Here is a 115343-nt window from a genome sequence, read left to right on the forward strand (position 1 = left end):
ACAATGCCGCAGCTCTCATCGAAACCGGCATTGGCGCCTCGGTGGAAGTGACATGGGATAGCGTGCTGAAAAAATTCATCATCACGTCAGCGACGTCAGGCGATGGAAGCTCAATCACTTTCGCCACGGACGGAACACTGGCAGAAGGACTGAAGCTCACCGAATCCACCGGCGCGGTAATCTCTCAGGGGGCCGAACCAGCAGTTGTTGATGACATTTTTACCGCCATTCTTGCTACTGAGCAGGACTGGGTAACGTTTTCAACCACGTTTGCAGCCACCAAAGACCAGGCCAACGAGTTTGCTCTGTGGGTTAACAACCAGAACCACCGCTTCGCCTATATCCCGTGGGATGCCGCGGGAACCGCAATTGTGGCCGGCAGCACTAACGCTCTGGTCTACGACATCATCAACACCTATGCCTATAACGACACCTGCCCGGTGTATGGCTACCCAAACCATGCGGCTAACGCGATGGGCTTTGTGGCCGCGCTGAACTTTACCCAGGCTAACGGTCGCTGCTCCCTGAATGGACGACAGGCATCCGGCCTACTGCCGATGATCAGCAACGACACGGATTATGAAGCAGCGAAATCCAACGGTTATAACTTCTACGGCAAGTATGCAGCGAACGCCGTGGAAACCAACCAATGGACTCCAGGTTCTATTACCGGTGATTTCGCATGGTTGGACGCATGGGCCGGTCAGGTGTGGATTAACGCGCAGTTGCAGGCGGCTCTCGTTGCGTTGTTCCAGCAGGCATCCAACCTTCCTTACGCCACGGCCGGAAAGGCACGCATTGAGTCGTGCATGAAGCCGTATATCGAGCAGTTCAAAACGTGGGGTGGTTTGACCGCCGGCACCGATCTGGATCAGTCTCAGCTCGACCAGATTAAGGCTATCACCGGTGTTGATGTCTCTGATGCACTCATGGCCGACGGATATTACATCTACATTGGCCAGTTCACCGCAGCAATGCGATCTGCACGTACCAAGCCAACGGTTTACTTCTGGTACACCGACGGCGGCATTATCCAGGGCATTACCGTTAACAGCGTGGAGGTGCAGTAATGGCCGGTCAAAATATTACGGCGGCTGACGCCATCATTGAGCTAGTTATCGCTGAACTCTACCCGTCAGGATTTAACCTGGAGCAATTCGAAGCGCAGAACATCTTCGAAATGGGTGACACCGACATGGCGGAGTACCAACGTACCGCCGACGGTAAGCTACTGGGAGGGTTTATTTATGGCGATCTGCCATGGACGTTCCACCTCGCAGCCTCCTCTCCATCGATTAAGTACATTGACACCTGGCAGACTACGCAGATGACCACAAAATCTGTACTGCGAGTCAATGGAACGGTGATCCTGCCGTCACTGGGTAAAAAATACGTCATGACCAACGGCATCCTGCAGCGAGCGCGCCGCATGCCATCAGCTGGCCGTGTGCTTCAGCCGGTAACGGGTCTCATCCAGTGGGAAACCGTCACGCCGGCCAACTACTCAGCGTAAGCAATCAGCCCGGCTAAGCCCGGGCTTTTTTATACCCGCAATAAACCTCCGCGCGTCGCAGCGCATTTAACTCCCGAGTCTTTCAGAAAGCTGAGCCTGAGGAACGCCGTATAGGTGCGGACCTTCTCGGGGCGGCGTTTCTGTGCGAACAGGCTCATCTTTCTAAAGGAAATACCGCTATGCCTTACCCAACAGTTATTAACGGACTTGATTTTCGAGACCTGATTTTTGTGGCTGATAACGATCCAGTCACCGACTCATTTATGGTGGCAAAAGCATTTGGCAAGCGCCCTGATAACGTAATTCGTGATATCGAAAAGACCATCAAGGCATGTCCTGATGAGTTTGATACAAAACTCAACTTTGAGGTTTGCTATAAAAACAATGAGTTGCAGAACGGAAAGCCGCAGAAGTTCTATCGACTTCGCAAAGATGGGTTGATGCTTTTGGTTATGTCCTACACCAAAAAAGAAGCGATGCGCATCAAGATCGCCTACATCAACGCCTTTAACTGGATGTACGCGATGCTTCAGGTTGGCCGTCGGCAGTTTGAAGAAGAGCGCAACGCCGTGATGCTTGAATTCATGAAAGAGAAGGATGTTGCCAGTATGTCTGGTCGCCTGCTGCGACGGTGGGGAAAAGAGAAGAAGCCGCAGTTACTTTCACGCATTGAGCAACTAGACAAGCAAGGTCAGTTGGCATTGCCTGGTTTTACTGGCGTGCTTACCGAGTCATGAAAACCACAAATCCATTGTTTTTGAATAGCCCACTCAGGTGGGCTTTTTGCTGCCAGATAATCAAATCAGGAAATAAAAATGGCTCGTAAAAGTATCGTTTTCACGGTCGAGGCAGATAACCGCGACAAGGGTAAGCAGTTTAAAATCACTGAAATGCCGGCGCGAAAGGCCGAGGAATGGGCTATTCGCCTCGCATGTGCCGTGATTGGCGCCGGGGTGACTGTTCCGGAAGACATGATGACAGCCATCGGTGCCGCTGTGGCCCCAGCCCCTACTGCTGAAAATTCAGAAGCCCGCGAGTTGTACGAAAGCGTGATGGCAAGCGGAATGGCCGGTCTCGCTCAGTGGGGTATTACCTCGCTGGCCAAGGTTCCGTTTGCGCAATCCAAGCCCTTGCTGGATGAGCTGCTTGACTGCGTGAAATACGTTGGCGGTAACGGTATTGAGACGTCACTGGTCGACGAAGGCCAGATTGAAGAAATCAGCACCTGGTCGCGCCTTAAAATCGAAGCATTCAAACTTCACATCGCTTTTGTAGCAGCCACCGCAAACTAAAACTCCCCCTGTCGGTCCCGGAAGATTCCGCTCGAGGCTTTTTGCAGTACGAGAACGTGCCGCGAAGCATCGCTGCGGTTATTTCCGGGAGGATGGCGACACTCCACGAACTGGACACGGTATACGGCGTTCAGGATATGTGGTGGCTTATAGAAGTGATGACCGTGGATAACACAAACAGAGCCATAGCGGAGAGTGACCATGGCAGCAACGGTAATTGACGCCCTCCTGGTTACGCTGGGGCTTGATGCTTCTAATTTCCGCAAGGGACAGAAAGAAGTCAGTGACGACCTGAAAAAGCAACGTGACGATGCCGGTAAAACGGCAAAGTACATGGAAGAGCAGGGCAAGCGTGCCGCCTCTTTTTTCAGTAGCATCAAAACTGAGTTGCTAGCGCTGGCAGGGGTCACCGTTACCGCCGGCGGGTTGGTTAGCTTTGTCAAAAACACTACGACCGGCCTGATGGATTTATCGATCCAGTCTAAGGCGCTGGGGTTGTCTGCTCGGGAACTTGATGGGTGGTCAAAATCAGCAGAGGCTGCTGGTAGCTCCGCGGAGAAGATAAGTGCATCGCTGCAGGGATTTCAGGGCGCGATTCAGGGTGCGAGAGTTGGTGATTACAGCAGCCCAATTTTCAATGCATTTAAACAGTTAAATTCCCTCACCGGACAGAACTTTGACGTTTGGGGTCAAGACGCGGATTCTCTTGCCCGTACTTCTCTGGAAGCATTGCGCAAGATAAGCGATCCCAACATTCGTAGGCAGATCGGGTTTAGCCTCGGGTTTGATGACGCCACCCTGCAGCGTAATCAGGAAGGTAAATTCCTTCCGGATGTGGATCGCTTGACTAAGGCATCAGGCATTTCTGATGCATCCATCAATGGGGCCAAGGAATTTAATGCTGTCTGGACAGACTTAAACCAAAATCTTGAAGCCACAAAGAACCAACTTTTTACATTCCTCATACCTTACATCCGTATTTTTAATTCTCAACTCATTGAATTATCCAATTGGATGAGGTCTCACCCAGAAGAGCTAAAGGAAGCAATTAATAGCTTCTTTGGGACAATTAAAGATATCGCGACGGCGGCCGATGATGCGGCCGAAGCTATGGGGGGGTGGAAGACCGTCATTGTTGCCCTTATTGGGCTGAAAGTCGCTTCATGGGTTCTTGGGATTACCAGCGCTCTTGCTGGGCCTGGTGGCCTTGTTTTTGCTCTTGCAGCTCTATACCCGGTAATCGACGGTCTGCTGTCCAAGATTGTGAGCAAAGAAAATAAAGAGTGGATGCAAAATCACGGCATCTTTTGGACCTCTAACGGGGAGTTTTTCCTTAACAAAAAAGACGCAGAGGAAAGGCAGCGCCAAATAGATTCTGGCGCCGTTCCCAGCGGGTCGCAAAGGGCTGTTCCTAACGCTTATCAGCAGGGAATGATGAATACGCAGATGGACTTGTCGACGGCAATGAGACTGGATGTAGGACAATACCAGTCAAATATTCCGTTGAATGCAAAAGCTGCAAGGCTAGGAGTGAAAGGGAAGTCATTTCTCCAGGCTATGGCCGGCGATTTCGGCGCGCTGGAGGGTAAGTACGGACTTCCCGAAGGATTGCTTTATTCAGTGGCTGCTACAGAATCGGGCGGCGATCCTTTCGCTGAGTCCAAAGCTGGCGCAAAAGGTCTTTTCCAGTTCATGCCTGGAACGGCAAGGGACATGGGGCTAAAAGGACGTGATGTTTACGATCCGCACAAGTCCTCAGAGGCGGCGGCGAGATACCTCAGTTGGTTAATGGATGCTACCGGTGGGGATCTGGAGAAAACCCTTGCTTCCTACAACTGGGGGCTCGGTAACGTTCAGAAAAAAGGGATGGGCAACATGCCGGAAGAGACTCGAAATTATGTTCCTAAAGTGATGGCTGGCATGCGGCCAGGTGCAGGAATGGCCGTTGACAGGGCAATGCCTGGGCAGTCAGGTGCAACTTATCAATTCTACGGCACCAAAATCACGACTCAGGCCCAGAATGTGGAACAGCTTACCAGCGACATCAAAAAGCACGGCGAGAACCGTGTCATGCTTTTGGCTGGCTACTCAGGACAATAACCCATGTCGTTTTCTCTGAATGTCTCGACAGTGCTTTCCGCCATTCAGGGAGGAAGCCTGTTATCTGTGCTAAACAGCGCAATATCACCCACGTACAAAATCACCTACAACACGGTTGATGAGTCTCTGCTAACCGCTGCGGCCGGGCAGGAGGTTTTCTCTCCTTCCGGCTGGGTTAGCGTTGATCGGTACGGCGACGCTGTGGTGACAAAAGGCCCGGTAGAGAAGGGGCAGTATTCCTCCTACAACAAAGTTCGCCAGCCATCTGAGCTAAGGGTTATTTTTGCCCTCGAGGGTTGGACGGCGTACTCCGGATCGCTGCCTAACCTGACTAATTTTTCATTGCTGAGTCGTAACAACTTCATTCAGAAACTGGATGAAATGAAAAACACTGCCAGCACCTATGATATCGAGACGCCAGATACCGTTTATTACGGCTATGACCTGACACATTTTGATTACTTTGTCGGGTCCTATCGTGGTCAAACACTGCTCATGGCGAACTGCACTTTCGAAGAGATCATGAATACCGGTGAGGTGATGTTATCGAACGCTGTAATCGAAGGCCCACCAACCAGCAATGCCAAAACCAATAATGGTTCTGCAGCTACGACCCAGATAATTACCGGATCCACTAAAGATGTGTCGCTGAGTGATGTTAAAACCGCCTGGTCAAGCGCGGAAACGTCGCTGTCTAGCGCCTTACAGTCGACAGGCGGGGCGATCGTATCCGGGGTGAATTCGGCAGCCGAATCTGTTTCCCAGGTTTGGGACAGCTCATCAACTGCGGTGGCGAAGCAAATAAAAAGCACCGTGTCTGACTTTCTGGAAAAGGTGATGTGAAATGCAGGAGATCAGCCTATCACCATCTTTGTCTCAGAAGGTTTATGTCACTCTCGGTGGACAGAACTGCGCTATTAAGCTTCACCAGCGTTCAACGGGTTTTTACGTTGATTTGTATGTTAATGAAAGCCCGGTAATACAGGGCGTCTTGTGTCTTAACTGCACATACCTTGTGCGTTATTTGTACCTTGGGTTTAGTGGAGACCTGATTTTCGTCGATACGAAAGGTGACGCCGATCCTGCTTATGACGAAATTGGTACTCGCTTTAAGCTTTACTACGCAACCAGTGACGAGGTGGGGCGATGAGTTACAAGGAGAGAGAGCTTACCGTATCGTTCACCCTGGCTAACGGGACATTTGACGGTGACGTCGGTGATACACTGACGGTAAAGGGATTTAAGTGCGAGGCAGCAATATCAGCATTTGGTGGTGCTACCGGAACGATGCTTGAGCTGAGTCTGTGGGGGTTATCCCTTGAAAACATGGCCAAACTGACCACCAATGCACAAAAGATTATTGCTTATGAGCAGAACGCAATCATTGTCTATGCTGGCGACACGCGAGTGTTTTCCGGGTCAATAACATCTGCAAGGATAAACCTGAACCAGATGCCGGACGCACCGATTGAGATAACTGCGGCGGCTGCCGGAAGGGAGCGCCTGATCCCCTGCGGTCCTACATCGATTCGTGGAGATGTTGATGTTGCCGATATGATTCGCGCGCTTGCCTTCAAAGTTGGGCTTAAATTCGTCAATGTTGATGTTAAAGCTACTCATCGCAACCCATATTTTGAAGATAACGCGATAGCGCAAATATTAAAAATTGCGGCGGCGCACAACATATCGGTAGATATCGATTTTGGAACCGTCACAATTTACACCGGTAAGACGCCGTCAGATTCTGTTGTCCCGTATATTTCACCTGCCACAGGACTAATTGGGTACCCTATTTTTTATGAGTTGGGTATTAACTTCAGATGTATCTATTCTCCGTCGATAAAACTGAACACTAAGGTCATTCTTGAAACTGGTTTACCACATGCAAGTGGAGAGTGGATCATTCAAGCAGGTACAACTCATTATCTTTCTTGTAAAGTTCCTGGCGGCCTATGGGAAACGTTTGTTGTGGCTTCTCCGGCTTCCGTTATTAGTGGATCAAGTAATGGCAACTAACCAAAAACCTAGTGATATTTCATGTCAGGGGAACGCGATATTGTCCCTTGTGGCCTCGGCATCCAAGGGGAATGTCTTTGCTGACATAGTTCTCGTTAAGGATGTCGGTAATGGTGTTATGACGGTGATTCCTTTGGTGAGTGGGGCTAACGCATCAGGCGGTGAAATTAAGAGCCAGGAAGTATATGACATCCCATTTATTCAGTATCAGGCAGGGAATAGTTCAGTAAAAATGACGCCAAGGGCTGGGGATATTGGCCTGGTGATAGCCTGTGACAAAGACACAACAAATGTCAGAGCGACTCGACAAAGTGGTCCGCCACCAACGCAGCGACGACACTCTTACTCAGACGCCATTTACATCACTGCTATCGCAAGCCTGAATGATGGCCCGACAGAGTTCGTGGAGTTCACCGGCAGTGGAATAAATATCAAGAGTCCCGGGGTGATAAACTTAAACGGCGTGAAAATCCTTGCGAACGGCAAGCTTCAGTTGGTGGATGGCTCAATCGTTGATGGACATGACCATGGCGGGGTAGAATCGGGGGGAAGCCGCACAAATCCTCTGGAGCCGTAACAATGATAAAAAAAACGTTTCTTCTCGTGCTTTCGATTTCTTTAGCAGGATGTGCAATGTCGCCTGCGGAATATATTGACTATCAAAAATCAAATAACTTCGATAAGGCAAAATTTCCCACAAGTTCTGGCGGCCTGCAGTCCGTTGATGATTTGCGAGAAATTTATAGAAACGTGACTGGTAAAAATCTTCCAGATCAAGATACAAGCGATTGTAGGAAAGATAATAAATGCTATTTCAACAGGTACAATGACCTACTTCACGACTTGATGTATCAGCGGCAGATAGAGCAACAGAAAAAAGAGAATGAAGAATTTGCCAAGCAAAAAGAAGATGAATGCCAGGCAAGCAAGGAATGCATGGGAAAACGAGAAATTGAAGCTGCCTCTTACTCGCTAAACAGCATCTATTATTCTCTGATGGCGCAATACCCATACCAACAGGCTGATTATGATGCTGGCGTTCGGATTATGTGCCGTAGCGCTGGTAAGACCCAAAGGAATGGCGTTTCTCTTGAGCGAATGAAAGAGAACATCAATCTGGCAGAAGGCATTGGCCCGGAGATGAGATATCAGATGATCAAGGTGGCTGAAGCATGCTGGAAGCTGAGCAAGTACGGCGTTCCTGACGGCACAACGCAAATCCGGTCGATGTATTGAGAAAGGAAAAGCTGATCACCAAATAACAAACCTCGCTTCGGCGGGGTTTTTTTATGGGCACAATTCATGAAAACCACGTCATTACTGCTTGATACGGATACCTGGGACCTGGTCGTTGACGATCTCGGGAATATAGCCACGGTAGATAACCCATACGCTTGCGCCCAGGACGTTGCTACGGCATGTCTGGCTATACGCGGCGAGTGCATTTACGAGAAAGACTCGGGCGTTAATTACAAGGAGTTGCTGAACGTTAAGGCCAGTACCGGAGCGATGGCAGCAGCTCTTCAGATTGAGGCGTTACGGATGAACTATATCGCCCGCGCGGAGGCAACGCTGGTTAATGACAGGGATACGCGGCGTGCATCAGGGGTAATAGCCATCGTTGACACCAACGGATTAACTTCAAATATCGCCCTGTGAGGGAAAAATGACGACAGTTTCAACGGCGGTTCCCGCTGTCACATTCTCGGTTTCCGGGCTGGATGTACCTGATGAGGCCGATATCCTGGCAGGCCGTCAGGCTGACCTTGGGTCCGCATTCGGCACAGCCCTGAGCGCTAACCTCAAAACCCCACAAGGCCAGCTTGCCGTAACTGACACGGCCATTATTGCCGACAAAAACGATCAGTTGCTGGCCATCGTGAACAATATGAACCCGGATTTTTCCTCCGGTCGCTTTCAGGACGGTTTCGGGCGCATTTACTTCATTGACCGCATAGCCGCGGTAGGGACAGTGGTCACGGCAACATGCTCTGGTGCGGTGGGGACGGTTATACCTGCGCAATCCTATGCAACGGACGATAACGGCTACATGTATGTGTCTCTGGCGGCTGGCGCTATCGGCTCAGATGGCACGGTGAAGATTGAGTTTCAGAACCTGACCACTGGCGCGATAGCATGCCCTATTGGGTCCCTGACGAATATCTACGTCGCGGTAAGCGGATGGTCGAGCATCACCAACGAAACGGCCGGCGTGCCTGGTTCCGACGTTGAGGGGCGGTCTGCTTTCGAATACCGGCGCCGGCAGTCGGTAGCGCGGAATGCGTTTAACACTACTGCGGCGGTAAGGGCGGCGATCCTTGAAGTTGACGGCGTGCTTGATGCTTATGTTATTGACAACAAAGAGCCCACTCCGGTCGATAAGGGATCAACGAATTACACCTTGCTGGCAAGCTCCATTTACATCGGGGTTTATGGTGGGGCGGCAACAGATATTGCCGATGCCATCAACAAAAAGCTCCCTCCCGGAACGGTAATGAATGGTGATACCACTGGCACCGTTTACGACACCGAAAACTACGATTCTCCTTATCCGGAGTACACCTATAAGTGGAAGACGTTAGACGCGGTTAGCGTGCATATCAAAGTTGAATATGAAGAGAATGACAGCCTTCCTTCAGATATTAACTCACAGATTAAAACTGCCGTTCTGAATGCCTTCTCGGGATCGGATGGCGGAACGAGAGCGCGGTGCGGAGCAAGGATTTACGGAAGCCGGTACATTGGGCCAATTCAGGCGCTCGATACCCAGAATATGAACGTCCTTTCGGTGCAAATTTCCCTCGACGGCACAACATGGGCCAGCGCGCTGACTATCGGCATTGATCAGGAACCGACGCTTGATGACACAAACATTATCACGGAGGCGGTAAGTGAATAATGTCGACTGGACCATCTATGCGCAGTACGTCAATTCAACGCGCCTCAGATCGCTGATAGATACCTTTAATGCCGCCGTGGCTCCTGAGGACTGGATAGACACGTTCTATGATGTCGTTTTTAACATTGAGACGTGCGAAGACTACGGTCTGATGTGCTGGGGGAAGATAGTGGATGTTGGCCGGCTCCTGACGGTCACTCCGTCACAGCAGTTTTTCGGCTTTGGTGAGGCTACAAGCACCCCGGCAGAACTCACCGATCCGCAACCCTTTAACCAGGCACCTTTCTATACCGGCGTACAGGACACAAACACTGTCGTCCTGACCAATGACGCATACCGCAAGCTGATCATGTGCAAAGCGATGGCTAACATCAGCGACTGCACCGTGCCTGTGATGAATCGAATGCTTATGTACATGTTCGGCGACAGCGGGCGGGCTTATGTCCGTGACGATGGCAATCATGTCATGAGCTATGTATTCGAGTTTCAACTTTCGGAATCTGAGTTGGCGATCGTGCAGAGCTCCGGCGCCTTACCTTCCCCTCCCGGGGTAAAAGTTAATATTGTTCAGGAGATCTGAATTGAATAATTCAGCCATACCATCGCGCCTGACGGTGGTGTTTTCTGTCAGCGGCGACAAAAACGACATTCCAGTAAATTCAACTTCAGAAACCCTTGCTGATGGATTAGCTGCTATGGATTCTGGGTTCCCACCACTGACAAGGACAGCATTGTCGGCGGGAGGTAAGCCGCCGCAGGGGCAGGATTTCAACGGTATATTTAACGATGTCTATACGCGCCTGCAGTGGAGTGATGCGGGGATGGGTTATCCATTTAACGCCGCGTTCAGCACTGCAATTTCCGGATATCCCAAGGGGGCTATTGTTCCCGCCTCCGATTACTCGGGACAATGGCTAAACCTGAGCAATGGTAATTCTAATAACCCAGAATCTGCATCTGGTGCAATGACAGGGTGGGTACCTCAGGATAGCTATGGCATAACGTCGATCACCGGACTTGCCGCTTCGAGTGTAGTGTTATCTTCCCTCCAGGCCGCAAAGGAAAGGATCATCCTCACTGGCACACTGACAGCAAATATCAACCTGGTATTCCCGGCGTGGATTAAAGGATGGGTTGTACACAATAACTGCACAGGACCATATTCTGTTACCTGCAAGACGGCGTCAGGAAGCGGGGTTGTGGTCATTCCTGGTCTCGTGTCGCGTATTTTCTGTGATGGGACAAATATCACAGATGAAACCATGTCCACTCAAACCGATTTGGTGGGTAGTGTGGCGGCGTTCGCCGTAAACTCCGCCCCGGATGGATGGTTGGCAGCTAATGGACAGGCCGTCAGTAGGAACGTTTATGCGCGCCTATTCTCCCGAATCGGTACTACCTGGGGGGCCGGAGATGGCAGCACCACATTCAATCTTCCTGATGCCCGGGGGGAGTTTATTCGAGGATGGGACAATGGTCGCGGCGCTGACTCTGGCCGGACATTCGGTAGTACGCAAAAAGGGACAATCGTCGGCGGCAAGGATGATAATGACGATGGGGCGAATATTTCATTTCTCGCTAACGGGAACGCTGTCGATTATGGAAGTGACGCAGTGCTGTTTTCCAATTATTCAGGAATCAAACCTTATTACCTGAATGCAGAAGAAAAAACTGCCATTCCTTCATCTGCACAAAATGCATTCTTTAGCGTCACTCGTCCGCGAAACATCGCATTGCTGTACTGCATTAAATATTAATCCCCCAACCTTAATTAATAATTACAGGATCCGCTATGGCTGTTACAGACACACAGCAGGCAGCGCAGTTTTCTGCGGATGCCGCAGTCAGTGCTGCAGAGGCAAAACAATATCTTCTTGAAGCGCAGCAGGGGTACCAGGATACAAGTAAAGCAGCTCAGGAGGCTTTAGATGCAGCCGCAGCTGCTGCAACTTCAGAACAGAATTCCTCTGTGTCTGAGATTTCCGCCGCTCAGTCCGCCGAAGATGCATTATCAGCAAAGAATGATGCGGAAATGGCATCCAGTGATGCAACTGAGTACGCAAAGAATAAATTTACTTTCTACAAAACTGCAAGCGATCCAGATGGCACAATTGCTGGTCTTGCTGCGACTAACAACGGACAATCATTTTGGGTGGCTCAGGGGCCTGGCTCAATATCTGCATATAATATCTATGAAAATCAGGATGGTGTAGCCGTACTGCAGGCAAAACAGCCAGGCACTGCCGCCATTACAGAAACTGTTCGCCAGTTCCCTACTCTCAGCGCAGCTCAGGACGACGCTGCGGCAGGAAATATCCTTGATGGGGCTAAATGCTGGGTAACGAATACCGCTGATGGAAATTTGGCAGACGAGTACATCAACAACGGCGGTACGCTGGATGCTACCGGGCGGAGCATGCCTTCGCAATACGCGATGTACGCCCCAAATACCATTACCAACTCCCGTGCATCGGATTCAGAAAAATTACCGCTGCTGTTTACCGGCGCTCAATCAGGCGGCACGTGGTCTCCCGCCAGCGCAGAAATGGCGGTGCATGGTGCGGTTCAGTCTGTACCGTGTCCGGCCCGTTCGTCCACCTCTGACCCTACGGTTAACTATGTATTTCAGCAGGATATTAGTTTTGCATCTGGCGGCCAGTATCTTGCCGTTTCGTATCTGTTCCGCGGGACTACCGAATTAATTTTCCGTAATTTGCAACCCGCATCTTCTGGCACCCTGATTTCCTCACGCGCTGATGATTTGGGTGACGGTACATATTCGGCAACCGCTGTTTACCGTTTAACTGGCGTGGGGCCTGGTGTTGCTCAGTATATTTATTTCGGATGTCAGCAGCGGGGGGCGAGCACTACTGCGTGCGAAATCGCATATCCGCAAATGGCAGTATCCGATCGTCCGATTTTCGGTGTTGGCGGAGATATGTCTTTAGCCGACAGGCTGAATATCTCCGGCGTTATTGCACCCAATCTGGTCCCAAACAGCTATGCTGACCCGCAATATCAGATGCCGCGTTTGCGTGTAGGCTCGATCGGCTGGACGCAGGTTAGTGCGATTACGGACGCTACGATTGCGACAGCGTTAACGAATGCGGGGGCTGTGTCCTGCCTGGTGGCTCCGCCGGTGGCATCCGGTTATACCGACGCGCTGGTCGAGCCGTTTGTTTACGACACTATCGCTATCGGGCAGTATGCTGCCGCTCAGTTTTACGTTTACGTGGCGCCCGGTTCCGGACTCAATGCACGAGATGAAATCAGCAAAACTGCTGTTTTTTTCGCAGATCAGGATGGTGCTACAGCGCAAATCACGCCGGACATAATTAGCGCGGTTTCCGCAAATCTATTTAAAGTCAGAGCTACCTACCGTTTCACCGCCCAGCGTCCTCGCCGGGTGTCGATGGGCGTTCGTCAGACCAGTGCAGTCAGCACCTTCTACGTGTTCGGATTTTTCCTTGCCTGCTCAGGGCAGCCGATCCGGGACATTCTCGAATCCCCGTCACGTGATACCGGGTTTAACGAGCGCGTGGACGGGAACGCCCGCAATATTGCGTTTAACCCGTACGGTGACACCACGCAGCAACTATTGCCGCTGTTTGGTACAGACAGCGCCTGGACGCCTGTTGCTAATTTGCCGACTGCTGTGCAGATGATTTCTCAGTTGGGGGCAAAAGCCGCGCTGCCAGCCATGCGAGTGGAATCCGGTTATACCGACGCGCTGGTTAACGTTAATCTGGATGGTGTAAAGGCGGGTGAGTATGTCGCGGTCGAATTCAGCGTTTACGTTAATGCTGACAGCGGAGTGGATCCAGCCTCTGTACTGGGAGCATGCCGCGCGTTCTTCTGGCTTGAGTCTGGTGGATTCACTCAGGTCGTTGCAACGATAAAGTCAAAGGTGAGTGCGAACGTCTATGTGATGCAGGCGTCTTACCAGTACACGCAGAACGCCACACGAGTGTATTTAGGTGCGCGTAACACGTTCCAGAATGCCGATTTGTACGTGTTCAACTTTTTCGCGGCATCATCAGCCACGCCGATACTGAACATAACAAAGGGCCTGGTGCGTGACCCGCAACTGGCGTCTTGGGTTAACGGGTTAATCGTGAACCCGTACCCGCCGCTGCTGGCAGTGAATACCCCAATAACGGGAGCCGAGGATTTAATCCTGCTGCCTGACCAGGTATTTGCGCACCCTACCGCACCATTGATTTTGCAGTGCAATCAATTGCTGATGAACTGGACAGCGGATACGGGTAAATTCCTGGACTGGTCGATACGGGGAACTGCAGTCAGTGGTCAGCCGTATAGCTACGAAACCAGCCGCACGCTGGAGATTGACCCTGCAAAAACGGGGACTTCCGTGCGCATCAGTTTCCACAACCGGCAGAAACCCGCGCAGTGGTCCAGCCGTGATATGTCAATTCTCCGTGGCCCGGCATCAGTATCGGCATCTAAACGTATTGCGCTCATCGGTGACTCACTGACGAACCGCGGGCAGGTAGCACGCTTGTCTACGCTGCTCACTGCGGCAGGAGTGACGGTCAGTCAGATTGGTACGATGTCACAGGCAGAGGGCGGAAATGGGGAGGGGCGCGAGAGCTGGGCGGCCGCTCATTTCGTCGGTAAACGGACGTTACTGGGCAGCACGCGGATAAATATTAGCTCCGATAACCCGTCCAGTACGGAGAAAAACCCGTTCCTGTTCGAGGCTACCGAAGCGCAAAAAACGGCAAACCCGGCAATGTGTTTCCTGAACACCGGTGCGGTGAGTGAACTGTCATACGCGGATACTCAAACAGGCACGTTCTACACGTTTGACTATCGCCGGTATCTGGATGCACAGGGGTTTGCTGACCCTGATATTGTCTCTATTGCGCTGGCGTGGAACGACCAGGCAATTGGTCAGACTCCTGACGCGTATATTGCGCAAATCAACTATATGGTCTCGCAGATTAAAGTCGCCTGCCCGAATGCCAGAATTGCGATTGCCCCGTATTGCGTGACGACTCAGAGTCGCGCTGTATGGAATGCGACAGTATCGCAGTACGTGCGTAACGTTATCGGAGCATTCAAAGGTCGGCAGGCTGAGAAACTCCACATCATCCCGTCGTGGGGCATCATGCCTGCCGACACCGCATGGAGCAGCGACGGTTCGAGTATCACACGTGATGCGATGACGGGTAGTTATGTTGATACTCACAACGATGGAATTCACTGGGATACCTGGGGCCGCCAGTACATGGCATACAACTGCCTCTACCCGTTCTATATCTGGGCCTGCGCTCAGTGAGAAATGCACAGGGATGTGCAATATCATTGCCTTACATCGGTGGAAAAAATTGATAGGCGCAACCTCTCTTGATCTGCCTCCTCGATAAAACTACTGTATGCACAACCAGTATTGATCAGGAGGCTACCATGCTCCAGCACAAAATCAGAGAGGCTTTTGCCGCCTCAATCGCTATCAATCCCAAAGGGTATCGTTATTTACGCACCAGGGATTTTGTCTGTGAACTGCAAAGCCGAGGGATACATTTCTCGGGCCGTGAGGCAAACGCGTGGATAGAGCGCAACCAGACGTATTTTGTCGACAAAACGACAGATGAAAGCGAAAACAGGTTGTGGATGTTACGCAATATGGGGAGGGTTCTCTGATGGGATTTCCGTCTCCGGCGAACGATTTTGCAGAGTCACGAGTCTCAATGAACACTATCTGCGACATAGACGCAAACAAACTCATCGTCGAAACGTCAGGGGGCTATGCAGTCATCGATGTGTCGCGACGGACACAGCAGGGCGACACTGTGCTGATTCGATACGATGGACGGATGGAATTTGCAAAACTTCTCGGCGAGGCACTGATAACGGCAGATGGTGAGGCGATAGAAGATGAGGCGCTGGATGATGTCGAGGTGTGCGGGGTACTGACGCATAATATCATCAGCGTGCTGGAAGATGAGTGCCCGGTACTATGACCATAATTTTGTTGTAGCTTTCAAGATAAGTTGTTGGCGTGTATCATAGCCTCTCGGTATTAGGTGTTTATGGCGGGTACATTTTGGATTTGGTACATCCCGATGTACACACTTTGCAGAGTGAAGCAAAGAAACGATCGTAAGCTACTAATATTAATAAACTAATCAATTTTGTATGTGCTCTTTCGTGTGGGGCACCACTGCAAATAAGGACATAAAATGCCTGTAATTACGCTTCCTGATGGCAGCCAACGCCATTTCGACCACGCAGTTAGCCCGCTGGATGTCGCTCTGGATATCGGTCCTGGCCTGGCGAAAGCCACTATCGCCGGACGTGTGAATGGTGAGCTGGTTGATGCCTGCGATCCCATCGAAAACGATGCTACGCTCTCTATCATCACCGCTAAAGATGAAGACGGTCTGGAGATTATTCGTCACTCCTGCGCGCACCTGTTAGGTCACGCGATTAAGCAACTGTGGCCAAATACTAAGATGGCTATCGGCCCGGTTATCGATAACGGCTTCTATTATGATGTCGATCTCGATCATACGCTGACCCAGGAAGATATCGACGCGCTCGAAAAACGTATGCACGAGCTCGCCGAAAAGAATTATGACGTCATCAAGAAAAAAGTCAGCTGGCACGAAGCGCGTGAAACCTTCGTCAAGCGCGGTGAAACCTACAAAGTTTCGATTCTTGATGAAAACATCGCCCATGATGACAAGCCAGGCTTGTATCATCACGAAGAATATGTCGATATGTGCCGCGGGCCGCACGTGCCGAACATGCGTTTCTGTCATCACTTTAAACTGATGAAGACCGCAGGCGCCTACTGGCGTGGCGATAGCAACAATAAGATGTTGCAGCGTATTTACGGTACCGCGTGGGCCGATAAAAAAGCGCTGAACGCGTACCTGGTGCGTCTGGAAGAAGCCTCCAGGCGCGACCATCGTAAGATCGGTAAGCAGCTTGACCTGTACCATATGCAGGAAGAAGCGCCGGGTATGGTGTTCTGGCACAACGACGGCTGGACTATCTTCCGCGAACTGGAAACTTTCGTGCGTTCTAAGCTGAAAGAGTACCAGTATCAGGAAGTAAAAGGTCCGTTCATGATGGACCGCGTGCTGTGGGAAAAAACCGGGCACTGGGACAACTACAAAGATGCGATGTTCACCACCTCTTCCGAGAACCGTGAATACTGCATCAAGCCGATGAACTGCCCGGGCCACGTGCAGATCTTTAACCAGGGTCTGAAATCGTACCGCGATCTGCCGCTGCGTATGGCGGAGTTCGGTAGCTGCCATCGTAATGAGCCATCAGGCGCGCTGCATGGTCTGATGCGCGTACGTGGCTTCACTCAGGATGATGCCCACATCTTCTGTACTGAAGATCAGGTGCGTGATGAAGTAAACGCCTGTATTCGTATGGTCTACGATATGTACAGCACCTTTGGCTTCGAAAAAATCGTGGTCAAGCTCTCAACTCGTCCGGAAAAACGTATTGGTAGTGACGAGACCTGGGATCGTGCTGAGGCGGATCTGGCAGTCGCGCTGGAAGAAAACAATATCCCGTTTGAATATCAACTGGGTGAAGGCGCGTTCTACGGTCCGAAAATTGAATTTACATTGTATGACTGCCTCGATCGTGCATGGCAGTGCGGTACTGTACAGCTGGACTTCTCCCTGCCGCAGCGTTTAAGCGCCTCTTATGTTGGCGAAAGTAACGAGCGTCAGGTGCCGGTAATGATTCACCGTGCCATTCTGGGGTCACTGGAGCGCTTTATCGGCATCCTGACCGAAGAGTTTGCTGGCTTCTTCCCAACCTGGCTTGCGCCGGTGCAGGTCGTGGTGATGAATATTACCGATTCTCAGTCTGAATACGTTAACGAATTGACTCGTAAACTACAAAATGCGGGCATTCGTGTAAAAGCGGACTTGAGAAATGAGAAGATTGGCTTTAAAATCCGCGAGCACACTTTACGTCGTGTCCCGTATATGTTGGTCTGTGGCGACAAAGAAGTCGAAGCCGGCAAAGTGGCCGTGCGTACCCGTCGTGGTAAAGACCTTGGCAGCATGGACGTAAATGAAGTGATCGAAAAGCTGCAACAAGAGATTCGCAGCCGCAGTCTTCAACAACTGGAGGAATAAGGTATTAAAGGCGGAAAACGAGTTCAAACGGCGCGTCCGAATCGTATTAATGGCGAAATTCGCGCGCAAGAAGTTCGCTTAACAGGTCTGGAAGGCGAGCAGCTTGGTATTGTGAGTCTGAGAGAAGCTCTGGAAAAAGCTGAAGAAGCCGGAGTAGACTTAGTCGAAATCAGCCCTAACGCCGAGCCGCCGGTTTGTCGTATCATGGATTACGGCAAATTCCTCTATGAAAAGAGCAAGTCTTCTAAGGAACAGAAGAAAAAGCAAAAAGTTATCCAGGTTAAGGAAATCAAATTCCGACCTGGCACCGATGATGGCGACTACCAGGTAAAACTCCGCAGCCTGGTTCGCTTTCTGGAAGAGGGTGATAAAGCTAAGATCACGCTGCGTTTCCGCGGTCGTGAGATGGCTCACCAGCAGATCGGTATGGAAGTGCTTAACCGCGTCCGTGACGATCTGAGTGAACTGGCAGTGGTCGAATCCTTCCCATCGAAGATCGAAGGCCGCCAGATGATCATGGTGCTCGCTCCTAAGAAGAAACAGTAAGGCCTTCAAGTAGCAACTCCTGTGGAGCCTTTGGGCTTCGCAGGCGTTGTTCGCCTATGTTTCGTTTATTAACAATGCGAAGTGGAAGTTATTAAAATGCCAAAAATTAAGACCGTACGCGGTGCTGCTAAGCGCTTCAAAAAAACCGGTAAAGGTGGTTTTAAGCACAAGCACGCTAACCTGCGTCACATTCTGACTAAAAAAGCTACCAAGCGTAAACGTCACCTGCGTCCGAAAGCCATGGTTTCCAAAGGCGATCTGGGCCTGGTAATCGCGTGCCTGCCGTACGCATAAGTCGTTAACCCTTTAAACTTTTTAATTAGAATAGATACAGGAGAGCACATATGGCTCGCGTAAAACGTGGTGTAGTTGCCCGTGCACGTCACAAGAAAATTTTGAAACAAGCTAAAGGCTACTACGGTGCGCGTTCTCGCGTATACCGCGTTGCCTTCCAGGCTGTTATCAAAGCTGGTCAGTACGCTTATCGTGACCGTCGTCAGAAAAAGCGTCAGTTCCGTCAACTGTGGATTGCGCGTATCAACGCAGCAGCACGTCAGAACGGTATTTCTTACAGCAAATTCATCAACGGCCTGAAAAAAGCCTCTGTTGAAATCGACCGTAAGATCCTGGCTGACATCGCCGTATTCGACAAATTAGCGTTCACCGCGCTGGTCGAAAAAGCGAAAGCAGCTCTGGCATAAGCCAGTTGAAAGAGGGAGCTTGTCTCCCTCTTTTCGTTTCAACACCATCAATACATTGACTTTTATTGCCGTAAGCTTTTCAATACAGGTCTTACGTTTCGTACCAGACAAGGTAATGCAAGCATGAATGCTGCTATTTTCCGCTTCTTTTTTTACTTTAGCACCTGAACTCAGGAGGCTAGCGCGTGAAAGAAGAAACGGAAAACAGCGCCAGAAAGCCTCCCACTGTGGAGGCTTTTTTCGTATATGAACGTGTTCATTCTATTTCAAGCTGCAGGCGCGTCGGCTGAGGCGTACATCGGCGACGGCGCGTACTCTGTGGTGGGTAATACGTCGACGGTCGCCGCCTGTAACTCGAAATAGTCAGAACAAAATAATGACCATAACCGGTGTCTGCACCGACATAATGAGGAAAACCATGTCACATCTCGCAGAGCTGGTTGCCAGTGCGAAGGCAGCCATTAATGAGGCATCAGATGTTGCCGCGCTGGACAACGTCCGCGTGGAATATCTAGGTAAGAAAGGGCATCTGACCCTTCAGATGACAACCCTGCGTGAGCTGCCGCCAGAAGAGCGTCCGGCTGCCGGTGCGGTCATCAACGAAGCGAAAGAGCAGGTCCAGCAGGCGCTTAACGCGCGTAAAGCTGACCTCGAAGGCGCCGCGCTAAATGCGCGTCTGGCCGCGGAGACCATCGACGTCTCTCTGCCGGGTCGCCGTATTGAAAACGGCGGTTTGCATCCGGTGACCCGGACTATCGATCGCATCGAAAACTTCTTCGGCGAGCTCGGCTTCACCGTCGCGACCGGCCCGGAAATCGAAGATGATTACCACAACTTCGATGCGCTGAATATTCCTGGGCACCATCCGGCGCGCGCTGACCACGATACCTTCTGGTTCGATGCGACGCGTTTGCTGCGTACCCAGACTTCGGGCGTGCAGATCCGGACTATGGAAAACCAGCAGCCGCCGATTCGCATTATTGCGCCGGGCCGCGTTTACCGTAACGACTACGACCAGACCCACACCCCGATGTTCCATCAGATGGAAGGCCTGATTGTTGATACCAATATCAACTTCACCAACCTGAAAGGGACGCTGCACGACTTCCTGAATAACTTCTTTGAAGAAGATCTGCAGATTCGTTTCCGCCCGTCCTATTTCCCGTTTACCGAACCGTCTGCGGAAGTCGACGTGATGGGTAAAAACGGCAAGTGGCTGGAAGTGCTGGGCTGCGGGATGGTGCATCCGAACGTGCTGCGTAATGTCGGCATCGATCCGGAAGTCTACTCCGGTTTTGCCTTCGGGATGGGGATGGAACGTCTGACCATGCTGCGCTACGGCGTGACCGATTTACGCGCGTTCTTCGAAAACGATCTGCGTTTCCTCAAACAGTTTAAATAAGGGCAGGACAGAATAATGAAATTCAGTGAACTGTGGTTACGCGAGTGGGTTAACCCGGCGATCGACAGCGAAGCGCTGGCTAACCAGATCACGATGGCGGGCCTCGAAGTGGACGGCGTTGAGCCGGTTGCCGGTAGCTTCAACGGCGTGGTTGTGGGTGAAGTGGTTGAGTGCGGCCAGCACCCGAATGCCGACAAGCTGCGCGTCACGAAAGTGAACGTCGGCGGCGAACGTCTGCTGGACATCGTCTGCGGCGCGCCGAACTGCCGTCAGGGCCTGAAAGTCGCCGTCGCGACCATCGGCGCCGTTCTGCCGGGCGATTTCAAAATTAAAGCGGCGAAACTGCGCGGTGAGCCTTCCGAAGGGATGCTGTGCTCGTTCTCCGAGCTGGGGGTTTCCGACGATCATAGCGGTATTATCGAGCTGCCGGCGGATGCGCCGATTGGCACCGATATTCGTCAATATCTGCAGCTGGACGATAACACCATCGAAATCAGCGTCACGCCGAACCGTGCTGACTGTTTAGGCATCATCGGAGTGGCCCGTGACGTCGCCGTGCTGAATAAAGAACCGCTGAACGCGCCGGATATCGCGCCCGTTGCGGCAACGATTACCGATACGCTGCCGATTGCCGTTGAAGCGCCGGACGCCTGTCCCCGCTATCTTGGCCGCGTGGTCAAAGGTATCAATGTTAAAGCGCCAACCCCGCTGTGGATGAAAGAGAAGCTGCGTCGCTGCGGTATCCGCTCCATTGATGCGGTGGTTGATGTCACCAACTACGTTCTGCTTGAGCTCGGCCAGCCGATGCACGCTTTCGACCGCGACCGCATTGAAGGCGGGATCGTGGTGCGGATGGCGCAAGAGGGCGAGACGCTGGTGCTGCTGGATGGCACCGAAGCCAAACTGGACACCGATACCCTGGTTATTGCCGACCATCACAAAGCGCTGGCGATGGGCGGCATCTTCGGCGGCGAGCACTCCGGTGTGAATGATGACACCCGGAACGTGCTGCTGGAATGTGCGTTCTTCAGCCCGCTGTCCATCACCGGCCGCGCCCGTCGTCATGGCCTGCACACCGATGCCTCTCATCGCTATGAGCGCGGCGTGGATTCAGCGCTGCAGTATAAAGCGCTGGAACGTGCCACCCGCCTGCTGATTGATATCTGCGGCGGCGAAGCTGGCCCGGTTATCGATGTGACCAACGAAGCGACTCTGCCGAAGGCGGCGACCATTACTCTGCGCCGCAGCAAACTGGATCGCCTGATTGGCCATCATATTGATGATGCTCAGGTCAGCGATATTCTGACGCGCCTGGGCTGCGAAGTGACCGCGGGCAACGATGAGTGGCAGGCGGTTGCCCCGAGCTGGCGTTTTGATATAGCGATCGAAGAAGATCTGGTCGAAGAAGTGGCCCGCGTGTATGGCTATAACAACATTCCCGATCGTCCGGTTCAGGCTGGGCTGATCATGGGTACCCATCGCGAAGCCAACCTGTCGCTGAAGCGTGTGAAAACGCTGCTTAACGATAAAGGCTATCAGGAAGTGATCACCTATAGCTTCGTTGACCCGAAAGTACAGCAGCTGATCCACCCGGGCGAAGAAGCGCTGATTCTGCCCAGCCCAATCTCCAGCGAAATGTCGGCGATGCGCCTGTCGCTGCTGACCGGTCTGCTGGGTACCGTGGTCTATAACCAGAACCGTCAGCAGAGTCGCGTGCGCATCTTTGAGAGCGGTTTACGCTTTGTTCCGGATACGCAGGCTCCGCTGGGTATTCGTCAGGACGTGATGCTGGCCGGAGTGATTTGCGGCAACCGCTACGAAGAGCACTGGAATCTGGCAAAAGAGACCGTCGATTTCTATGATTTAAAAGGCGATCTGGAGTCCGTTCTTGACCTGACCGGCAAACTGTCTGACATCGAATTCCGGGCAGAGGCGAACAGCGCGCTGCATCCGGGCCAGTCAGCGGCGATTTATCTGAAAGGTGAACGTATTGGTTTCATTGGGGTTGTTCATCCTGAACTGGAACGTAAACTGGATCTGAACGGTCGCACTTTGGCCTTCGAACTGGAGTGGAACAAGCTGGCAGACCGCGTGGTGCCTCAGGCGCGCGAGATTTCTCGTTTCCCGGCTAACCGCCGCGATATTGCCGTTGTCGTCGCGGAAAACGTGCCTGCAGCCGATGTTTTGACCGAGTGTAAGAAAGTTGGCGTAAATCAGGTAGTTGGCGTAAACTTATTTGACGTGTACCGTGGTAAAGGGGTTGCGGAAGGCAGCAAGAGCCTTGCGATCAGCCTTATCCTGCAGGATACCAGCCGTACACTCGAAGAAGAGGAGATTGCCGCTACCGTTGCCAAATGTGTAGAGGCATTAAAAGAGCGATTCCAGGCATCATTGAGGGATTGAACCTATGGCGCTTACAAAAGCTGAAATGTCAGAATATCTGTTTGATAAGCTTGGGCTTAGCAAGCGGGATGCCAAAGAGCTGGTAGAGTTGTTTTTCGAAGAGGTGCGTCGTGCTCTGGAAAACGGAGAACAGGTAAAACTCTCCGGGTTCGGCAACTTCGATTTGCGTGATAAAAACCAACGCCCGGGTCGTAACCCGAAAACGGGGGAAGATATTCCCATTACAGCCCGGCGCGTGGTGACCTTCAGACCCGGCCAGAAACTGAAAAGTCGTGTCGAAAACGCTTCGCCCAGAGACAAATAATCTGAACTAACTAAAAAGGCCGCTGATGCGGCCTTTTTCTTATGGTTGACCCGTTGCTGACTTAAATCCGGAGAACGTGATGGCGAGTGCGTATACCCACCAGCAGTTCGTTCATAGAGACATCCGGGGACAGCCTGTCCGTTCATCATCCCTTCGCGATGAACGTAAATTTAAAGTGACTGAGCCAGGACGGCCGGTGACCTGAATACGCATACGGGCGGATGTTTTGCTTTTCTCCCTCCCGTCGCCACCGTAAAATCAACGCATCTCATTCTTGCGTCACGGAAATTATGCTGACCTTTGCCCAAATTCAACAACGTCGCAGCCGGCGTTGGCTCATTGCGCTCCTGCTCTTGCTTCTGGCCATGACCGCCGTCAGTCTCTGCGCCGGGGATCAATGGATCGGCCCGCAGGAGTGGTTCGGCGCCAAAGGGCAGCTGTTTATCTGGCAAATTCGGCTGCCGCGCACCGTCGCCGTACTGCTGGTGGGGGCGGCTCTGGCGCTCTCCGGGGCCATTATGCAGGCACTGTTCGAAAACCCGCTGGCGGAGCCGGGGCTATTGGGGGTATCGAACGGCGCCGGCGTAGGGCTAATTGCCGCCGTCCTGTTGGGCAAAGGCTATCTGCCGGGATGGGCGCTGGGATTGTGCGCTATCGCCGGGGCGCTGGTGATTACCTTTATTCTGCTGCGGTTTGCCCGCCGGCATCTCTCAACCAGCCGTCTGCTGCTGGCCGGCGTGGCGCTCGGGATTATCTGTAGCGCGCTGATGACCTGGGCGGTCTATTTTTCCACCTCGTTCGATTTGCGCCAGCTTATGTACTGGATGATGGGCGGGTTTGGCGGCGTCGACTGGCAGCAGCTGTGGCTGATGCTGGCGTTAGTCCCGGTGCTGGCCTGGGTATGCCTGCAATCGCCGGCGCTGAATCTGCTGGCGCTGGGGGAGGTCTCCGCCCGCCAGCTGGGGCTACCGTTGTGGTTATGGCGCCGGCTGCTGGTGGTCGCGACGGGTTGGCTGGTGGGGGTGAGCGTGGCGTTGGCGGGGGCGATAGGCTTTATTGGTCTGGTGATCCCGCATATTCTGCGCTTATGCGGCTTGAGCGATCACCGCGTGCTGCTTCCGGCTTGCCTGCTGGCGGGGGCCAGCGCGCTGTTAGGGGCGGATATTATCGCGCGCCTGGCGCTGTCGGCGGCGGAGTTGCCGATCGGCGTGGTCACCGCCACGCTGGGGGCGCCGGTCTTTATCTGGTTGCTGCTGAAGTCCGTTCATTCGCAATAAGCGTTATCGCTGGCGCAGGAGATAGCGCTGCGCCAGCAGGAGCGATTACCAGCCTTTTATGGCATCACCCTTATAGACTTCCAGCGCTTTATCGGCGACTTCTTTGGTCTGGAAGGCCTCTTTCAGCTCCTGAATCTTTTTGCTGTCTTTATTTTCTGCGCGAGACACGATGGCATTCACATAGGGAGAGTCCGGGCCTTCCATAAATAAGCCATCGCGGGCGGCGGATAAACCGGCCTGCGCGGAGAAGTTGGTATTAATAATCGACAGCGCGACGTTCGGGTCATCGAGCGTGCGGGTCAGCTGCGGGGTATCGACTTCGACAATTTTCAAATGTTTCGGGTTATCGATAATATCCAGCGATGTCGGCAGATAACCGACCCCTTCCTTCAGCTTAATTAAACCCTGCGCCTGTAGCAGAAGCAGGCTACGGCCCAGCGTCGTGGTCTCGTTGGAGATTGAAACCGTCGCGCCGTCCGGCAGCTCGCTGATATTTTTTATTTTGCGTGAATAGGCGGCGATCGGGAACACAAAGGTCTTGCCGACGACGGCAAACTTGTAGCCGCGCTCTTTTGACTGGGCCTCAAGATAGGGCAGCGTCTGGAAGGCGTTGGCATCAACGTCTTTATTATTTAACGCTTCATTTGGCAGCACGTAATCATTAAACGAGATAACCTGCACATCGAGGTTATATTTGTCCTTCGCCACCTGCTCAACCACCTTCCAGATAGCCTCATCCGGACCGGTATTGATCGCCACTTTAACCGTGTTGTTATCATCTGGAGAGCAGGCCGATAACCACACTACCGATGTTGCGACTAATACCGAACTTAACAACTTATTCATCTATAAAACTCTCTCAAATTAATCAATAACGAAATGCTATTACGACCGCTTAACACTGTACACTGAATTGCCCGCTGACCCTATTGAGAGGAATTCATGTTGTCAGCGGGACAGGGGACGGTGTTCCCGTCCGCGGATTCAAAGTACAATGGACGCCGGCGAATCCGCTACAGTAGAGAGGGATCACCGCAACCAGAAACCGGTTTTATTCAATGAGGGAAGGCTATGCAACACGATATTCTGAATACTCCCGTCACCACGATTGAGGGTGATAAAACGACGCTGGCGACCTACGCGGGCAAAGTCCTGCTGATCGTGAACGTGGCTTCAAAGTGCGGCCTGACGCCGCAGTATGAGCAGCTGGAGACCTTGCAAAAAGATCTTGAGAATGACGGCTTCACCGTGCTTGGCTTCCCGTGCAACCAGTTCCTCGGGCAGGAGCCGGGTAGCGAAGAGGAGATTAAAACCTTCTGCAGCACCACCTACGGCGTCACTTTCCCGCTGTTCAGCAAAATTGATGTCAACGGCGAGCACCGTCATCCGCTCTATCAGCAGCTGGTCGATGCCGCGCCGCAGGCCGTGGCCCCGGAAGGCAGCGGGTTCTATGAGCGGATGGCGAGTAAAGGCCGCGCGCCGCTCAACAGCGGCGACATCCTGTGGAATTTCGAGAAATTCCTCGTGGGTAAAAATGGCCAGGTGATCCAGCGCTTCTCGCCGGATATGACGCCGGACGATCCGCAGCTGGTTGCCGCCATTAAAGGGGCGTTAGCGGAATAATGCCGTTGTTGATGCAGCTAGAGGATGTCGCAGAGGCGGGGCGGCTGGCGCCGTTTTCCGCCGGGGTCCGGCCAGGAGAGATGGTCCATCTTGTCGGGCCTAACGGCGCTGGGAAAAGCACGTTGTTGATGCGCATGGCCGGGTTGAGCAGCGGCGCCGGGCGCATTATCTTCAACGATCGCCCGCTGGATCGCTGGCCGGCGCAGGAGCTGGCCCGTCATCGCGCCTATCTTAGCCAGCATCAGATGCCGCCTTTCGCCATGCCGGTGTGGCATTATCTGTCGTTGCATCTGCAAAAGGGGGGCTCAGGCGAACTGCTCGGGAGCGTGGCGGATAAACTGGGCCTGAGCGATAAGCTTGGGCGCCAGGTTAACCATATCTCCGGCGGCGAATGGCAACGCGTGCGCCTGGCCGCGGTGATTTTGCAAATTCATCCGCAGGCCAATCCGACGGGGCGGCTACTGTTGCTTGATGAGCCGATGAACAGCCTCGACGTGGCGCAGCAGGCGGCGCTCGACCGCGTGCTGAGTGAACTGTGCGCGTCAGGCGTGGCGGTGGTGATGAGCAGCCACGATCTTAACCACACCCTGCGGCATGCCGATCGCTCCTGGCTTATCTGTCGGGGGCAAACCATCGCCTGCGGCGAGACGTCCGAGGTCCTCACGGAAGAGAATTTAACCGCCGCGTATGCCATTTCATTTCAGCGAATCGCGGTTGCCGGTCATTTTATGCTCGTTGCGTCACAGTAGCACGATGCCACCTTGTCAGGGCCTTGATAAACCAGCTAAATTATCCTGACAAAAACCTGAGGAACAGAGGAATCGTCTGAGATGCGTTTGTGGTTGATTTTATTGACGGCGCTATTTCTGGCTGGCTGCAGCAGTCACCGGGCCCCCCCGCCTAATCCGCGGCTTGCCGATTCCATTACCGTTATCGCCAATCTCAATGACCAGCTACGCAACTGGCGCGGGGCGCCGTATCGCTACGGCGGCATGTCGCCGCGGGGCGTGGACTGCTCCGGGTTTGTGCTGATGACCTTCCGCGATAAGTTTTCCCTGCAATTGCCGCGTGAAACCAGCCAGCAGGCGGAAATCGGCACCAAAATTGATAAAAGCGAGCTGCTGCCGGGCGATCTGGTCTTTTTCAGAACCGGGTCAGGTGAGAGCGGCTTGCATGTCGGCATTTACGATACCGATAACCAGTTTATCCATGCTTCAACCAGCCAGGGGGTGACGCGTTCATCGCTCAATAATGTCTACTGGAATAAGAAGTTCTGGCAGGCGCGAAGGATATAGCCGCATACCCGCTGGAGAAGGGAAGCGTGGGCTTCCCTTTTTTATGTCGATAACCCTGCGCTTCACCCGTGTTAATACCTTGTTGAAGGCACTACACTGGAGACAGGAGGAACCATGACCCTGTCTTTTACTACCCACTGGCGTGATGAACTGCCGGATTTCTATACCGCATTAATGCCCACGCCGTTGCAAAACGCGCGGCTGATCTGGCATAACGCGCCGCTGGCGCAAACCTTAGGCCTTCCCGAGGCGCTGTTTCACCCTGAACAAGGGGCTGGCGTATGGGGAGGCGAAGCGCTGCTGCCGGGCATGGCGCCGCTGGCGCAGGTCTATAGCGGCCATCAGTTTGGCGCCTGGGCCGGCCAGTTAGGCGATGGCCGGGGGATTCTGCTCGGCGAACAGCAGTTGCCCGACGGTCGTCGTCTGGACTGGCACCTGAAAGGCGCCGGGCTGACGCCTTATTCACGTATGGGCGACGGGCGTGCGGTCCTGCGCTCCACGATTCGTGAGAGCCTGGCGTCGGAAGCCATGCATGCGCTGGGGATCCCGACGACGCGTGCCTTAGCCATGGTGACCAGCGATACGCCGGTGCAGCGCGAGACCCGCGAAAGCGGGGCGATGCTGATGCGCCTTGCGGAGAGCCACGTGCGTTTCGGCCATTTTGAGCACTTCTACTACCGCCGCGAAGCGGAGAAGGTGCAGCAGCTGGCCGATTATGTTATCCGGCATCACTGGCCGGAGCTGACGGATGAAGCCGACAAATACATTCTCTGGTTTCGTGACGTTGTCACGCGCACGGCGACGCTGATCGCCAGCTGGCAGACGGTAGGCTTCGCCCATGGGGTGATGAATACCGATAATATGTCTATCCTCGGACTGACGATGGACTACGGCCCGTATGGATTCCTGGATGACTTCCGGCCCGATTTTATCTGTAACCACTCCGATTACCAGGGGCGCTACAGCTTTGAGAATCAGCCGGCGGTTGGCCTGTGGAATTTGCAGCGCCTGGCCCAGTCGCTGTCGCCGTTTATTACGGCGGATGCGCTAAATGCCGCGCTGGATGGCTATCAGCACGCCTTGCTGACGGCCTACGGCCGGCGGATGCGCGATAAGCTTGGTCTGTTTAGCCAGCAGAAAGGCGATAACGACCTGCTGGATGGTCTGTTTGCGCTGATGATCCGGGAAGGCAGCGATTATACCCGTACCTTCCGTATGCTGAGCGTGAGCGAGCAGCACAGCGCCGCGTCGCCGCTGCGTGATGAGTTTATTGACCGCGCGGCTTTTGATAGCTGGTTCGAAAACTATCGCGCGCGGCTGCGCGATGAACAGATTGATGATGCGCAGCGTCAACAGCGTATGCAGAGCGTCAACCCGGCGCTGGTGCTGCGTAACTGGCTGGCACAGCGCGCCATCGAGCAGGCTGAGCAGGGGGATATGAGCGAGCTGGCGCGTCTGCACGAGGTGTTAACTCAGCCGTTTGTCGACCGCAGCGATGACTATGTCAGCCGTCCGCCCGACTGGGGCAAACATCTGGCAGTCAGCTGTTCAAGCTAACCTGCGCCATCAGCCCTCGCCGTGCTTGCCGGCGCAGAGGGCTATTTCGTCAGGATCAGCTTTCCCGCCTGGGTCTGGCGAAGCAAATAGCGCTGGCCGTCGTGTTCGATCACCACCCGACCTTCGACGCCTAACAAGGTGCGGCTGTTTATCTTCCGGTCCGTGGCGATGGGATAAGGGGCATTGTCTTTTGTTTTTTCTGCTGTGGCAGTGTCATCCATTCGCGTCATAGCACCAAAATAAAAATCAAAGCAACAATGATAATAATTATCAGTAATGTTAATTTTTACGGCAAGCGTTATTTGTGAAAAGACAATATTTGGTGGGCGGCGACGCGCCGGGAGAGAACAGCCCCCGCCACGGCGCGGCGGGGGGAGGGATTACAGACGGGTGGCGGTTGCGGCGGCCAGTTCGGCCAGCAGACGCTCGCTATCTTCCCAGCTCAGGCAAGGATCGGTAATGGATTGGCCGCGCGTCAGCGGCTGCCCGGCAACGACTTTCTGCGTCCCTTCCACCAGGAAGCTTTCCGCCATGATGCCGGCAATTGCCGTCGAGCCGGCGCGGATCTGCTGGCAGATATCGGCGCACACTTCCAGCTGACGCCGGTGCTGCTTCTGGCAGTTACCGTGGCTGAAATCAACCACCAGCTGTTCCGGCAGGTCAAATTCACGCAGCGCGTCGCAGGCGGCGGCGATATCCGCGGCGTGATAATTCGGTCGCTTGCCGCCGCGCATGATGATATGGCCATACGGGTTGCCGCTGGTCTGATAGATCGTCATCTGTCCCTGCTTGTCCGGCGACAGGAACATGTGGCTGGCGCGCGAGGCGCGAATGGCATCAACGGCGATGCGGGTGTTGCCGTCGGTACCGTTCTTGAAGCCCACCGGACAGGAGAGCGCGGAGGCCATTTCCCGGTGGATCTGACTTTCGGTGGTGCGCGCGCCGATAGCGCCCCAGCTAATCAGGTCAGCAATAAACTGCCCGGTCACCATATCGAGAAATTCGGTGGCGGTGGGCACGCCCAGCTCGTTGACCTGCAGCAGCAGCCGACGCGCCAGTTCGATACCGTGATTCACCCGATAGCTGCCGTTAAGGTCAGGGTCAGAGATCAACCCCTTCCAGCCGACAACGGTGCGCGGCTTCTCAAAGTAGGTACGCATCACGATTTCCAGCTGCGGCTGGTAACGTTCACGCATCTCTTGCAGGCGGCGCGCGTAATCCATTGCCGCCTCGGTATCATGGATCGAGCACGGGCCGATGATCACCAGCAAACGGCGATCTTCGCCGTTGAGGATTTTTTCAATCCGGCGACGGGAGGCGGAGACATGTGCCGCTACCTCGGCAGACACGGGGTGCCGCTGCGCCAGTTCCGCAGGCGTAACCAGGCTTTCAATGCGCGCGGTACGCAATTCGTCTGTTTTATTCATTGGGGTCTCAAAAATCTGTTTCTTCCGCGGCGAAAATGCCGGGAAGTGATGCGCATCACGATAAACCAATCTCTGCTTATTGCAAGAGCAGGTCATGATCCTGTATAGGCCACGAGCGATAGCATAAACAAATTTTTAGCCATGCACTAGTTCATTAGTACATTCTTCGGTTCAGCCCCATGATATCCATGATTTTGGTGGCGATCTCCTCGACGGAATAGTTGGTGCTGTTCAGGCAGGGAATTTTATTCTTGCGGTACAGGGCTTCCACCTCGGTGACTTCCATCCGGCATTGACGCATCGACGCATAGCGACTGTTTTCACGCCGTTCTTCGCGAATGGCGGCTAGCCGTTCCGGGTTAATGGTCAGGCCAAACAGCTTGTGCTGCAGCGGCTTGAGCGAGGCGGGCAGAATTAAATTGTCCATATCGTCGGCGATAAACGGATAGTTTGCCGCGCGGATGCCGTACTGCATCGCCAGATAGAGACTGGTGGGGGTTTTTCCGCAGCGCGAGACGCCCAGCAGGATCACCTGCGCCTGATCGAGATTGCGCAACGAAATGCCGTCATCGTGGGCGAGGGTATAATCAATGGCGGCGATTCGCGCATCGTATTTGTTCAGGTTACCCGGCGTCAGGCCGTGGGTACGGTGAGCGATCGGCGTGGGATCCAGACGCAGCTCCTGCTGCAGCGGGGCCACCAGCGCCTGAACGATATCCTGACAAAATCCCTCGCTTTGCAAAATCACGTCGCGAATTTCCGGAATGACGATGGAGTAGAAAACCAGCGGCCGGATACCGGTTTGCTGGTAGATAGCGTCAATTTGCTCCTTTACCGCCCGCGCACGGCTGGCATTTTCCACAAACGGCAGGGTCACGCTGCTGATGGCGACCGGAAATTGCGACATCACCGCATGCCCCAGCACCTCTGCCGTAATGGCAGTACCGTCGGAAATATAAAATACGTGGCGATCTACAGCACTTTCCATTTTGACCATCCGGTATAATTAGTTTAATTACCTGAAAGCAGATATTAAATTTAAGCATATCCCTTTAGGCTTTGTCTCACTTTAAAAATGAAACGGTATTTTTATTTTTAATGAAAAGGTGAGTTCAGTTTTGTGAATTGTTTGTTTTTTGTCTCGTATTGCAGCAGATTTTAGAAGAATCATTGAGTTAGCAATATTGAAGGAACTGTCCTAAAAAAGAAAAAATAATTTGCTTGAACGATTCACCGTTTTTTTCAGCCGCATAAATATGTCAGGATAAATCCTGCAGTTGATCGTGAGTTTTTTATCACTGGTATTAAATCACAAAAGGATTGTCTCGATGTCCAACAATGGCTCGTCACCGCTGGTGCTTTGGTATAACCAACTCGGCATGAATGATGTAGACAGAGTTGGGGGCAAAAATGCCTCCCTTGGTGAAATGATTACGAATCTGTCCGGTATGGGTGTTTCCGTGCCGAACGGGTTTGCCACCACCGCTGATGCCTTCAATCAGTTCCTGGACCAAAGCGGTGTTAACCAGCGTATTTATGCACTGCTGGATGAAACCGACATTGACGACGTTTCCGCATTAGCGAAAGCGGGCGCCCAGATCCGTCAGTGGATCATTGATACGCCGTTCCAGAGCGAACTGGAAGACGCCATTCGTGATGCCTATACACAGCTGTCCGCGGATAATGCCGAGGCCTCCTTTGCCGTGCGTTCCTCCGCCACGGCGGAAGATATGCCGGATGCCTCCTTCGCCGGGCAGCAAGAGACATTCCTCAACGTGCAGGGCTTTGATGCCGTGCTCGTCGCGGTGAAGCACGTGTTTGCTTCGCTGTTTAACGATCGCGCGATCTCCTATCGCGTGCATCAGGGTTATGACCACCGCGGCGTGGCGCTATCCGCCGGGGTACAAAGGATGGTGCGTTCCGACCTCGCCTCATCCGGCGTCATGTTCTCCATCGACACCGAGTCCGGCTTTGACCAGGTGGTATTTATTACCTCCGCCTGGGGCCTCGGCGAAATGGTGGTGCAGGGCGCGGTGAACCCGGATGAGTTCTACGTCCATAAGCCGACGCTGGCGGCAAATCGTCCGTCTATCGTGCGCCGTACCATGGGGTCGAAAAAGATTCGCATGATTTACGCGCCGACTCAGGAACATGGCAAGCAGGTGCGTATCGAAGATGTTCCGCAGGCGCAGCGTGACATTTTCTCGTTAACCAACGAGGAAGTGCAGGAGCTGGCGAAGCAGGCGGTGCAGATTGAGAAGCACTACGGCCGGCCGATGGATATCGAGTGGGCGAAAGATGGCCATACCGGCGAGCTGTTCATCGTCCAGGCGCGTCCGGAAACCGTACGTTCACGCGGCCAGGTGATGGAACGCTATACCCTGCATGCGCAAGGGCAGATTGTGGCTGAAGGCCGCGCGATCGGCCATCGCATCGGGGCCGGTCCGGTGAAAGTCATTCACGATATCAGTGAAATGAACCGCATCGAACCGGGCGACGTGCTGGTCACCGACATGACCGACCCGGACTGGGAACCGATCATGAAGAAAGCCTCGGCAATCGTCACCAACCGCGGCGGACGTACCTGCCACGCGGCGATTATTGCCCGTGAACTGGGGATCCCGGCGGTGGTTGGCTGCGGCGACGCGACCGATCGTATCGAGGAAAACCAGAACGTCACCGTTTCCTGCGCCGAAGGCGATACCGGCTACGTCTATGCCGAACTGCTGGACTTCAGCATCAAGAGTTCAAGCGTCGGTGAGATGCCCGAGCTGCCGCTGAAGATTATGATGAACGTCGGCAACCCGGACCGGGCATTCGACTTCGCCTGCCTGCCGAACGAGGGCGTTGGCCTGGCGCGTCTGGAATTCATCATCAACCGCATGATTGGCGTCCATCCGCGCGCGCTGCTGGAGTTTGATGACCAGGAGCCCGCGCTGCAGAACGAAATCCGCGAGCTGATGAAAGGCTACGACTCGCCGAGAGAGTTTTACGTCGGCCGTTTGACCGAAGGTATTGCGACCCTGGGCGCGGCGTTCTATCCGAAGCGGGTGATTGTTCGTCTCTCCGACTTTAAGTCGAACGAATACGCCAACCTGGTGGGCGGCGAGCGTTATGAGCCGGAAGAAGAGAACCCGATGCTCGGCTTCCGCGGCGCCGGTCGTTACGTCTCTGACAGCTTCCGCGACTGCTTCGCGCTGGAGTGTGAAGCGGTTAAGCGCGTACGCAACGATATGGGCCTGGACAACGTAGAGATCATGGTTCCTTTCGTCCGTACCGTCGCCCAGGCGAAAGCGGTGGTGGAGGAGCTGGAGCGTCAGGGTCTCAAACGCGGCGAGAACGGGCTGAAAATCATTATGATGTGCGAAATCCCGTCCAACGCGCTGCTGGCCGAACAGTTCCTCGAGTACTTTGACGGCTTCTCTATCGGTTCAAACGATATGACTCAGCTGGCGCTGGGCCTCGATCGCGACTCAGGCGTGGTCTCTGAGCTGTTTGATGAACGCAACGATGCGGTAAAAGCGCTGCTGTCGATGGCGATTCGCGCGGCGAAGAAACAGGGCAAATACGTTGGTATTTGTGGCCAGGGCCCGTCTGACCATGAGGATTTTGCCGCCTGGCTGATGGAGGAGGGGATCGACAGCCTGTCCCTGAACCCGGATACCGTGGTGCAAACCTGGCTTGGCCTGGCTGAACTGAGCAAATAATCTTCGGCCGGACAAAATAGTCTAATCCCCGTCAGCGATGGCGGGGATTTTTTTATTCTCAGCGCGGACCCCCCTTAATTTGCAGTCAATCACATAAACAGAAAAAAACAAAATATCGTAATCCCTCAGTGAATTTCTACAATTGTTGCCGGGGTCGCCATTTCTAATACTTACACCGCGTCATCTGATTCTCATGCTACCTGGTGATAAACGCTCTCTCTGTGTAAGGATAATAATGACTCTCTCCTCTGTTCTGACCACAAAAAATAAAATTGGCTACGGACTTGGCGATATGGCCAGCGCGCTGGTGTGGCAAACCGCCACGCTATTTCTGGCCTATTTTTATACCGATGTGTTTGGTCTACCGGCCGCGATTATGGGAACGATGTTTTTAGTCGTGCGGGTGGTGGATGCGGTCGTCGATCCGTGTATTGGCGCGCTGGTGGATCGCACGCAAACCCGTCACGGGCGCTTTCGCCCCTGGCTGCTGTGGTTCGCCATCCCGTTCGGCGTCAGCTGCATTATCACCTTCTACGTGCCCGACGTCGGAGAAACCGGAAAAATTATTTATGCCTGTCTGACCTATACCCTGCTGAGCTTTATCTACTCGGCGATTAACGTGCCGTATTGCGCGATGCCCGGCGCTCTGACGATGGACCCGCATGAGCGTCACTCCCTGCAGTCGTGGCGCTTTGCGCTGTCGTTTATCGGCGGCCTGATAGTCACCGTCATTGCGCTGCCGCTGGTGGCTCATCTTGGCGCGGGGAATGCGCAAAAAGGCTATTTTTATGCCATGAGCCTGATGGGGATCCTCGGGATCGTACTGTTCTTCAGCTGCTTCTTCCTTACCCGCGAGCGCTATACGCCGCAGAGCGATACCTCGGGATCGTTATTAAAAGACCTGAAGCTGCTGGCCGGAAATAGCCAATGGCGAATCGTATTTATCTTCAATATTTTATTATTAACGGCGGTGGTCGCCCGCGGCTCGGCAACGATGTATTACGTCAAATATGTGATGCAGCGCCCGGAGATGGTATTCACTTTTATTGTGTCCGGAATGATTGCGGCACTGCTCGGCGCATTATTATCCGAACGGCTGCTAGGTAAATTCGATCGCGTACGGGCGTATCAGTGGACGATTATTACTTTTGTGATCTTTGCCGTGGCCATTTTCTTTATTCCGGCGAATCAGGTGTGGCTGATATTCGCCCTCAACGTGGTCTTTAGCTTTATCCAGAACCTGACCACGCCGCTGCAGTGGACCATGTTCTCGGACGTGGTGGACTACGAAGAGCATCGCAGCGGCCGTCGCCTGGACGGGCTGGTGTTCTCCACGGCGCTGTTCGCCATTAAGTTTGGCCTGGCGCTGGGGGGCGCGGTCGTGGGGTGGATCCTCGGTTTCGTCGACTATATCCCCAACGCGGCGACCCAGTCGCCAGCCGTGCTGGGCACCATTAATACCTTGTTCACGCTGATCCCCGCCGCACTGTTCATCGTGATGGCGCTGCTGCTGATGTTCTACAAGCTCAATAGCGCCACGGCGGACAATATTGCCCGTGAACTTATCCGTCGCCGTGAAACGAACGTCACCGCAACCGCGCAGCCAGCGCTGAATTCAGCACTACAGGAGTAAGAAAATGACCGTAATTTATAAGGATGCCCGTCGCCCGATTGATGAACGCGTTGCGGATTTAGTTTCGCGGATGACGGTGGAAGAGAAATTTGCTCAGATGCACGCCTTTTGGCTGGTGCTCGCCGAGGACGGCGAACACCGGGAGCGCAGCGACATGAGCGATGAATTTGCCGGCGTCAGCGCTCAGGTCTCGCTGACGGAACGCTTAAAGTCCGGCATCGGACAGATTACCCGCCCGTTGGGGACCCATATTGTTACGGCGGAGAGCGGCGTGCGCGCCGCCAACCGCCTGCAGAAGATGCTGGTGGAAGAGACCCGGCTGGGGATCCCGGCGCTGTTCCACGAAGAGTGCCTGGTCGGGCTGCTGTGCAAAGAGGCGACGCTGTTTCCCTCTTCGCTCAATTATGGCTCAACCTGGGATCCAGAGCTGGTCGCGCGGGCGGCGCGGGAAATTGGCGTGGAAGCGCGTACCACCGGGTGTAAACAGGGGCTGGCGCCGGTGCTGGATGTCTCACGCGATGTCCGCTGGGGACGCACCGAAGAGACCTTTGGCGAAGATCCCTGGCTGGTGGGGGTGATGGCCTGCGCGTATGTGGAGGGGTTGCAGGGCGAAAAGCGCGACGTGCTGGCGACGCTGAAACATTATGTCGGCCACTCCTTCAGCGAAGGCGCGCGTAACCATGCCCCGGTGCACCTGGGTTTTTGTGAGCTGAATGATACCTTCCTGCTGCCGTTTGAGATGGCGGTGAAGCTGGCGAATGCCGGATCGGTGATGCCCGCGTATCACGATATCGATAACCAGCCAGGGCACAGCGATAGCTTCCTGTTGACCACGGTCCTGCGCGAGCAGTGGGGCTTTGATGGCATTATCGTCGCTGACTACGGCGGCGTCAGTCTGCTGCATCAGCATCATGGGATCGCCCACGATGCGGCGGAATCCGCCGCGCTGGCGTTTAATGCCGGTCTCGATGTGGAACTGCCGAAAGATGATTGCGCCCGCCATCTGCAGCAGGCGCTGGATCGCGGTTTAATCACCATGGCGAAGATTGATGAAATCGTCACGCGTACCCTGACAGAGAAGTTCCGTCTGGGCCTGTTCGAACAGCCCTATACCGATGTGGCGGGCATTACGTTGCAGTCTCCGGCGGCGCGCCAGGCCGCACGCGATGTGGCGACCCGCTCGCTGACGCTGCTGGAGAACCGCGGCGTTCTGCCGCTGCAGGGGCAGCCGAAGGTGGCGGTAGTCGGGCCAACGGCCGACGACCCGCTGGCGCTGCTCAGCGGCTACAGTTTCCCGGTACACCTGATCATCAGCGATATGGTGGACGAGGTCTCGCAGGTCACCACGCCGCTGGCGGCGCTGCGCCACTACCTGGGGGCGCAGCGGGTGAGCTATGCCAAAGGTTGCCATATTATTGAGCAGAGGATGGCCGGCGCGCCGGTCTTCCCCGGCGACAGCGGCGGCAAACCGATGCAGCAATCGCCGGTTTCACTTGATGACAGTTTAATCCCTGAGGCGGTAAAGGTCGCGCAGGACAACGACGTGATCGTGGCCTGCGTGGGCGATCTTGCCGGTCTGTTCCAGAGCGGTACGGTGGGGGAAGGGTCGGATACCGATACGCTGAATCTGCCTGGCGTCCAGCAGCAGCTGCTGGAAGCGTTAGTCGCGACCGGTAAACCGGTGGTGGTGGTGATGACCGGCGGACGTCCTTATAACCTGCAGGGGCTGGAAGATCGCGTGGCGGCCCTGCTGATGGCCTGGGCGCCGGGCCAGGAAGGCGGTTGGGCGGTGGCCGATGTGTTAACCGGACGCGCAGAGCCGCAGGGGAGGCTGGTGGTCAGCGTGCCGAAAAGCGCGGGGGCGATGCCGTATTACTACAACCACAAACTGAAAAGCGGCGGCACGCCGTTTGCTTTCCACTTTGGCTCGCGCTACCCGTTTGGCTACGGGCAAAGCTGGACAACCTTCACGTATGGCCAACCCCGGCTGCTGGCCCGGGAGGTGGCTATCGACGGGGAAATCGCGCTGCAGGTCACGGTGCGTAACGGCGGGGAGCGTCGCGGGAGCGAGGTTGTCCAGCTTTATGTGCGCGATAAAGTCGCGTCTATGGTACGTCCGCTGCAGGAGCTGAAGGCCTTCCAGCGGGTAACCGTAGAGCCGGGCGAAAGCGCGACGCTGACTTTCTACCTGCCGGTCGATATGCTGAATTTCACCCGTCGCGATGGGCAACGTATTGTTGAACCCGGTGAGTTTGAACTGCAGATTGGCGCCTCTTCGGCGGATATTCGCGGGACGGCCACCGTAATGGTCAGCGGAGAGGTGCGTGAATTACCGCACAACTGGCGGATGATGAGCCGTTGCGAAGTGAGTTAGTTCATTGCCATGAGTGGGCTGGAGACGAAGGAACGACGAGCGGCGGCAAGCAGCGCATCCATTGAGAGATTGCCGCACCCATGCTGTCCCGAAGCCCGCGAGCCATGCCGGGTAGCCGATTGCAGGCTAAAAAAAAGCCCATCGTGGGAGATGGGCAAAGACTACACACAGCAATTCGTTGTTTCACTCAGGGGATTTCCATGCTTATAAATCAAGGTGTTGATTTATAACCGTGCCCTAATAGTAGACACAGCCCTTTTGGGCGTCGATCGGATTCATCCCAATAGTTAAATTGAGGTGAAGAATATGCGCGGTGAATGTGGCCAACAGTGTGAGCGGCAGGGAAAATCAGGTCTGTTTTATAAGTTTTTCTTAAGTTTAAGGCGGGTTTCCCCGCCTTATTTTTTTACTTCTGATTGTTGAGATTGCTGGCATTCAGCTCTTCAAGCTCCGCCAGCACCTGGTCGGGATCCTTCGGCGGCGGCGGCACCTCATGTACCCAGGCATCGTACAAACGCCAGGAGACAGCCAGCAGCACCGGCCCGATAAACAGGCCAATCATGCCGAAGGCGATCAGGCCGCCGATAACGCCGGAGAGAATCAGAATCATCGGCAGATCGGCCCCCATGCGAATCAGCACCGGACGGATGACGTTGTCCATGGTTCCCACCACGCAGCTCCATACCAGCAGTACCGTGCCCCAGGTGGTGTCGCCGCTCCAGTAGAGCCAGATGATCGAGGGAACCAGTACCAGCAATGGCCCCAGCTGGACGAGGCAGGTAAAGATCATTACCACCGTCAACAGTGCCGCATACGGGACGCCGGATACCGCGAGGCCGATGCCGCCGAGCACCGCCTGCGCCAACGCGGTAACGACCACTCCCAGCGCCACGGCGCGGATGGCCTGGCCGGCAAGGATCACCGCCGCATCGCCGCGTTTCGCCGCCAGGCGGGTGGCAAAATAGCGGAAGCCATAGGCGACTCTCTCACCTTGCCAGTACAACAGAGCGCTGAACAGCAGCATCAGGCCGCAATAGACCAGCAGTTTACCAATATGCGCCGCCTGACCGACAAACCAGGTGGTGGTGGTGCCGAGGTAGGGGCGGATTTTGGTCATAATGGCCGTTCCGCCCATCTCCAGTAAATTATGCCATCCGGCATACAGCTTATCGCCGAACAGCGGCACGCTGTTCAGCCAGGCGAGATCCGGCGGGGTAAAGTTGCCGCTGGTAATGACCTTAATCAACGGCGTGCTGTTATCGACCAGGCTATTGACCAGCAGCGCAATCGGAATCACAAACAGTAAAAAGAGCAGCAGGGTCATCACCAGTACGGCGAGGGCGCGTTTACCAAACAGTAAACGCTGCAGACGCAGCAGGACTGGCCAGGTGGCGATGACGACGGTGCCCGCCCAGGCGAATGACAGAATAAAGGGTTGTACGACCCACAGGCAGGAGATAATTATCAGGGACAAGAACAGCACCGACAGCAGAACTTGCGGTATATCCCGGGGCTGGCGATCGTTAATCATAGCGAAATGTTACCTTTCCAGTCGCGTCAAAAGGCTGACGCAGCGTAATTCCATATACTGATAATAATATCAATAATTTCCCGCGCCTGATTCTGCACATAAATCTGGTGGGCGCATATGAAAAAAATGTGATAAAAAGTTGACTGCACTACGCAATCGTTTAGTTAACCTTACACTAAATCATCCACGGCGCCTCAAGGCGGCGCGCGAGTACCCGGGCTTTTACGGTACGGGGACACAGTTGTCGCGAGTGATTAATGTGGTTTGCCATGTCCCGCAAGGGGAGCTTCAGGAAGAGCTCAGCAGCAAATGCAGCCAATAAGAGGCAGTCTGAAGGATGAAGTTTATACAACACAACATAGTCAGGCAGGGTCAAGCATTATGATCCCACAAATTTCTCAAGCACCAGGCGTCGTTCAGCTGGTATTGAATTTTTTGCAGGTACTGGAGCAACAAGGATTTACCGGTGATACCGCCACCAGTTACGCCGACAGGCTAACGATGGCGACAGACAACAGCGTCTATCAGCTGTTACCGGATGCGATTTTATTCCCCCGTTCGACGGCGGATGTCGCGCTGCTGGCAAGAATCGCCGCCGAAGAGCGATTCAAATCGCTGGTCTTTACCCCGCGCGGCGGCGGTACCGGCACCAACGGCCAGTCGCTCAACGCCGGGATCATCGTCGACATGTCCCGCTATATGAACCGCATTATCGAAATCAACCCGCAAGAGGGGTGGGTAAGGGTTGAAGCCGGGGTCATTAAAGATCAGCTGAACCAATATCTTAAACCCTACGGCTACTTTTTTGCGCCGGAGCTGTCTACCAGCAACCGCGCGACGCTGGGCGGGATGATCAACACCGACGCTTCCGGGCAGGGGTCGCTGGTGTACGGTAAAACCTCGGATCACGTGCTCGGCGTGCGCTCGGTGTTGATGGGCGGGGATATTCTCGATACCCAGGCCGTACCTGTCGCGCTGGCAGAAACGCTCAGCGGTGAACAGTCGGCGATTGGGCGGATTTATCGCACGGTATACCAGCGCTGCAAGGCGCAGCGTCAGCTGATTATCGATAAGTTCCCTAAACTTAACCGCTTCCTGACCGGATACGATCTGCGCCACGTCTTTAATGATGAGATGAGCGAGTTCGATCTGACCCGTATTTTAACCGGCTCGGAAGGGACGCTGGCCTTTATTACCGAAGCGCGTCTGGATATCACCCGGCTGCCGAAGGTGCGCCGGCTGGTCAATATCAAATACGACTCCTTTGACTCCGCGCTACGTAACGCCCCGTTTATGGTCGCGGCCAAAGCGCTGTCGGTGGAAACCGTCGATTCAAAAGTGCTTAACCTGGCGCGCGAGGATATCGTCTGGCATTCGGTCAGCGAACTGATCGCCGATGTGCCGGATAAAGAGATGCTGGGGCTGAATATCGTCGAATTTGCCGGCGATGACGCCGAACTTATCGAAGAGCAGGTGACCACGCTGTGCCAGCGTCTGGATGAGCTGATTGCGGCAAACGAAGCCGGAGTGATTGGCTGGCAGGTGTGCAACGAGCTGGACGGCGTCGAGCGAATCTACGCGATGCGCAAAAAAGCGGTCGGGCTGCTGGGGAACGCCAAAGGCGCGGCCAAGCCGATCCCCTTCGCCGAAGATACCTGCGTGCCGCCGGAACATCTCGCGGACTATATCGCTGAGTTTCGCGCGCTGCTGGACGGGCATGGCCTGAGCTACGGTATGTTTGGTCACGTTGATGCCGGCGTGCTGCACGTACGTCCGGCGCTGGATATGTGCGATCCGCAGCAGGAGGTGCTGATGAAACGCATCTCCGACGAGGTGGTGGCGCTGACGGCGAAATACGGCGGCCTGCTGTGGGGGGAGCACGGGAAGGGCTTCCGGGCGGAGTACAGTCCGGCCTTCTTTGGCGCAGAGCTCTATGCTGAGCTGCGCAAAGTCAAAGCGGCGTTCGATCCGGATAACCGTCTCAACCCGGGCAAAATCTGTCCGCCGGAAGGGGTCGACGCGCCGATGATGAAAGTCGACGCGGTGAAGCGCGGAACCTGGGATCGCCAGATCCCGATTGCGGTGCGCACTTCGTGGCGCGGCGCGATGGAGTGTAACGGCAACGGATTGTGCTTTAACTTTGATGTTAAAAGCCCGATGTGTCCATCGATGAAGGTCAGCAATCATCGTATTCACTCGCCGAAAGGGCGTGCCACGCTGGTGCGCGAGTGGCTGCGCCTGCTGGCCGATCGCGGCATCGATCCCAATCAGCTGGAACACGATCTGCCGGAGAAACGCGCCAGCCTGCGGACCCTGGTGGAACGCACCCGCAATAGCTGGCATGCGCGCAAGGGGGAGTACGATTTCTCGCACGAGGTCAAAGAGGCGATGTCCGGCTGTCTGGCCTGTAAAGCCTGCTCAACCCAATGCCCGATTAAAATTGACGTGCCGGAATTCCGTTCGCGCTTCCTGCAGCTCTACCACAGCCGCTACCTGCGGCCGGTGCGCGACCATCTGGTGGCGACGGTGGAGTCCTATGCGCCGCTGATGGCTCACGCGCCGAAAACCTTCAACTTCTTTATTAACCAGCCGTGGCTGCGCAAGCTGTCGGAGAAGCACATCGGCATGGTCGACCTGCCGCTGCTCTCGACGCCGTCGCTGAAGCAACAGATGGTCGGGCACCGTTCGGCGAATATGACCCTGGAGCAGCTGGAAGCTCTGAGCGCGGAGCAAAAGGCCAGGATGGTGCTGGTGGTGCAGGATCCGTTCACCAGCTACTACGATGCGCAGGTGGTAGCCGACTTTGTCCGCCTGGTCGAAAAAGTGGGCTATCAACCGGTGCTGTTACCGTTCTCGCCGAACGGCAAGGCGCAGCATATTAAGGGATTCCTGGCGCGCTTTGCACGTACGGCACAGAAAACCGCCGATTTTCTCAACCGCGTGGCGCAGCTGGGGATGCCGATGGTCGGCGTCGACCCGGCGCTGGTGCTGTGCTATCGCGATGAGTACAACCAGGTACTAGGCGATAAGCGGGGCGATTTCCGCGTGATGCTGGTACATGAATGGCTGCCGCAGGCGCTGCCGGATGCCCGGGCACAGGATAACGGCGGTGAAGCATGGTATCTGTTTGGTCACTGTACCGAAGTGACGGCGTTACCCGCCGCGCCGAAGCAGTGGGCGGAGATTTTTGCGCGCTTTGGCGCGAAGCTGGAAAACGTCAGCGTGGGCTGCTGTGGCATGGCCGGAACCTATGGCCATGAGGTAAAAAACCATGCCAACTCGCTGAACATCTACGCGCTTTCCTGGCAACAGGCGATCCAGCGTTTGCCGCGCAATCGCTGCCTGGTGACCGGATATTCCTGCCGTAGTCAGGTTAAGCGCATTGAAGGCAGCGGAGTTCGTCATCCGCTGCAGGCGCTGCTGGAGATTATGGGATGATTTGGAAACGTCAGACAACGCTGGAACAGCTCAACCGCATGGGTGAAGGCAATATGGTGGGGCTGCTGGATATCCGCTTTGATGCCTTTACTGATGACACTCTCGAAGCGACCATGCCTGTCGATAGCCGTACCCATCAGCCGTTTGGCCTGCTGCATGGCGGCGCGTCGGTGGTACTGGCGGAGACGCTGGGATCGGTGGCCGGCTATTTATGCAGTGAAGGCGAGCAAAAAGTGGTAGGTCTTGAGGTGAATGCCAACCATATTCGCTCGGTGCGCGGCGGGCGGGTTCGCGGCGTTTGTAGAGCGCTGCATGTCGGATCGCGCCACCAGGTATGGCAGATTGAAATCTCCGATGAACAGGGGCGCCTGTGCTGCTCATCGCGTCTCACGACGGCGGTGATCTGAAATAGAGCCAGCGGCTGAGTCTGTTCTTATACAAATATAAGGGGGAAATATTTTCCCCCTTATATCATGCCTTCATTATTAGGTTTCATCCTTAATCGTCTCACTCGGGCCATTCTTCTGCACCGAGGCAATTCCCTTTTTCGCCGCATCCTTCGAGGAGTACATTTCGCTGGTGGCGATGGTTTCGTGGTTATCGGCTTTTAGCAGGAAATACCAGGGCTGGGACACGCTTTTCTCGGACTTTTTAATAACGTAATACCCCATCTTTAACTCCTTTGCGCATTAACATCGACACCATGATATGTAGACCATAGCGGCTTATGCAGCAAGTCATGACCAGTAAAAATATAATTCATGAATCATTCACGCCATTTATGCTACTATTTCCATGACAAAATACTTGTGAGTAACGAAGAGGACGGAGTTAACTATGGGTATCATTTCCTGGATCATTTTTGGTCTTATTGCCGGTATTTTGGCTAAGTGGATTATGCCAGGCAAAGACGGCGGCGGTTTTATCGTCACTATCGTTCTGGGTGTTATTGGGGCAGTTGTTGGTGGCTGGATCAGTACTTTCTTTGGCTTCGGCAAGGTCGATGGGTTTAATTTCGGCAGCTTTGTCGTAGCGGTAATCGGTGCATTAGTGGTCCTGTTTATCTACAGAAAGATTAGGAGTTAATATACCACCATCATTCAGGCGGTCTTTACACCGCTGACGATGAGGTATATCGGTCTGTCATACAAAGTTCGCCACAAAATAAAAGCTGCCACGCATACTGGCAGCTTTTTTGTCGGGCAAGATTACGCCGCAAAATGATCGCGGAGTGGATCAGGGCATATCCGGCACGGGAACCACTTCCACGTGAACGGCATAATGTTTGGCGGTGCCGGTCGGGATCAGCGCGGTGAGTTTATTGATGGTTTCAGCCGGATTATCGCTGGCAACGGTGGCAGAGAAAAGAACCGGTTTTCCCGGCGGGAAGGGGTGCATCGGCATCGGGCCACGCCCCTGAGCCATAGCCATCGGCGGATGTCCGCCAGGATTGTCGCCGGGAGCAGGGCTGTCGGTTTTATCGGCCGCAAATGCGCTGGCCGCGACAACCGAAACGGTAGCTAACAGAGCAATGATTGTTCCTTTCATCTTCTTCGTACCTCTTTGGAATGTGGCTAAAATCTTAGAGGTTACGCTTTTGACGAACAATCCCACGACGGCCGAATCCTCCAAATCTCCTCATTTCATCACCAATGTGGAGTTGCGGACTGCAGGGCTGCGGTGGGCTTAGTCGAGAAGTACGCTCATCACCAGCAGTACTACCATGCACATCGACATAATACTGATATCTATCATCCTGTACGGCAAAACTCCAGGTAAGCAGCGACTCCGACGTTGTGCCGAAAACTGTAGGAAATTTAGTCAACTATTGTACACCAGCTTGCCCGTAGAGAAAAAATCTTTATTCCTGATTTATGGCCGAATTTATAACGAAAACGAATACCCTTTCCCGGATAACGGTCAGCAATTTAGGATAATGCTTATAGAATATTCTGACTCGACGTGAGATAAGGCGCTAAGTCGGCGGCGCTGTTCAAATAACAAGCTATTGATTTTGCTATTAGTGCTAATCGACTGAATGTGTGAATTTCTATTTCAAAAATAGGTATTTCCGATACACCTTTCCCATTGCCGCTCCTGTCACTTTTTCTGTTCAGATAACTTATTATTTATCAATATATTAAATTACAAAATAGTACCCTGATAACCTGCGGGTGAGGGTCTATGCTTATAAAAAGCGCGGTAAAAGGGCCTGACGGAGGAATACCCCTTCTCCAGCTGGGTTGAAGTGATAATTGTTATCATTAACATGGCGGCATGCCCTTATGGCGCTAACCAATGAGGTAGAGCTATGGAATTAGATGCAGGAACCTTCAATCCCGATGATTTTAGCTGGCGTGGTCTGATGATGACCCCCGCCGCAGCCGCCCATATCCGTGACCTGGTGAGTAAACAACCCGGGATGCAGGGGCTGCGCCTGGGCGTGAAAACCAGCGGTTGTGCCGGTTTTGGTTACGTTCTCGAAATGATTGCCGAACCGGCGCCAGACGATCTGTTGTTTGAACTTGACGGTGCGAAGCTTTGGGCGCCGCTGCAGGCAATGCCGTTTATTGATGGCACGGAGCTGGATTATGTTCGGGAAGGATTAAATGAAATCTTTAAGTTTCATAACCCGAAAGCGCAACACGAATGTGGTTGCGGTGAAAGCTTTGGGGTTCAGGCGGAGTAACTATGTCTCGTAATACTGAAGCAACTGACGATGTCAAAACCTGGTCTGACGGGCCGCTCAACTATAAAGAAGGCTTTTTCACCCAATTAAAGACCGATGAGCTGGCAAAAGGCATTAACGAAGAGGTGGTGCGGGCAATTTCCGCCCGTCGCAACGAACCCGAGTGGATGCTTGAGTTCCGGCTCAACGCGTTCAAAGCCTGGCTGGAGATGGAAGAGCCGCACTGGTTAAAGGCCCATTATGACAAGCTGAACTATCAGGATTACAGCTATTACTCGGCGCCGTCCTGCGGCAACTGCGATGACACCTGCGCGTCTGAGCCGGGCGCGGTGCAGCAAACCGGTCCGGGCGCCTATCTGACTCAGGAAGTCGAAGAGGCGTTTAATCAGCTTGGCGTGCCGGTGCGCGAAGGCCGGGAAGTGGCGGTTGACGCGATCTTCGACTCCGTTTCGGTGGCCACCACCTATCGCGAAAAGCTGGCGGAGCAGGGGATTATCTTCTGTTCGTTTGGCGAAGCCATTCACGACCACCCGGAGCTGGTGAAAAAATATCTGGGTACCGTGGTGCCTGGCAACGACAACTTCTTCGCCGCGCTGAATGCCGCGGTGGCCTCCGACGGCACCTTTATCTACGTGCCGAAAGGCGTGCGCTGCCCGATGGAACTCTCGACCTATTTCCGGATTAACGCGGAGAAAACCGGCCAGTTCGAACGCACAATCCTCGTGGCGGATGAGGGCAGCTATGTCAGCTATATCGAAGGGTGTTCTGCTCCGGTGCGCGACAGCTATCAGCTGCACGCCGCGGTGGTCGAGGTGATTATTCACAAAGACGCCGAGGTGAAATACTCCACCGTGCAGAACTGGTTCCCGGGCGATAACAACACCGGCGGGATCCTCAACTTCGTCACCAAGCGCGCGCTGTGCGAGGGTGAGAACAGCAAGATGTCGTGGACCCAGTCGGAAACCGGCTCCGCCATCACCTGGAAGTATCCGAGCTGCATCCTGCGCGGCGATAACTCCATCGGCGAGTTTTTCTCGGTGGCGCTGACCAGCGGCCATCAGCAGGCGGACACCGGTACCAAGATGATTCATATCGGGAAAAACACCCGTTCGACGATTATTTCGAAGGGGATTTCCGCCGGCAAAAGCCAGAACAGCTACCGTGGCTTAGTCAAAATTATGCCGACGGCGACCAACGCGCGTAACTTCACGCAATGCGACTCGATGCTGATTGGGCCGGACTGCGGGGCGCATACCTTCCCGTATGTGGAATGCCGTAATAACAGCGCTCAGCTGGAGCATGAAGCGACCACCTCGCGGATCGGCGAAGATCAGCTGTTCTACTGCCTGCAGCGTGGCATCAGCGAAGATGATGCCATTTCGATGATCGTCAACGGCTTCTGTAAAGACGTCTTCTCGGAGCTGCCGCTGGAGTTTGCCGTCGAAGCGCAAAAACTGCTGGCCATCAGTCTCGAACACAGCGTCGGCTAAGCGCCAGGCTTTACGAATTAAGGGAAATCAGATGTTAAGTATTAAAAATTTGCAGGTCGCCGTTGAAGACAAAGAGATCCTGCGCGGGTTGAATCTGGAAATCCGTCCTGGCGAAGTGCACGCCATCATGGGGCCGAACGGTTCCGGGAAAAGCACCCTCTCCGCGACGCTGGCCGGGCGCGAGGACTATGAAGTCATCGGCGGTAGCGTGGAGTTCAAAGGCAAAGATTTGCTGACCCTGGCGCCGGAGGACCGCGCGGGCGAAGGCATCTTTATGGCCTTCCAGTACCCGGTAGAGATCCCCGGCGTCAGCAATCAGTTCTTCCTGCAAACCGCGCTGAATGCGGTACGCGACTATCGCGGCCAGGAAGAGCTGGATCGCTTTGACTTCCAGGATCTGATGGAAGAGAAAATTAAGCTGCTGAAGATGCCGGAAGATTTGCTGACCCGTTCGGTCAACGTCGGTTTTTCCGGCGGCGAGAAGAAGCGCAACGATATCCTGCAGATGGCGGTTCTGGAGCCTGAACTGTGCATTCTTGATGAGTCGGATTCCGGACTGGACATTGACGCCCTGAAGATTGTTTCTGAAGGCGTTAACGCGCTGCGCGACGGCAAGCGCGCCTTTATTATCGTGACCCACTACCAGCGTATTCTCGACTATATCAAGCCAGATTACGTCCACGTGCTGTATCAGGGGCGGATTGTAAAATCCGGCGACTTTACTCTGGTCAAACAACTGGAGGAGCAGGGCTATGGCTGGCTTACCGAACAGCAGTAACGCGCTGCAGCAGTGGCATCATCTGTTTGAGGCGCAGGGCGAGCAGCGAGCGCCTGAGGCGCGGCAACATCTTCAACAGATGCTGCGCCTGGGGCTGCCGACGCGCAAACATGAGAACTGGAAATATACCCCGCTGGACGCGTTGGTCAACGGCACCTTTGTAGCCCTCGCTCCCGGCACCTTGACCGCGGCGCAGCGCGACGAACGGGCGCTGGCGGTGGACGGCTGGCGTCTGGTGTTTATCGACGGGCAGTTCAGCGCGGCGTTAAGCGACGATCTGGCCGATAGCGGCTATGAGGTTAGCGTCGATAATCAACGTCAGTCGTTGCCGGATGCGGTGCAGCCGGAGGTGTTCCTGCACCTGACGGAGAGCCTGGCGCAGACGGTGACCCGCATCCGCGTGAAACGCCATCAACGTCCCGCGAAGCCGCTGCTGCTGATGCACGTGACGCGCGGCCTGGCGGGTGAAGAGTTCAACACCGCCCACTATCGCCACCATCTTGAGCTGGAGAGCGGTGCCGAGGCCACCATCATTGAGCACTATCTGAGCCTGGATGAGCATCGCCACTTCACCGGCGCGCGCCTGACCATGTCGGTAGCGGATAACGCCCACCTGCAGCATATCAAGCTGGCGTTTGAAAACGCGCAAAGCTACCACTTTGCCCATAATGACCTCTCCCTTGGGCGCGACGCCTCGGCCTTCAGCAGCAGTTTCCTGCTCGGTGGGGCGGTGTTGCGTCACCACACCAGCACCCAGCTGCAGGGCGAGAACAGCAACCTGCGGATCAACTCTCTGGCGATGCCGGTGAATAACGAGGTTTGCGACAGCCGCACCTGGCTGGACCATAACGTCGGCTACTGCAACAGCCGCCAGCTGCACAAAATGATCGTCAGCGACAAAGGACGGGCGGTGTTTAATGGCCTGATTAATGTTGCGAAGCACGCGATGAAAACCGATGGGCAGATGACCAACAACAATTTGCTGCTGGGGCGTCTGGCGGAGGTGGATACCAAGCCGCAGCTGGAAATTTACGCCGATGACGTCAAGTGCAGCCACGGCGCCACCATCGGGCGGATTGATGACGAACAGCTGTTCTATCTCCGTTCGCGGGGCATTACCCAGCAGGCGGCGCAGCATATGATCCTGTACGCTTTCGCCGCCGAACTGACGGAAGCGATCGGCGATGAGGCGCTGAGGAAACAGATCCTGATGCGCATCGGCCAGCGGTTACCGGGGGAAAAAGCATGACATTTTCTGTTGAACGGATACGCGCGGATTTTCCGGTGCTCAGCCGGGAGGTTAACGGTCAACCGCTGGTCTATCTCGACAGCGCCGCCAGCGCGCAAAAACCGGAAGCGGTGATTCGCGCCGAGGCGGAGTTCTATCGTCACGGCTATGCCGCGGTCCACCGCGGTATTCATACCCTCAGCGCGGAAGCGACGGCGCGCATGGAGCAGGTGCGCCAGCAGGCGGCAACCTTCCTCAACGCCCGTTCAGCGGAGGAGCTGGTCTTTGTCCGCGGTACCACCGAAGGGATCAACCTGGTCGCCAACAGCTGGGGTAACGCCAACGTCGGCGCCGGGGATAACATCATCATCAGCGCGATGGAACATCACGCCAATATCGTCCCATGGCAGATGCTCTGCGCCCGGGTGGGGGCGGAGCTGCGGGTGATTCCGCTGAACCCGGACGGTACCTTACAGCTGGACGCGATACCGGCGCTGTTTGATGAGCGAACCCGTCTGCTGGCGATCGCGCAGGTTTCCAACGTGCTGGGGACGGAAAACCCGCTGGCGGCTTTAATCCCGCTGGCCCATCAGCACGGGGCTAAAGTGCTGGTGGACGGCGCGCAGGCGGTGATGCACCACCCGGTGGACGTTCAGGCGCTGGATTGCGATTTTTATGTCTTCTCCGGGCATAAGCTGTACGGCCCGACCGGGATTGGCATTCTGTATGTCAAAGAGGCGCTGCTGCAGGAGATGCCGCCGTGGGAAGGGGGCGGGTCGATGATTGCGACCGTCAGCCTGACGGAAGGCACCACCTGGGCGAAAGCGCCGTGGCGCTTCGAAGCGGGGACGCCGAATACCGGCGGGATTATCGGCCTTGGCGCGGCGCTGGACTATGTCAGCGCGCTCGATCTGCGGCATATCGCGGAATATGAGCAGACCCTGATGCGCTATGCGCAGCAGGAACTGGCGAAGGTTCCCGATTTAACGGTGTATGGCCCGGAGCATCGGCTGGGGGTAATTGCCTTTAATCTCGGGGCGCATCATGCCTACGATGTGGGGAGCTTCCTCGATAACTATGGTATTGCCATCAGAACCGGTCATCACTGCGCGATGCCGTTGATGGCGTTCTATCGTGTTCCGGCCATGTGTCGGGCGTCGCTGGCGATGTACAATACCACGGAAGAGGTGGATCGACTGGTTGCAGGACTTCAGCGAATTCACAAGTTATTAGGCTAAGGGAAGCAATCATGGCAGCGTTACCGGATAAAGACAAACTGCTGCGCAACTTTAGTCGTTGCGCCAACTGGGAAGAGAAGTACCTTTATATTATTGAGCTCGGCCAGCGGCTGGCGCCGCTGAGTGAGGAAGAGCATAGCGCGCAAAATATCATCCAGGGCTGCCAAAGCCAGGTGTGGATTGTGGTCGAACGGCGCGACGGCGGCACGCTTGCGCTGCGCGGCGATAGCGATGCGGCTATCGTGAAAGGGCTGATTGCCGTGGTGTTTATTCTCTACGACCAGATGACGGCGCAGGATATCACCGACTTTGACGTCCGGCCGTGGTTCGAGAAAATGGCGCTGACGCAACATCTGACGCCTTCGCGGTCGCAGGGGCTGGAAGCCATGATTCGCGCAATTCGCGCGAAAGCCGCAAATCTTAGCTAGAATAAACAGGTAGATTTCATTCTGTTACGTCAGGCCGCTGCGCATGCCGGCCTGACCGCAGATCCTGGCGTTTTATCAGCGAAAGAAGGAATCTCAGTATGAAACGCGCATCTCTCATCACCGTAGCCCTTCTGACAGCCCTGAGCGTGCAGCATAGCGCATGGGCGGTAGATTACCCTCTTCCTCCAGCGAACAGCCGGCTCATCGGGCAGAATCAATTCTGGACGGTGCAGGAAGGTGAACGCAATCTGCAGGCGATCGCCCGGCATTTTGACACGGCGGCGATGCTGATCCTTGAAGCGAACGATACCCTTGCTCCGGTAGATCCTCAGCCGGGTACGCAGGTGCTCATCCCTTCGCAGATGCTGCTGCCGGATGTTCCTCGCGAGGGGATTGTCGTGAATCTGGCGGAACTGCGTTTGTACTATTTCCCGCCGGGGCAAAATCAGGTGCAGGTTTATCCCCTTGGCATCGGCCAGTTAGGGCTGGAGACGCCGGAGATGACCACCCGCGTGGGGCAGAAGATCCCCAATCCGACCTGGACGCCGACGGCGGGCATCCGCGCGCGCTCGCTGGAGAAAGGCATCAAACTGCCGCCGGTGATCCCGGCGGGGCCGAATAACCCGTTAGGGCGCTATGCGCTGCGCCTGGCGTATGGTAACGGCGAATATCTTATTCATGGCACCAATGCCCCGGACAGCGTTGGCCTGCGGGTCAGTTCAGGCTGCATGCGGATGAACGCCGCCGATATTCAGGCGCTGTTTAACCAGGTGAAAACCGGAACCCCGGTACGCGTCATCAACCAGCCGGTGAAGTATGCGGTTGAGCCCGACGGCAAACGCTACGTCGAGGTCCATCGACCGCTATCGCAGGATGAGACCGGCAACACCCGTACGCTTGCCTACACGCTGCCTGCCGCGTTTCATCAGTTTGCCGGGGATAAAGCGGTAGACGAGGCGCAGCTTAACAAGGCATTGTCCAGACGGGCAGGTTACCCGGTCGTCGTCTCCGGCAGCGCGGATACATCCTCAGAAGGGGCGATGTCGGCGCAGAACGCACCGCGGGATGACGCGCAAAGAGTGCAGTAATCAGGACGCAGAGGGCAAAAAAAATGGCGCACAATGTGCGCCATTTTTATTACACAGGTACTATTACTTACGGTATTTAGTAGCCTGGTTGTCCAGACGCTGGTTAGCGCGTGCTGCGTCGTCTTTAGCAGCCTGGACGTCAGAACGCATTGCGTTCACGTCGTTGCTCAGCTGGTCAACTTTAGCGTTCAGAGTCTGAACGTCAGAAGACAGCTGATCGATTTTAGCATTGCTGGAGCAACCAGCCAGCAGAGTAGAACCCAGGATTACCGCGCCCAGTACCAGTTTAGTACGATTCATTATTAATACCCTCTAGATTGAGTTAATCTCCATGTAGCGTTACAAGTATTACACAAACTTTTTTGGGATGAGAATATTTTTTTACGGTAATACGCTTATTTTTGATCGTTCGCTCAAAGAAACATCGAATTTGCTGCGTTGGTTTAAAAATCTGTGTGAAAACAGCACGCTTCCATCGGATTCATCTTAGATAATCTCTTATTAGATAGTAAATTCCGATTTGCATTTTTATTAACAGTAGCCAGGGGTTGAATAAAAAAAAGCGCCTGCGAAGAGGCGCCTTTAAAAAGCGAATTAACCTGTAAATTATTACAGCACGTGCACGGATGCCGTATTGGTGGTTCCGCTCGGGACCAGCGCACCAGAGACCATGACCACCACGTCGCCTTTGCGCGCCAGGCCGCTCTGCAGCGCCAGTTCTTTACCCAGGATGTAGAAATCGTCGGTAGAGGCTAGCTGCTCAACCAGCAGCGGCACAACGCCTTTGGTCAGCACCAGCTGACGAGCGGTCGTTTCGTTGGTGGTCAGCGCCAGGATGGTGGCATCCGGGAAATATTTACGTACGGCACGCGCAGATTTACCGCCTTTGGTCGCGACAACGATCAGCGGCGCTTCCAGTTTTTCAGCGGTTTCCACCGCACCACGGCACACGGCTTCGGTGATGCGCAGTTTGCGGTTGTCGTTGTTGAATTCCAGACGGCTGGTCATCACGCGGTCAGTACGCTCGCAGATGGTTGCCATGATGGTGACCGCTTCCAGCGGGTATTTGCCTTTCGCGGATTCGCCAGACAGCATGACGGCGTCGGTACCGTCGAGGATGGCGTTCGCCACGTCGCCGGCTTCCGCACGGGTCGGACGCGGGTTTTTGATCATCGAATCCAGCATCTGTGTTGCGGTGATAACCACTTTACGCGCGCGGATACATTTTTCGATGATCATTTTCTGCGCGAAGATCACTTCTTCAACCGGGATTTCAACGCCCATGTCGCCACGCGCAACCATGATGCCGTCAGAGGCTTCGAGGATTTCGTCGAAGTTGTTCAGGCCTTCCTGGTTTTCAATTTTGGAGATGATCTGAATGTTGTCGCCGCCGTGGGCTTTCAGGTGCTCGCGAATTTCCACCACGTCGGAACGCTTGCGGATGAATGAGGCCGCCACGAAGTCAACGCCTTGCTCACAGCCGAAGATCAGGTCCTGTTTGTCTTTTTCTGCCAGCGCCGGCAGGGCGATGGAAACGCCCGGCAGGTTAACGCCCTTGTTTTCGCCCAGGTCGCCGTTGTTCAGCACTTTACAGATGACGTTTTTACCTTCGATAGCGGTCACTTCCATCCCGATCAGGCCATCGTCGACCAGGACGGTGTTGCCGACGGACAGGTCAGTGGTAAAACCTTCATAGGTCACGGCAACGATTTCGTTGTTGCCAACCACGGATTTGTCGGTGGTGAAGGTGAAAGTCTGACCGGCTTTCAGGGAGACGTCGTTACCGCCTTCCAGTTTGATGGTACGAATTTCCGGACCTTTGGTGTCCAGCAGGATAGCCGCAGTCTTACCGGTTTTGCTCAACACGTTGCGCAGGTTCTGGATGCGCTGACCGTGTTCTGCATAGTCACCGTGAGAGAAGTTCAGACGCATGACGTTCATGCCCGCGTCCAGCATTTTGGACAGCATCTCTTCGGATTCGGTTTTCGGACCGATGGTGCAAACAATTTTGGTCTTTTTCATGAAAGTTTTAGTCTTTAAGTTGTGAAGGATATGGAAATCTCGCTCCGTGGGCGCACAGCCGGGGAGTCAAACCTGTATTGCGAAAGTTGCTATGCCACGCTCTAAGAATAGGTGACAACAAAAGAGCGTGCAGAAGAAAGTGTGCTGGCGGTTCAGCCCATGAAAAGAGGCAGTATTTTATGCGTTTAGTCGTGCAGTCCAATGCGCTGAAACCATTCAAGAAAGAATCGGTGGGCATTATACGACGAGGAAACAGAAAAGGAAAATGAAAACGACGTTTCATTTTATGCCATAAAAATGTAACAAAACTCACACTCATTCCAATCTTATGTGCAACACAATTTTTCGCCAGCCGCTAAGCTAACTGCCCGAAACAGCGCGGTTTTCCGGCGGGTTCGGCCATGAAAATACCCCGTTGAAAGCGAAACGCCGTACTGGTTTGCTTTATGGCGAAAACATATCAATAATGATTTGATTGATAATGATAATTTGTGAGTCGGTTACCATGGGAAATAAAGCAAAAGACGACGAGTTGTATCAGGAAATGTGCCGGGTGGTGGGGAAAGTGGTGCTTGAAATGCGCGACCTTGGCCAGGAGCCAAAACATATCGTCATTGCCGGGGTCGTCCGCACCTCGCTGGCCAACCCGAAAATCGCCCGCTCCGAATTGACCCGCGCCGCGATGGAAAAAGTGGTGCACGCCTTATCCGGGCACGAATAACATTCCCGGTCCGCAGGCCGGGATGATTCAGGAGATCACAAACCGAACCACCGCTTTTACCGCAATCTCACAGTGGTGGGCGACCATCTCTTCGTCGTCGATGGCCGGCAGCGGGTCATCAAGATACAGGCTGCTGAAGGTGTAGAAATTTGAAACCTGATAAAAGCTAAAGCTGCTGATCAGGCGATGGACGTCACGCGCCTGGAGCCCCTCCTGAAAAATTCCCTGCTGCTGCCCGCGCTGGAGAATATCCTGCAGAATTGACAGGGCGGTTCGATTCAGCGGCTTCAGCTCTCCCGATGCGGGCAACCACTTGCCACGCTGCATATTTTCCATGCAGATAACCCGCATATAGTCCGCGTGGGTGGCATGATAGCGCACGCTCCACTTCACCAGCTGCACCAGCGCTTCCACCGGCGGCAGATGTTCCAGCCCGAGCTGCTGCTCGGTCTCGCGGATCCGCGAGTAGACGTGTTGCAGCACCGCCTGATACAGCTGCTCCTTGGTTTTGAAGTAGTAAACCACCATGCGCTTGGTGGTCTGCGCTTCGGTCGCAATCTGCTCCATGCGCGCCCCTGACAGACCATGCTCGGCGAAGACGACGATCGCGGCGGCGAAAATCCGCTCCTTCAGGGATTGTGCTTCATCATGAGCAACGACAGACATAACCACTCCTTTTTTCTGAGAGACAAAAAATACACATAATGATCACAAATTAGCAACCTTGTGTGGCGTGAGTGAACCAAATGATACATATTCAGTGCTCACGTCTGTTGATGACACGAGGACCTATGCTGCGATCCATTGCCACCGTCTCGATTTCCGGCACTCTGCCTGAAAAGCTCCATGCTATTGCGGCTGCGGGTTATCAAGGCGTCGAAATCTTCGAAAACGATCTCCTCTATTATACCGGCACGCCGGCGGATATTCGCAATCTGGCGGCTGATTTAGGGCTAAAAATCACGCTTTTTCAACCCTTTCGCGATTTTGAAGGGGCCAGTCGTACGCAATTTGCGGCCAATATGGCGCGGGCGAAGCGCAAATTCGCCCTGATGCATGAGCTGGGCTGCGACACGATGCTGCTATGCAGTAACGTGCAGCCGGACTGCTCCGCCGATTTTTCGCTGCAGGTGGCGGATCTCGCCGCGCTGGCCGCGCTGGCTGAAGAGGAAAATATCACTATTGGCTATGAGGCGCTGGCCTGGGGCACCCACGTTAACCTCTGGTATCAGGCCTGGGAGCGGGTGAAGAGCGTCAACAGTCCGGCGCTCGGTATCGTCCTCGATAGCTTTCATATCCTCGCCCGCGGCGACACGCTGCAGCGTCTGGATGAAGTCCCGGTGGAAAAAATCACCTTTCTGCAGTTGGCCGATGCGCCGCTGATGAAGATGGATGTTCTTGAATGGAGCCGCCATTTCCGTTGCTTCCCGGGGCAGGGGCAGCTGCCGCTGGTGGAATTTGCCGGTGAGCTGACCCGCTGCGGCTATCGGGGGCCCTGGTCGCTGGAGATCTTCAACGACGGCTTCCGCGCCTCGCCGAATGGCGCCACGGCGAAAGATGGCTATCGCGCGTTGCAGTGGCTGGAAGAGCAGACCCGGGCGCAGCTGCCGGACAGCGACGCCGCGCTGTTCGCCCCACCGCCGTTAACAGACTATCTCGGCCTGGAGTTTATCGAATTTGCCGCCAGCGCCGCCGACGCGCAAGCCCTTGGCCAGCGTCTGGCCCAGCTGGGCTTTTGCCTGCAGGGGAGCCATCGTTCAAAACAGGTGGCGCTGTGGCGCAACGGCGGCGCGCGCACCATCGTCAACTCTCAGCCCCACAGCTGGGCCGACCATTTTCATCAACGCCACGGCGTGTCGCTGTGCGCCATGGCGTTGCGCGTCAGCTGCAGCGCGACCATCGTTGAACGCGCCCGCGCCTACGGCTATGCCACCTGGCAGGGAGATGCCGGGCCCAATGAAAGCCCCATCCCGGCGATTTGCGCGCCTGACGGCAGTCTTATCTATCTGGTCGAGGCCGGTGACGATATCTACGCCCGCGATTTCCATCTGCGCGACGCGCCGACCCTGCGCGATGACTACAGCGGGATCGATCATCTGGCACTGGGGATGGAGGCGGATAGCCGCGATAACTGGATTATCTTTTTCCGCACCGTCTTCGGTTTTAGCCTTGAACATGAGCAGACCCTGCCGGATCCCTATGGCCTGGTGCGGAGCCTTGCGGTACACAGCCCGCAGGGCAATATCCGTCTGGCGTTGAATATTTCCCAGAGCCGCGCCACGCAGATTGCCCGTTCTGTCGCCTGCTATCAGGGGGCGGGATTGCAGCACGCCGCCTTTGCCTGTCGGGACCTGCCGGCGACGCTGGATGGCCTGCCGCAGGTCTCCCTCAATGCGCTGCCGATCCCGGCGAACTACTACGAGGATTTGCAGGCGCGCTTTGGCGAAGAGACGCAGGTGGCGACGCTGAAGCGCCTGCAAATTCTTTATGACCGCGATGCTCGCGGCGGCGAATTTCTGCATTTATACACCCGACCGTTCTCTGCGGGGCGCTTTTTCTTTGAATTGACCGAAAGACGTGATGGCTACGCGCAGTATGGCGCGGTGAATGCGGCCGTTCGTCTGTCGGCGATGCAGTACGCTTAGTTTGTATCAAATGGTTCATTAACCACCACATCGTCAACATAATAACAATATTCATCTGCACCCTATGACAGGAAAGACAATGAACGCATATAGCCAAAACCATACCGCGACGCCGGCGGAGAACGCCGCCACCGCGCCTCGCTCCCGGCGGCGAATTGGGATCCTCGCGCTGCTGGCCGTCGGGACGATGATTAACTACCTCGATCGCACGGTCCTCGGGATCGCCGCGCCTGGGCTAACCGGCGAACTGGGGATTGATGCGGCGGTGATGGGGATGGTGTTTTCAGCCTTCGCCTGGACCTACGCGCTGGCGCAAATCCCCGGCGGCCTGTTCCTTGACCGCTTCGGCAACAAGGTGACCTATTTCCTGTCATTAACCCTGTGGTCGCTGTTCACGCTGTTTCACGGGATGGCGACAGGATTGAAAACGCTGCTGCTGTGCCGTTTTGGCTTAGGAGTCAGCGAGGCGCCGTGCTTCCCGGTCAACAGCCGGGTGGTCAGCGCATGGTTTCCGCAGCAGGAAAGGGCCAAGGCCACGGCGGTCTATACCGTGGGGGAATACCTTGGTCTGGCCTGCTTCTCGCCGCTGCTGTTCTGGATTATGGGGAGTTTTGGCTGGCGGGCGCTGTTTATCAGCGTTGGCGTTGTTGGCGTCCTGTTTGCGCTGGTGTGGTGGCGTTGCTATCGCGAGCCGCATGAAGATAAACATCTCAGCCAGCAGGAGCGGGAACATATCGTCAGCGGCGGCGGCCTGACGACGGCGGACGCCCGGCAGGTCTCCTTCAACTGGCCGCTGGTGCGTCAGCTGCTGGGCAAAAGGCAGATTATCGGCGCCAGCCTGGGCCAGTTTGCCGGTAATACCGTGCTGGTGTTCTTCCTGACCTGGTTCCCGACCTATCTGGCCACGGAGCGTCATATGGCGTGGCTGAAGGTGGGTTTCTTCGCCATTCTGCCCTTTGTTGCCGCCGCCGCCGGGGTGATCTTCGGCGGCTGGATCTCCGACAAGCTGCTGAGAGCTACCGGCTCGGCTAACCTGGCGCGCAAGCTGCCGATCGTCGCCGGTCTGCTGATGGCCAGCACGATTATTTCCGCCAACTGGCTGACCAGCGATCTGCTGGTCATTCTGGTGATGTCGTTCGCCTTCTTTGGTCAGGGGATGGTGGGGCTGGGCTGGACCTTGATTTCCGATATTGCGCCAAAAGGGCTGGGGGGACTGACCGCCGGTTTATTTAACTTCTGCGCCAACTTCGCCGGGATCCTCACCCCGCTGGTCATCGGCTTTATCGTGGCGGTTTCTGGCGACTTCTTCTATGCGCTGATCTATATCGGCGGCGCGGCGCTGATCGGCGTGGTGGGGTATCTGTTTGTGCTGGGTGATGTCAAACGTATTGAATTAACGCAGTAAAGGAGCAGGAGATGGTGATTAGTGGTCATACGCGGCTGATAGCGCATCTGGGCTATCCGACCGCCGGTTTTAAAGCGCCGATGATCTACAATCCGTGGTTTGACAACCGCCAGGTGGATGTCAAAGTGGTGCCGACGGGCGTGAAACCCGAGGCGTTCGCCGCATTTGTCCCGACGCTGTTTACGATGACCAATATTATCGGCGCGCTGGTCACGATGCCGCACAAGATTGCCACCTGCGGTCTGGTACAGCATCTCAGCCCAACGGCGGCGATTGCCGGCGCCTGCAACGCTATCCGTCGCGAAGCGGACGGCAGCCTGAGCGGCGATATGTTTGACGGCGACGGGTTTGTCCTCGGCATCCGGCGCAAAGGTTTTCAAACGGCGGGGGCGCGGGCGCTGGTGGTCGGCTGCGGCGGCGTCGGCTCGCCGATTGCCGCCTCGCTGGCGGCGGCGGGCGTACGCGCCCTGACGCTGTATGATAGCCGCCCGGAGGCGGCCCACGCGCTGGCCGGGCGCCTGCTGCAGCACTATCCGCTGTTAGATATCAGCCTGATGCGGCGCGATCCGCACGGGCACGATCTGGTGGTTAACGCCACGCCGCTGGGCATGAAGGCGGGCGATCCGCTGCCGCTGGATCCGCACCGGCTGACGCCCGGCACCTGGGTGGGGGAAGTGGTGATGACCCAGGAGTTCACCCCGTTGCTACAGGCGGCACAGGCGCGCGGCTGTCCCGTCCAGCGTGGCACCGATATGCTGTTTGAGATGATTCCCGCCTATCTGCGTTTCTTCAATCTGCCGGTCGCCACCCCGGAGCGGCTGCGCGAGCTGGCGGAAATTCGCTACTGAATCGCCAGCGGCCCGGTTAACATAGGATTCTGTTTCCGGGCGTTAAGCGAGCCATCTTATGAGTACAGCAGTCGTTCTGCTGGCGGCGGGGAGCCTGAAAGGGGCCTTCATCCCGCTGCTGGCGCGTTTTCATCAGCAGACCGGTATTGTGGTCGAAGCCCATTTTGCGCCGGCGGGCCTGCTGCGCGAGCGGATTGAAGCCGGAGAGCGTTGCTCGGTTTTCGCCTCTGCTAACCGCCAGCATCCTCAGGCGCTGCAGCTGGCGGGACTGGCGGGGGAGTGTCGTTCGTTTGCCGGCAACCAGCTGATACTGACCGCCCGCCGTTCCGCCGCCGGCGACGAGGCCGACTGGCTGGCGTTACTGCGCGATCCGCAGCTGCGCCTGGCTACCTCAACGCCGGGCTGCGACCCTTCCGGCGACTACGCCTGGCAACTGTTTGTGCGCATTGAAGCCCGTTTTCCCGGCGTCGGTAAGGCGCTGATGGTCCGCGCTCGGCAGCTGGTGGGCGGGAGGCAATCGTTAAGCGTCCCGCCGGGTGAGACGGCGGGGGCCTGGCTGATCCGCGAAGGGCTCGCCGATCTGTTTATCGGCTATGCCCACTACGCCAGTCAGATGAGGGCGGGAGACGATCTGCGAACGGTGGCGATCCCGCCGCCGTGGAATATTCAGGCCGACTATCAGCTGACGGTGACGGCAGAGAGCGCCGGGGCGCAGCGGCTGTGTCGCTTCATCCTCGGCGCGGAAGGCCAGCGGTTCCTGCGGGCGGCCGGTTTTCTGCCGGCTAGCGCCGAATCGTGAACTGCGGCGCCAGCAGCGGCACCGGAGAACCGGGGTGGTCGATTTTGCGTACCGGTAAACCGTAGGCGCGCTGCAGATGCGCTTCGCTGAGCACCTCGGCGGAGCGCCCTGCCAGCCATTCGCCGCCCGGCAACAGCAGCAGCGTATGGCTGGCGACCTGCAGCGCGTGGGTGGGATCGTGGGTGGTAAACAGTACCGTGCGCGTCTGGCGGCGCGCCAGATCGCTAATCAGCTGCAGCACCACCTGCTGATTGGCGAGGTCCAGCGCTGAACAGGGCTCATCCAGCAGGATGTTCTGGCTGGCCCCGACCAGCGCGCGGGCGATCAGCACCAGCTGCTGCTGGCCGCCGGAGAGCGCGCGGAAGGCGCTGGTTGCAAGAGGCGCAATCCCGAGCTGGCACAACGCCGCCTGCACCTGCCGCTCATCTTCCGCGCTGGGTTGGGCAAACAGATCGACATGGCGAGCGCGCCCCATCAGGACCACATCCCGCACCTGCCAGTTAAACGCCGGGCGGAAGGACTGCGGCACAATCGCCACGCCGCCTTCACTGTGGAAACGCCCGCCAAGGGGCGGCAGCACCCCGGTAAGGGTGTCGAGCAGGGTGCTTTTTCCGCGCCCGTTAGCGCCGAGCACCGCCCAGATTTCACCGGGCCGGCACTGCAGGCTAAGGGGAGTAAACAGCGGCTGACGATGCCCGTAGAGCAACGCCGTCAGGCTAAGTGAAACCTTCATCAGACGACTCCCCGACGACGTGAGTGGATCAGCAGCCAGGTGAACAGCGGCGCGCCGAGCAGGGCGGTGATAATCCCGACCGGAATTTCCGCCTGGGTCAACGAGCGGGCAAGGTCATCCACCACGATCATAAACCCGCCGCCGAGCCAGAAGGCGGTGGGCAGCAGACGACGGTGGTCGGCGCCGACCAGCAGCCGCGCCAGATGCGGGATAACCAGCCCGACCCACGCGATACTGCCGCTCACCGCCACCTGAGCGGCGACCAGCACGGCGCAGCAAACCAGTACTCCACGACGCAGGGCGGTGACCGACACTCCAAGGCCGCGCGCGTCTTTGTCCTCCAGCGCCAGCAGGTTAATTCGCCAGCGCAGTTTAAGCAGGATTGCGGCGGTGACGATAATCGGCAGCGTCATGATCGCCACTTTGTGCCAGTTGGCGGTGGCGAAGCTGCCCAGCAGCCAGAAGACGATATTCGGCAGCGTCTCTTCGGTATCGGCCAGATACTGCATCAGGCTGACGAGGGCGGCGAAAAAACCGCTGAGGATAATCCCGGAGAGGATCAGCACCAGCGTATTTTCCCGCCCCTGCAGCGCCGCGATCAGATAAACCAGCATCAGCGCCAGCAAACCAAAACCGAAGGTTGAGGTCATCATCAGCACGGTGTCCAGCCCCAGCAGGATCGCCAGCGTTCCGCCAAATGCGGATCCGGAGGTGACGCCAATGATATGGGGGTCCACCAGCGGGTTCTGGAACACCCCCTGCAGCGTGGCGCCGCACAGACCCAGCGCGCCGCCGGCCAGTAGCGCCATCACCACGCGCGGCAGGCGCACCGACCAGACGATCTGCCCGGCCACGCCGTCGGTAGGCGCCAGATGGCTTAGCTGGGCGAAAACCTCGCTCAGCGTGAGGTGATACTGGCCTGCACAGAGCGAGGCGAGGGCAATCAGTAACGTCGCCAGCGCCAGCCCGCCCTGTAACAGCGCCGGATGGCGATTACTGAGCATCCGGCGTCCACTTCACGCGATAAAATCGCTGGTAGTAATCCCGGGCGTGGGCATCGACGTCTACGCCGTTATACCGGGAGGGGTAGAGCTTTTTCGCCATCCACAGCTCGCCGAGCGCCAGCGCTTCCGGCATCGGGTAGCCCCAGGCTTTGGCATATTCCGGCATTAGCCAGACGCGGTGATTTTTTACCGCATCGATCCCTTGCCACTGCGGATCGTTTTCGATCTGTTTGACGACCTGCGGATAGCGGTCCTGGACAAAGATCACCTGCGGGTTCCACTGTAGAACCTGCTCCATTGAGACCTGACGCGCGCCTTTGACCGAGGCGGCCGCCACGTTCAGCGCGCCGGCGTGCTTCATCATCAGGCCGGTGTATTTCCCGGAGCCGTAGGTGTTGAGATCCGGGTTGGCCATATAGACGCGCACGCGCCGATCGTCGGGAATATCCGCGACCGGCGCGTTGGCTTTGCTGCGTGCGTCAAAGGTATAGCGAATCAGCTCTTCTGCCTGGGTCTTGCGCTCGACCACTTCGCCAATCAGGCGAATGCCCTGCTTCAGGCCCTCGTTATAGGCCTGTTCTTCATCGGCCATCGACGGGTTCATTTTGTCTTTCTCGCCGGCGGCGTCCTGACGTAACGAGACGGCGACCACCGGGATGCCGGCATGCTGAATCTGCTCAATCATCGCCTGTGGCGCGTAGTTGGCGACAAATACCACCTGTGGATGCAGCGCCAGCAGGCTCTCGATATTGACCTGGGTTAAATCACCGGGCGTCGGCAGCTGCTCAATCCCGGGCATAAAGCGGGCGAAAGCGGGGCCGAGCTGTTTTTTCCAGCTGCTCATCACGCCGACAATCTCATCGGCGGCGTTAAGCTGCACCAGCAGGTTTAGGGTCTGGTGCTGCAGCACCACGGCGCGGGTAATATGGTCCGGGAGGGTCACTTCGCGGCCAAGCTGGTCGGTGACGGTGCGTTCGGCCAGGGCATTGCCGGTGAACAGGCTGGCGCTAACCAGGGTCAGTCCCAGCAAAAAACGGGGTAGTTTCGACATGAATGGGCTCGGTTGGGTGAGAAGAATCGCTGTGTATTAAAATATATAGCGCAGCCGGACGCAATGTTAACCGGCCGGTATACCCCTTCAGGACAGGTTTATATGTAAAATACGCACGGTTGCCGTCACGCGGGTGGGAACCTTGCGCATCTGCCGACTTTGGCATACGGTAAATTATCCTCCATTGATTGCCTCTGCCGCTATGTCCTTTCAATCCCGCTTACTTTGCGATATTCCCGGCATTCGCTATGCCTTCCTCGATGTCCACGAAACGGCCGCCTTTCCCTATGGTGAAATGGCTCCGGTGAAGCTGGTGCACGGCAACGTCGTCCATCATTATCAGGCTCCGCTGGCGGAGCGGCCCCATGCCGACGCGGTCTTCACCGAAGTTCGCGGGCAGAAGGTTGGGGTGGTGACCGCCGACTGCCTGCCGATGCTGATGGCCTCCCGTGACGGGCGCTTTGTCTGCAGCGTTCATGCGGGCTGGCGCGGTGCGGCGAGCGGGATTATCGAGAATAGCCTCTCCCTCTTCCGCCAGCACGGCGTGCCGGCGGAAGAGGTGGTGGTTGTGACCGGGCCGCATATCCATGCCTGCTGCTATGAGGTCTCCGCCGGGTTTTACCGGACGCTGCTGGCGATGCCTGCGGGCGAGCTGGCGGAACGGCATCGTGACCAGCTGTTGCGCCATCGTCATCAGCCGCCGTCGGATGCGCAAAAAGCGCGGGCGACGGGGGAAGATAATCTGTGGTTCGATCTGCGGGCGTTTGCTCAGCTCCTGCTACGCCGGGCGGGCGTCGCGGACAACCATGTCGAATGGCTGGGCGGCTGCACCTACTGTACGCCGCAGTCGCTGGGGTCGTTCCGACGACGTACCCATTTCCCGGCTGAGAAAACGTTTCAGTACTCGTGGATTATGCGTGAAAACCACCCGGCATAATGGGGGAAGGTTCAATCACGCCAGGCCTTATCCCGTCGGCGGAAAAGGCGACGGCGGCGGAATGAGGGTCTCTTACGGCAGTTTATACGCCTGCCGCGCCAGCAGTTTCCAACCCTCGGTCTGGCCTTTTTTCCACACCTGCAGCACGCCGATATGAATGTCTCCCTGCTTTGTCTGGGCGTCAAACTGGTGTCGGACTATCGCCACGTCGCCCTCCACGCTGACCGTCTGGTCCCTGAGCGTGATGGTCTGGAAACTCGATTTACCGCTGGCGATGGCGGCAACAAACTGCGCATTGTTTTCCAGACGACCGTTGGAGTGGCCGTAGCTGAGACCGGGGGCGCCGATTTTTTCCAGCCCGGCCTTATCGGCGCTCAGCATTGCCAGGCGCATCTGTTCCACCGCCTGATTAACCGCCGCAACCTCCGCGCTGCTGGCTAATGCGCTTCCGCTGAACGCCAGCGCGAACACCACCGTGCTTAGTAACTTTTTCATCTTATTTATCCTGTCCCGTTAAATTAGCCGTGTCAGTTAGCGCCCGGCTACCGCCTCGTTCATCCGCCGGGCATAAAAAGTATAAAATGCCGACACAGGCCGCTCACCGTGTAACCCCACAGCATTTTCGCCGGTGGCAACGAGGCTTTGTGGCTTACGCCCAATGTCGTGGGCGATGGCTCACGCAAATGAAAGCGGCCAGCTGCGGCCAGGGGGACCAGGAGAAGGCGGACGTTGCCGTGTCGACGTGATAACGGCTGGCTGCGGAGTGGCTGGATAAGGGCGGATGCGCAGGGCGGCCCGGCGTCACGCCGGGCCGCCATACTACAGTACCGTAAAGCCGTGGGTACCATCGCGCTCCAGCTGAGCGACGAGTCCGAACTCCCAGTCCAGATAGGCCTGCATCGCTTCGCGGGAGTTATCGGTCCCTTCATACGGCCGGCGATAGCGATCGCTGCGCGCGGTGGCCAGATGGGTCGCGCCATGCTCCAGCGGCAGCCCGGCGGCGATCCATGCCGCGGTCCCGCCGCGGAGCAACTGTACCGGTTTACCGGTCAGCGCCGCCACTTCGGTGACAGCGTAACGCGCCAGCAGGCTGCTGCCACAGGTCAGGACGTAACGGCTGGCGGGAGGAATGACCTCCAGCGCCTGTTTTAATCGCGAACGCACCAGCCACCAGGCGCCGGGAATATGTCGGGCGACGTAGTTGGCGCTGGTGGTGAAATCGAGCACCACCGTACCCGGTTCGCGCAGCCGTTCGGCCAGCTGCTGGGGCGCGATCTCTTCGACCTCGGGGGCGGCGGGGACGCTGGCGGCGGGGTGCCCGCGCTCGCTAAAGTGCGCCGCCGTCAAACCCTGGAGAACCGCCGTCTCCCAGCCCATCTGCGCCAGCCAGGAGGCGGCGATCGCCGCGCGTACGCCGTCGTCGTCAATCAGCACAATCCGCGCGCCGCGCACGCTGGCGTGGTGATCGGTCTCCTGCACCAGCTGGCCGCCCGGTGTGCTGAGGCTGCCGGGCAGATGGCCCGCAGCATACTCTTCCGGGCTACGGACATCGAAAAGATAGCTGGTGCGATCGTCCTGCTGTTGCCAGCGGCTGAGCGTGGCGAGATCGATAAAGTCTACGCCGGCGCGCCCGGCCAGCTGCCTGACCTGCTGGCGCCGCGCCGTTGAGGCCAGGGATTCGTTCGCATAGCGCCGCTGTTGCCCATGTTCCAGCGTCAGACCCGCCAGCGTCCAGCCGATGGTACCATTACGCAGGGCGTAGACCGGGTTGCCGATCCCGGCGTTAATTAATGACTGGGCGCCGATAATACTGCGGGTGCGGCCTGCGCAGTTGACCACGATCGGCGTCTGCGGCGAGGCGGCCAGGCTTTCGATGCGCAACGCCAGCTCGCCACCGGGCACGCTGATGCTGCCGGGAATATTCATGGTCTGATACTCATCGAAACGCCGGGCATCAACGATGAGCACCGGCTGCGGACCGTCGATCAGCGCCTGTACCTCCTCTGGGCTGAGCGAGGGCGTATGACGCACGCTCTCAACCAGCTCGCCAAAGGCTTTGCTTGGGGAGTTTACATCCTGGAACAGTTCGCCGCCGCTGCGCAGCCAGCCTTTCAGCCCGCCCTCCAGCAAGGCGACATCCTGATAGCCCCAGTCGCGCAGTCGGTCAACGGCCAGTGCCGCCAGCCCTTCGCCATCATCATACACCGTCACCGGTGTGGTCAGCCCTGGCACCCGGCGGGCGATTTCCAGCTCAAGCTTGCTCAGCGGCAGGTTCACTGCGAACAGCGGGTGCGCGGTGGCAAACTCCGCTTCTTCGCGGACATCAATCAACGCCAGCTCAGCGTGGTCAAGCAGCGCCTGGCGCAGCTGTGCGGCCTGGCGATAGCGGTGGAGAGGCATATTAATGTTCCTTAGATAAATCCCAGATATTGGGTAAATGGCGGTTGGAGTAGCCGGAGATAAACGGTTTGCTAAGCCCTTCCGGGGTATAAACGGCTCGCTTGACGGCGCCGATATTGCCGCCGTAGACGTGGATACTGATCGAAACCTTATCCGGCAACGCGTTGCTGACCCGATGGATATCCCCGTCGCGGGAGGAGACTTTTTCCACCTCGCCGGGAGAGAGCCGTTCGGCGATGCCATCGGCCACCGGGATCCCCGAAGCATCCAGGCGGTAGCGTTGGTTCTCTTCCGCGCCGCGCAACATACCGATGGCGCCCCAGACCCGGTGATCGTGAATCGGCGTCGCTTGTCCCGGTCCCCAGACAAAGCTGACGATGGAAAAGCGTTGCCCGGAGTCGGCGTGCAGCAGGTATTGCTGGTAATGATGGGGATGCGGCAAGGTGTACTCTTCCGGCAGCCAGTCATCCTGTTTCACCAGCTGCGCCAGCCGTTGTGCCACCGCATCCAGCAGCGTTGATGGATGGCTGAACTGACGGTGCAGGGCATCAACCTCTTGAATAAAATCACGTAATTTTTCCAGTCGTGGTGCGGTCATGAGCGGTTCCTGTCAGAGGGACTGGTCATTACGCTAACAAAGGCGTTAATATTATTTAAATGCAATTTACGCATATATTAATATGCAAAAATCACATTAAGGATTGTATGCGCATCGACGACATTGACGCCCTGCTGGCGACGGTACAGTTTTCATCCCTCAATCAGGCGGCGGAATATCTGGGGATCACCCAGTCGGCCATCACCCGGCGTTTACAGCGTCTGGAACAAACGCTCAACGTGACCTTGCTGGAACGTCAGACCCGGCCTCTCACCCTCACCGCCGCGGGGCACCGGGTGTATGAGCAGTGCCTGAGCATCAAGCGGGAAACCAAAAAACTGTATGGGTTGCTGGATCCGCAGGCGGAGCCGCAGGGCGTTTTGCGCCTGGGCGTCCCGCAGAGCGTGGCGGAAATCGCGCTCCCGCCGGCGCTATCGGCCTTACGTCAGCAGTTCCCGCAGCTGCAACCGCAGGTGACCTGCGGCTGGAGCGGGCTGCTGCAAAAACGGCTGGAAAACGTTGAACTGGATGGCATGCTGGCGATGGGCCCGGCGCAGCAGACCTTTGCCGATGGCTACAGCGGGCGGCTGCTGTGCCCGCTGGATATCGTGGTCATTGCCGCTAAAAGCTTGCGGTTGCCCGCCGCGGCGCTGCGGGATTGTGCCGCGCAGGGGTGGGTTCTGAACCCTGACGGCTGCGGGCTCCGCGCGGGGCTCATCCGCGAGCTGCAGGCGCAGGGGCTACGCTTACAGCTGAATGTCGAGACCGCGGGCGCCCGTCTGCAAATTGCCCTCGTTGCGCAGGGTCAGGGGCTGGGTCTGGTGCCGCGCGCGGCGCTGGCGGCCAGCCCGTGGCGCGATGAGGTGGCCGTCCTGGGATTAGCGGACTTCCAGCCGGCGGTCTCTCTGTGGCAGGTCAACGCGCAGAATCTGGCTAACCTGGAGCTGCCATTAACTTTTTTCGCCAGCAAAGTGGTACAGCAGCTAACGTTATCTGACTGAAAGATATATGCAATTTTATTAAATGCTTATTTGGCATATTAAGATATGATAAAAATGCATTTTGCTCATTAACTCCGCGTGTATAGGGTTACGACAGGCGCCGCCGCTGCGGCCAACCGTTCCCCTGACGCAAGGAGTTGTTTATGAGCATTCAGTTTCTCGGCATGATTGGCCACCGCCTCTCATCCGAAACGATCGCCCCGGCAGGGCCGATTTTTGACCGCGATTATATCGTGCGCTTTGCGCAAGCTCATGAGGCCGCCGGCTTCGATCGCCTGCTGGTCGGCCATTGGTCCGATCAACCGGATGGTTTCCTGGTCACCGCGCTGGCGGGACTTTCGACGCAGAAAATCAACTTCCTGTTGGCCCACCGCCCGGGTTTTGTCTCCCCGACGCTCGCCGCGCGTAAATTCGCCACGCTTGAACATCTGCTCGGCGGTCGCCTGGCGGTACACATCATCAGCGGCGGCAACGACGCCGAACAGCGCCGGGACGGCGACTTTCTTAATCACGATCAGCGCTATGTGCGCACGGACGCGTTCCTCGACACGGTACGAAAAATCTGGACTGCGGAGCAGCCGGTTGATATCGCCAACGATTATTACCAGGCCGAGCAGGCGTGGTCGGCGATTCGTCCGCTGCAAAAACCGCATATTCCGATCTATTTCGGCGGCTCATCCGAGGCCGCCATTGCGGTGGCCGGCAAACATGCCAACGTATTCGCGCTATGGGGCGAATCCCTCGCGCAAACGGCAGAGACCATCGGCCGGGTGCGTGCCGAAGCGGCCAGACATCAGCGCGAGATTGATTTCAGCGTCTCATTCCGGCCGATTATCGCCGACAGCGAAGCGCAAGCCTGGGAGAAGGCCGAGCATATTCTGCACGTCGCCTCGCAGCGCGCGGCCCAGGACGGCGGCGGTTTTAAAGCCAAACCCGAAAGCGTCGGGGCCCAGCGCTTACGCGCGACGGCGGAGCAGGGCAATGTGGTGGATAAACGTCTGTGGACCGGCATTGCGAAGCTGGTCGGCGGCGGTCACAACTCTACCGCGCTGGTCGGAACCGCGGAACAGGTGGCCGATGCGCTGCTGGATTACTATGACCTCGGGGTACGTAATTTCCTGATTCGCGGTTTCGACCCGTTAAATGATGCCCAGGAGTATGGCAAAGCGCTGCTGCCGATCGCCCGTGACAAGGCCGCGCAACGGGCGCTTCAGGAGCGCGCATCGTGACCACGCATCGCGAACGGTCCGCGCTTGCGCTGGCTGACTGGTCGCAACGGCTGACGGAGATCCGCCAGCAGATGGCTGAACAGGCGGCCGGGCTTGACCGCAGCGGCGACTTTCCCCACCACAATCTCGCCCGGCTGCACCAATACGGCTTTCTGAGCCTGGCCACGCCGGCGCAGTATGGCGGCGCGGGAGCGGACCTGGCGCATCTCCAGCAGGCGATTGCCGCCATTGCGTGGGGAGAACCGGCGACGGCGCTGATCGTCTGCATGCAGTATCTGCACCATCTGCGGCTGGCCGAAAATGACGGCTGGGCGGAACCCCTGCGCGAGCGGGTCTATCGCGATGCGGTACGGCAAGGGGGGCTGATCAACAGCCTGCGGGTGGAACCTGAGCTCGGATCTCCGGCGCGTGGCGGCCTGCCGCAGACGGTCGCCGCCCGTACCGCCGCCGGCTGGCGGCTTAACGGCCATAAGCTCTATACCACCGGTGTTGAAGGGCTGAGCTGGCTGGCGGTCTGGGCGCGGAGCGACGATGACGACCCGCAGGTCGGGACCTGGCTGGTGCCGCGCGCGAGTGACGGTGTCACTATTATCAAAAGCTGGGATCATGCCGGGATGCGCGCCACCGGCAGCCATGAGGTGATCCTCAAAAACGTGCGGGTCCCACGGGAAAATGCGGTAGATATCTGGTCCGCCGCCGCGCCGCCCGCTGCCGACGCCGAACGATTCCGCCTCTTTGCCAACCGGCAGACGGCCCTGTTACCCGCCATCTATGACAGCGTGGCCCGCGCCGCTCGCGACTGGCTGCTCGGCTGGCTGCGTTCACGTCGGCCGGGCAACCTCGGGCGGCCGCTCGCCAGCCTGCCGCGCGTGCAGGAAAAGGTGGGGCAAATTGAAGGCTGGCTGCTGACCAACCGCAGCCTGCTGCAAGGTGCGGCCGCGCTCAGTTTTACCACCACGGAAGCCAATCTGGCGAAGGTCACCATCGCCGATAACGCTATCCAGGCGGTGGCCCTGGCGCTGGAACTTACCGGTAATCACGGCCTCAGTCGCCAGAACCCTCTCGAACGTCACTATCGCAACGTGCTGTGCGGCCGGGTTCACACCCCGCAGAGCGACAGCGCGTGGCTGGCGGCGGGTCAACACGCTTTGCAATGATAATGATAAGGATAATGTTTATGCGCGAACGAAAGAGCACCCGATTGGCCGGGGCGTTGATGCTGCTGGCCCTGAGCGGCTATGCGGCGGCGCAGGAGCGCGTCACGCTGCGGATTGCCGATCAGAAAGGCGGTATGCGCTCGCAGCTCGAGGCGGCGAATGCGCTGCAAAACCTCGACTATGACATTAAGTGGGCTGAATTTCCCGCCGCCGCGCCGCTGGCAGAGGCGTTAAACGCCGGCGCGGTGGACGCCGGGATCATTGGCGATGCGCCGCTGTTGTTCGCCCTCGCCAACGGCGCACCGGTGAAAGCCATTGCCGTTGATAAGAGCAACCCGGCGGGCACCGCGGTACTGGTTTCCCCGGGGAGTCCGCTGAAGAACGCGGCGGATTTAAAAGGTAAGCGAATTGCCACCGGCAAGGGATCGATTGGCCATTTCGTGGCGCTAAAGGCGTTGCAGCAGGCGGGGATCTCCCCTGATGAAGTGCAGTGGGTGTTCCTCGGTCCGGTGGATGCCAAGGTGGCCCTGCTCAACGGTTCGGTCGATGCATGGGCTACCTGGGAGCCCTACACCACACAGCTGGTGAAGACCGCCGAAGGGCAGATTCTGGTCAGCGGTCAAGGGCTGCTGCCGGGAAATACCTTCCTGGCGGCGACGGACGAAAGCTTAAACAATCCGGCTAAACGGGCGGCGTTACAGGATTACCTGACCCGCCTGGCGGGGGCCGAACGCTGGGCGTACGCCAACCTGGACAGCTATGGCAAAACCCTCGGTGAAATCATTCGGTTCCCGCCGGAGATCGCCCGGGCGCAGTTCGCTAACCGCCAGTCGCAGTGGCAGCGTCTGGACTCGCGGACCGTGCAGCAGCAGCAGGCCACCGCCGATTTTTATCAGGCCAACGGCCTGATCCGCGCGAAGCTGGATGTCACCCCGACCTTCGATGCCGGTTTTACGCTGCCCGCGGTGCCGGCCGAACAGGAGAGCAAACCATGAATCAGCGCCACCTTACCCGCCGTCGTTTTCTCCAGCTGAGCGGAGGCACCGCGCTGGCAGCGGCGGCATGGCCGCTGTGGGCGCACGATATGGCGGCGATGTCCGGCGGCAGCGACGAAAACCTGGCGCTGCGGCTGGCGGAGCCCTACAAGCTCAAGCTGGCGATCAATAAGAGCGCCGTGTGCCTCGCGCCGGTGGCGGTGGCCGAGCAGCAGAAGTTCTTCAGTAAATACAATCTTGACGTCGAATTCGTCAACTTTGGCAACTCGACGGACGTGCTGCTGGAGGCGATCGCCACCGGCAAGGCCGACGCCGGCGTCGGGATGGCGCTGCGCTGGCTGAAGGCGCTGGAGCAAGGCTTCGACGTGAAGCTGACCGCCGGCACCCACGGCGGCTGTCTGAATCTGCTGACGGCGAAAAATTCGCCGTTTAGCGGCCTGCAAAGCCTGAAAGGGCAGACCATCGGCGTGACCGATATGGCCGGGCCGGATAAAAACTTCTTTGCTATTTTACTCAAGCGCCACGGTATTGATCCGATCGGCGACGTGCAGTGGAAGGTCTATCCGGCGGATCTGCTCAGCGTGGCCCTGGATAAACGGGAGATCGCGGCGATCAGCGGCAGCGAGCCGTTCAGTTTCCGCCTGCTGCAAAGCGGGAAATATCAGCTGATCGCCAGCAACATGACCGGCGATTATGCCAATCTGAGCTGCTGCGTGCTCGGGGTGAGCGGCAAGCTGGCGCGCGATCGCAAACCGGTGGCCGCCGCGCTGACCCAGGCGATTCTGGAAGCCCACAGCTATGCCTCGGCGCATCCTGAAAGCGTGGCGCAGTCCTTTATGGCGCACGCGCTTAATACCGATGAGGCCGAGGTCTCGGGGATTCTCCACGGCCAGGGGCATGGTCACCACGCCGTCGGGGAGGCGTTTGTCAACGAGCTGACCCAGTACGCGACCGACCTGCAGCGGGTGCAGGTGATTAAACCGGGGACCGATCCTCACCAGTTTGCGGAGAGTATTTATGTCAACGTATTCGCCTGATCGGGAACTGCCGCGGACGGTGAGGCCCTTTCCGCTGTGGTCCGGGGGGCTGGTTGCCGCCGCGCTGTGGCTGGCCGGCGGTCTGTTTACCCTGGCGTGGCCGGATGCCGGGCGACGCTGGCCCTACAGCCAGGGTTGGGCCATGGTCCAGTTCACCCTCGGCGGCGGACTGTTGCTGCTGGCGCTGGGCTATCGCTACTGGTATCAGCGAGGCGCGCGTCTGCGCGATGCCGGCAGGTGGCTGGCGCTGCTGCCGCTGCTGTTTGCCCTCTGGGAATGGCTGACGGCGAAAGCGGCCATCCTGCCGGTGCCGTTTTTTGCCCCGCCGCAGGCGCTGATCGAAGTCCTGTTTGAGGACTGGCCGCGCCTGCTGGATAGCCTGCTGCACTCGCTGGGCCTGCTGGGGCTTGGCGTACTGCTCGGCACCTGCTGCGGATTTATCAGCGGCCTGGCGATTGGCTGGTCGCAGCGCATCGGCTACTGGCTGCATCCGGTACTGCGCCTGCTCGGCCCGGTACCGTCGACCGCGCTGCTGCCGCTGTGTCTGTTTATTTTTCCCTCCAGCTTCGGCGCCAGCGTTTTTCTTATTGCCCTCAGCACCTGGTTCCCGGTCACCGTGCTGACCTGGTCCGGCGTGGTGAGTATCGACAGGGCGTGGTACGACGTCGCCCGGACGCTGGGCGCCAGCCCGCGTTTTCTGATCCTGAAGGTGGCGATTCCTGCCGCGCTGCCGAATGTTTTCGTGGGGATGTTTATGGGACTGGGAGCGTCGTTTTCCGTCCTGATCGTCGCCGAAATGGTGGGCGTGAAGTCGGGGATCGGCTTTTATCTGCAGTGGGCGCAGGGCTGGGCGGCCTACCCCAATATGTATGCCGCGCTGCTGGTGATGGCCTTGCTGTGTTCCGGCCTGATCAGCGGGCTGTTTATCGTCCGTGACCGGCTGCTCAGGTGGCAGCGGGGAGGAATGAAATGGTAACGGCGGCGGCACGACAGAGCGCCGCGGCGGTCGGCGCAGCCATCGGGATCGCTAACCTGCATCATGCTTTTACGTTGGGTCGTCAGACGGTACCGGTGCTGGAGAATATCAGCCTGCAGCTGCGGCCGGGAGAGAGCGTGGCGCTGCTCGGCCCATCGGGCTGCGGCAAATCGACCCTGCTGCGGCTGCTGGCGGGACTGGAGCCGCTGCAGAGCGGGCAGATCCGCATCGATGACACTCCGATGGGCGACCCTGGGCCCGATCGTATTCTGGTGTTCCAGGATCCAACCCTCTATCCGTGGCTGACGGTGCGGCAGAATGTGCTGCTGGGGCCGCAGGCGCAGGGGAGAAAGGGGCGCGAACCGCAGGCCGATGCCTTGATTGCGCGTATGGGGCTGCAGGGCTTCAGCCAGGCGTGGCCCCGGCAGTTGTCCGGCGGTATGGCCCAGCGCGCGGCGCTGGCCCGGGCGCTGCTCAATAAACCGCGTCTACTGCTACTGGATGAGCCGCTGGGCAAGCTGGATTCGTTGACCCGCATCGGCATGCAGCGGGAACTGATCGCCCTCTGGCAACAGCAGGGTTATACCAGCCTGCTGGTGACGCACGATATTGAAGAAGCGCTGCTGCTGTGTGAACGGGTGCTGGTGATGTCGCCGCGACCGGGGCGTATCATTGGCGAATTTACGCTACCGCTGGCCTTTCCCCGGCATCGGGATAACCCACAGCTGTTGCAGCACCGACAGGAAATTTTACGTATGCTGGGGCAGGCGGAAGACTGGTAGTTTTACGGGGGCGCAACGGATGTACCCGGACAGGCCGCGGCGGCGCTGTCCGGGCGTGGTGATGCAATCAGAAGTCCATTTTCACCGTAAACTGCACTTCACGCGGGTCGCCAATCTGGTTACCCAGGTTGTTGGTCCCGATAGATGAGGTGTAGTAGGTCTTATCAAACAGGTTTTTGACGTTAACCTGCAGGGTGACCGGATATTGCAGCTTCATCTTATAGGCCGCGAAGACATCCGCCACCGCGTAACCCTGCAGATAATAGTCCGCGCCATTGGTGCCTGAACGCTTGCTCATCGCGCGACCGCCGCCGCCGACGGTCAGGGTATTGCTGTCGTAGACGTTATGGATGTCGTAGCTCAGGAACAACGAACCGGTATGTTTCGGTACGTTTGGCAGCGGCTTGCCGGCATAGTCGGGATCGTCGAGCACTTTGGCGTCGGTGTAGCCGTAGCTGGCGATAACGCTCAGGTTGTCGGTTAACGAACCGGCGACATCCATCTCCACGCCGCGTGAACGCACTTTGCCGGCGGTCTTCGCCACGGTCTCATCGCCGACAATCTCGCTGTACATCACGTTACGCTTATGGATATCGAACAGCGCAATATTGGCGGTCACCCCGCTAAACAGCTCAAACTTGGCGCCCAGTTCGTAGGCGGTGGACTCTTCCGGCGGCAGGTCGCCGATATAGCTGGCGATCGATGACTGCGGCATAAACGACTGGGCCACGTTACCGAACAGCGATACGGTCGGGGTCAGCTTATACACCAGGCCCACTTTCGGCGTCCACTTCTGGTCGCTGCTGTCGGTGTTGACGTTAAACGGTCGGCCCTTGCCGGCGTACTGGGTGTAATACTGATAGCGCACCCCGGCGACGGCAATCCAGTTATCGGTCAGGTAGAGTGCGTCCTGAACGTAGGCGGCATAGCTCTCCTGCTGAATGCGCTGATCGCTATCGGCCGCCGACACGCTGGTGCATTTGTCGAGCGTCCCGTAGACCGGGTTATATATATTAAACCCTTTCACGTTCTTACAGCGGATCATGCCGGTACGCAGCAGGTCGTAATTCTCGTAGGCAAGGCCGGTGAGAATTTCGTTATAAAAGCCGCCGACCACCACGTTGCCCTGCAGGTCGGCGCGGGTGGCGTGCATCTTCTGCGTTGAACCGTGGGTCGCATCCACGCGCCGGGTCAGATCGCCGGTGGCTGAATCATAGGCCATCACCCGCGCCTGATTGTCGTTGTAGTGATCCTGGCTGTAGCTGTAGTCAAACCGGGCGGTCCAGGCATCATTGAGCCGGTATTCGGCGTTGAGCTGCGCCAGATCGGAATAGCCATCGGTGATGTTAAACGGCTCGTCAAAACGCGTTTTTCGATCGACGTTAACCGCATGTCCGGTATCGAGATCGAAGATGGTGCCGCGATCGAAGGGGGTGCTGTAGTCGCGATGGGAATACGAGACGTTCACCGTGGCGTTGTCGCCAAACCAGGTCAGGGAAGGGGCGATAAAGCTGCTCTTCTCTTTGCCAAAGCTGCGCCAGTAGTCTTCATGTTGATATTCGCCGATGAGCCGGTAGGCCAGACGCGTCCCTTCGATGGGGCCGGTGACGTCAAACTGACCGGTGCCGCCGCCAAAGCTGCTGGAGGTGGCTGAGATTGAGCCGCCGAAGGTTCTCTCCGGGCGTTTGGTCACCACGTTAATCAAACCGCCGGGATCGAGAATACCGTACAGCGTTGATGCGGGGCCTTTCAGCACCTCCACGCGTTCGGTGGCGGCGGTAAAGCTGCGCGGTAACACGGTGCGCAGGCCGTTGGTCATGATCGACCCGTCGCGGTTGGCGCCGAAACCGCGGCGGGTAAAGGCGTCCTGAGTACCGCCAAGGGTGTTGGTCTGTACAACGTTGGCAACGTTGTACAGCGCCTCGTCAAGGTTGGTCGCATGCTGATCTTCCAGTACCTTGTCGCTGACGGTATTCACCACCTGCGGGATATCCAGCATCGGCATCGAGGTCAGCGTCGCGGTTGCGCTGCTGACCGGCTGGTAGCCGCTGGTGGCGTTCGGTGTCGAACCATCGGCGACAACGGTGATGGTTTCGTCGCCGCTCTTTTTATCTTTACCGGCGCTGTCCTGCGCGGCCATTAATCCCGGTGAGGTAAAGGAACCCAAAAAAATCAGTGAAAAAAGCGCTCGCCCTTTCAGCGTGGTAAAAGGGACCGTTGATGGAGTCATTTATCTGTTTCTCGTGAACGAATCCGTCCTTTGCGGACAGAAAAAGCCAATAAAATCATTGCCCTTAAAAATATTATCTATCCGTTGTCCGCGATAATTTGCGTTCAGATATGTAATTGAGAATCATTCAATCACGGTGGGATGTAGTAGTAAATGTTCTGTAAGATAAAAAATCAGCAACAGCTAAAACGCGGTTTTCCCGGGCTTGTTAGCGGGGAGGGTTTTTATTAATTTATTGTTTATTATATAAAATATTTTTATTACTTAGCGTGGAGTATGGCGTAGTGCCAGCTCTTGTACTTCGCTAAAACAGAGTATTGACTACTACATTCATCCGCCGCATGATCAAAAGAGAATGAGATTTATTTTTGTTTGAGTGCAGAGCGCGCGGGCCAACCGCCACGCCGCTGCGGTGCAGGAGCGAGTTATGCCACAGCGGGTGAGACCTGCGGAGCAGGGGATTGTACTGGATGCCCTGTCGGCCGGATATGGCCAGACCCTTATCGTCAATGATATCCATCTGACGATCCCTCACGGTAAAATGACGGTGCTGGCCGGGGCCAACGGTTCCGGTAAATCCACGCTGCTGTCGACCATTGCGCGCATGCTTAAGCCGGCAGGCGGCAGCGTGCGTCTCGATGGTCAGACGATTCACGAGATGCCCACCCGGGCGGTTTCACGCCAGCTGGGCATCCTGCCGCAATCTCCTCTGACTCCGGAAGGGCTGACGGTGTTTGAGCTGGTCTCCCGCGGGCGCTACCCCTGGCAAGGGCTGATGCGCCAGTGGTCCGCCGCCGACGAACGGGCGGTAGAAGAGGCGCTGGCGTTAACCGGCACCGCTGAATTCGCCCATCTGCCGGTGGACAGTCTCTCCGGCGGCCAGCGGCAGCGCTGCTGGATTGCGATGGCGCTGGCCCAGCAGACGGCGACCATCCTGCTGGACGAACCCACCACCTGGCTCGATTTACGCTACCAGGTCGATATCCTCGAACTCCTGCAAACGCTGACCCGCGAACACGGGCGCACGGTAGTGACCGTGCTGCACGACCTTAACTTTGCGGTGAACTATGCCGATATGCTGGTATTCCTCAAACAAGGGCGCATTGCCGGGGTGATTGGCGAGCAGGAATCCTGTACGCCGGAGCTGATTAAAAGCGTGTTTGACGTCGAGGTACAGATGTCGCTCAATCCGCACACCGGGAAACCCTTCTTTATGCCTTTTCGTTCGCGGCAGGAGGTCACGCCATGAGCGCCCGGGCGCTGGCGCTGCACCGCCGCCGGTCACGACCCAAACTGGCGCTGGTGCTGCTGACGCTGCTTTTGCTTGCCGGCTCGGTGGTGCACCTGGGGCTGGGGGCGCGCTGGGTGGCTCCGCAGACGGTACTGCAGGCGCTGCTGGATTATGATCCGCGTAATTTCGAACACCGGATTGTGGTCGACCTCCGGCTGGTGCGTCTGGCGGCGGCGCTGCTGACTGGGGCGGCGCTGGGCGTCGCCGGGCTGCTGTTGCAAACGGTGATTCGTAACCCGCTGGGCGAGCCGCATATCCTCGGGCTGAACGCCGGGGCGTCGCTGGCGGTGGTGGCGACTTCAGCGCTGGGCCTGAGCGGGATCGTCGCCGCCCGCCCGCTGATTGCCGCCTGCGGCGCGGGGCTGCTGTTTGGCGGCGTGATGCTGCTCTCCTCTGCCGGGCGCGGCGGCACGACGCCGCTGCGCATCACCCTGTGCGGCGTCGCGCTCTCTGCCTTTGCCTCGGCGGTGACCGCCGCGATCCTGATTCTGGATGAACAAACGCTGCTGGCGATGCGGACCTGGCTGGCGGGCGATCTGGCCGGGCAGAACTGGCAGACCTTGCGCTCGGCGGCGGCGCCGGCGCTGGCCGGAGGGCTCACGGCGCTGCTGATTGCTCCGCGTCTTAACGTCCTGGCGCTGGGCGACAAGGTGGCGATGGGGCTGGGCGTAAAGATTGCGCAGACCCGGCTGCTGGGGCTGGCCGCGATTGCGCTGCTGTGCGGTTCGGCGGTGGCGGTGGCCGGGCCGATTGGCTTTGTTGGCCTCGTGGTGCCGCACGTCGTGCGGCGCCTGGTGAGCGAAGATATTCGTCTGGCGCTGCCGCTGGCGGCGCCGGTTGGGGCGCTGGTACTGGTGCTGGCGGATATCGCCGCCCGTACCCTGGTTGCCCCGCAGGAGCTGGCGACCGGAGCAATGACCGCCCTGGTCGGCGCGCCGCTCTTTATCTTTATCGCGGCGAGGTTCTTTAAATGAAAAGCGCGGCCTGTCGTGCCGGATTCCGGCCGCTGATTCGCGGGTCTTATCAGCTGTTATTGCGCCCGGCGGCGCTGAAGAGCGCCGCGCTGCTGGTGGTCATTATTCTGCTGCTGGCGGGCTTCGGCCTGACGCGCGGCAGCTTTCCGCTGCCCTCCGGCACCCTCGCACGCGCGTTGTTCGTCCCGGAAAGCGTTGGCGAGCAGCAGCGCTTTATTCTGTTTGATATCCGCCTTCCCCGGCTGTTTATGGCGCTGCTGTGCGGTGCGATGCTCGGTCTGGCCGGCGCGGCGATGCAGAGCATCACTCGTAACGGACTGGCGGATCCGGGCCTGATTGGCGTCAAAGAGGGGGCCAGCGTGGTGGTCCTGGCGCTGATCCTGTTTTTCCCGACGCTGGGGTTAGTCTGGCGGCCGCTGGCGGGGATGCTGGGCGGGGTGCTGGTGGCGCTGCTGGTGTTGGCGCTGGCCCGCGATTGCTCCCGCCCGCGCTTTATTCTGATTGGTATCGGCGTCTCCTGGACCCTGGCGGCAGCGGTCGGTATTTTTATGACCACCGCCGATGTGCGCGACGTCCAGACGGCGATGATCTGGCTGGCCGGGAGCCTGCATGCGGCAACCTGGCCGCTGCTGGCGGTGGCGCTGTGCTGGGCGCTGCCCGGCAGCGTGATACTGTTTTTGACCGCCCGCGCGGCGGATGTGGCGCTGCTTGGCGACCGCACCGCGGTAGGGCTTGGCGTGCGCCTGCAGCAGCTGACCCTGCTGCGCTTTTTCGCACCGGTGCTGCTGACTTCTGCCAGCGTCTCCTGCGTCGGCAGCCTGGGGTTTGTCGGCCTGATGGCGCCGCATATGGCGCGCTTTCTGCTGCGCGGCGGCCAGGTCGCGCTGCTCAGCGGAAGCGCCTTAATTGGCGCGCTGCTGGTGCTGGTCACCGATACCATCGGGCGTCTGGCCTTTGCGCCGTTACAAATCCCGGCCGGGATCGTCATTGCGCTGGTGGGGTGTCCATTTTTTATTGTGCTGCTGTGGCGTCGTCGTGACGTCCTGTAAATGTTAAGGGTGGCTATGCGTTGGTTCGTTTCTCTCCTGTTATGCGTGGCGGCGACCGCCGGTGCCGCCGGTGGCACCGCCGTGAGTCAGACGCAGACTTTTACCGATGATTTAGGTCGGGTGGTGCAGGTGCCGCTGCACCCGCAGCGCATCGTGTCGATGCACGACCTCGACATCACGATTCCCCTGATTGAACTCGGCGTGCCGCCGGTAGCCAGCCACGGACGCACCCGTCCGGACGGGAGCCACTATCTGCGCTCCAGCGCCCAGCTGACCGGCATCGATTTTGATAACAGCGCCATCCAGTTTATCGGCACCGCCGACATCGATCTGGAGGCGGTGGCGGTGGCGAAACCGGATCTGATCATCACCGAACCGAGTCGCCATGTTTCCGTGGAACAACTGGAGAAGATTGCTCCGACGGTCAGCATCGATCATTTACAGGGCAGCGCGCCGCGTATTTACCGCAAGCTGGCGCAGCTCACCGGCAGCGAAGCGCGGCTGGCGATTCTTGAACGGCGCTATCAGGAGCAGATTAAGCAGCTGAAAGCGATGGTGGATACCGCGAATATCACCGTGTCGGTCATTCAGGCCAACAACGGCAAGGTCACCGTTCACCACTCCTACCATGCGCTGGGCCGGGTGTTGCGCGACGCCGGATTCCGCTTCCCACCGCTGATTGACAAGATCCCCGATGGCCAGCGCATTGACGTCAGCGGCGAGCAGCTCCCGGAGCTGGACGCCGATTTCGTCTTCGCCACCTGGCGCTCGGATACCGGCGGCAAGCCGCAGGAGGAGCTGCAGGCGATGGAAGGGGTGATGCCTGGCTGGTGTGACTTTATGCGCGCCTGTCGCACCGGGCGCTATATTCTGCTGCCGCGCGAAGAAGCGATCTCGAATTCTTTCGCCGCGCTGAGCCTGATGGTGGCGCAGGTGCAGTCGCATATTGCCGGGCGTCCGCTGCCGGCGGGGCTGCAATGAAGACGGCGGTGAAAAAAGAGCGCGGGCGGGTCGATCTGTTCGGCGAGCGCTTTCGCGCCCGTGCGCACCAGCTTTCGCCGCGCCTGCTGGCGGTGGTCAGCTATATCAACGACAACCGCGAGGTGGTGCTGGAGCGGACGGCGATGGAGATCGCCGCCGCCACCCAGACCTCGGACGCCACGGTAGTGCGGGCGATTCAGGCGCTGGGGTTCGCCGGGCTGCGCGAGCTGAAGCAGACCATGGAGCGCTGGTTTGGCCCCTCGATTACCTCATCGGAAAAAATGCTCTCGACGGTCAATGCGCTCTCCTGCGATGTCAATTCGAGCATTGATTTTGTGCTGGAGGGCCATCAGCGCGCCTGCGAGGTGCTGTCGCGCCCGGCTAACCGCGCCGCCGTCTCCCAGGCGGTGGCGCTGCTCAGCGAGGCGCGCCAGGTGGCGATTTTCGGCATCGGCGCGTCGGGCATTCTCGCGGAGTACACCGCCAGACTGTTCAGCCGTATCGGTTTACCTTCCTACGTGATGAACCGCACCGGATTCAGCCTGGCCGAACAGCTGATCGCCCTGCAGCGCGGCGATGTGCTGATTATGATGGGGCAAAAATCGCCGCATCGCGAGGGGATGACCGCCCTGCGCGAAGCCCGCCGGCTGGGGATCCCGACGATTTTACTCACCCAGGCGGTGGATTCGCGTTTTAGCCAGGAGGCGCAGGTGGTGATCGACGTACCGCGCGGCGGCGATAATGGCCGGGTGCCGCTACACGGCACGGTGCTGGTGTGTCTCGAAATGCTGGTGCTTTCGGTGGCTACCACCACCCCGCAAAGAACCATGAAATCGATGAAACGCATCAACGAGCTGCATAAAGCTATCGGTAAATCCGGCGGCAAGCGCGGCTAATAATACGATAATTCACTACCGCGAAGGTTTCCGGTTGCATGCACTGCTGATGATGTGTATTTTTATGCAAAATATATGCATAAAAAGAGGTTGTCATGGTTAAGAACTGGATCAAAGCGTGTTGCCTGATGGCGGCACTGGTGGGGAGCGCCCAGGCGGCGCAGGAAACCTACGTTGTCGGCGCGGGGGGCACCTATCGCCCGTTCGAGTATGAAAACAACCAGAAGCAGCTGGAAGGCTTTGATATCGACATCATCAAAGCGATCGCGAAAGCGGAAAACTTTAATATCAAGCTGGTGAATACCCCGTGGGAGGGGATCTTCGCCACCCTCGGTACTGGCGATCGCGACATCATCATCTCCGGTATCACCATTACCGATAAGCGTAAGCAGATGGTGGATTTCTCCGCGCCTTATTTCCCGGCCGAGCAGTCTATCGTCGTACCGGCCGACTCACAGGTCACCTCGCTGGCGGCGCTGAAAAACGAGAAAGTCGGCGTGGTTAACTCCAGCACCGGCGATATCGTGGTCTCGGAAGAGCTGGGTAAAAACAGCACCGCGATTAAGCGTTTTGACAATACGCCGCTGATGCTGCAGGAGCTGTTTGAAGACGGCGTCAGCGCGGCGGTGGGCGATGTCGGGGTGGTGAAGTACTACATCAAGCAGCATCCGGAAAAGCAGTTCAAGCTGGTGCCGGACGCCAGGTTTGAACGCCAGTATTTCGGCATCGCGGTAGCGAAAGGCAACGACGCGCTGCGGGCGAAGATCGACGCCGGTCTGCAGAAGATCGTCGCTGACGGCACCTACGCCAGCATCTACAAAACCTGGTTTGACGAGAACGTGCCGACGCTGCCTGCACAATAATGTATCTTTTGGTTTTCACTACGGCTATCGACGAGTGCGATAGCCGTATTTTTTAGGGAAGGGTTATGACGGGATTCCGTTGGGAGATCATCGAGGAGTACGGCCCGCTGTTTATGGACGGCGCCTTGATGACCATTAAATGTACCATTATCTGCGTGATCCTCGGCACCCTGTGGGGCCTGACTCTCGGGCTTGGGCGGATGGCGAAAGCTGAACACGGGCCGTGGAAATTTGTCCTGCGCTACCTGGTGCAGTTTCCGGTTCGCGTATACGTCAGCGCCTTTCGCGGTACGCCGCTGTTCGTGCAGATCATGGTGGTGCACTTCGCGCTGGTGCCGCTGTTTATCAACCCGCGCGACGGTCTGCTGGTCACCGGCGGGCTGATGAGCGCCGATTTTGCCCGTGAGCTGCGTTCGAACTACGGGGCGTTTCTCTCCTGTATCGTGGCGATTACCCTCAATGCCGGGGCCTACGTGTCGGAAATTTTCCGCGCCGGGATCCAGTCTATCGATAAAGGGCAGATGGAAGCGTCGCGCGCGCTGGGGATGCCGTGGTGGAAAACCATGCGCCAGGTGATTCTGCCGCAGGCTTTTCGCCGTATTCTGCCGCCGTTGGGCAATAACGCCATCGCCATCGTGAAGGACTCCTCGCTGGCCTCGGCGATTGGTCTCGCCGACCTGGCCTATGCCGCGCGTACCGTTTCCGGCGCCTACGCCACCTACTGGGAACCCTACCTGACTATCTCGCTGGTCTACTGGGTGATTACGTTCCTGCTGGCGCAGCTGGTTAACCGTCTGGAAAAGAGGTTTGGCAAAAGTGATTCACATTAATAATCTGCACAAACGCTTCGGCGATAGCCACGTCCTGCGCGGCATCAGCTGTGATATTAAACCGCAGGAAGTGGTGTGCATTATCGGGCCATCCGGTTCCGGGAAAAGCACCTTCCTGCGCTGTATGAACGCCCTCGAAACCGTTAGTGAAGGCATCGTGGAGGTTAACGGTTTTGCCGCCCACGATCGCGGCACCGATCTGAATAAGCTGCGGGAAAGCGTGGGGATGGTCTTCCAGCGCTTTAACCTGTTCCCGCACATGACGGTGCTGGAAAACCTGATCATGGCGCCGATGAACCTGCTTGGCATGAACCGTCAGCAGGCGGTGCCGCTGGCGGAGGCGCTGCTGGCGAAAGTCGGGCTCAGCGATAAGCGTGACGCCTGGCCCTCAAGCCTGTCCGGCGGCCAGCAGCAGCGGGTGGCGATAGCCCGCGCCCTGGCGATGAAACCGTCCATTATGCTGTTTGATGAGCCAACCTCCGCGCTGGATCCCGAGCTGGTGGGCGATGTGCTGGCGGTGATGAAAAATCTCGCCAGCGAAGGGATGACGATGGTGATCGTGACCCATGAAATGGGCTTTGCCCGTGAAGTCGCCGATCGGGTTATCTTTATCGACCAGGGCGTCATTCAGGAAGAGGGGAAACCAGAGCAGATCTTTACCGCCCCGAGCAACCCTCGTACGGCGGCATTTCTTAGTAAAGTCTTATAACGACGCCACGCGCCATCAGGGGGGCAACCCCTGATGGCGCTATTATTCCGTTACACCGTTTCCGCTTGCGCATTCTCGCCATCGCTGTCCTGCCGGGCGTTCGCCAGCAGGGCCTTTTCCGTCTTCCCCAGCCACTGAATCAGCAGGAACACCACACCGCAGGCTAACAGCGCGATCAGCAATCCATCATAGCCCGATACGCTAATCAGCAGGCTGCTGACGACCGGCCCGGCAACGCTGCCCGCCGACCAGAAAAAACCGAGCAGCGCATTAATCATAATCAGCTTCTGCCCGTTGAAGGTTTTCCCGGTGCGCACCAGCGAGAGTGTATACAGCGCCCCCGCCGCCGCTCCGAGAATAAGGCAACCGACAATCAGTTGGAGGTGCGATCCCAGCAGGAAAGGCAGGGCCAGCAGGGAGAGGCAGAAAACGATCGCGCAGCCGAGATGCATCCGGCGGATGCCGAACGTGTCGGCAACCCAGCCCAGCGGCGCCTGGAACAGGGCGTCGCCGGTCAATACGAGAGTGACCAGCAGCACCGCCATCGCTTCGTTCAGCCCTTTATCCATACCGTACAGCGGCAGCAGCGCCAGAATGCTGGCGTCAAAGAAGGCGAAGCAGAATACCCCGGAGGCCAGCACCGGTAAAAAGGCGCCGAGGCTACGCCAGCTGGCGCGTTCGGCCAGATGCTCGCGGCTGCCGGTCGGCAGATGGCGCAGCATCAGCAGACACAGCGCGGTCAGGCCAGCGACGGCCAGCAGTACCCAGGGCTGATATTCCGCGCCGGCAGAAATCAATAGCGGCCCGGCCAGCTGGCAGCCGGTAAAGGCCGAAGCATAAATCCCGGTCAGGGTGGCGCGGTTTTTCCCCGCCGCGCCGCCGGTTATCCAGCTCTCGCCGAGGACGATGATCACCCCTGAGGCGATCCCGGTCAAAAAACGCGGCAGCAACAGCTGCAGCAGATCGACCGTCAGGCATGAGGCGATAGTGGCGAGCGCCAGCAGGAGCAGGTTGAAAATCAGCAGGGCGCCCATTTCAAAACGCCGACACAGGGCAGGGGAAAGGAATGACGAGAGCATCATTCCGGCCGGCGGCAGGGCGGCCAGCAGGCCGACGTAGACGGTGTCTATCTGCTGCTGCGCCAGCTCAAGGCTGATTAACGGCACCGTATAACCGGTGATAAAGCCCACCAGCGACGCGGCCATGATCATCGCCAGGGTGGGGGCCAGGCGATTGTGGTCTGGGTTAAACATTTTATTCCCGATAACGGAAGTCAACAGGTGGATAATCCGGCAGATTGCCGATAGCCCTGCATATTAATTAATCGTATGCCGTCTGTCACCGCTGAAATGACTACTAATATTGATATTCGTGCGCGGGCCGGCGGCGAAACGCTGCGCTCAGGCGTTGGGCGAGTGTTGTCAGCGCGCTGGCGAAAGGATATAACCAATAGGGCATTCCGCCGTCGGCGGGGGAGGCCTGTATAAACGGTATCCCAATCCAATACTCATTCAGCGTTGATGCTGTGCAGGAAAGGAGTAAGACATGGCAGTATCGCCTTCATCGATCGCCGAGGCCATCCGCTGGCGACGTGATTTTCACGCCTCCCCGGAGCTGGGCTATCAGGAACAGGAAACCTCGCGGCGCGTCGCTGAATTACTGACATCATTTGGTCTGCAGGTACATACCGGCCTCGCGGGGACCGGCGTGGTCGCCACGCTGGAGAACGGCCCGGGACCGGTTATCGGCCTGCGGGCCGATATGGATGCGCTGCCGATTACCGAACTGGGCGACGTCAGCTACAAATCACGAAACCCGGGCGTGATGCACGCCTGTGGGCACGACGGTCATACCGCGATGCTGCTGGCGACGGCCGCGCATCTGGCGCAGAGCCGCCGTTTTCGCGGTACGGTGCATTTTGTTTTCCAGCCGGCGGAAGAGAATCTCGGCGGCGCGCGCAAAATGGTGGAAGAGGGCCTGTTCGATCTGTTCCCGATGGACGCCATCTACGCGTTGCATAACTGGCCCGGGCTGCCGCTGGGGCACGTGGCGATCAACGACGGGGCGATGATGGCCTCCCTTGACGCCTTTGAGATAACCCTGACCGGCAAGAGCTGTCACGCGGCGATGCCGGAAAGCGGCGCCGATCCGATTGTCGCCGCCGCGCAGCTGATTATGGCGCTGCAGACCATCCCCTCGCGTCGTCTCTCGCCGCAGGAATCGGCGGTGGTCAGCATTACCCAGATTGCCGGCGGCGAAGCGATTAACGTCCTGCCGGACAAGGTGGTGCTGCGCGGGACCTTCCGTTGCCTGAGCAACCGGGTTCGCGAACGGGTGAAAGGGCTGATTGAGCGCTATGTCAGCACGCAGCCGCAGGTCTCTGATGTGCAGGGGGAGATTTTCTGGTATCCCGGCTATCCGGTGACGAAAAACCATGCGTCGGAGGCGATAAAAGTGCGCGAGGTCGCGATCGCCGCGCTGGGCGAGTCGGCGGTGAGCGGGCAGATCAACCCCTCGATGGCGTCGGAAGATTTTGCCTGCATGCTGGAGGTCTGTCCGGGAGCCTATTTCTGGATTGGCACCGACGGCGAAATCCCGTCAAAACCGCTGCATAACGCCGGATACGATTTTAACGATGACCTGATCGAACATGGCGTGGCCCTGTGGAGCGAGCTGGTGGAAAAGCTGCTGCCGGTTCGTTGAACAGCGGCGCTGCGTGGCAAACGCCGTCGGCAGCGTATCCATGCGGGGGAGAGGCCAACGCCTCTCCCTTGTGGCTTTGTTCAGGCGTTGGCCGCCGCTTTCAGCCGCGCCTTCATATCGCTGTAGGCACGCCAGGCGAACTGTTCGCTCCAGCGCTGATCGGCGATTGGCTCAATCTTCACCGGGCAATATTTGGTTTCCGGCGTTTTTGAGATCGGGTCGAGGTTGTCCTGGGTTAATTCTTTGCAGGCCCCGACCCACCATTGGTAGGTCATATAGACGGCGCCTTGATTGATGCGGTCGCTGATGTCGGCGCGGGTCATCACTTTCCCGCGCCGCGAGCTGACCCACACCAGCAGCCGATCCGCGATCCCCAACCGTGCGGCATCGGCACTGTTAATCTGCACGCGACCGGTTTCAACCCGTCGCGGGTCGCAGACGATGATTTTCGCGCCGTTTTCGCGCGCTTTATCACCCGCCGGACGACGATAGGGGGGAATCTGCGCAGTTGTAGCCAAAGACCAGCAGGCATTTTGAGTGTTGCAGAAGTTATGCCAATAATTAATTTATTGATAAATAACGATATTGTTTTGGTGGTGACCGTCGGTCGTCGTGATGTCGTCACTAATGACGATGATGCCAGGGAACGCCCGGGAAGGGCGTTCCTGCGGGGCTTAGCGCGCGGTATGCTGGAACTGCGTCAGGACTTCTGGCGTTAATCCGGCCGCCAGCGCCGCTTCGCAGATCGCCTGCCAGCTGCCGGCATCCAGCGGGATACCCTGCGCCAGGCGTGCCTGGCGATTGGCCTCTTCCCACTCTCCAGGCACCAGAATCGGCGCATCTGCATCGTGAGGCGACTGCTTACACCAGTCTATAAAGGCCTCGGTCTGGCCCTGCATGTCCGGGGCGTCGAAGGTTTCCGGGTCGAGAATAAGGGTGGTCATACAGTTGAAAATGGCATCGACGCAGGTTTGCAGGCTCTGCTGATGCGTGGTTTTACCGCCAGAGACGGCGCCGCCGAGGATTTCGCACAGCGTCGCCAGGGCGTAGCCTTTATGCTGGGCGAAGGTGAGCAGGGCGCCTAACGGCGAGGTCTGCATTACCGCCGGATCGGTGGTCGGCTCGCCCTGCGCATCAATCAGCGAACCGGCCGGAACGGCTTCCCCTTTGTGCCAGGCGACGCGCGTTTTACCAAAGGCGATGGCGCTGGTGGCGTAGTCAAGTAGCAGCGGCGGCTGGCCGCGACGCGGGAAAATCACGCACAGCGGGTTGGTGCCGAAGCGGCTGTCTTTGCCGCGAAAGGGAGCGACCATCGGATCGCCGACGACGCTGACGAAGTGGATGGAAATGAATCCCGCCGCCGCGCACTGTTCGGCCCAGTAGCCAATGCGCCCGATATGGTGCGCGTTGCGTAGCGCAACGGCCGCCATACCGTGCTGCCTGGCTTTTTCGATGCCGATCTGCATCGCTTCGTGGGCGACCACCTGACCAAAACCGCCGTTGCCGTCGAGGGTCACGACCGCCCCTGCGTCTTTCATGATGCTGGCATGGCGGTTAAGCTGCAGGTGCCCCTGCGCCTGGGAACGGACGTAGGAGGGGATCATCCCCACGCCGTGCGAGTCGTGGCCAGCCAGATTGGCGGCGACCAGGTGATCGGCGACGAGGGAGGCTTCGGTGGGCGAACTACCCAGATGGCAGAACAGCGTTTCGACGAACTGATGCAGATCCGCGGCGGGAAAACGATATCCGGTAGGCACTGATACACTCCTGTTGTTCTCTGATTGTGTTGTTGTTTTGTTAAGTTTGCGCTTCCATGCTGCTCTCCCTGGCGGAGAAGATCAACCTGTTGCCGACCGGAAAGCGCAGCAGAGAAATGAGGGACAGGAAACAGGCTTGAGGCCCGGCGTGCTGTTCGTGGCACTGAGAATCATTATGATAAAAACCAGCTAATAAATGATAAAGAGAAGACCAAAATGAACATCAGTGCTCTGTTTTTAATTATTGTCGCGATTTCGCTGCTGGGATTATCGATCTATTGCTTATTGAGTTATATAAAAGAACGCAAAGCGATGCGCTTTAAATCTTTCCGTCATCGCTAATACCCGGCGATGGCCCGGGCATTCATTTTATTTGTAATGGTTGTCGCGCCAGGCTTTCGGCGTGGAGTGGTATTTTTCACGAAAACTCTTGCTGAATAACGGGTGGCTGACAAAACCGCAGCGCCAGGATACCTGCTCAACCCGCAGCCGGGGATCGGTTTCCAGCAGCTGCCGGGCCGCCTCCAGGCGTATCTCTTTAATCTCCGCCATCACCGAGCTCCCCTGCTGCTGAAAAGCCCGGTCGAGGCTGGATCTTGAGCAGCGCAGCATCCGGCAAAGCAGGTCAGGAGAGAGGTTATGTTGATGATAATTAAGCGCAATAAACGATTTTGCGCTGTTCACAAGATGCGCGAGTTTTCCTGACGAGCGCAGTCCTTTCTCCTGCGCCACATCGGCCAGCACCTGCAGCGCGATATGATGTAAACCATCGACGATCGCCGCGGTTTCCTGTACGGATAAACTTGCCGAATGGGCGTCCAGCAGCAACATATGCGATTTTAAAAATAGCGCTAAAGGGTGATTATCCAGGGAGATGATTGGGCTGGTCAATTGCCCGCTAAATAGCGTTTTGATTTTCGCAGTATGCGGAATGATATACAGCTGTTTGACATCATCACATTGATAATTGTAATAATCATTGCGCTGATGAACGATGAGCTGTCCCGGATTAACCTGGGCGACGGCTGATTTTTTTCTACCGCCGATCAGCTGATGCCCCTGTACCAGCAGAGAAATATAGGTTGAAGACTCAGCCACCTGATGCGGGTCGAAGATTGTCTCGTTTTTAGAACCCATTGCACTACAATAATCGCCGGAAATAGCAGATATGGTTTTATGGTGGGCAATAATCTCTGCCGGACGGCGATTATTTACGACCTCAATGCCATAGCAGCTGAGGTTCTGCGCTATTCGCTGATAGCGCTCTTCCGGCGCAATATCCGCCGCGCTTAACACATGGGGAACGTACAGCGTCGTAGGTCTGGACATGTTTGTCGCTTATCCCGGGGTGACGTTGACAGGCTGGCTCTATTTTATCCGCTCATTATAAGATTAATCTTAAAAAACACCAGCGTCAGGCATAATGCTGGTCACTTAAGGTGGCCAGCCTCGGTTTATGATTTATCGTGGGCTTGCGTAGGTAGGTAACCGCTGGTTTAGGCGAAAGGGCTTCTGGCGCGGGTTCAGGGGAATGTTCCATTTACCATCGGTTTCGCACACTTTTGTTTGTTTGCCGCCAGGCAGGTGAACGGCCCAGGGCCGGTTTCGCCCGGCCCCATGATCCCCCGCATCCGCTGATGTTGCGCCGGTCGCGACTGTGACGAACGGTTTTCGCTACCTATATCGGCTTATTTTACGTTCCGCTAAATATAAAATATCCTCATAATAACGGGAATGTTCTTAGCAACCCTGCGGCTGTTATTTTAAAAAAGGGTTATGTATTTTTTATCTCAGCGACGCGTGGGCTCTCTGCATCAACGGAAATATTATGCAAAACGCAGTGGACAGCCGGATAAAAACGATTGCAAGCTATAGCGCAGGCATTCAACGCGCGACGGGAATAACAGCATATGCGTAAGAGTAAAATTATTGTTTTATCTTTGATGGTTATTTGTGTTTTATGTTTTGCAATTGTTGCTGCTTATTTTTTGCTGCTCAAAGATAATTTTGCTGAACCGGTAAACGAAGAAACCGAAGCCGCGGTTCTCAAGGTCGCCGGGCTGGTGAAAAATGGGCCAGCCGATGCGCAAACCGTGAGAACGCTATATCAGACGCGAATCGCCACTCGCCGGCTGAATCTGGATAGCGGCCAGCTGTTACCGGCCGGAGCATCGGAGGGAGAGCAGAAACGCTGCGTCGATCTCTCCCCGGCCCACGACCCGGCCCAGATCCGGCAGCGCTGTTCGCCGGTCGATATCTACCTGGTTCGTGATAAAAACAATCATATTCAGCAGGTTATTTTACCGGTATACGGTAAAGGCGCTAAATCGATGATGTACGCGCTGGTGGCTCTCGACATCGATGGCCGCACGGTGAACGATTTACTCTATTACCGGCAAAATGAAACGCCGCTGCTGGGCGCCAGAGTGGAGGACCCGCAGTGGCGCAGCCAGTGGGCAGGCAAAAAAATACGCGATCGGCAAGGAAATCCTGCCCTGAAAGTCGTTCAGGATAATCCCGGCCAGCACGATGTGTATACCGTGGATGGCATCAGCGGGGCGACCTTAACCTCAACCGGCGTCGGGAAGAGCATTAATTTCTGGATGGGAGAGCAGGGGTACGGCAATTTCCTGCGCCAGCTGCAGGACAATCCGGCGATATTAACGCAGTAGTCGGCGCTTTATTTTTCTCGCCTCACGACGCCCGCCCGGCGTCGTATTTTTATCGTCTCAACAGGCGACCGAAGGCACAATTTAATCGCCAATAGCGGAGGTAATGGAACAGGCTACTCTTTGCAGCAGTTTACATAAATTGTCACTGTTTGACATTTTCATGATCTGCATCATGTCGCTGCGAGCAAAAATGACAATGATAACTATTATCATTAATCATAATGGGATGGATCATGCCCGGGGCTCGTCATTTTTTGCTGTTAACGCTGTTTAGCCTGCTGTTTAGCGCGTGCGCAATGGCGCAAACCCACTATGCACCCTATATCGAGGATATCGAGCAGCGGCTGGATAACACGTCGCAGCTGTACCAGCAGCAAAAAAACAACGAGGCGCGCCGGGAGGTGCAGGCCGCCTACTTTGAAGTATTTGAGAACCTCGAAGGGCCGATTCGCATCAATTTCTCGGCGCGCAAAAGTTACGAGATGGAAAGCACCTTCGGCGATATCCGGAGGATGATCGCCGACGGCAAACCGCTGGAGGAGGTCCAGGCGCGGATCGACGGGCTCAAAAAAGCGCTGCGTGAAGTTGAACCGGTTCTCGATGGCGGCCATCGGCTGGTGGCGGAAGAGCAGCATACCGCCTTAACCCGCGACGATATCGCCCTGCACTGGCAGAACAGCTTCCGCACCATCGACGATCTGCTGGCGCAGGCGGTGAGCGCCTATCAGGCGGGGGATTTTAGCCACGCCAGTCAGCAGGTACAGCAGGCGCACTATCAGGGGTTTAAAAACTCTGAAATGGAAATGTCGGTACGGCAAAACCGTTCGGCGAAAACGGCGGCGGCGATTAACCAGCAGTTTACCGCCTTGATTGCCCTGACGGCCCAGCCGGATCGGCTGAACGACGTCGCCTACCAGGTCACCGCGCTGCTTCAGGATCTGGAAGATATTTTGCCTGGCCTGCCGACCACCCGCGACGATCAGCCGGTTAGCGCCCCGGCGGCGGAAGGCGCCGCGGCGGTTGCCGATACCGCGCCGCGTGCCGATTGGGCCAGCGTGGCGACCGGCATTAACCACAGCGTCGATGCCGCGCTGGCGCGTTACCAGCGCGGGGAAGCCGGGGAGGCGATTCTGGATATTCAGGATACCTACTTCGACCGCTTCGAAGCCACCGGCATGGAGAACAAAATAGGCTCCCGCGATGCCACCTTCAAAACCCGCCTTGAGGCCCACTTCACCCGCATGGTCAGTCTGATGAAAGCCGGCCAGCCGCAGGAAGCGCTGGCGACCGAGGCGGCGGCACTGCGCGCGGATCTGCAGCAGGCGGTGACGATGCTGGGTGAGGGGGAGGAGACGCAGTGGAGCCTGCTGCTCTACAGCCTGCTGATCATCGTCCGCGAAGGGCTGGAAGCGCTGCTGATTGTGGCGGCCATCGTGGCGTACCTGGTGAAAAATGACCATCACGACAAACTGCCGTTGATTCGCCAGTCGGTCATCGTGGCGCTGATTGCCAGCGTGGCGACGGCGGTTATCTTCCAGCTGCTGTTTACCAACTCCGGCGCCAGCCGGGAGCTGCTGGAAGGGATCACCATGCTGATCGCCGTGGTGATGCTGTTCTTTATGAGCTACTGGCTGCTGTCGAAAGTCGAGGCCCGCCACTGGAAGGCCTGGCTGGAGGGCAAGCTCAGTCATTCGCTTTCCCGCGGCTCGCTGGTCGGACTGTGGCTGACCAGCTTCCTTGCCGTCTATCGCGAGGGGGCCGAAACGGTGCTGTTTTACTACGCCCTGATCGGCGATGCGCAGGGGCTGCCCGGTCATCTGGCCATTGGCGCCGGGTTCGCCATTGGCTGCGTGGTGTTATTGGTCGCCTGGCTGATCATGCGCTACTCGGTGGTCCGTCTGCCGCTTAAACCGTTCTTCATGTTCACTGGCGGCTTCATGTACCTGATGGCATTCGTTTTTGCCGGTAAAGGCGTGCTGGAGCTGGTGGAGGGCAAGCTGTTCCAGCCGACATTGATCGGCGGGGTCCCGGAAATCAGCTGGCTGGGAATTTACCCCTATCTGGAAACCCTGGCGCCGCAGGTGATGTTACTGATTGCGGCGCTGGTCGCGCTGTGGGTCATGCGACGCCGCAGTCGGCTATCCGGCGAGAGTATAAAAAATAATGACTAACCATTTAAGACGAGAGGATTTGTCAGATGACCATTAAGAAGACCTTGATTATCAGTGCCACGGTGGCCGGAATTTTTGCCGCTCCTGCGGCGCTGGCGTTTAAAGAGTATCCGGCCGGCGAGCCGGTCACCATGAATGAAATGGAGCTCGCCGCCGTCTATCTCCAGCCGATCGATATGGAGCCGCGCGGGATGGGGCTGCCGGCAGCGAAATCGGATATCCATCTGGAAGCCGATATTCATGCGGTGGAAGGGGGCAAAAATGGCTTTGGTGCGGGCGAATGGATCCCCTACCTGACCATCTCCTACACCCTGGTCAATAGCGACACCGGCGAAAAACAGGAAGGGACCTTTATGCCGATGGTCGCCAGCGACGGCCCGCACTATGGCGCCAATATCAAAATGATGGGGGTCGGCAACTATAAAGTGACCTACCACATTGAACCGCCGTCAAAAGCCGGGATGCACCGTCATACCGATAGCGAAACCGGCGTCGGCCGCTGGTGGAAACCGTTTGATGTCAGCTATGAGTTCAAGTACGTCGGCCTGAACTAAGCGTCCGTCACGCAGGAGGGGCACGGACTCTCCTGCGCTGTATTGCTGTCTGCGGATTGAAGTCATCCGCCGTACCGGGTCGAAGTCATGAGTTATTTTTTCGTCACCACGCTACAGGTCTTTTTCTGCATCGCGCTGCTCTCGTCGGCGCTTTGGGGGCGCGGTGCGCCTCCGGCGGTGCGCCCCCTGGTCTGGACGCTGCTCGCGGCGCTGGCCGCCGGGCTGCTGGCCGGACTGTTTATTCGCGGCAGCCAGACGCTACAGCTGCTGCTGGTCGGCGGAGAAATTCTGCTTTCGCTGCTGTTTATTCTCAGCTTCTGGTGGGCCGGGCCACGCCTGCGCTACCTCTGGCAGGGGATCCTCGTGTTTGGCGCCGCACGCCACTGGGCGCTGGATCCCAATCTCGGGGGCCTGACCTCCACCCACGTGCTGAATACCGATCTGCTGTTGAATCTGACCGCGATGGTGCTGGCCTTTGCGTTCCTGTGCCTTGCCGCGGCGCTCTGCGCCATGCTGCTGCGTCGGATGCGCTGGTTGTACTGGCCGCTGACGATATTGCTGGCGATCCTGCTGTGGCTACCGCTGTCCGGCACGCTACTGCTGCTGCTGATGAAGCTGCAGATCGTCCCGCTGCTGAAGCCGCTGCTCAGTTTTGTCGCCAAAGTGACCAACAACGCGGCGCTGTATAACTGGCTGGCCGTCGCGGTGCTCCTGCTGCTGAGCCTGTGCTGGCTCCCGGCGATCCGCCGTTATAGCCTGGCGGTGAAGGGGGCTGACCAACCGATTGCCCGCCGGCTTGCGCGGGCCGAACGCCGTGGCGCCGTGCGCCTCGGGTTAACCACCGCCTGCTGCGCGCTGGCGATCCTCGGCGGTCAGCTGTGGTGGGATCTGGTGGCCTCGCAGCCGCCGAGGCTGTCGCAAGCGCAGCCGGTGACCCAGGCCGCCGATGGCCGGGTGCATATTCCCGTCGCCCAGATTCGCGATGGCAAGCTGCATCGTTTTGTCTGGGTGGCGGATGATGGTAAAGCGGTACGCTTTTTTGTCATTAACCGCTACCCCGACAAATTACGCTTCGGCGTGGTGTTCGACGCCTGCCTGCTGTGCGGCGATCAGGGCTATGTCATGGAGGGAAACCAGGTGATCTGCGTTGCCTGCGGAGTGCATATTTTTATCCCCTCCATTGGCAAAGCCGGCGGCTGTAATCCGGTGCCGATTGATGGCTGGCGCAACGATGAAACCGAGCTGACGATACCCGCTGCGGCGCTTGCCGTGGGAGCCAACTATTTCTCTACCGTATTGACCATCAAGGTCACCGACCCGGTGGATGGTTCGACCCTGACCAACACCGCGGCGGAGTATAAATACAGCTACGGCGGCAAAACCTGGTTCTTCGCCTCCGAAGCGAACTATGACCGTTTCCGTAGTACCCCCGCCGCGTTTGCCCCCGGCGCCGTGGAGGAGGAGTAGCGATGCTGTGGCGAATGATCTACCAGTCGTGGGGACGCAATCTGCGCCGCAAATCGCTGGCGGTGTTAACCGTGTTTCTGGCCACCAGTCTGATCTCGGCGCTGCTGGCGGTGTCTATCGACATCGGCGACAAAATGTCCCGCGAGCTGAAATCCTACGGCGCCAATATCCTGATTGAGCCGGCGGGGCAGGCCGCGCTTCCCGCTTTATTCAGCGAGCAGAGCAACCCTCTGGCCAGCGACGACTTCCTCGATGAGGGCGAACTGCCCAACATCAAAGATATCTTCTGGCGCAACAATATTGTCGGTTTTGCCCCGATGCTTAGCGGAGAAGTGAAGGTGGATGGGCATGATATTCGGGTGCTGGGCACCTTCTTTGAGCAGCCGGTCACGATACCTGATGAGGAGGGCTATGCGACCGGGCAGCGCACGGTCAGCCCGTTCTGGCAGGTCACCGGCCGCTGGCCGCAGGAGCCGCCGGGGGCAGAGGCTCAGACGCTCGTCGGACATGCCCTGGCGCGTCATTACGGCTGGCAGCCCGGCGATCGCCTCCGCTTACAGGTGGGCGACACGGCGGTGAACGTCACGGTCAGCGGCATTTTATCCAGCGGCGGCGATGAGGATACCCAGCTGGTGATGCCGCTTGGCGTGGTGCAGCAGCTGCTGGGTTTAGCGGGAAAAATTCAGGCGATTCGCGTGTCGGCGTTGACCGTCCCGGAAAACGAGCTGTCGCGGCGAGCGCGCGAAAACCTCGAGGCGCTGAATGCCGAAGAGTATGACCTGTGGTACTGCACGGCGTACGTGTCATCCATTGCCCACCAGCTGGAGGAGGCGATCTCCGGCGCCGAGGTGCGCCCGGTCTGGCAGGTTGCGGCATCGGAAGGGGTGGTGATCGATAAAATCCAGCTGCTGATGGCGGTGGTCACCCTCGCCGCGCTGGCCGCGGCGGCAATGGGCATCGCCTCGTTGATGACCAGCACCATTATGGAACGCGCCCGGGAGATCGGCCTGATGAAGGCGCTGGGCGCGCGGCAGTGGCAAATTCTGCTGCTGTTTTATCTGGAGGCGGCGTTGGGCGGCCTGCTCGGCGGGGCGTTGGGCTGCGTTGCCGGCTGGGGGCTGGCGAAGATCATCGGTCTGATGCTGTTTGCCACGCCGCTTAATTTTGCCTGGATCGTGGTGCCCTGCGTACTGGTAATTGCGGTGCTGATTGCGCTTGTGGGCACCTGGTTCCCGGCGCGACGCATTGCCCGGCTTTACCCTGTGGAGGTGCTGTATGGCCGCTAAGCGCGACATGCTGTGGTTACTGGTCTGGCGGGCGCTGCGCCTGCGCTTACAGCGGGTGAGCGTGGTCTTTGCCGCGCTGGCGGTCGGCGCCACCATCGTGACCGCGCTCTCCGCGGTGTGGTTCGACATCAACAGCAAAATGAGCGAGGAGCTGCGGACCTTCGGCGCCAATTTTTATATCGGGCCGGCCCACGGCACCCGGATGCCGCAGCCGGAGCTGCAGACCATTCTCGACGCCGCGCCGCAGGGGCTGATTCATGGCGCCAGCCCCTGGCTGTACGGCACGGCGCGCACCGAACTGGAAAAAGTGGTGATGGTCGGCGTGTGGTTTGAGTCGTTGCAAAAGCTGGTGCCGTACTGGCAGGTCAGCGGCGACTGGATCGGCGTCAGCTTTGACGATCGCAACGCCATGATCGGCGTGAAGCTGGCCCAGCGGCTGGCGCTGAAGGTCGGCGATAGCGTAACCCTGGTCGATCATCAACGGCGTAAAAAGCTGCTGGTGAAGGGGATCGTCGAGGCCGGCGACGCCACCGATAATATGCTGATTGTCAGCCTCGATGTCGCACAGGATTGGCTGCAAAAGCCTGGCATCATCAGCCACGGCCTGCTGAGCGTCAGCAACGATCTCGGCCAGGTGGAGCGCTATGCCGGCCAGCTGCAGCAGCGCTATCCCGACCTCGAGATCCGTCCGGTGCGTAAGGTCTCGGCAACCGAAGGCCAGGTGCTGGAGAAAATCAAAGGGCTGATGGGGCTGGTATCGCTGGTGATCCTCGCCCTGTCGTCGCTGTGCGTGAACACCACCCTGATGGCGATTGTCGGCGAACGCGCCCGCGAATTTGCCTTGCAAAAAGCGCTGGGCGCCGGCAACGGCGACATTATCCGCCAGATGCTGCTGGAAACCAGCATCATCACCCTGGCGGCGGTGGTCTGCGGCTGGATCCTCGGCTATCTGCTGGCCCAGCTTCTCGGCCTGACCGTTTTCAACGCCACCATTGCGCTGCGCCTGCCGGTGCTGCCGATTACCCTGGCGCTGTCTTTACTGGTTGCCCTGCTGGCGGCCATTGTTCCGGTGCGCCGCGCGGTCAGCGTCGAACCGGCGAAAGTGTTGAAAGGAGAATAACGCCATGACCGTCACGCCTTTGCGTCAGATGGCGATTGAAACCCGTCATTTATATAAACGATTCGGCGAGGTGACCGCGCTGGAGGACATCAATCTGCGCATTGCCCGCGGGGAGTTTGTCGCCATTATGGGGGCCTCCGGCTCCGGGAAAACGACGCTGATGAATATCCTGACCTGTCTGGATACCGTCAGCGAAGGGCAGGTTATCCTCGACGGGACCGACGCCGCGGCGCTGGATGAGGAAGGGCGCCGCCGTTTCCGGGCGCAGAAGATTGGCCTGGTCTTTCAGCAGTTCCACCTGATCCCCTTTCTGACGGCGCTGGAAAATATCATGCTGGCGCAGCACTACCACAGCGTGGTTGATGAAGCCGCCGCCAAAGCGGTTCTGGCGCAGGTGGGGCTTGAGCATCGCATGACCCATCTCCCCAGCCAGCTATCCGGCGGGGAGCAGCAGCGGGTCTGCATTGCCCGGGCGCTGGTCAATGAGCCGCCGGTTATTTTTGCCGATGAACCCACCGGCAACCTGGATGAAGAGAACGAGCAGCGGGTGCTGGATCTGCTTACCGACTTACATCGCCAGGGGCGTACCATTGTGATGGTGACCCACAACCCGGCGCTGGGGAAATTCGCCGATCGGATCGTGCGCCTCCAGCATGGCAAATACCTTGGCGAGGAGCTGAACACCCATGCGCATGCCTGACGTTATGATGCTATTGCTGCTGGTACTGCTCCTGCCCGGCGGTTGTAAAGAAGAGAAGCTGGCGCGCGGGGAAACGGCGCCCGCGCTGGCGGCCTTCGATTTGCAGGGCCAACCTGCCGGTCTTGAACGCTGGCAGGGGAAGGCGATCTATCTGAATTTCTGGTCCGCAGGCTGCGGCGGCTGTCTGGCGGAGATGGACACCCTGCAGGCGTTAAGCCAGCGCTGGCCGGATAAACTGGTGGTGGTCGGCGTCAATACCGATCCGGAACAGGTGGATATCGCGCCGCTGCTGGCCAAACACGGCATCAGCTATCCGGTCCTGCGCGATCAGCTTAACATGACCCAGGAGCGTTATCAGGTGATTGGCACGCCGACCTCGGTACTGATCGATGCGCGTGGACGGGTGCTGGATCTGCATCAGGGATGGCGAAAACCCGCGGAGCTGCAGGCGGTATTCACCCGGCTGGCGCAGCAATGAGCGGCTCTCCCGGAGGTGGGCCCGGGAGTCGCCGCCGTCAGTTTCAGTCCAGTACCGAAGGGTCGTCATCGACGATCAGCTGCTTCATTTCGGCAAAATGCTGGCGGGAAAAGTCGGCGATTTTCTCCCAGTCCTGAGCGGTTTTTTCCGCTACCTCATCTGACAATATCTGCAAAGGCCGGCCGGTTGACCACGCGGTCACCAGGATTTGGCAGGCCCGTTCGAGGGTCCAGATATCGTCAAACGCCTCGCCGATGGAGGCCCCCGTCACCAGCACGCCGTGGTTGCCCATCAGCAGACGACGTTTATCGGCCAGCAGCCCGGCCAACCGCGCCCCTTCGGCGGTGGTATCCGCCATGCCGCCATACAGCGTATCCACGGCGACGCGGTTGAAATAGCGCGCGGTATTCTGGTCGACGGGCAGGATCTGCGGGTTCTCCAGACAGGCGACGCTGGTGGTATAAACCGGGTGCAGATGCAGCACCACGCGCGCCTCCGGCAGCCGCTGGTGAATCTGTCCATGAATCGCCCATGCCGTGGCGTCCACATCTTCGCGCTGCGCGGTCGTTTCATCATCGGCATCCAGCAGCAGCAGGTCGCTGGCGCGGATCCGCGAAAAGTGTTTCCACTTCGGGTTCAGGAGAAATTTTTTGCCGTCCGTCGACAGGGCGGCGCTGAAGTGGTTCGCCACCGCCTCATGCATGCCGAGATGCGCAATGATGCGAAACGTCGCCGCGAGATCGATCCGCGTCTGTTCTTCATAAGAGTAGGCCATCGCGTTAGTCCACTTTTGGCATCAGGGTGTGAAGGTCTTCTTCCGTCGGCGGCTGGAAGTGATATTTTTTCAGCAGCGCGGCATACTCCGGCGTGGCGCTGAATTTCTTCAGGCCCTCCTCCAGCGCGCTCTTCACTTCGCTGTTGCCCTTTTTGACGCCAAAGCCGTTGAGGACCGGGTAGATCAAGGTATCAGACGAGATAACCACCCGGTCGCCCAGTTTCTCAATCACTCCGCGCGCCACCGCGGCATCGGTGATTTGTGCCTCCACCGCCCGCGACAGCAGCGCCTGGGTGGTTTGCGGGTCGGTGCTGTATTCGCTTAGCGCAATCGGCGGCAGACCTTTTTTCACGCAGTATTCCGCGGAAAGCTTTTGCAACTGCGCCAGCCAGGAGGTGGCGCCCATTGAGCCGATTTTGTGCCCGCAAAACTCTTCCGGGGTCTTCGGCTGATAGCTCGCGCCTTTGAGCGCCAGAATCGACTCGCCGCTCTTCAGGTACGGCACCATATCGATCACCTTCAGGCGCTCGGCGGTGATGTACATCGAAGAATTGGTGATATCAAACCGGCCGCCCTGCAGGCCGGGGATCAGGTTGGGAAACCGGGTATCGATATTGACCGACTCGCGGCCGAGGGTTTTGGCCAGCCCGGCGAGAAACTCAACGTCAAACCCGGCCGGTTTATTGTTCTCCATATATTCATACGGATAAAAGGTCATATCCGAGCCGGCGGTGATTTTCCCCGGCTGCTGGAACGCGAGGGCGCTGAATGAGGTCAGTGCGCCAGCGGCGCACAGAAGCAGAGCATTAAATCGTGTCATAAAAACCTCCAAAGGGTGCAATTACATGCTGGCTGGATCGCGGCCGGCCTGTTGAACGAAGAATGAGGCGCCGCGCGGTTTCTGCGGCAAACGTAACTGATGAGCGGCGCTGCGGACCAGGCCGCTCTCGACGCCGGCGACAAGCTGCCCGGCGTGGACGCTGGGCAACGGGTTTTCGCCGAACGGCAGGGCGTCTTCCGCGGCATAGACGCTGATAAATAAGGTACGCGGCAGGTCGGTTTCATTCGGGCTGGAGGCGTGGAGCAGGCGGGTATGCATAAAGCACACCGAGCCTGAGGGGCCAAAGCAGGCGGTGGGCTGCTGACAGTGCGTTGCGACCACCTCATCGGCGACCGACCCGCTAAAGCGCTCCTCCTGCCAGTGGGACCACAGCGGCCCTTTATGACTTCCCGGCACCACGGTGAGCGGGCCGTTTTCCGGCGTGACCTCGCTGACCATCAGCAGGGCGGTGATGATGTCGTCATTGCTGTGCGGCGTGAACAGAAAGTCCTGATGCCATTTCACCTGGGTGGCCGTGTGCGGCAGCTTGGAGTTGATTTTACTGTGATGAAAACGGGTCCCGCTGCCGCCGATAAGCTGGGCGGCAATCGTCGCCATGCGCGATGTCAGCGCGGCATGATGGTAGGCGGCGGAGATCTCCGTCGGCGAGCTTACCCGGCGCAGAGAAGGGTGGTCGGCGCGGTGGTCGCCTTCGAGGTCAAAGCGCGGACGGCCGTCCAGGGTCTCGCCCCAGACCTCGGTATGGCGGCGACTCTCCTCTACCCAGGCATCAAAATCCTGCTGCAGGGCGTTCACCTCTGCAGAGGTAAGTACCTCCTCGACCACCAGAAAACCTTGTTGCTGAAACTGTTCGATTTGCCACGGCGCGATCATAATTTTTCCTTTCACAAATAGAAGGTTAAGCCAGGGAGACATCTTTCAGGAACGCGTCCACGCGCGGATGGTTACCGTCACGCATCGCCTGGGGCGTGTCGTCGCAGACCACGCGCCCTTTTTCCATAAAGACAATCCGGTCAGAAACTTTGAAGGCAAAATTCATTTCGTGGGTCACGATGACCATCGTGATGCCTTCATGGGCCAGCGATTCGATCACCTGGAGCACTTCGTTGACCTTTTCCGGGTCAAGCGCCGAGGTGGGTTCATCGAACAGCATGATCTGCGGGCGCATCATCAGGGCGCGGGCAATCGCCACGCGCTGCTGCTGGCCGCCGGAGAGCTGGTGCGGATATTTCCACGCGTGTTCCAGCATGCCGACCTTATGCAGCAGTTCGCAGGCGTGTTGTTTCAGCTCCGCTTCCGCCGCCAGACGGTGATAGCGCGGGGCCAGCAGCAGGTTGCCGAGTACCGTCAGATGCGGGAACAGGTTAAAACTCTGGAACACCATGCCGATGTTGAGGCGGTACTGCGCGTTTTCCATAAAGCGCGGTTTCTGTACCCCCTGGCGGTCAAGATGAATAAACGGCTGGCCGTTGATGCGAATTTCGCCATTGTCGATCTGCTCCAGCCCGTTAAGCAGGCGGATCAGCGTGGTTTTTCCAGAACCGGAAGGGCCGATCACGGACACCACTTCCCCGGGCTGGATTTGCAGACTGACGGCGCCGAGCACTTCAACGTTGTTATAGGCTTTATGCAGCTTTGAGGCCTGCAGCGCCGGCTGGGCGTTATCAGGCGCGCTGTGGACCACGAGCGGGCGTTTTTCCGTTGCCAGCCGCTGCATCTCGCTATCGACCTGGCGGGTGACTTTGCGCCGGGTGACGTCGAGATAGCTTTCCAGACGTTTGAGCAGGAAGTCGAAGACGGTGACGATCAGCACGTAGTAGAAGGCGACGGCGGCCATGGTCTCCATTACCAGGAAATTCTGCGAGTAAAGGCGCTGACCGACCATCAAAATCTCGGTCAGGGAGATAACCGACACCAGCGAGCTGAGCTTGACGACGGCAATATATTCGTTGGCGAGGGCCGGCAGGGCGACGCGCAGGGCCTGGGGGATGATCACTCGCCATTGCGTGCCGGCATAGCGCAGCCCCAGCGCTCTGGCGGCTTCGCCTTGCCCTTTAGGGATTGAGAGCAGCCCGCCGCGGTGGATTTCGGCCACGTAGGCGGCTTCGCTCAGTACCATCGCCAGCAGGCCGGCCCAGAAGGGGTCGTTAAGGACCGCTGCGAAAGAGGGCACCGCCTGGGGCAGGTTATAGACGAAAATCAGCAGTACCAGCAGCGGCAGGCTGCGGAACAGCCAGATATAGAGCCGCGCCGGCACATTAAACAGTTTGCGCGGCGACTGCTTAGCCAGGGCGAGAACAAATCCCAGCACAATACTGCAACCCCAGGTCAGCAAACTTAATTTAATGACGGTCCAGGTGGCCTGCCAAAAATCTGCATCGCTGAGCAGACTTAACATGTAGTTCCAGTTAAACGTCATGGGCTATTTCACTCGCCATAATTAACGGAAATGAACGCGATACCGATGATCAAAAATGGGGCATCGCCAGGGTTTATCTTGCAATAACACTATGCTGGCAGTTTTCGTCGCGAGGCAATTAGTAAATTTTTGGTCTTTAAGTCTAAAAAAACTATATAGGTAGATTAATTTCAATAAATTTAAAGCAATGAGCGCGAAACAAGAACGAAACATTAAAAAAACAATTGCTGCAGCTGGTCAACGTAATGCGCGCGGAAATAGCGCTTTGTGCAATATTGGGGCGAGCGGGTGATTAATATGGTGCAATCTGATTCAGATTGGTGCAATTAACCTCGGGAAGGGCGCAGGCAATTATTTTCAGCCGCCAGCAAAGACAAATAAAACATTCGCTCAGCTACGGAATAACGCGCCGAAGCTGGAATGGCATGATGCTTGCAGCTGCATATCAGAAAACTAAGCCGTTTGCATTGCGGACAATATTTCATAAAGGGTGAGGCTATGACGCGATTCACGCTCAAACAACTGAAATACTTCGTTACCGTTGTAGAGACCGAAAGCATCGCCGAAGCGTCCCGGCAGTTGCATATTGCCCAGCCGTCGATCTCGATTGCGATCAAAAATCTGGAGAGCACCTTCGAGCAGCAGCTGTTTATTCGCCATCATGCCCAGGGGGTGTCGCTGACCTCCTGCGGACGGCGCTTTTATGAGAAGGCGAAAGAGCTGCTGCGCCTCTCTTATGAGTTCGAGCAGAATTCCCGCGCCGATAAAGAGCTGGTTTCCGGAACGATTTCCGTAGGCTGCTTTGAATCCGTCGCGCCGCTATATATGCCGAAACTGGTGGCGGGATTTAAAAAGATGTATCCCGACATCACGCTGCAACTGTACGATGGCGAACAGCATGAACTGATGCACGGACTGCATCGCGGACGCTTTGATCTGGCCCTGGTGTACGATCTCGAATTAGGCCATTCGGTCAATAAAGAGACGCTCAATGCCCCGCATAAGCCCTATGCTTTACTGCCGGCGAGCCACCCGTTAGCCCGGAAAAATAGCGTCACCTTACAGGAATTAAGCCATGAGCCGATGATTTTGCTCGATGCGGTGCCCAGCAAGAATTACTTCATCACCATATTTAAAGAAAAGGGCTATCACCCGGAAGTAGCATACAGCTCCCCGTCGATAGAAATGGTGCGCTGCATGGTTGGGCAGGGGCTGGGGTTCTCGGTATTAGTGACCCGACCGCTCTGCGATATGACCTATGACGGAGAAAGGCTGGTGCAGCTGGATATTGAAGATGAGATGCCGGCGTCGACGTTAATTATGGCGCACCTCGCCAATAATGAACCCACCCGGCCAACTCAGCTGTTTATGGATTATTGTCGCAGCATTGAATTAACGCCGGCGCATCTTTAAATAAACAGGCTGTCGGTACGGCAGACTATTTATTTGGTCACGTCATTAAGGCTCATAAATTTCTATTCAGCGACTCGTTTTATAATAATTTACCGTTGTGCGGAGATTAAATAACCTGAGGACTGTCCATTGCGGTGACGACGCGCCTGGCGAGCCCGGCGAAACCATCAGCCGCATCATTGATCAATACAGGATGGTCAGCTATGCAAAATCAGCGTTATTCGCACAGAGATCAGCAGACGATCGACAGCTATCAGACGGACGGCGTGGTGCTGCTGAAAGGGGTCTTCACGCCGTGGATTGAGAGTCTCGCCAGCGGCGTCGCGGAACTGATGGCCAACCCCAGCGAGTACGGCCACGCCCGAACGGTGGTGCCGAAAGACGGCTCCGCGCCGTTTTTCCAGGATTACTGTAACTGGTCGCGGATCGCTGATTTTGAGCGCTTTGTCCGCCAGTCGCCGGCAGCAGAAATTGCCGCGGCGTTGATGCAGTCAAAGACGGCGAAATTTTTCCACGAACATACGCTGGTGAAGCAGCCAGGCGGCAGCACGGTGACGCCCTGGCATCACGACCAGCCCTATTATTGTGTCGAAGGGCAGCAGAACGTCAGCTTCTGGATCCCGCTGGACCCGGTGGCGGAAGAGATTTCATTACGTTGTATTCGCGGTTCCCATCGCTGGGGGGAAGAGTACAGCCCCACCCGTTTTAACGGTTCAAAGCTATATACCCACAGTCGTTTCAAAGAGCTGCCGGATATCGACGCCCATCAGGATGAGTACGATATTGTCAGCTGGGCGCTGGAACCGGGAGATGCGGTGGCCTTCCATTACCGGACGCTGCACGGCGCGAGGGGGAATGCAACCCAGCGCGCGCGGCGGGTCTTCTCCGCCCGCTGGGTCGGCGATGATGCCACCTTTGTCGATCGGGGGGGCGTTACCTCGCCGCCGTTCCCGGAACTGACGCTGAAGGATGGCGAACCGCTGGTTTCCCCGCTGTTTCCGCAGGTGTGGCCGCGGGAATAGGCGCACGAACATTCGCGGGTCTGAACCGGGTTCAGGCCCTAATCGATATCCACAAGGCGCTATTTTCCCTCCCTGCGGAACCCTCCGGGCGCAAATTATTTCCCGCAACCCCATGACTACCGCTAATTATCGATAGCGATTCTGGCCGGTGACCATTCACCATCGCGCAATCGCTCGTTTCATTGACGGCGAAAATGCCCGCTTAAGGTGGGCTTAATATTTGACGTCGGCTGCTTGCTACGATTATTCCTCGCCGCATTCGTCGATCGTTGGCGCATTGTCAGAGATTATTTATTTAAATTACGCCAGCGTCACAAAAGCCGGAAAAAAATACCCTCCGTCGTTGCAACGCCCTGACGTCCCGCTATATGTTAAATTTGTGTTTAATAAATGATAATTAAAGGTTGGTTTATGTCCAGGAAAATTGCTGTTTTAGTGGTTTCGCTGACGACCGTCTTCTCCTGTTCCGCGCTGGCGGAACTTCCGCCGGGTTACCCGGCAGATTATCAAAAAGTGGTGGATGGCGGGGTGAAAGAGGGCAAAGTCGTCATCTATTCGACGACGGATACCAAAGCGGCAGGTCCGTTAATTAAAGGGTTTGAGGCGCAGTATCCCGGCATTAAAGTTGAATATAACGATATGAACAGTACCGAACTGTATAACCGCTATATCAGCGAACAGGCCGCAGGCGGCGGCAGCGGCGATGTGGTCTGGAGTTCCTCGATGGATACGGCGTTAAAACTGGCGACCGATTATGCCGAAGACTACGCTTCCCCCGAGCTGAGTAAACTGCCGAAATGGGCGGTCTGGCAGCAAAAAGCCTACGGTACGACCTATGAGCCGGTGGTGTTTATCTATAACAAGCGCCTGATTCCGCAAGGCGACGTCCCGGATTCGCACACCGCGCTGGCGAAACTGGTCGCCGCCCAGACGGACAAATTTAAAGGCAAGGTCACCACCTACGACATCGAAAAGTCCGGGCTGGGCTTTATGCTGGCGGTGCAGGACAGCAAAGCCGACGCCAACTATTTTACCGATCTGGCCGGGATGGCGAAAGGCGGCCTGACCGTACAATCGTCCACCGGGACGATGATGGAAAGGGTCTCCTCGGGTGAAAACCTGGTGGGCTATAACATCCTCGGCTCCTATGCGGAAGCGCGGGCGAAAACCGACCCGTCGTTAGGCATTTCCTATCCAAAAGATTATGTTCTGGTGCTTTCGCGCGTTGCGTTTATTACCCAGGAATCCGCACATCCGAATGCGGCGAAGCTGTGGTTCGATTATGTCCTGTCGGAAAAAGGACAAAGCATTCTCGCCTCTCAGGCCGATATCCCGTCTATTCGTAACGATATCGACGGGATGACCAAAATGTTGGGTAACGCGTTGAAGCCGATTCCGGTCGATGAAACGCTGCTGGAATATCTGGAACCGAAAAAACGTCTGGAATTTATCAAACAATGGCGCACGGCGGCGGCCAAATAATCCCTTTCAGGTGGCGCATCGCCGGATGCGCCACCCTTTTTGCGCCTGGTGAGCCAGGTTTTCAACACCCGTCTGGTTTGTTCAAAGCACCTGACCAAAGGGATGGCCTATGAATGTATTACGCAGAAAATGGCAGGGGCTACCGCGCGGCATCGTGGTATTGATAACGGCCCTGGTCATTTATGTCCCGTTATTATTTATCGTGGTGCAGAGCTTTCTTTCGGCACCTTTTTTTGCCCGCTCCAAAGAGTTAAGCCTGGGCGCCTTCGCGTTTATTTTCACCGACCCCGATTTTTATCTCGCGCTGAAGTCCGGTTTTATTCTCGCATTTGGGCTGGTGGCGATCGCCATACCGCTCGGCGGGATCCTCGCCTTCTTGATGGTGCGCACTGATTTACCCGGCCGACGCCTGATTGAACCGCTGATCCTGGTGCCGATTTTTGTTTCGCCGATGGTCCTGGCCTTTGGCTATGTGGTGGCGGCAGGGCCGGTCGGCTTCTTCTCGCAATGGGCCGAGCAGCTCCTGGGGTTTGTGCCGTGGAACATCTATTCGATGTTCAGCATCGTGGTTATCGCCGGGCTGACCCACGTACCGCATGCCTATCTGTATATCTCTTCCGCACTGCGTAGCGTCGGTTCCGATGTGGAAGAGGCGGCGCGAACGGTGGGAGCCACCCCGCTGCAGGTCATGACCTCGGTCAGCCTGCCGATGGTGCGCCCGTCGATTCTCTATGCCTGCGTCCTGCTGTTCTTCCTCGGGCTGGAGGTGTTCGGCCTGATGCTGGTGCTGGGGGATCCGGAAGGCAATATGGTCCTGGCTACCTATCTGTACAAGCTCACCAATAAGCTCGGCACGCCTTCGTATCACCTGATGGCGGCGGTCGCGGTGGTGCTTATCTGTATTACCATTCCGCTGGTCATGCTGCAGCGTCGGCTGATGCGCACCGCCAACCGTTTCGTCACGATGAAAGGGAAAGCCTCGCAGGCGCGCGCGCTGCCGCTCGGAAAGTGGCGCTGGGTTGCCGGCGCGGTGGTGGTCTTTTGGCTGACCGTGACCATCGGCGTCCCGCTGCTCGGCGTGGCGCTGCGGGCGTTCATTTCCAACTGGGGCGTTGGGGTTTCCATCTGGGACCAGCTGTCGCTGGCCACCTTCCACAATATCTGGCAGCAGCCGAACCTGCTCCGCGCCATCGTCAACTCGATGGCGATCGGGGTGTTTGGCGGCGCGCTGGCGGTCGTCTGTTACCTGTTCGTCGGGATCGCGATGCACCGTAAGCCGGATAACGTGACCCGTTTTCTTGACTACAGCGTGCTGGTGCCGCGCGCGGTGCCGGGGCTGCTGGCCGGGCTGGCGTTTCTATGGGTGTTCCTGTTCCTGCCTATGTGGCTGGATCAGGCGCTGAAAAACGGCTGGCTCTCCGGCCTGCCGGTTGCCGACTGGCTGCGCGAGCATCTGATCGTACAGCTGCGGGCGCTGCGCAATACCATTTTCAGCGTCTGGCTGGCGTATACCGTGGTGTGGATGGCCTACGGCCTGCGGCTGATCTCTTCAACTCTGCTGCAGGTGGCGCCGGAGCTGGAGGAGGCCGCGCGCAGCACCGGCGCTTCGCGCGGGCAGATCACCCGCCATGTGACGGTGCCGCTGTCGCGCTACGGTTTAATCGGCTCCTGGCTGCTGATGTTCCTGATTTTTGAGCGCGAATACTCCACCGGGGTGTATCTCCTGTCGCCGGGAACCGAGACCATTGGTTCGATGCTGGTTTCGCTGTGGGCCGCCGGGGCCATCGACATCGTGGCCGCGCTGTCGTTTATCAATATCCTGCTGGTGGTTATCGGCCTGGGGATCGCCCTGCGCTTTGGAGTGAAATTACATGATTGAATTATCAGTAGAAAATCTGCATTTGACCTACGGCGACAACCCGGTGCTGAAAGGGGTGTCAATGGATCTGAAACGCGGGGAAGTGGTATCGCTGCTGGGGCCGTCGGGCAGCGGAAAAACCACGTTGCTGCGCGCCGTCGCCGGTCTGGAGAAACCGACCGGCGGGCGGATTACTATCGGCAAGCAGGTCGTTTACGATGGCAACCCGCGCAGCGAGATCCCGGCGGAGGAGCGCAATCTGGGGCTGGTGTTTCAGTCCTACGCCCTGTGGCCGCATAAAACGGTATTCGAAAACGTCGCCTATCCGCTCAAGCTGCGCAAGGTCGCCTCTGGCGACATTAAGCAGCGGGTTCAGGCGGTGCTCGATCAGCTGGGCCTTGGCCATCTGGGCAACCGCCACCCGCATCAGCTATCGGGCGGGCAGCAGCAGCGGGTGGCGATTGGTCGGGCGCTGGTCTACAACCCGCCGGTGATATTGCTCGATGAGCCGCTGTCGAACCTCGATGCCAAATTACGCGAAGAGGCGCGGGTATTTCTGCGCGAGCTGATTATCAAGCTCGGGCTGTCAGCGCTGATGGTGACCCACGATCAGAATGAGGCGATGGCCATTTCTGACCGGATCCTGCTGTTGAACAATGGGGTGATTGAACAGCAGGGGACGCCGCAGGAGATGTACGGTAATCCGGCCACGCTGTTTGCCGCCGAGTTTATGGGCAGCAACAACCGTCTGCACGGCAAAATCACCGCCGTGGCCGACGGGCGGGCAAGGATCGAGGGGGCCAGCTGGGCGCTATGGGGCCTGGCGGACAACCGGGTCAAGGTCGGCCAGCAGGCGACGGCGGTGATCCGCGTGGAGCGTCTGCGCCTTGGCGCATCGCCGCAGGATAATATGCTGGAACTCCCGCTGTTGACCAGCATGTACCTTGGCGACCGCTGGGAATATTTGTTCCGCACCCGCGGAGACGATTTTGCGATTCGCGCCTACGGCACATCGCTGCGCGATGCTGAGCAGTGCCATCTCACGCTTCCGGTCGAGGATCTGTGGATTTTCCCGCAATCCTGAGCCCTTGCGCGTCACGCCGGGCGGGGGAGAACCGCCCGGCGTTCGCTGGCGGCAATGCCGGTTCCGGCTGGCTAAAAATATCACCCCGGGAAACAGTTTCATTCCGGTGATAATATTCATTTTCGTTTTCTGTCCGCCGGAATTTATTATTCACTGCGCAATCGGGGACCGATGATAAATAGTTGAATAATTGCTGAGCGGAAGATAGTTAATATCAGGAAGTAACTAATTTAACCGCTCAAAAAGTTTACTTTTTGCCGAATCTAGCGTTTGCACCCCGCCAGACAGCCATGTACCATAAACAAAAAATAACATTTGTGATACATATCACTCTTTTTTGGGTAACAGTCAGACCCATCCCGAACCTGATTCCGCATGAATTTCTGCCTTCGGGTTATTTAATAAACGTTCTCATTATCACCTGCACGGAGATATTTTTTTCTTTTTCCTGACGAGTGATGAGAATCGACTAATATCCAAACGATAACCCTATAAAAACCATCGCCGGTGGCGATTTATTTTTTTGTACGACTTAATGGCGCCGTGCCACGGGTCCGCTAAAGCGGCACCTTTTTGGAACCGGTTCCAAATCAGCGTTTGCTGGGTTTGTAACCTACAAAAACAGTAACCTAATTGACAGGAATGTGAACATGTCGAGCGAGAAAACCAATAACTCAAGGCGTGATTTTTTAGTAAAATCAATGGCCTTAATCCCTACGGTGGTCATCGGAAGCACCGGCGTTGGCGTAGCAGGCGCCGCGGGCGTAGCCCACGCCGCTGAACCGGCATCCGCGGCGGGATCAGCATCCGCAGCCGCCAGCGACTGGCAGCCGCAGTTCTTCAACGAGCGCGAATGGGCGTTTATTAACGCCGCGGTGGCGCGCCTTATTCCGGCGGATGAGCTTGGACCCGGCGCACGCGAAGCCGGCGTTCCGGAGTTCATCGACCGTCAGATGAATACTCCGTATGCCACCGGCTCTATCTGGTATATGCAGGGGCCGTTCAATCCCGACGTGCCGAAAGAGATGGGCTATCAGCTGCCGCTGGTGCCAAAACAGATTTACAACCTCGGCATTGCCGACGCCGACGAATGGTGTCACGACCAGTATGGCAAGGCCTTCGCACAGCTGACCTCCGGACAGCAGGACGCGGCCCTGAGTCAGTTCGAAGCCGGGAGCGCCGCCTTCAAGCAGCTGCCCTCTTCACTGTTTTTCTCCTATCTGCTGCAGAACACCCGCGAAGGCTTCTTCAGCGATCCGATTCATGGCGGCAACAAAGGCATGGTCGGCTGGACGCTGATTAATTTTCCCGGCGCCCGCGCCGACTTTATGGATTGGGTTGAACGGGGTGAACGTTATCCCTTCCCGCCGGTATCAATTAATGGGGAGAGGGCATAACGATGGCCACAGTACTGAAAAAAACCGATGTCGCGATTGTCGGCTTTGGCTGGGTTGGCGCGATCATGGCAAAAGAGCTGACCGAAGCGGGGTTAAACGTTGTGGCGCTGGAGCGTGGTCCGATGCGCGATACCTGGCCTGACGGTGCTTATCCGCAGGTGGTTGACGAACTGACCTACAATATCCGCCGTAAGCTGTTCCAGGATCTGTCGAAAAGCACCGTCACAATCCGTCACAACACCCGCCAGCAGGCGGTGCCATATCGCCAGCTGGCGGCCTTCCTGCCGGGTACCGGCGTTGGCGGCGCCGGTCTTCACTGGTCCGGGGTCCATTTCCGCGTGGATCCGATTGAACTGCGCATGCGCAGCCACTATGAAGAGCGCTACGGCAAAAGCTTCATCCCGCAGGATATGATTATTCAGGATTTCGGCGTCACCTACGATGAGCTGGAGCCGTTCTTCGATAAGGCCGAGAAGGTCTTTGGCACCTCCGGCACCGCCTGGTCGGTGAAGGGGCAGGTGGTCGGTAAAGACCGCGGCGGCAACTTCTTCGCGCCGGACCGTTCGGACGACTTCCCGCTGCCGGCGCAGAAAAACACCTGGTCGGCGCAGCTGTTTGAGAAAGCGGCGCGGGAAGTGGGTTACCATCCGTATAACCTGCCGTCGGCGAACACCTCCGACTCCTATACCAACCCCTACGGCGCGCAGATGGGGCCGTGCAACTTCTGTGGCTACTGCAGCGGCTACGCCTGCTACATGTATTCTAAAGCCTCGCCGAACGTTAACATCCTGCCCGCGCTGCGCCAGGAAAAACGCTTCGAGCTGCGCACCAACGCCAACGTGCTGAAGGTCAACCTCAGCGACGACAAACAGCGCGCCACCGGCGTGACCTATGTCGACGGCCAGGGGCGTGAAATGGAGCAGCCGGCAGATCTGGTGATTATCGGCGCCTTCCAGTTCCACAACGTGCACCTGATGCTGCTTTCCGGCATTGGCAAACCTTACGATCCGCAAACCGGCGAAGGGGTGGTCGGACGCAACTTCGCCTACCAGAATATGACCACCATCAAAGCTATCTTTGACAAGGATACCTTCACCAACCCGTTTATCGGCGCCGGCGGTAACGGCGTCGGGGTGGATGATTTTAACGCTGATAACTTTGACCACGCCGAGGCGGGCTTTGTCGGTGGTTCGCCATTCTGGGTCAACCAGGCCGGCACCAAACCGGTTTCCGGGCTACCGGTGCCGCCAGGAACGCCGGCATGGGGGAGCAAGTGGAAATCGGCGGTGGCCGATACTTACACCCATCATCTGTCGATGGATGCCCACGGCGCCCACCAGTCCTACCGCCAGAACTATCTCGATCTCGATCCGAACTATAAAAACGTCTTCGGTCAGCCGCTGCTGCGCATGACCTTTGACTGGCAGGAAAACGACATCAAGATGGCGCAGTTCATGTTCGACAAAATGGCGCCAATCGCCAAAGCGATGAAGCCGAAATATCTGCTCGGCAGCCCGAAAAATGCCAATAGCCACTTTGACACCACCAGCTACCAGACCACCCATATGAACGGCGGCGCGGTCATGGGCGAAGATCCGAAGACCAGCGCCGTTAACCGCTATCTGCAAAGCTGGGACGTGCACAACGTTTTCGTCATCGGCGCTTCCGCCTTCCCGCAGGGGCTGGGATATAACCCGACGGGGACGGTTGCCGCACTGGCCTACTGGTCAGCGAAGGCGATCCGTGAACGGTACCTGAAAAATCCGGGTCCATTGGTGCAGGCATAAAGGAAGGCAAATAATGATGAAAATGAAATGGTTATCGGCACTGGTGCTCGGTGCATCAAGTTGTGCTGCTTTTGCCGCGCCGACGCCGGCGGACAGCGATTTGATCAAGCAGGGCGAGTATCTGGCGCGCGCCGGGGACTGCGTCGCCTGTCATACCAACGGTAAAGAGGGGAAACCTTTCGCCGGCGGCCTGGCGATGGAAACGCCGATCGGCACCATTTACTCCACCAATATTACGCCGGACCGCACTCACGGCATCGGTGGCTATACCTTTGAAGAGTTCGACGATGCGGTACGCAAAGGGGTGCGTAAAGACGGGTCGACGCTCTATCCGGCGATGCCGTATCCCTCTTTCGCCCGGATCGATGAAGCGGATATGCGCGCGCTGTACGCCTACTTTATGCACGGCGTGGAACCTGTGGCAGAGGCGAATCGCGATACCGACATTCCGTGGCCGCTGTCGATGCGCTGGCCGCTGGCGTTCTGGCGCGGCATCTTCGCTCCGGCACCGGCTGATTTTGTCGTCAACCCGCAGGTTGACCCGGTACTGGAGCGCGGCCGCTACCTGGTGGAAGGACTCGGACACTGCGGGGCGTGTCATACCCCACGGAGCCTGACGATGCAGGAAAAAGCGCTGAGCGAAAACGAAGGCGACGATTACCTGGCGGGCAGCAACGCGCCGATCGACGGCTGGGTGGCCTCCAGCCTGCGCGGTGAAAACCGCGACGGCCTGGGCAGCTGGAGCGAAGGCGAGCTGGCGGAGTTCCTGAAAACCGGGCGCAACGATAGGTCCGTGGTCTTCGGCGGCATGAGCGATGTGGTGGAGCACAGCCTGCAATATCTCTCCGATGACGATATCACCGCTATTGCCCGCTATCTGAAGTCGCTCCCGCCGCGCGGGGGTAAACAGACGCCAGCGCCGGTGGAAGACAGCGTGGCGAAGGACCTGTGGAGAGGCGATGACAGCAAAACCGGCGCCGCGCTGTACGTCGATAACTGCGCGGCCTGCCACCGTACCGACGGCGTGGGCTACAAACGCGCTTTCCCGGCGCTGAAGGGCAACCCGGTGGTGCAGACCGAAGATGCGACATCGCTTATCCATATCATCCTGACCGGCAGCACCACTCCGGCGGTGAAGAATGCGGTCTCCAATCTGACCATGCCGTCATTCGGCTGGCGTCTGGACGATCGTCAGGTGGCCGAGGTGGTCAACTTTATCCGCAGCAGCTGGGGCAACAACGCGCCGCCGGTGACGGCAGACGATGTGGCGAAAGTGCGTAAGGATAAGTCGATCGTGCGCGATGAAAAGGCAACGGGCAACGTCGATGTCTCGAAACTGCCGACCAGCGGACAGTAACCATCAGGGATGTGCCGTTCGCGCGGCGCGTCCCGTGCGGAGTCGCGACGTGAAACGGGCGTTGAATCAGGGAGTACGTGCGCATGCTGCATGCTGAAGGACTGAGCTGCATCTTTGATGACCGGGTGCTGTTTCAGGCGCTTACCGTGACGGTAAAGCGCGGTGAGCTCCTGCTGGTAGCCGGTGATAACGGCGCGGGTAAAACCTCGCTGCTGCGGATCCTCTGCGGCCTGGCGCGCCCGGAGCGCGGGGTGGTCAGCTGGCAGGGGCATCCCCTGGCCCGGGTGCGCGAGGAGTTCCATCGCCAGCTGCTGTGGCTCGGCCATAAAACCGCGGTCAAAACGGCGCTGACGGCGGATGAAAATCTGCGTTTCTTCTTTCCCGATACCCGTCCGCAGGCGCGTGAAGCGGCGCTGGCGGCAACGGGGCTGGCGGGGTACGAAGATCTGCCGTTAAGTCAGCTTTCCGCCGGGCAGCAGCGGCGGGTCGCGCTGACGCGTCTGTGGCTGACCGCCGCGCCGCTGTGGATCCTTGATGAACCGTTCACCGCCCTCGACGCCGCGGCCAGCGAAACCTTAAGCCGCCGCCTGGAGCAGCACGTACTGGCAGGCGGCAGCGTGGTCCTCACCAGCCATCAACCGCTACGGGCGCTGGCCTGCCCGCGCCGCACGCTGCGGCTCGGGACCGAGACGGAGACAGAAACATGATCTGGACGCTGTTGACCC

General features: G+C 57.4%; 106 protein-coding genes, 1 other RNA gene, 3 pseudogenes and 1 other annotated feature (1 of these 111 running past the window's edge). Of the genes and pseudogenes, 84 read left to right on the forward strand and 26 right to left on the reverse strand.

Features of this window, described 5'->3' with window-relative positions:
* From EDF73_RS18955 to btuC, 26 genes are all read left to right on the forward strand, one after another.
* The coding region (locus tag EDF73_RS18955; RefSeq protein WP_132730614.1) for a DUF3383 family protein at positions 1–1070 on the forward strand (1070 nt) is incomplete at its 5' end.
* Positions 1070–1513, forward strand: coding sequence for a hypothetical protein (locus EDF73_RS18960; RefSeq protein WP_132730615.1), 444 nt, complete (start codon positions 1070–1072; stop codon positions 1511–1513). The genes EDF73_RS18955 and EDF73_RS18960, both read left to right, overlap by 1 nt.
* 179 nt (positions 1514–1692) lie before the next feature.
* Positions 1693–2250, forward strand: a complete 558-nt coding sequence (locus EDF73_RS18965) for a Rha family transcriptional regulator (RefSeq protein ID WP_132730616.1) — start codon at positions 1693–1695, stop codon at positions 2248–2250.
* Positions 2251–2328: 78 nt separating this feature from the next.
* Positions 2329–2805 (forward strand): hypothetical protein, encoded by a 477-nt coding sequence (locus EDF73_RS18970; protein WP_132730617.1) that lies wholly within the window; start codon positions 2329–2331, stop codon positions 2803–2805.
* 201 nt (positions 2806–3006) lie between these two features.
* Entirely contained in the window at positions 3007–4905 is a 1899-nt protein-coding gene (locus tag EDF73_RS18980) for a lytic transglycosylase domain-containing protein (protein WP_132730619.1), read from the forward strand.
* Positions 4906–4908: 3 nt separating this feature from the next.
* Positions 4909–5748, forward strand: a complete 840-nt coding sequence (locus tag EDF73_RS18985) for a phage baseplate protein (protein WP_132730620.1) — start codon at positions 4909–4911, stop codon at positions 5746–5748.
* A gap of 1 nt (position 5749) precedes the next feature.
* The gene (locus tag EDF73_RS18990; protein WP_132730621.1) at positions 5750–6055 is read left to right on the forward strand and encodes a hypothetical protein; all 306 of its coding nucleotides are present in this window, start codon (positions 5750–5752) and stop codon (positions 6053–6055) included.
* Entirely contained in the window at positions 6052–6921 is an 870-nt protein-coding gene (locus tag EDF73_RS18995) for a hypothetical protein (RefSeq protein WP_132730622.1), read from the forward strand. The genes EDF73_RS18990 and EDF73_RS18995 overlap by 4 nt, the downstream gene beginning before the upstream one ends.
* A complete protein-coding gene (locus EDF73_RS19000) occupies positions 6911–7498 on the forward strand; it encodes a Gp138 family membrane-puncturing spike protein (protein ID WP_132730623.1) in 588 nt (195 codons plus the stop codon). Before EDF73_RS18995 ends, EDF73_RS19000 begins: the two co-directional genes overlap by 11 nt.
* Positions 7499–7500: 2 nt before the next feature.
* Complete coding sequence (locus EDF73_RS19005) at positions 7501–8157, forward strand: hypothetical protein (protein WP_132730624.1); 657 nt, start codon at positions 7501–7503, stop codon at positions 8155–8157.
* A gap of 66 nt (positions 8158–8223) precedes the next feature.
* Positions 8224–8580: a hypothetical protein gene (locus tag EDF73_RS19010; protein WP_132730625.1), complete on the forward strand. Its 357-nt coding sequence runs from the start codon at positions 8224–8226 to the stop codon at positions 8578–8580.
* 7 nt (positions 8581–8587) lie between these two features.
* Complete coding sequence (locus tag EDF73_RS19015; RefSeq protein ID WP_132730626.1) at positions 8588–9820, forward strand: baseplate J/gp47 family protein; 1233 nt, start codon at positions 8588–8590, stop codon at positions 9818–9820.
* Entirely contained in the window at positions 9813–10400 is a 588-nt protein-coding gene (locus EDF73_RS19020; RefSeq protein WP_132730627.1) for a DUF2612 domain-containing protein, read from the forward strand. The genes EDF73_RS19015 and EDF73_RS19020 overlap by 8 nt, the downstream gene beginning before the upstream one ends.
* Before the next feature lies 1 nt (position 10401).
* A complete protein-coding gene (locus tag EDF73_RS19025; protein WP_132730628.1) occupies positions 10402–11577 on the forward strand; it encodes a phage tail protein in 1176 nt (391 codons plus the stop codon).
* Between the two features lie 35 nt (positions 11578–11612).
* Entirely contained in the window at positions 11613–15122 is a 3510-nt protein-coding gene (locus EDF73_RS28010) for an SGNH/GDSL hydrolase family protein (RefSeq protein WP_132730629.1), read from the forward strand.
* Positions 15123–15250: 128 nt separating this feature from the next.
* Positions 15251–15487, forward strand: coding sequence for a hypothetical protein (locus tag EDF73_RS19035; protein WP_132730630.1), 237 nt, complete (start codon positions 15251–15253; stop codon positions 15485–15487).
* A complete protein-coding gene (locus tag EDF73_RS19040) occupies positions 15487–15807 on the forward strand; it encodes a hypothetical protein (protein ID WP_132730631.1) in 321 nt (106 codons plus the stop codon). The genes EDF73_RS19035 and EDF73_RS19040 overlap by 1 nt, the downstream gene beginning before the upstream one ends.
* A 219-nt stretch (positions 15808–16026) precedes the next feature.
* Positions 16027–17955: a threonine--tRNA ligase gene (gene thrS / locus EDF73_RS19045; RefSeq protein WP_132730632.1), complete on the forward strand. Its 1929-nt coding sequence runs from the start codon at positions 16027–16029 to the stop codon at positions 17953–17955.
* A gap of 3 nt (positions 17956–17958) precedes the next feature.
* Positions 17959–18501, forward strand: coding sequence for a translation initiation factor IF-3 (infC, locus tag EDF73_RS19050; protein WP_049267827.1), 543 nt, complete (start codon positions 17959–17961; stop codon positions 18499–18501).
* Positions 18502–18597: 96 nt separating this feature from the next.
* Complete coding sequence (gene rpmI / locus EDF73_RS19055; protein ID WP_001124225.1) at positions 18598–18795, forward strand: 50S ribosomal protein L35; 198 nt, start codon at positions 18598–18600, stop codon at positions 18793–18795.
* A gap of 50 nt (positions 18796–18845) precedes the next feature.
* Positions 18846–19202 carry a 50S ribosomal protein L20 gene (gene rplT / locus EDF73_RS19060; RefSeq protein WP_004102963.1) on the forward strand — a complete coding sequence of 119 codons (357 nt, stop codon included), beginning with the start codon at positions 18846–18848 and terminating at the stop codon, positions 19200–19202.
* 118 nt (positions 19203–19320) lie between these two features.
* Positions 19321–19446 (forward strand) — a sequence feature (Phe leader region).
* The gene (pheM, locus tag EDF73_RS27465) at positions 19326–19370 is read left to right on the forward strand and encodes a pheST operon leader peptide PheM (RefSeq protein ID WP_001386830.1); all 45 of its coding nucleotides are present in this window, start codon (positions 19326–19328) and stop codon (positions 19368–19370) included. It overlaps the preceding feature by 45 nt.
* Before the next feature lie 174 nt (positions 19447–19620).
* Positions 19621–20604: a phenylalanine--tRNA ligase subunit alpha gene (pheS, locus tag EDF73_RS19075; RefSeq protein ID WP_032687130.1), complete on the forward strand. Its 984-nt coding sequence runs from the start codon at positions 19621–19623 to the stop codon at positions 20602–20604.
* 15 nt (positions 20605–20619) lie between these two features.
* Positions 20620–23007: a phenylalanine--tRNA ligase subunit beta gene (pheT, locus tag EDF73_RS19080; protein WP_132730633.1), complete on the forward strand. Its 2388-nt coding sequence runs from the start codon at positions 20620–20622 to the stop codon at positions 23005–23007.
* A gap of 4 nt (positions 23008–23011) precedes the next feature.
* Entirely contained in the window at positions 23012–23311 is a 300-nt protein-coding gene (gene ihfA, locus EDF73_RS19085) for an integration host factor subunit alpha (protein WP_004102960.1), read from the forward strand.
* A 290-nt stretch (positions 23312–23601) separates the two neighbouring features.
* Complete coding sequence (btuC, locus tag EDF73_RS19090) at positions 23602–24588, forward strand: vitamin B12 ABC transporter permease BtuC (RefSeq protein ID WP_132730634.1); 987 nt, start codon at positions 23602–23604, stop codon at positions 24586–24588.
* Between the two features lie 45 nt (positions 24589–24633).
* On the opposite strand, the gene EDF73_RS19095 is transcribed toward btuC, so the two are convergent.
* A complete protein-coding gene (locus tag EDF73_RS19095; RefSeq protein WP_132730635.1) occupies positions 24634–25434 on the reverse strand; it encodes a MetQ/NlpA family lipoprotein in 801 nt (266 codons plus the stop codon).
* A 225-nt stretch (positions 25435–25659) separates the two neighbouring features.
* On the opposite strand from EDF73_RS19095, the gene EDF73_RS19100 reads away from it, so the two are divergent.
* The 4 genes from EDF73_RS19100 to selO all read left to right on the forward strand — a co-directional run bounded on the left by EDF73_RS19100 (position 25660) and on the right by selO (position 29063).
* Complete coding sequence (locus tag EDF73_RS19100; RefSeq protein WP_132730636.1) at positions 25660–26211, forward strand: glutathione peroxidase; 552 nt, start codon at positions 25660–25662, stop codon at positions 26209–26211.
* Complete coding sequence (gene btuD, locus EDF73_RS19105) at positions 26211–26960, forward strand: vitamin B12 ABC transporter ATP-binding protein BtuD (RefSeq protein WP_132730637.1); 750 nt, start codon at positions 26211–26213, stop codon at positions 26958–26960. Before EDF73_RS19100 ends, btuD begins: the two co-directional genes overlap by 1 nt.
* Before the next feature lie 81 nt (positions 26961–27041).
* A complete protein-coding gene (locus EDF73_RS19110) occupies positions 27042–27506 on the forward strand; it encodes an NlpC/P60 family protein (RefSeq protein ID WP_132730638.1) in 465 nt (154 codons plus the stop codon).
* 114 nt (positions 27507–27620) lie between these two features.
* The gene (gene selO / locus EDF73_RS19115; protein WP_132730639.1) at positions 27621–29063 is read left to right on the forward strand and encodes a protein adenylyltransferase SelO; all 1443 of its coding nucleotides are present in this window, start codon (positions 27621–27623) and stop codon (positions 29061–29063) included.
* 41 nt (positions 29064–29104) lie between these two features.
* Here the strand turns inward: selO and hemP are convergent, their stop codons facing one another.
* The 3 genes from hemP to EDF73_RS19130 all read right to left on the reverse strand — a co-directional run bounded on the left by hemP (position 29105) and on the right by EDF73_RS19130 (position 31478).
* Positions 29105–29284 (reverse strand): hemin uptake protein HemP, encoded by a 180-nt coding sequence (gene hemP / locus EDF73_RS19120; protein WP_165905750.1) that lies wholly within the window; start codon positions 29282–29284, stop codon positions 29105–29107.
* A gap of 159 nt (positions 29285–29443) precedes the next feature.
* Positions 29444–30490, reverse strand: a complete 1047-nt coding sequence (aroH, locus tag EDF73_RS19125) for a 3-deoxy-7-phosphoheptulonate synthase AroH (RefSeq protein ID WP_132730641.1) — start codon at positions 30488–30490, stop codon at positions 29444–29446.
* 154 nt (positions 30491–30644) lie between these two features.
* Positions 30645–31478, reverse strand: a complete 834-nt coding sequence (locus EDF73_RS19130) for a pyruvate, water dikinase regulatory protein (protein ID WP_132730642.1) — start codon at positions 31476–31478, stop codon at positions 30645–30647.
* Positions 31479–31818: 340 nt separating this feature from the next.
* On the opposite strand from EDF73_RS19130, the gene ppsA reads away from it, so the two are divergent.
* From ppsA to EDF73_RS19145, 3 genes are all read left to right on the forward strand, one after another.
* Positions 31819–34197 (forward strand): phosphoenolpyruvate synthase, encoded by a 2379-nt coding sequence (gene ppsA, locus EDF73_RS19135; RefSeq protein WP_132730643.1) that lies wholly within the window; start codon positions 31819–31821, stop codon positions 34195–34197.
* A 235-nt stretch (positions 34198–34432) separates the two neighbouring features.
* Positions 34433–35830 (forward strand): MFS transporter, encoded by a 1398-nt coding sequence (locus EDF73_RS19140; protein WP_132730644.1) that lies wholly within the window; start codon positions 34433–34435, stop codon positions 35828–35830.
* A gap of 4 nt (positions 35831–35834) precedes the next feature.
* Positions 35835–38204: a glycoside hydrolase family 3 N-terminal domain-containing protein gene (locus tag EDF73_RS19145; RefSeq protein ID WP_132730645.1), complete on the forward strand. Its 2370-nt coding sequence runs from the start codon at positions 35835–35837 to the stop codon at positions 38202–38204.
* A gap of 126 nt (positions 38205–38330) precedes the next feature.
* On the opposite strand, the gene rprA is transcribed toward EDF73_RS19145, so the two are convergent.
* An RNA gene (gene rprA / locus EDF73_RS19150) (antisense sRNA RprA) lies at positions 38331–38438 on the reverse strand.
* A 172-nt stretch (positions 38439–38610) separates the two neighbouring features.
* Positions 38611–39735: an AI-2E family transporter YdiK gene (gene ydiK, locus EDF73_RS19155; RefSeq protein WP_132730646.1), complete on the reverse strand. Its 1125-nt coding sequence runs from the start codon at positions 39733–39735 to the stop codon at positions 38611–38613.
* Between the two features lie 381 nt (positions 39736–40116).
* Between ydiK and EDF73_RS19160 the strand changes: the two genes are divergently transcribed.
* Together EDF73_RS19160 and menI are read left to right on the forward strand one after the other, a co-directional pair.
* Complete coding sequence (locus EDF73_RS19160; RefSeq protein WP_132730647.1) at positions 40117–43173, forward strand: FAD-binding and (Fe-S)-binding domain-containing protein; 3057 nt, start codon at positions 40117–40119, stop codon at positions 43171–43173.
* A complete protein-coding gene (menI, locus tag EDF73_RS19165) occupies positions 43170–43580 on the forward strand; it encodes a 1,4-dihydroxy-2-naphthoyl-CoA hydrolase (protein ID WP_132730648.1) in 411 nt (136 codons plus the stop codon). The genes EDF73_RS19160 and menI overlap by 4 nt, the downstream gene beginning before the upstream one ends.
* 78 nt (positions 43581–43658) lie before the next feature.
* Here menI and EDF73_RS19170 read toward each other — a convergent pair whose 3' ends face one another.
* On the reverse strand, positions 43659–43844 hold the full coding sequence (locus tag EDF73_RS19170) for a YegP family protein (RefSeq protein ID WP_132730649.1): 186 nt from the start codon (positions 43842–43844) through the stop codon (positions 43659–43661).
* Between the two features lie 166 nt (positions 43845–44010).
* Between EDF73_RS19170 and EDF73_RS19175 the strand changes: the two genes are divergently transcribed.
* Positions 44011–44259 carry a GlsB/YeaQ/YmgE family stress response membrane protein gene (locus EDF73_RS19175; protein ID WP_132730650.1) on the forward strand — a complete coding sequence of 83 codons (249 nt, stop codon included), beginning with the start codon at positions 44011–44013 and terminating at the stop codon, positions 44257–44259.
* Positions 44260–44409: 150 nt separating this feature from the next.
* Here EDF73_RS19175 and EDF73_RS19180 read toward each other — a convergent pair whose 3' ends face one another.
* The gene (locus tag EDF73_RS19180; RefSeq protein WP_132730651.1) at positions 44410–44721 is read right to left on the reverse strand and encodes a hypothetical protein; all 312 of its coding nucleotides are present in this window, start codon (positions 44719–44721) and stop codon (positions 44410–44412) included.
* Positions 44722–45484: 763 nt separating this feature from the next.
* Between EDF73_RS19180 and sufA the strand changes: the two genes are divergently transcribed.
* The 7 genes from sufA (at position 45485) to EDF73_RS19215 (ending at position 52112) form a co-directional block, all read left to right on the forward strand.
* Entirely contained in the window at positions 45485–45862 is a 378-nt protein-coding gene (gene sufA / locus EDF73_RS19185) for a Fe-S cluster assembly scaffold SufA (RefSeq protein WP_132730652.1), read from the forward strand.
* A 2-nt stretch (positions 45863–45864) separates the two neighbouring features.
* Positions 45865–47352 carry a Fe-S cluster assembly protein SufB gene (gene sufB, locus EDF73_RS19190; protein ID WP_132730653.1) on the forward strand — a complete coding sequence of 496 codons (1488 nt, stop codon included), beginning with the start codon at positions 45865–45867 and terminating at the stop codon, positions 47350–47352.
* A 31-nt stretch (positions 47353–47383) separates the two neighbouring features.
* Positions 47384–48130, forward strand: a complete 747-nt coding sequence (gene sufC / locus EDF73_RS19195; RefSeq protein ID WP_132730654.1) for a Fe-S cluster assembly ATPase SufC — start codon at positions 47384–47386, stop codon at positions 48128–48130.
* Complete coding sequence (gene sufD / locus EDF73_RS19200; RefSeq protein WP_132730655.1) at positions 48105–49379, forward strand: Fe-S cluster assembly protein SufD; 1275 nt, start codon at positions 48105–48107, stop codon at positions 49377–49379. Before sufC ends, sufD begins: the two co-directional genes overlap by 26 nt.
* The gene (gene sufS, locus EDF73_RS19205) at positions 49376–50596 is read left to right on the forward strand and encodes a cysteine desulfurase SufS (RefSeq protein ID WP_132730656.1); all 1221 of its coding nucleotides are present in this window, start codon (positions 49376–49378) and stop codon (positions 50594–50596) included. Before sufD ends, sufS begins: the two co-directional genes overlap by 4 nt.
* An 11-nt stretch (positions 50597–50607) precedes the next feature.
* Complete coding sequence (gene sufE, locus EDF73_RS19210) at positions 50608–51024, forward strand: cysteine desulfuration protein SufE (RefSeq protein WP_132730657.1); 417 nt, start codon at positions 50608–50610, stop codon at positions 51022–51024.
* A gap of 98 nt (positions 51025–51122) precedes the next feature.
* On the forward strand, positions 51123–52112 hold the full coding sequence (locus EDF73_RS19215) for a L,D-transpeptidase family protein (RefSeq protein ID WP_132730658.1): 990 nt from the start codon (positions 51123–51125) through the stop codon (positions 52110–52112).
* Between the two features lie 63 nt (positions 52113–52175).
* On the opposite strand, the gene lpp is transcribed toward EDF73_RS19215, so the two are convergent.
* Positions 52176–52412 carry a murein lipoprotein Lpp gene (gene lpp, locus EDF73_RS19220; protein WP_001082307.1) on the reverse strand — a complete coding sequence of 79 codons (237 nt, stop codon included), beginning with the start codon at positions 52410–52412 and terminating at the stop codon, positions 52176–52178.
* Between the two features lie 309 nt (positions 52413–52721).
* On the reverse strand, positions 52722–54134 hold the full coding sequence (gene pykF, locus EDF73_RS19225) for a pyruvate kinase PykF (protein WP_132730659.1): 1413 nt from the start codon (positions 54132–54134) through the stop codon (positions 52722–52724).
* 505 nt (positions 54135–54639) lie between these two features.
* On the opposite strand from pykF, the gene fumD reads away from it, so the two are divergent.
* The gene (fumD, locus tag EDF73_RS19230; RefSeq protein ID WP_132730660.1) at positions 54640–54855 is read left to right on the forward strand and encodes a fumarate hydratase FumD; all 216 of its coding nucleotides are present in this window, start codon (positions 54640–54642) and stop codon (positions 54853–54855) included.
* A 27-nt stretch (positions 54856–54882) separates the two neighbouring features.
* On the opposite strand, the gene EDF73_RS19235 is transcribed toward fumD, so the two are convergent.
* Positions 54883–55521, reverse strand: a complete 639-nt coding sequence (locus EDF73_RS19235) for a TetR/AcrR family transcriptional regulator (RefSeq protein WP_132730661.1) — start codon at positions 55519–55521, stop codon at positions 54883–54885.
* A 125-nt stretch (positions 55522–55646) separates the two neighbouring features.
* On the opposite strand from EDF73_RS19235, the gene EDF73_RS19240 reads away from it, so the two are divergent.
* The 4 genes from EDF73_RS19240 (at position 55647) to EDF73_RS19255 (ending at position 60552) form a co-directional block, all read left to right on the forward strand.
* A complete protein-coding gene (locus EDF73_RS19240) occupies positions 55647–57500 on the forward strand; it encodes a sugar phosphate isomerase/epimerase and 4-hydroxyphenylpyruvate domain-containing protein (protein ID WP_132730662.1) in 1854 nt (617 codons plus the stop codon).
* A gap of 79 nt (positions 57501–57579) precedes the next feature.
* Positions 57580–58905 (forward strand): MFS transporter, encoded by a 1326-nt coding sequence (locus EDF73_RS19245; RefSeq protein WP_132730663.1) that lies wholly within the window; start codon positions 57580–57582, stop codon positions 58903–58905.
* An 11-nt stretch (positions 58906–58916) separates the two neighbouring features.
* Positions 58917–59753 (forward strand): ThiF family adenylyltransferase, encoded by an 837-nt coding sequence (locus EDF73_RS19250; protein ID WP_132730664.1) that lies wholly within the window; start codon positions 58917–58919, stop codon positions 59751–59753.
* A gap of 58 nt (positions 59754–59811) precedes the next feature.
* Positions 59812–60552 (forward strand): substrate-binding domain-containing protein, encoded by a 741-nt coding sequence (locus EDF73_RS19255; protein ID WP_132730665.1) that lies wholly within the window; start codon positions 59812–59814, stop codon positions 60550–60552.
* On the opposite strand, the gene EDF73_RS19260 is transcribed toward EDF73_RS19255, so the two are convergent.
* Genes EDF73_RS19260 through EDF73_RS19270 form a run of 3 tightly spaced genes read right to left on the reverse strand, consistent with a single transcriptional unit; the run spans position 60536 to position 63340 of the window.
* Complete coding sequence (locus tag EDF73_RS19260) at positions 60536–61285, reverse strand: ABC transporter ATP-binding protein (protein ID WP_132730666.1); 750 nt, start codon at positions 61283–61285, stop codon at positions 60536–60538. The genes EDF73_RS19255 and EDF73_RS19260 overlap by 17 nt on opposite strands.
* Positions 61285–62289, reverse strand: coding sequence for an iron ABC transporter permease (locus EDF73_RS19265; protein WP_132730667.1), 1005 nt, complete (start codon positions 62287–62289; stop codon positions 61285–61287). The genes EDF73_RS19260 and EDF73_RS19265 overlap by 1 nt, the downstream gene beginning before the upstream one ends.
* A complete protein-coding gene (locus tag EDF73_RS19270) occupies positions 62279–63340 on the reverse strand; it encodes an ABC transporter substrate-binding protein (protein WP_132730668.1) in 1062 nt (353 codons plus the stop codon). The genes EDF73_RS19265 and EDF73_RS19270 overlap by 11 nt, the downstream gene beginning before the upstream one ends.
* A gap of 202 nt (positions 63341–63542) precedes the next feature.
* Here EDF73_RS19270 and EDF73_RS19275 point away from each other — a divergent pair, with 202 nt between their 5' ends.
* Positions 63543–64277 carry a polyphenol oxidase family protein gene (locus EDF73_RS19275; RefSeq protein WP_132730669.1) on the forward strand — a complete coding sequence of 245 codons (735 nt, stop codon included), beginning with the start codon at positions 63543–63545 and terminating at the stop codon, positions 64275–64277.
* Between the two features lie 72 nt (positions 64278–64349).
* On the opposite strand, the gene EDF73_RS19280 is transcribed toward EDF73_RS19275, so the two are convergent.
* From EDF73_RS19280 to EDF73_RS19290, 3 genes are all read right to left on the reverse strand, one after another.
* Positions 64350–64772 carry a nuclear transport factor 2 family protein gene (locus EDF73_RS19280; protein ID WP_132730670.1) on the reverse strand — a complete coding sequence of 141 codons (423 nt, stop codon included), beginning with the start codon at positions 64770–64772 and terminating at the stop codon, positions 64350–64352.
* Positions 64773–65096: 324 nt separating this feature from the next.
* Positions 65097–66677: a rhodanese homology domain-containing protein gene (locus EDF73_RS19285; protein WP_132730671.1), complete on the reverse strand. Its 1581-nt coding sequence runs from the start codon at positions 66675–66677 to the stop codon at positions 65097–65099.
* 1 nt (position 66678) lies between these two features.
* Positions 66679–67275: a cysteine dioxygenase gene (locus EDF73_RS19290; RefSeq protein WP_132730672.1), complete on the reverse strand. Its 597-nt coding sequence runs from the start codon at positions 67273–67275 to the stop codon at positions 66679–66681.
* Between the two features lie 107 nt (positions 67276–67382).
* Between EDF73_RS19290 and EDF73_RS19295 the strand changes: the two genes are divergently transcribed.
* From EDF73_RS19295 to EDF73_RS19325, 7 genes and pseudogenes are all read left to right on the forward strand, one after another.
* Positions 67383–68276, forward strand: a complete 894-nt coding sequence (locus EDF73_RS19295; RefSeq protein ID WP_132730673.1) for a LysR family transcriptional regulator — start codon at positions 67383–67385, stop codon at positions 68274–68276.
* Positions 68277–68419: 143 nt separating this feature from the next.
* A pseudogene (locus tag EDF73_RS19300) lies at positions 68420–69542 on the forward strand (LLM class flavin-dependent oxidoreductase).
* Positions 69543–69576: 34 nt separating this feature from the next.
* Positions 69577–70662, forward strand: a complete 1086-nt coding sequence (locus EDF73_RS19305) for an acyl-CoA dehydrogenase family protein (RefSeq protein WP_132730824.1) — start codon at positions 69577–69579, stop codon at positions 70660–70662.
* A gap of 20 nt (positions 70663–70682) precedes the next feature.
* A complete protein-coding gene (locus EDF73_RS19310; protein WP_132730675.1) occupies positions 70683–71657 on the forward strand; it encodes an ABC transporter substrate-binding protein in 975 nt (324 codons plus the stop codon).
* Entirely contained in the window at positions 71654–72694 is a 1041-nt protein-coding gene (locus EDF73_RS19315) for an ABC transporter substrate-binding protein (RefSeq protein WP_132730676.1), read from the forward strand. Before EDF73_RS19310 ends, EDF73_RS19315 begins: the two co-directional genes overlap by 4 nt.
* Positions 72675–73670 carry an ABC transporter permease subunit gene (locus EDF73_RS19320; protein WP_132730677.1) on the forward strand — a complete coding sequence of 332 codons (996 nt, stop codon included), beginning with the start codon at positions 72675–72677 and terminating at the stop codon, positions 73668–73670. Before EDF73_RS19315 ends, EDF73_RS19320 begins: the two co-directional genes overlap by 20 nt.
* Positions 73664–74452 carry an ATP-binding cassette domain-containing protein gene (locus EDF73_RS19325; protein WP_132730678.1) on the forward strand — a complete coding sequence of 263 codons (789 nt, stop codon included), beginning with the start codon at positions 73664–73666 and terminating at the stop codon, positions 74450–74452. Before EDF73_RS19320 ends, EDF73_RS19325 begins: the two co-directional genes overlap by 7 nt.
* Before the next feature lie 67 nt (positions 74453–74519).
* On the opposite strand, the gene EDF73_RS19330 is transcribed toward EDF73_RS19325, so the two are convergent.
* Entirely contained in the window at positions 74520–76592 is a 2073-nt protein-coding gene (locus tag EDF73_RS19330; RefSeq protein WP_132730825.1) for a TonB-dependent siderophore receptor, read from the reverse strand.
* A 517-nt stretch (positions 76593–77109) separates the two neighbouring features.
* Between EDF73_RS19330 and EDF73_RS19335 the strand changes: the two genes are divergently transcribed.
* The 8 genes and pseudogenes from EDF73_RS19335 (at position 77110) to EDF73_RS19370 (ending at position 84275) form a co-directional block, all read left to right on the forward strand.
* Positions 77110–77931 carry an ABC transporter ATP-binding protein gene (locus EDF73_RS19335; protein ID WP_132730679.1) on the forward strand — a complete coding sequence of 274 codons (822 nt, stop codon included), beginning with the start codon at positions 77110–77112 and terminating at the stop codon, positions 77929–77931.
* Entirely contained in the window at positions 77928–78947 is a 1020-nt protein-coding gene (locus EDF73_RS19340; protein WP_132730680.1) for an iron ABC transporter permease, read from the forward strand. Before EDF73_RS19335 ends, EDF73_RS19340 begins: the two co-directional genes overlap by 4 nt.
* Positions 78944–79996 (forward strand): iron ABC transporter permease, encoded by a 1053-nt coding sequence (locus tag EDF73_RS19345; protein ID WP_132730681.1) that lies wholly within the window; start codon positions 78944–78946, stop codon positions 79994–79996. The genes EDF73_RS19340 and EDF73_RS19345 overlap by 4 nt, the downstream gene beginning before the upstream one ends.
* Positions 79997–80011: 15 nt before the next feature.
* Positions 80012–80977 carry an iron-siderophore ABC transporter substrate-binding protein gene (locus EDF73_RS19350; RefSeq protein WP_132730682.1) on the forward strand — a complete coding sequence of 322 codons (966 nt, stop codon included), beginning with the start codon at positions 80012–80014 and terminating at the stop codon, positions 80975–80977.
* Positions 80943–81873: pseudogene (locus EDF73_RS19355) on the forward strand (MurR/RpiR family transcriptional regulator). Before EDF73_RS19350 ends, EDF73_RS19355 begins: the two are co-directional and overlap by 35 nt.
* A gap of 95 nt (positions 81874–81968) precedes the next feature.
* Complete coding sequence (locus EDF73_RS19360) at positions 81969–82736, forward strand: basic amino acid ABC transporter substrate-binding protein (RefSeq protein ID WP_132730684.1); 768 nt, start codon at positions 81969–81971, stop codon at positions 82734–82736.
* A gap of 65 nt (positions 82737–82801) precedes the next feature.
* Positions 82802–83566, forward strand: a complete 765-nt coding sequence (locus EDF73_RS19365; RefSeq protein ID WP_132730685.1) for an amino acid ABC transporter permease — start codon at positions 82802–82804, stop codon at positions 83564–83566.
* Entirely contained in the window at positions 83553–84275 is a 723-nt protein-coding gene (locus tag EDF73_RS19370; protein ID WP_132730826.1) for an amino acid ABC transporter ATP-binding protein, read from the forward strand. The genes EDF73_RS19365 and EDF73_RS19370 overlap by 14 nt, the downstream gene beginning before the upstream one ends.
* A gap of 50 nt (positions 84276–84325) precedes the next feature.
* Here EDF73_RS19370 and EDF73_RS19375 read toward each other — a convergent pair whose 3' ends face one another.
* On the reverse strand, positions 84326–85528 hold the full coding sequence (locus EDF73_RS19375) for an MFS transporter (RefSeq protein WP_132730686.1): 1203 nt from the start codon (positions 85526–85528) through the stop codon (positions 84326–84328).
* A gap of 292 nt (positions 85529–85820) precedes the next feature.
* Between EDF73_RS19375 and EDF73_RS19380 the strand changes: the two genes are divergently transcribed.
* Positions 85821–86978, forward strand: coding sequence for a M20 aminoacylase family protein (locus tag EDF73_RS19380; RefSeq protein WP_132730687.1), 1158 nt, complete (start codon positions 85821–85823; stop codon positions 86976–86978).
* Positions 86979–87058: 80 nt separating this feature from the next.
* Here the strand turns inward: EDF73_RS19380 and EDF73_RS19385 are convergent.
* Positions 87059–87391 (reverse strand): annotated as a pseudogene (locus EDF73_RS19385) (molybdopterin dinucleotide binding domain-containing protein); the annotation flags it as partial.
* A 261-nt stretch (positions 87392–87652) separates the two neighbouring features.
* Positions 87653–88735 carry a malate/lactate/ureidoglycolate dehydrogenase gene (locus tag EDF73_RS19390; protein WP_132730688.1) on the reverse strand — a complete coding sequence of 361 codons (1083 nt, stop codon included), beginning with the start codon at positions 88733–88735 and terminating at the stop codon, positions 87653–87655.
* Positions 88736–88957: 222 nt separating this feature from the next.
* Between EDF73_RS19390 and EDF73_RS27470 the strand changes: the two genes are divergently transcribed.
* The gene (locus tag EDF73_RS27470; RefSeq protein ID WP_165905755.1) at positions 88958–89077 is read left to right on the forward strand and encodes a small membrane protein; all 120 of its coding nucleotides are present in this window, start codon (positions 88958–88960) and stop codon (positions 89075–89077) included.
* A gap of 27 nt (positions 89078–89104) precedes the next feature.
* Here the strand turns inward: EDF73_RS27470 and EDF73_RS19400 are convergent, their stop codons facing one another.
* A complete protein-coding gene (locus tag EDF73_RS19400) occupies positions 89105–90064 on the reverse strand; it encodes a helix-turn-helix domain-containing protein (protein ID WP_132730689.1) in 960 nt (319 codons plus the stop codon).
* A 581-nt stretch (positions 90065–90645) separates the two neighbouring features.
* On the opposite strand from EDF73_RS19400, the gene nqrC reads away from it, so the two are divergent.
* The 8 genes from nqrC to EDF73_RS19440 all read left to right on the forward strand — a co-directional run bounded on the left by nqrC (position 90646) and on the right by EDF73_RS19440 (position 99183).
* The gene (gene nqrC / locus EDF73_RS19405; RefSeq protein WP_132730690.1) at positions 90646–91407 is read left to right on the forward strand and encodes an NADH:ubiquinone reductase (Na(+)-transporting) subunit C; all 762 of its coding nucleotides are present in this window, start codon (positions 90646–90648) and stop codon (positions 91405–91407) included.
* Positions 91408–91640: 233 nt separating this feature from the next.
* Positions 91641–93578: an FTR1 family protein gene (locus EDF73_RS19410; RefSeq protein ID WP_132730691.1), complete on the forward strand. Its 1938-nt coding sequence runs from the start codon at positions 91641–91643 to the stop codon at positions 93576–93578.
* Between the two features lie 26 nt (positions 93579–93604).
* Positions 93605–94132, forward strand: a complete 528-nt coding sequence (locus EDF73_RS19415; protein WP_132730692.1) for an iron transporter — start codon at positions 93605–93607, stop codon at positions 94130–94132.
* A gap of 87 nt (positions 94133–94219) precedes the next feature.
* Complete coding sequence (locus EDF73_RS19420) at positions 94220–95599, forward strand: Fe-S-containing protein (RefSeq protein WP_132730693.1); 1380 nt, start codon at positions 94220–94222, stop codon at positions 95597–95599.
* Between the two features lie 2 nt (positions 95600–95601).
* Positions 95602–96885 (forward strand): ABC transporter permease, encoded by a 1284-nt coding sequence (locus EDF73_RS19425; protein ID WP_132730694.1) that lies wholly within the window; start codon positions 95602–95604, stop codon positions 96883–96885.
* The gene (locus tag EDF73_RS19430; RefSeq protein WP_132730695.1) at positions 96875–98005 is read left to right on the forward strand and encodes an FtsX-like permease family protein; all 1131 of its coding nucleotides are present in this window, start codon (positions 96875–96877) and stop codon (positions 98003–98005) included. The genes EDF73_RS19425 and EDF73_RS19430 overlap by 11 nt, the downstream gene beginning before the upstream one ends.
* Before the next feature lie 4 nt (positions 98006–98009).
* The gene (locus tag EDF73_RS19435; RefSeq protein WP_132730696.1) at positions 98010–98705 is read left to right on the forward strand and encodes an ABC transporter ATP-binding protein; all 696 of its coding nucleotides are present in this window, start codon (positions 98010–98012) and stop codon (positions 98703–98705) included.
* Entirely contained in the window at positions 98692–99183 is a 492-nt protein-coding gene (locus EDF73_RS19440) for a TlpA disulfide reductase family protein (RefSeq protein ID WP_132730697.1), read from the forward strand. Before EDF73_RS19435 ends, EDF73_RS19440 begins: the two co-directional genes overlap by 14 nt.
* Positions 99184–99226: 43 nt before the next feature.
* Here the strand turns inward: EDF73_RS19440 and EDF73_RS19445 are convergent, their stop codons facing one another.
* Genes EDF73_RS19445 through EDF73_RS19460 form a run of 4 tightly spaced genes read right to left on the reverse strand, consistent with a single transcriptional unit; the run spans position 99227 to position 103218 of the window.
* Complete coding sequence (locus EDF73_RS19445; protein ID WP_132730698.1) at positions 99227–99958, reverse strand: class II aldolase and adducin N-terminal domain-containing protein; 732 nt, start codon at positions 99956–99958, stop codon at positions 99227–99229.
* A 4-nt stretch (positions 99959–99962) separates the two neighbouring features.
* The gene (locus EDF73_RS19450) at positions 99963–100778 is read right to left on the reverse strand and encodes an ABC transporter substrate-binding protein (RefSeq protein WP_132730699.1); all 816 of its coding nucleotides are present in this window, start codon (positions 100776–100778) and stop codon (positions 99963–99965) included.
* 21 nt (positions 100779–100799) lie between these two features.
* Entirely contained in the window at positions 100800–101672 is an 873-nt protein-coding gene (locus tag EDF73_RS19455; protein ID WP_132730700.1) for a phytanoyl-CoA dioxygenase family protein, read from the reverse strand.
* Positions 101673–101697: 25 nt separating this feature from the next.
* Positions 101698–103218 carry an amino acid ABC transporter permease/ATP-binding protein gene (locus EDF73_RS19460; RefSeq protein ID WP_132730701.1) on the reverse strand — a complete coding sequence of 507 codons (1521 nt, stop codon included), beginning with the start codon at positions 103216–103218 and terminating at the stop codon, positions 101698–101700.
* Positions 103219–103716: 498 nt separating this feature from the next.
* Here EDF73_RS19460 and EDF73_RS19465 point away from each other — a divergent pair, with 498 nt between their 5' ends.
* From EDF73_RS19465 to ccmB, 10 genes are all read left to right on the forward strand, one after another.
* Positions 103717–104631, forward strand: coding sequence for a LysR family transcriptional regulator (locus tag EDF73_RS19465; RefSeq protein ID WP_132730702.1), 915 nt, complete (start codon positions 103717–103719; stop codon positions 104629–104631).
* A 203-nt stretch (positions 104632–104834) separates the two neighbouring features.
* Complete coding sequence (locus EDF73_RS19470) at positions 104835–105653, forward strand: phytanoyl-CoA dioxygenase family protein (RefSeq protein ID WP_132730703.1); 819 nt, start codon at positions 104835–104837, stop codon at positions 105651–105653.
* A 411-nt stretch (positions 105654–106064) separates the two neighbouring features.
* Entirely contained in the window at positions 106065–107135 is a 1071-nt protein-coding gene (locus tag EDF73_RS19475) for an ABC transporter substrate-binding protein (protein ID WP_132730704.1), read from the forward strand.
* 109 nt (positions 107136–107244) lie between these two features.
* The gene (locus EDF73_RS19480; protein WP_132730705.1) at positions 107245–109014 is read left to right on the forward strand and encodes an iron ABC transporter permease; all 1770 of its coding nucleotides are present in this window, start codon (positions 107245–107247) and stop codon (positions 109012–109014) included.
* Complete coding sequence (locus EDF73_RS19485) at positions 109007–110077, forward strand: ABC transporter ATP-binding protein (protein ID WP_132730706.1); 1071 nt, start codon at positions 109007–109009, stop codon at positions 110075–110077. The genes EDF73_RS19480 and EDF73_RS19485 overlap by 8 nt, the downstream gene beginning before the upstream one ends.
* Before the next feature lie 650 nt (positions 110078–110727).
* The gene (locus tag EDF73_RS19490) at positions 110728–111474 is read left to right on the forward strand and encodes a gluconate 2-dehydrogenase subunit 3 family protein (protein WP_132730707.1); all 747 of its coding nucleotides are present in this window, start codon (positions 110728–110730) and stop codon (positions 111472–111474) included.
* A 2-nt stretch (positions 111475–111476) separates the two neighbouring features.
* Positions 111477–113261, forward strand: a complete 1785-nt coding sequence (locus EDF73_RS19495; RefSeq protein WP_132730708.1) for a GMC family oxidoreductase — start codon at positions 111477–111479, stop codon at positions 113259–113261.
* Between the two features lie 13 nt (positions 113262–113274).
* Positions 113275–114618, forward strand: a complete 1344-nt coding sequence (locus EDF73_RS19500; protein ID WP_165905751.1) for a cytochrome c — start codon at positions 113275–113277, stop codon at positions 114616–114618.
* Between the two features lie 83 nt (positions 114619–114701).
* The gene (ccmA, locus tag EDF73_RS19505) at positions 114702–115325 is read left to right on the forward strand and encodes a cytochrome c biogenesis heme-transporting ATPase CcmA (protein ID WP_132730709.1); all 624 of its coding nucleotides are present in this window, start codon (positions 114702–114704) and stop codon (positions 115323–115325) included.
* Positions 115322–115343 carry the start of a heme exporter protein CcmB gene (gene ccmB, locus EDF73_RS19510; RefSeq protein ID WP_132730710.1) on the forward strand. 638 nt of this gene lie beyond the right edge of the window, so 22 of the gene's 660 nt are visible here — the first part of the coding sequence; the start codon lies at positions 115322–115324; its stop codon lies beyond the right edge, outside the window. The genes ccmA and ccmB overlap by 4 nt, the downstream gene beginning before the upstream one ends.

Source organism: Klebsiella sp. BIGb0138 (genome assembly GCF_004342285.1).
In the GTDB taxonomy this organism is placed as follows: Bacteria; Pseudomonadota; Gammaproteobacteria; order Enterobacterales; family Enterobacteriaceae; genus Klebsiella.

What these genes read in the sequence shown, in the direction of transcription:
- EDF73_RS19340 (WP_132730680.1), top strand. Translation starts at nt 77,928, where the DNA reads ATGAGCGCCCGGGCGCTGGCGCTGCACCGCCGCCGGTCACGACCCAAA.
- hemP (WP_165905750.1), bottom strand. Translation starts at nt 29,284, where the DNA reads ATGGATGACACTGCCACAGCAGAAAAAACAAAAGACAATGCCCCTTAT.
- btuD (WP_132730637.1), top strand. Translation starts at nt 26,211, where the DNA reads ATGCCGTTGTTGATGCAGCTAGAGGATGTCGCAGAGGCGGGGCGGCTG.
- EDF73_RS19095 (WP_132730635.1), bottom strand. Translation starts at nt 25,434, where the DNA reads ATGAATAAGTTGTTAAGTTCGGTATTAGTCGCAACATCGGTAGTGTGG.
- EDF73_RS19440 (WP_132730697.1), top strand. Translation starts at nt 98,692, where the DNA reads ATGCGCATGCCTGACGTTATGATGCTATTGCTGCTGGTACTGCTCCTG.
- EDF73_RS19350 (WP_132730682.1), top strand. Translation starts at nt 80,012, where the DNA reads ATGCGTTGGTTCGTTTCTCTCCTGTTATGCGTGGCGGCGACCGCCGGT.
- EDF73_RS19110 (WP_132730638.1), top strand. Translation starts at nt 27,042, where the DNA reads ATGCGTTTGTGGTTGATTTTATTGACGGCGCTATTTCTGGCTGGCTGC.
- EDF73_RS19255 (WP_132730665.1), top strand. Translation starts at nt 59,812, where the DNA reads ATGAGTACAGCAGTCGTTCTGCTGGCGGCGGGGAGCCTGAAAGGGGCC.
- EDF73_RS19325 (WP_132730678.1), top strand. Translation starts at nt 73,664, where the DNA reads ATGGTAACGGCGGCGGCACGACAGAGCGCCGCGGCGGTCGGCGCAGCC.
- EDF73_RS19260 (WP_132730666.1), bottom strand. Translation starts at nt 61,285, where the DNA reads ATGAAGGTTTCACTTAGCCTGACGGCGTTGCTCTACGGGCATCGTCAG.
- EDF73_RS19375 (WP_132730686.1), bottom strand. Translation starts at nt 85,528, where the DNA reads ATGTTTAACCCAGACCACAATCGCCTGGCCCCCACCCTGGCGATGATC.
- ihfA (WP_004102960.1), top strand. Translation starts at nt 23,012, where the DNA reads ATGGCGCTTACAAAAGCTGAAATGTCAGAATATCTGTTTGATAAGCTT.
- EDF73_RS19335 (WP_132730679.1), top strand. Translation starts at nt 77,110, where the DNA reads ATGCCACAGCGGGTGAGACCTGCGGAGCAGGGGATTGTACTGGATGCC.
- EDF73_RS19005 (WP_132730624.1), top strand. Translation starts at nt 7,501, where the DNA reads ATGATAAAAAAAACGTTTCTTCTCGTGCTTTCGATTTCTTTAGCAGGA.
- EDF73_RS19445 (WP_132730698.1), bottom strand. Translation starts at nt 99,958, where the DNA reads ATGGCCTACTCTTATGAAGAACAGACGCGGATCGATCTCGCGGCGACG.
- EDF73_RS19130 (WP_132730642.1), bottom strand. Translation starts at nt 31,478, where the DNA reads ATGGAAAGTGCTGTAGATCGCCACGTATTTTATATTTCCGACGGTACT.
- EDF73_RS19235 (WP_132730661.1), bottom strand. Translation starts at nt 55,521, where the DNA reads ATGTCTGTCGTTGCTCATGATGAAGCACAATCCCTGAAGGAGCGGATT.
- ppsA (WP_132730643.1), top strand. Translation starts at nt 31,819, where the DNA reads ATGTCCAACAATGGCTCGTCACCGCTGGTGCTTTGGTATAACCAACTC.
- EDF73_RS19415 (WP_132730692.1), top strand. Translation starts at nt 93,605, where the DNA reads ATGACCATTAAGAAGACCTTGATTATCAGTGCCACGGTGGCCGGAATT.
- EDF73_RS19145 (WP_132730645.1), top strand. Translation starts at nt 35,835, where the DNA reads ATGACCGTAATTTATAAGGATGCCCGTCGCCCGATTGATGAACGCGTT.
- EDF73_RS19320 (WP_132730677.1), top strand. Translation starts at nt 72,675, where the DNA reads ATGTCAACGTATTCGCCTGATCGGGAACTGCCGCGGACGGTGAGGCCC.
- EDF73_RS18980 (WP_132730619.1), top strand. Translation starts at nt 3,007, where the DNA reads ATGGCAGCAACGGTAATTGACGCCCTCCTGGTTACGCTGGGGCTTGAT.
- EDF73_RS19485 (WP_132730706.1), top strand. Translation starts at nt 109,007, where the DNA reads ATGATTGAATTATCAGTAGAAAATCTGCATTTGACCTACGGCGACAAC.
- EDF73_RS19455 (WP_132730700.1), bottom strand. Translation starts at nt 101,672, where the DNA reads ATGATCGCGCCGTGGCAAATCGAACAGTTTCAGCAACAAGGTTTTCTG.
- EDF73_RS19380 (WP_132730687.1), top strand. Translation starts at nt 85,821, where the DNA reads ATGGCAGTATCGCCTTCATCGATCGCCGAGGCCATCCGCTGGCGACGT.
- thrS (WP_132730632.1), top strand. Translation starts at nt 16,027, where the DNA reads ATGCCTGTAATTACGCTTCCTGATGGCAGCCAACGCCATTTCGACCAC.
- ccmA (WP_132730709.1), top strand. Translation starts at nt 114,702, where the DNA reads ATGCTGCATGCTGAAGGACTGAGCTGCATCTTTGATGACCGGGTGCTG.
- EDF73_RS19250 (WP_132730664.1), top strand. Translation starts at nt 58,917, where the DNA reads ATGGTGATTAGTGGTCATACGCGGCTGATAGCGCATCTGGGCTATCCG.
- EDF73_RS19345 (WP_132730681.1), top strand. Translation starts at nt 78,944, where the DNA reads ATGAAAAGCGCGGCCTGTCGTGCCGGATTCCGGCCGCTGATTCGCGGG.
- EDF73_RS19215 (WP_132730658.1), top strand. Translation starts at nt 51,123, where the DNA reads ATGAAACGCGCATCTCTCATCACCGTAGCCCTTCTGACAGCCCTGAGC.
- EDF73_RS19470 (WP_132730703.1), top strand. Translation starts at nt 104,835, where the DNA reads ATGCAAAATCAGCGTTATTCGCACAGAGATCAGCAGACGATCGACAGC.
- EDF73_RS19160 (WP_132730647.1), top strand. Translation starts at nt 40,117, where the DNA reads ATGATCCCACAAATTTCTCAAGCACCAGGCGTCGTTCAGCTGGTATTG.
- EDF73_RS19040 (WP_132730631.1), top strand. Translation starts at nt 15,487, where the DNA reads ATGGGATTTCCGTCTCCGGCGAACGATTTTGCAGAGTCACGAGTCTCA.
- EDF73_RS18970 (WP_132730617.1), top strand. Translation starts at nt 2,329, where the DNA reads ATGGCTCGTAAAAGTATCGTTTTCACGGTCGAGGCAGATAACCGCGAC.
- fumD (WP_132730660.1), top strand. Translation starts at nt 54,640, where the DNA reads ATGGGAAATAAAGCAAAAGACGACGAGTTGTATCAGGAAATGTGCCGG.
- EDF73_RS18985 (WP_132730620.1), top strand. Translation starts at nt 4,909, where the DNA reads ATGTCGTTTTCTCTGAATGTCTCGACAGTGCTTTCCGCCATTCAGGGA.
- selO (WP_132730639.1), top strand. Translation starts at nt 27,621, where the DNA reads ATGACCCTGTCTTTTACTACCCACTGGCGTGATGAACTGCCGGATTTC.
- EDF73_RS19365 (WP_132730685.1), top strand. Translation starts at nt 82,802, where the DNA reads ATGACGGGATTCCGTTGGGAGATCATCGAGGAGTACGGCCCGCTGTTT.
- ydiK (WP_132730646.1), bottom strand. Translation starts at nt 39,735, where the DNA reads ATGATTAACGATCGCCAGCCCCGGGATATACCGCAAGTTCTGCTGTCG.
- pheT (WP_132730633.1), top strand. Translation starts at nt 20,620, where the DNA reads ATGAAATTCAGTGAACTGTGGTTACGCGAGTGGGTTAACCCGGCGATC.
- EDF73_RS19490 (WP_132730707.1), top strand. Translation starts at nt 110,728, where the DNA reads ATGTCGAGCGAGAAAACCAATAACTCAAGGCGTGATTTTTTAGTAAAA.
- EDF73_RS19270 (WP_132730668.1), bottom strand. Translation starts at nt 63,340, where the DNA reads ATGTCGAAACTACCCCGTTTTTTGCTGGGACTGACCCTGGTTAGCGCC.
- sufB (WP_132730653.1), top strand. Translation starts at nt 45,865, where the DNA reads ATGTCTCGTAATACTGAAGCAACTGACGATGTCAAAACCTGGTCTGAC.
- pykF (WP_132730659.1), bottom strand. Translation starts at nt 54,134, where the DNA reads ATGAAAAAGACCAAAATTGTTTGCACCATCGGTCCGAAAACCGAATCC.
- EDF73_RS19035 (WP_132730630.1), top strand. Translation starts at nt 15,251, where the DNA reads ATGCTCCAGCACAAAATCAGAGAGGCTTTTGCCGCCTCAATCGCTATC.
- EDF73_RS19435 (WP_132730696.1), top strand. Translation starts at nt 98,010, where the DNA reads ATGACCGTCACGCCTTTGCGTCAGATGGCGATTGAAACCCGTCATTTA.
- EDF73_RS19425 (WP_132730694.1), top strand. Translation starts at nt 95,602, where the DNA reads ATGCTGTGGCGAATGATCTACCAGTCGTGGGGACGCAATCTGCGCCGC.
- EDF73_RS19175 (WP_132730650.1), top strand. Translation starts at nt 44,011, where the DNA reads ATGGGTATCATTTCCTGGATCATTTTTGGTCTTATTGCCGGTATTTTG.
- EDF73_RS19310 (WP_132730675.1), top strand. Translation starts at nt 70,683, where the DNA reads ATGCGCGAACGAAAGAGCACCCGATTGGCCGGGGCGTTGATGCTGCTG.
- sufA (WP_132730652.1), top strand. Translation starts at nt 45,485, where the DNA reads ATGGAATTAGATGCAGGAACCTTCAATCCCGATGATTTTAGCTGGCGT.
- EDF73_RS19240 (WP_132730662.1), top strand. Translation starts at nt 55,647, where the DNA reads ATGCTGCGATCCATTGCCACCGTCTCGATTTCCGGCACTCTGCCTGAA.
- sufD (WP_132730655.1), top strand. Translation starts at nt 48,105, where the DNA reads ATGGCTGGCTTACCGAACAGCAGTAACGCGCTGCAGCAGTGGCATCAT.
- EDF73_RS19285 (WP_132730671.1), bottom strand. Translation starts at nt 66,677, where the DNA reads ATGCCTCTCCACCGCTATCGCCAGGCCGCACAGCTGCGCCAGGCGCTG.
- rplT (WP_004102963.1), top strand. Translation starts at nt 18,846, where the DNA reads ATGGCTCGCGTAAAACGTGGTGTAGTTGCCCGTGCACGTCACAAGAAA.
- EDF73_RS19400 (WP_132730689.1), bottom strand. Translation starts at nt 90,064, where the DNA reads ATGTCCAGACCTACGACGCTGTACGTTCCCCATGTGTTAAGCGCGGCG.
- EDF73_RS19100 (WP_132730636.1), top strand. Translation starts at nt 25,660, where the DNA reads ATGCAACACGATATTCTGAATACTCCCGTCACCACGATTGAGGGTGAT.
- EDF73_RS19495 (WP_132730708.1), top strand. Translation starts at nt 111,477, where the DNA reads ATGGCCACAGTACTGAAAAAAACCGATGTCGCGATTGTCGGCTTTGGC.
- EDF73_RS19430 (WP_132730695.1), top strand. Translation starts at nt 96,875, where the DNA reads ATGGCCGCTAAGCGCGACATGCTGTGGTTACTGGTCTGGCGGGCGCTG.
- sufE (WP_132730657.1), top strand. Translation starts at nt 50,608, where the DNA reads ATGGCAGCGTTACCGGATAAAGACAAACTGCTGCGCAACTTTAGTCGT.
- nqrC (WP_132730690.1), top strand. Translation starts at nt 90,646, where the DNA reads ATGCGTAAGAGTAAAATTATTGTTTTATCTTTGATGGTTATTTGTGTT.
- btuC (WP_132730634.1), top strand. Translation starts at nt 23,602, where the DNA reads ATGCTGACCTTTGCCCAAATTCAACAACGTCGCAGCCGGCGTTGGCTC.
- EDF73_RS19295 (WP_132730673.1), top strand. Translation starts at nt 67,383, where the DNA reads ATGCGCATCGACGACATTGACGCCCTGCTGGCGACGGTACAGTTTTCA.
- EDF73_RS19315 (WP_132730676.1), top strand. Translation starts at nt 71,654, where the DNA reads ATGAATCAGCGCCACCTTACCCGCCGTCGTTTTCTCCAGCTGAGCGGA.
- EDF73_RS28010 (WP_132730629.1), top strand. Translation starts at nt 11,613, where the DNA reads ATGGCTGTTACAGACACACAGCAGGCAGCGCAGTTTTCTGCGGATGCC.
- EDF73_RS18960 (WP_132730615.1), top strand. Translation starts at nt 1,070, where the DNA reads ATGGCCGGTCAAAATATTACGGCGGCTGACGCCATCATTGAGCTAGTT.
- EDF73_RS19305 (WP_132730824.1), top strand. Translation starts at nt 69,577, where the DNA reads ATGGCTGAACAGGCGGCCGGGCTTGACCGCAGCGGCGACTTTCCCCAC.
- EDF73_RS19290 (WP_132730672.1), bottom strand. Translation starts at nt 67,275, where the DNA reads ATGACCGCACCACGACTGGAAAAATTACGTGATTTTATTCAAGAGGTT.
- EDF73_RS19475 (WP_132730704.1), top strand. Translation starts at nt 106,065, where the DNA reads ATGTCCAGGAAAATTGCTGTTTTAGTGGTTTCGCTGACGACCGTCTTC.
- EDF73_RS18965 (WP_132730616.1), top strand. Translation starts at nt 1,693, where the DNA reads ATGCCTTACCCAACAGTTATTAACGGACTTGATTTTCGAGACCTGATT.
- aroH (WP_132730641.1), bottom strand. Translation starts at nt 30,490, where the DNA reads ATGAATAAAACAGACGAATTGCGTACCGCGCGCATTGAAAGCCTGGTT.
- menI (WP_132730648.1), top strand. Translation starts at nt 43,170, where the DNA reads ATGATTTGGAAACGTCAGACAACGCTGGAACAGCTCAACCGCATGGGT.
- EDF73_RS19015 (WP_132730626.1), top strand. Translation starts at nt 8,588, where the DNA reads ATGACGACAGTTTCAACGGCGGTTCCCGCTGTCACATTCTCGGTTTCC.
- EDF73_RS19330 (WP_132730825.1), bottom strand. Translation starts at nt 76,592, where the DNA reads ATGGCCGCGCAGGACAGCGCCGGTAAAGATAAAAAGAGCGGCGACGAA.
- EDF73_RS19360 (WP_132730684.1), top strand. Translation starts at nt 81,969, where the DNA reads ATGGTTAAGAACTGGATCAAAGCGTGTTGCCTGATGGCGGCACTGGTG.
- EDF73_RS19450 (WP_132730699.1), bottom strand. Translation starts at nt 100,778, where the DNA reads ATGACACGATTTAATGCTCTGCTTCTGTGCGCCGCTGGCGCACTGACC.
- rpmI (WP_001124225.1), top strand. Translation starts at nt 18,598, where the DNA reads ATGCCAAAAATTAAGACCGTACGCGGTGCTGCTAAGCGCTTCAAAAAA.
- EDF73_RS19420 (WP_132730693.1), top strand. Translation starts at nt 94,220, where the DNA reads ATGAGTTATTTTTTCGTCACCACGCTACAGGTCTTTTTCTGCATCGCG.
- pheS (WP_032687130.1), top strand. Translation starts at nt 19,621, where the DNA reads ATGTCACATCTCGCAGAGCTGGTTGCCAGTGCGAAGGCAGCCATTAAT.
- lpp (WP_001082307.1), bottom strand. Translation starts at nt 52,412, where the DNA reads ATGAATCGTACTAAACTGGTACTGGGCGCGGTAATCCTGGGTTCTACT.
- EDF73_RS19170 (WP_132730649.1), bottom strand. Translation starts at nt 43,844, where the DNA reads ATGGGGTATTACGTTATTAAAAAGTCCGAGAAAAGCGTGTCCCAGCCC.
- EDF73_RS19000 (WP_132730623.1), top strand. Translation starts at nt 6,911, where the DNA reads ATGGCAACTAACCAAAAACCTAGTGATATTTCATGTCAGGGGAACGCG.
- EDF73_RS19140 (WP_132730644.1), top strand. Translation starts at nt 34,433, where the DNA reads ATGACTCTCTCCTCTGTTCTGACCACAAAAAATAAAATTGGCTACGGA.
- EDF73_RS18995 (WP_132730622.1), top strand. Translation starts at nt 6,052, where the DNA reads ATGAGTTACAAGGAGAGAGAGCTTACCGTATCGTTCACCCTGGCTAAC.
- EDF73_RS19275 (WP_132730669.1), top strand. Translation starts at nt 63,543, where the DNA reads ATGTCCTTTCAATCCCGCTTACTTTGCGATATTCCCGGCATTCGCTAT.
- EDF73_RS19410 (WP_132730691.1), top strand. Translation starts at nt 91,641, where the DNA reads ATGCCCGGGGCTCGTCATTTTTTGCTGTTAACGCTGTTTAGCCTGCTG.
- EDF73_RS19010 (WP_132730625.1), top strand. Translation starts at nt 8,224, where the DNA reads ATGAAAACCACGTCATTACTGCTTGATACGGATACCTGGGACCTGGTC.
- EDF73_RS19245 (WP_132730663.1), top strand. Translation starts at nt 57,580, where the DNA reads ATGAACGCATATAGCCAAAACCATACCGCGACGCCGGCGGAGAACGCC.
- EDF73_RS19480 (WP_132730705.1), top strand. Translation starts at nt 107,245, where the DNA reads ATGAATGTATTACGCAGAAAATGGCAGGGGCTACCGCGCGGCATCGTG.
- EDF73_RS18990 (WP_132730621.1), top strand. Translation starts at nt 5,750, where the DNA reads ATGCAGGAGATCAGCCTATCACCATCTTTGTCTCAGAAGGTTTATGTC.
- sufS (WP_132730656.1), top strand. Translation starts at nt 49,376, where the DNA reads ATGACATTTTCTGTTGAACGGATACGCGCGGATTTTCCGGTGCTCAGC.
- EDF73_RS19265 (WP_132730667.1), bottom strand. Translation starts at nt 62,289, where the DNA reads ATGCTCAGTAATCGCCATCCGGCGCTGTTACAGGGCGGGCTGGCGCTG.
- EDF73_RS19180 (WP_132730651.1), bottom strand. Translation starts at nt 44,721, where the DNA reads ATGAAAGGAACAATCATTGCTCTGTTAGCTACCGTTTCGGTTGTCGCG.
- EDF73_RS19500 (WP_165905751.1), top strand. Translation starts at nt 113,275, where the DNA reads ATGATGAAAATGAAATGGTTATCGGCACTGGTGCTCGGTGCATCAAGT.
- EDF73_RS19280 (WP_132730670.1), bottom strand. Translation starts at nt 64,772, where the DNA reads ATGAAAAAGTTACTAAGCACGGTGGTGTTCGCGCTGGCGTTCAGCGGA.
- sufC (WP_132730654.1), top strand. Translation starts at nt 47,384, where the DNA reads ATGTTAAGTATTAAAAATTTGCAGGTCGCCGTTGAAGACAAAGAGATC.
- EDF73_RS19460 (WP_132730701.1), bottom strand. Translation starts at nt 103,218, where the DNA reads ATGACGTTTAACTGGAACTACATGTTAAGTCTGCTCAGCGATGCAGAT.
- EDF73_RS19465 (WP_132730702.1), top strand. Translation starts at nt 103,717, where the DNA reads ATGACGCGATTCACGCTCAAACAACTGAAATACTTCGTTACCGTTGTA.